At 39.4% G+C, this 115,343-nt stretch carries 106 protein-coding genes, 8 tRNA genes, 3 rRNA genes and 1 riboswitch (2 of these 118 running past the window's edge); of the genes, 21 read left to right on the forward strand and 96 right to left on the reverse strand.

The annotated features are described in order from the left end of the window. From NSQ62_RS19025 to NSQ62_RS19065, 9 genes are all read right to left on the reverse strand, one after another. Positions 1 to 272: the 5' portion of a fatty acid desaturase gene (locus NSQ62_RS19025; protein ID WP_341321633.1), read on the reverse strand. It extends 763 nt beyond the left edge of the window; 272 of the gene's 1,035 nt are visible here — the first part of the coding sequence; its start codon is at positions 270 to 272; its stop codon lies off the left edge, out of view. 128 nt (positions 273 to 400) lie between these two features. Continuing rightward, positions 401 to 913 carry an N-acetyltransferase family protein gene (locus tag NSQ62_RS19030; protein ID WP_341321634.1) on the reverse strand — a complete coding sequence of 171 codons (513 nt, stop codon included), beginning with the start codon at positions 911 to 913 and terminating at the stop codon, positions 401 to 403. 59 nt (positions 914 to 972) lie between these two features. Then, the gene (gene metH / locus NSQ62_RS19035; protein ID WP_341321635.1) at positions 973 to 4,404 is read right to left on the reverse strand and encodes a methionine synthase; all 3,432 of its coding nucleotides are present in this window, start codon (positions 4,402 to 4,404) and stop codon (positions 973 to 975) included. Then, the gene (locus NSQ62_RS19040) at positions 4,397 to 6,238 is read right to left on the reverse strand and encodes a bifunctional homocysteine S-methyltransferase/methylenetetrahydrofolate reductase (RefSeq protein ID WP_341321636.1); all 1,842 of its coding nucleotides are present in this window, start codon (positions 6,236 to 6,238) and stop codon (positions 4,397 to 4,399) included. Before NSQ62_RS19040 ends, metH begins: the two co-directional genes overlap by 8 nt. Before the next feature lie 103 nt (positions 6,239 to 6,341). Further along, a riboswitch (SAM riboswitch) is annotated at positions 6,342 to 6,446 on the reverse strand. A gap of 121 nt (positions 6,447 to 6,567) precedes the next feature. Then, positions 6,568 to 7,950 (reverse strand): protoporphyrinogen oxidase, encoded by a 1,383-nt coding sequence (hemG, locus tag NSQ62_RS19045; protein ID WP_341321637.1) that lies wholly within the window; start codon positions 7,948 to 7,950, stop codon positions 6,568 to 6,570. A gap of 133 nt (positions 7,951 to 8,083) precedes the next feature. Then, positions 8,084 to 9,385, reverse strand: a complete 1,302-nt coding sequence (locus tag NSQ62_RS19050) for a globin-coupled sensor protein (RefSeq protein WP_341321638.1) — start codon at positions 9,383 to 9,385, stop codon at positions 8,084 to 8,086. Positions 9,386 to 9,796: 411 nt separating this feature from the next. Further along, the gene (locus NSQ62_RS19055; RefSeq protein ID WP_341321639.1) at positions 9,797 to 10,288 is read right to left on the reverse strand and encodes a chemotaxis protein; all 492 of its coding nucleotides are present in this window, start codon (positions 10,286 to 10,288) and stop codon (positions 9,797 to 9,799) included. 243 nt (positions 10,289 to 10,531) lie between these two features. Continuing rightward, a complete protein-coding gene (locus NSQ62_RS19060; RefSeq protein ID WP_341321640.1) occupies positions 10,532 to 11,371 on the reverse strand; it encodes a tetratricopeptide repeat protein in 840 nt (279 codons plus the stop codon). Continuing rightward, positions 11,355 to 12,242, reverse strand: coding sequence for a LysR family transcriptional regulator (locus NSQ62_RS19065; RefSeq protein WP_341321641.1), 888 nt, complete (start codon positions 12,240 to 12,242; stop codon positions 11,355 to 11,357). The genes NSQ62_RS19060 and NSQ62_RS19065 overlap by 17 nt, the downstream gene beginning before the upstream one ends. A gap of 195 nt (positions 12,243 to 12,437) precedes the next feature. Between NSQ62_RS19065 and NSQ62_RS19070 the strand changes: the two genes are divergently transcribed. After that, positions 12,438 to 13,184 carry an alpha/beta fold hydrolase gene (locus NSQ62_RS19070; RefSeq protein WP_341321642.1) on the forward strand — a complete coding sequence of 249 codons (747 nt, stop codon included), beginning with the start codon at positions 12,438 to 12,440 and terminating at the stop codon, positions 13,182 to 13,184. Positions 13,185 to 13,279: 95 nt separating this feature from the next. On the opposite strand, the gene NSQ62_RS19075 is transcribed toward NSQ62_RS19070, so the two are convergent. The 3 genes from NSQ62_RS19075 to groES form a co-directional block, all read right to left on the reverse strand. Continuing rightward, a complete protein-coding gene (locus tag NSQ62_RS19075) occupies positions 13,280 to 14,650 on the reverse strand; it encodes an S-layer homology domain-containing protein (protein WP_341321643.1) in 1,371 nt (456 codons plus the stop codon). A gap of 631 nt (positions 14,651 to 15,281) precedes the next feature. After that, a complete protein-coding gene (groL, locus tag NSQ62_RS19080) occupies positions 15,282 to 16,913 on the reverse strand; it encodes a chaperonin GroEL (RefSeq protein WP_341321644.1) in 1,632 nt (543 codons plus the stop codon). A gap of 111 nt (positions 16,914 to 17,024) precedes the next feature. Beyond that, positions 17,025 to 17,309 (reverse strand): co-chaperone GroES, encoded by a 285-nt coding sequence (gene groES / locus NSQ62_RS19085; RefSeq protein WP_341321645.1) that lies wholly within the window; start codon positions 17,307 to 17,309, stop codon positions 17,025 to 17,027. A gap of 194 nt (positions 17,310 to 17,503) precedes the next feature. On the opposite strand from groES, the gene NSQ62_RS19090 reads away from it, so the two are divergent. Further along, positions 17,504 to 18,229 (forward strand): type II CAAX endopeptidase family protein, encoded by a 726-nt coding sequence (locus NSQ62_RS19090; RefSeq protein WP_341321646.1) that lies wholly within the window; start codon positions 17,504 to 17,506, stop codon positions 18,227 to 18,229. A 96-nt stretch (positions 18,230 to 18,325) separates the two neighbouring features. Here the strand turns inward: NSQ62_RS19090 and tatC are convergent, their stop codons facing one another. The 3 genes from tatC to NSQ62_RS19105 all read right to left on the reverse strand — a co-directional run bounded on the left by tatC (position 18,326) and on the right by NSQ62_RS19105 (position 20,119). Continuing rightward, positions 18,326 to 19,147, reverse strand: a complete 822-nt coding sequence (tatC, locus tag NSQ62_RS19095; RefSeq protein ID WP_341321647.1) for a twin-arginine translocase subunit TatC — start codon at positions 19,145 to 19,147, stop codon at positions 18,326 to 18,328. 17 nt (positions 19,148 to 19,164) lie between these two features. Next, positions 19,165 to 19,386 carry a twin-arginine translocase TatA/TatE family subunit gene (gene tatA / locus NSQ62_RS19100; RefSeq protein ID WP_341323980.1) on the reverse strand — a complete coding sequence of 74 codons (222 nt, stop codon included), beginning with the start codon at positions 19,384 to 19,386 and terminating at the stop codon, positions 19,165 to 19,167. A gap of 100 nt (positions 19,387 to 19,486) precedes the next feature. Beyond that, positions 19,487 to 20,119, reverse strand: coding sequence for a redox-sensing transcriptional repressor Rex (locus NSQ62_RS19105; protein WP_341321648.1), 633 nt, complete (start codon positions 20,117 to 20,119; stop codon positions 19,487 to 19,489). A 152-nt stretch (positions 20,120 to 20,271) separates the two neighbouring features. Here NSQ62_RS19105 and NSQ62_RS19110 point away from each other — a divergent pair, with 152 nt between their 5' ends. Further along, entirely contained in the window at positions 20,272 to 22,212 is a 1,941-nt protein-coding gene (locus NSQ62_RS19110; RefSeq protein WP_341321649.1) for an ABC-F family ATP-binding cassette domain-containing protein, read from the forward strand. A 45-nt stretch (positions 22,213 to 22,257) separates the two neighbouring features. On the opposite strand, the gene NSQ62_RS19115 is transcribed toward NSQ62_RS19110, so the two are convergent. The 29 genes from NSQ62_RS19115 to acpS form a co-directional block, all read right to left on the reverse strand. Further along, positions 22,258 to 22,644 carry a hypothetical protein gene (locus tag NSQ62_RS19115; RefSeq protein WP_341321650.1) on the reverse strand — a complete coding sequence of 129 codons (387 nt, stop codon included), beginning with the start codon at positions 22,642 to 22,644 and terminating at the stop codon, positions 22,258 to 22,260. A gap of 563 nt (positions 22,645 to 23,207) precedes the next feature. Further along, positions 23,208 to 24,221, reverse strand: coding sequence for a tRNA (adenosine(37)-N6)-threonylcarbamoyltransferase complex transferase subunit TsaD (gene tsaD, locus NSQ62_RS19120; RefSeq protein WP_341321651.1), 1,014 nt, complete (start codon positions 24,219 to 24,221; stop codon positions 23,208 to 23,210). Continuing rightward, positions 24,221 to 24,664 (reverse strand): ribosomal protein S18-alanine N-acetyltransferase, encoded by a 444-nt coding sequence (gene rimI / locus NSQ62_RS19125; protein WP_341321652.1) that lies wholly within the window; start codon positions 24,662 to 24,664, stop codon positions 24,221 to 24,223. Before rimI ends, tsaD begins: the two co-directional genes overlap by 1 nt. Beyond that, a complete protein-coding gene (tsaB, locus tag NSQ62_RS19130; protein WP_341321653.1) occupies positions 24,664 to 25,368 on the reverse strand; it encodes a tRNA (adenosine(37)-N6)-threonylcarbamoyltransferase complex dimerization subunit type 1 TsaB in 705 nt (234 codons plus the stop codon). The genes rimI and tsaB overlap by 1 nt, the downstream gene beginning before the upstream one ends. After that, a complete protein-coding gene (tsaE, locus tag NSQ62_RS19135) occupies positions 25,365 to 25,817 on the reverse strand; it encodes a tRNA (adenosine(37)-N6)-threonylcarbamoyltransferase complex ATPase subunit type 1 TsaE (RefSeq protein ID WP_341321654.1) in 453 nt (150 codons plus the stop codon). Before tsaE ends, tsaB begins: the two co-directional genes overlap by 4 nt. Before the next feature lie 128 nt (positions 25,818 to 25,945). Continuing rightward, on the reverse strand, positions 25,946 to 26,284 hold the full coding sequence (locus NSQ62_RS19140; RefSeq protein ID WP_341321655.1) for a hypothetical protein: 339 nt from the start codon (positions 26,282 to 26,284) through the stop codon (positions 25,946 to 25,948). Between the two features lie 170 nt (positions 26,285 to 26,454). Further along, positions 26,455 to 26,530: transfer RNA gene (locus tag NSQ62_RS19145), tRNA-Asp, on the reverse strand. A 203-nt stretch (positions 26,531 to 26,733) separates the two neighbouring features. Then, positions 26,734 to 26,849 (reverse strand): 5S ribosomal RNA (gene rrf, locus NSQ62_RS19150). A gap of 58 nt (positions 26,850 to 26,907) precedes the next feature. Further along, positions 26,908 to 29,835, reverse strand: a 23S ribosomal RNA gene (locus NSQ62_RS19155). A 311-nt stretch (positions 29,836 to 30,146) separates the two neighbouring features. After that, positions 30,147 to 31,701: ribosomal RNA gene (locus NSQ62_RS19160) — 16S ribosomal RNA — on the reverse strand. Together the 16S, 23S and 5S rRNA genes with 8 tRNA genes alongside form the textbook arrangement of a ribosomal RNA operon. 279 nt (positions 31,702 to 31,980) lie before the next feature. Beyond that, positions 31,981 to 32,054 (reverse strand) — tRNA-Gly (locus tag NSQ62_RS19165). 14 nt (positions 32,055 to 32,068) lie between these two features. Next, positions 32,069 to 32,154: transfer RNA gene (locus NSQ62_RS19170), tRNA-Leu, on the reverse strand. A 55-nt stretch (positions 32,155 to 32,209) separates the two neighbouring features. Then, positions 32,210 to 32,285 (reverse strand) — tRNA-Lys (locus NSQ62_RS19175). Between the two features lie 7 nt (positions 32,286 to 32,292). Further along, positions 32,293 to 32,367: transfer RNA gene (locus NSQ62_RS19180), tRNA-Gln, on the reverse strand. Between the two features lie 4 nt (positions 32,368 to 32,371). Next, positions 32,372 to 32,447 (reverse strand) — tRNA-Asp (locus NSQ62_RS19185). A gap of 24 nt (positions 32,448 to 32,471) precedes the next feature. Then, positions 32,472 to 32,546, reverse strand: a tRNA-Glu gene (locus NSQ62_RS19190). Between the two features lie 6 nt (positions 32,547 to 32,552). Further along, a tRNA-Asn gene (locus tag NSQ62_RS19195) sits at positions 32,553 to 32,628 on the reverse strand. A gap of 190 nt (positions 32,629 to 32,818) precedes the next feature. Continuing rightward, a complete protein-coding gene (locus tag NSQ62_RS19200) occupies positions 32,819 to 33,286 on the reverse strand; it encodes a SprT family protein (protein ID WP_341321656.1) in 468 nt (155 codons plus the stop codon). An 81-nt stretch (positions 33,287 to 33,367) separates the two neighbouring features. After that, the gene (locus tag NSQ62_RS19205; RefSeq protein WP_341321657.1) at positions 33,368 to 35,539 is read right to left on the reverse strand and encodes a Tex family protein; all 2,172 of its coding nucleotides are present in this window, start codon (positions 35,537 to 35,539) and stop codon (positions 33,368 to 33,370) included. 120 nt (positions 35,540 to 35,659) lie between these two features. After that, positions 35,660 to 36,445, reverse strand: a complete 786-nt coding sequence (gene sigB, locus NSQ62_RS19210; RefSeq protein WP_341321658.1) for an RNA polymerase sigma factor SigB — start codon at positions 36,443 to 36,445, stop codon at positions 35,660 to 35,662. Beyond that, a complete protein-coding gene (gene rsbW, locus NSQ62_RS19215; RefSeq protein ID WP_341323981.1) occupies positions 36,423 to 36,893 on the reverse strand; it encodes an anti-sigma B factor RsbW in 471 nt (156 codons plus the stop codon). Before rsbW ends, sigB begins: the two co-directional genes overlap by 23 nt. Next, positions 36,893 to 37,225, reverse strand: coding sequence for an STAS domain-containing protein (locus tag NSQ62_RS19220; RefSeq protein ID WP_341321659.1), 333 nt, complete (start codon positions 37,223 to 37,225; stop codon positions 36,893 to 36,895). Before NSQ62_RS19220 ends, rsbW begins: the two co-directional genes overlap by 1 nt. Before the next feature lie 69 nt (positions 37,226 to 37,294). Further along, a complete protein-coding gene (locus NSQ62_RS19225) occupies positions 37,295 to 38,290 on the reverse strand; it encodes a PP2C family protein-serine/threonine phosphatase (RefSeq protein ID WP_341321660.1) in 996 nt (331 codons plus the stop codon). A gap of 13 nt (positions 38,291 to 38,303) precedes the next feature. Next, positions 38,304 to 38,705: an anti-sigma regulatory factor gene (locus NSQ62_RS19230; protein ID WP_341323982.1), complete on the reverse strand. Its 402-nt coding sequence runs from the start codon at positions 38,703 to 38,705 to the stop codon at positions 38,304 to 38,306. 313 nt (positions 38,706 to 39,018) lie between these two features. Further along, complete coding sequence (locus NSQ62_RS19235) at positions 39,019 to 39,369, reverse strand: type II toxin-antitoxin system PemK/MazF family toxin (RefSeq protein WP_341321661.1); 351 nt, start codon at positions 39,367 to 39,369, stop codon at positions 39,019 to 39,021. 4 nt (positions 39,370 to 39,373) lie between these two features. Next, positions 39,374 to 39,601: a transcriptional regulator gene (locus NSQ62_RS19240; RefSeq protein WP_341323983.1), complete on the reverse strand. Its 228-nt coding sequence runs from the start codon at positions 39,599 to 39,601 to the stop codon at positions 39,374 to 39,376. 219 nt (positions 39,602 to 39,820) lie between these two features. Continuing rightward, on the reverse strand, positions 39,821 to 40,939 hold the full coding sequence (gene alr / locus NSQ62_RS19245; RefSeq protein ID WP_341321662.1) for an alanine racemase: 1,119 nt from the start codon (positions 40,937 to 40,939) through the stop codon (positions 39,821 to 39,823). A gap of 45 nt (positions 40,940 to 40,984) precedes the next feature. After that, complete coding sequence (locus tag NSQ62_RS19250; RefSeq protein ID WP_341321663.1) at positions 40,985 to 41,983, reverse strand: outer membrane lipoprotein carrier protein LolA; 999 nt, start codon at positions 41,981 to 41,983, stop codon at positions 40,985 to 40,987. Positions 41,984 to 42,050: 67 nt separating this feature from the next. Further along, positions 42,051 to 42,404: a holo-ACP synthase gene (gene acpS / locus NSQ62_RS19255; RefSeq protein WP_341321664.1), complete on the reverse strand. Its 354-nt coding sequence runs from the start codon at positions 42,402 to 42,404 to the stop codon at positions 42,051 to 42,053. 82 nt (positions 42,405 to 42,486) lie between these two features. On the opposite strand from acpS, the gene NSQ62_RS19260 reads away from it, so the two are divergent. After that, complete coding sequence (locus tag NSQ62_RS19260) at positions 42,487 to 43,110, forward strand: rhomboid family intramembrane serine protease (protein WP_341321665.1); 624 nt, start codon at positions 42,487 to 42,489, stop codon at positions 43,108 to 43,110. A gap of 40 nt (positions 43,111 to 43,150) precedes the next feature. Here the strand turns inward: NSQ62_RS19260 and NSQ62_RS19265 are convergent, their stop codons facing one another. The 7 genes from NSQ62_RS19265 to NSQ62_RS19295 form a co-directional block, all read right to left on the reverse strand. Beyond that, the gene (locus NSQ62_RS19265) at positions 43,151 to 44,626 is read right to left on the reverse strand and encodes a PH domain-containing protein (protein ID WP_341321666.1); all 1,476 of its coding nucleotides are present in this window, start codon (positions 44,624 to 44,626) and stop codon (positions 43,151 to 43,153) included. Continuing rightward, entirely contained in the window at positions 44,616 to 45,095 is a 480-nt protein-coding gene (locus NSQ62_RS19270) for a PH domain-containing protein (RefSeq protein WP_341321667.1), read from the reverse strand. The genes NSQ62_RS19265 and NSQ62_RS19270 overlap by 11 nt, the downstream gene beginning before the upstream one ends. 324 nt (positions 45,096 to 45,419) lie before the next feature. Beyond that, complete coding sequence (locus tag NSQ62_RS19275; RefSeq protein ID WP_341321668.1) at positions 45,420 to 47,000, reverse strand: DEAD/DEAH box helicase; 1,581 nt, start codon at positions 46,998 to 47,000, stop codon at positions 45,420 to 45,422. Between the two features lie 353 nt (positions 47,001 to 47,353). Continuing rightward, positions 47,354 to 48,052, reverse strand: a complete 699-nt coding sequence (locus NSQ62_RS19280) for an alpha/beta fold hydrolase (protein WP_341321669.1) — start codon at positions 48,050 to 48,052, stop codon at positions 47,354 to 47,356. A 122-nt stretch (positions 48,053 to 48,174) separates the two neighbouring features. Further along, the gene (murF, locus tag NSQ62_RS19285; RefSeq protein WP_341321670.1) at positions 48,175 to 49,542 is read right to left on the reverse strand and encodes a UDP-N-acetylmuramoyl-tripeptide--D-alanyl-D-alanine ligase; all 1,368 of its coding nucleotides are present in this window, start codon (positions 49,540 to 49,542) and stop codon (positions 48,175 to 48,177) included. 12 nt (positions 49,543 to 49,554) lie between these two features. Further along, complete coding sequence (locus NSQ62_RS19290; RefSeq protein ID WP_341321671.1) at positions 49,555 to 50,625, reverse strand: D-alanine--D-alanine ligase; 1,071 nt, start codon at positions 50,623 to 50,625, stop codon at positions 49,555 to 49,557. Between the two features lie 145 nt (positions 50,626 to 50,770). Continuing rightward, positions 50,771 to 51,520 (reverse strand): hypothetical protein, encoded by a 750-nt coding sequence (locus NSQ62_RS19295; protein WP_341321672.1) that lies wholly within the window; start codon positions 51,518 to 51,520, stop codon positions 50,771 to 50,773. A 409-nt stretch (positions 51,521 to 51,929) separates the two neighbouring features. On the opposite strand from NSQ62_RS19295, the gene NSQ62_RS19300 reads away from it, so the two are divergent. Then, positions 51,930 to 53,120, forward strand: coding sequence for an FtsW/RodA/SpoVE family cell cycle protein (locus tag NSQ62_RS19300; protein WP_341321673.1), 1,191 nt, complete (start codon positions 51,930 to 51,932; stop codon positions 53,118 to 53,120). 189 nt (positions 53,121 to 53,309) lie between these two features. Here the strand turns inward: NSQ62_RS19300 and NSQ62_RS19305 are convergent, their stop codons facing one another. Then, entirely contained in the window at positions 53,310 to 53,450 is a 141-nt protein-coding gene (locus NSQ62_RS19305) for an Lmo0850 family protein (protein WP_341321674.1), read from the reverse strand. 441 nt (positions 53,451 to 53,891) lie between these two features. Here NSQ62_RS19305 and NSQ62_RS19310 point away from each other — a divergent pair, with 441 nt between their 5' ends. Together NSQ62_RS19310 and cls are read left to right on the forward strand one after the other, a co-directional pair. Continuing rightward, positions 53,892 to 54,698 (forward strand): YwqG family protein, encoded by an 807-nt coding sequence (locus tag NSQ62_RS19310; RefSeq protein ID WP_341321675.1) that lies wholly within the window; start codon positions 53,892 to 53,894, stop codon positions 54,696 to 54,698. Positions 54,699 to 54,799: 101 nt separating this feature from the next. Continuing rightward, a complete protein-coding gene (gene cls / locus NSQ62_RS19315; RefSeq protein WP_341321676.1) occupies positions 54,800 to 56,266 on the forward strand; it encodes a cardiolipin synthase in 1,467 nt (488 codons plus the stop codon). 90 nt (positions 56,267 to 56,356) lie between these two features. On the opposite strand, the gene NSQ62_RS19320 is transcribed toward cls, so the two are convergent. The 3 genes from NSQ62_RS19320 to NSQ62_RS19330 all read right to left on the reverse strand — a co-directional run bounded on the left by NSQ62_RS19320 (position 56,357) and on the right by NSQ62_RS19330 (position 58,432). Beyond that, the gene (locus NSQ62_RS19320; RefSeq protein WP_341321677.1) at positions 56,357 to 57,202 is read right to left on the reverse strand and encodes a M15 family metallopeptidase; all 846 of its coding nucleotides are present in this window, start codon (positions 57,200 to 57,202) and stop codon (positions 56,357 to 56,359) included. A gap of 32 nt (positions 57,203 to 57,234) precedes the next feature. Next, a complete protein-coding gene (locus NSQ62_RS19325) occupies positions 57,235 to 57,489 on the reverse strand; it encodes a hypothetical protein (RefSeq protein WP_341321678.1) in 255 nt (84 codons plus the stop codon). A 148-nt stretch (positions 57,490 to 57,637) separates the two neighbouring features. Then, positions 57,638 to 58,432: an AraC family transcriptional regulator gene (locus NSQ62_RS19330; protein WP_341321679.1), complete on the reverse strand. Its 795-nt coding sequence runs from the start codon at positions 58,430 to 58,432 to the stop codon at positions 57,638 to 57,640. Positions 58,433 to 59,011: 579 nt separating this feature from the next. Here NSQ62_RS19330 and NSQ62_RS19335 point away from each other — a divergent pair. Together NSQ62_RS19335 and NSQ62_RS19340 are read left to right on the forward strand one after the other, a co-directional pair. Next, positions 59,012 to 59,662, forward strand: coding sequence for a LytTR family DNA-binding domain-containing protein (locus tag NSQ62_RS19335; protein WP_341321680.1), 651 nt, complete (start codon positions 59,012 to 59,014; stop codon positions 59,660 to 59,662). Positions 59,663 to 60,002: 340 nt separating this feature from the next. After that, complete coding sequence (locus NSQ62_RS19340; RefSeq protein WP_341321681.1) at positions 60,003 to 61,523, forward strand: succinate CoA transferase; 1,521 nt, start codon at positions 60,003 to 60,005, stop codon at positions 61,521 to 61,523. Positions 61,524 to 61,575: 52 nt separating this feature from the next. Here the strand turns inward: NSQ62_RS19340 and NSQ62_RS19345 are convergent, their stop codons facing one another. From NSQ62_RS19345 to NSQ62_RS19390, 10 genes are all read right to left on the reverse strand, one after another. After that, positions 61,576 to 61,872 carry a hypothetical protein gene (locus NSQ62_RS19345; RefSeq protein ID WP_341321682.1) on the reverse strand — a complete coding sequence of 99 codons (297 nt, stop codon included), beginning with the start codon at positions 61,870 to 61,872 and terminating at the stop codon, positions 61,576 to 61,578. A gap of 297 nt (positions 61,873 to 62,169) precedes the next feature. Beyond that, on the reverse strand, positions 62,170 to 62,451 hold the full coding sequence (locus NSQ62_RS19350) for a GNAT family N-acetyltransferase (RefSeq protein WP_341321683.1): 282 nt from the start codon (positions 62,449 to 62,451) through the stop codon (positions 62,170 to 62,172). Positions 62,452 to 62,544: 93 nt separating this feature from the next. After that, complete coding sequence (locus NSQ62_RS19355) at positions 62,545 to 63,462, reverse strand: DUF1002 domain-containing protein (protein ID WP_341321684.1); 918 nt, start codon at positions 63,460 to 63,462, stop codon at positions 62,545 to 62,547. 124 nt (positions 63,463 to 63,586) lie between these two features. Next, on the reverse strand, positions 63,587 to 64,444 hold the full coding sequence (locus tag NSQ62_RS19360) for a S1-like domain-containing RNA-binding protein (RefSeq protein WP_341321685.1): 858 nt from the start codon (positions 64,442 to 64,444) through the stop codon (positions 63,587 to 63,589). A gap of 26 nt (positions 64,445 to 64,470) precedes the next feature. After that, the gene (mntR, locus tag NSQ62_RS19365) at positions 64,471 to 64,890 is read right to left on the reverse strand and encodes a transcriptional regulator MntR (RefSeq protein ID WP_341321686.1); all 420 of its coding nucleotides are present in this window, start codon (positions 64,888 to 64,890) and stop codon (positions 64,471 to 64,473) included. Between the two features lie 224 nt (positions 64,891 to 65,114). Continuing rightward, positions 65,115 to 65,393, reverse strand: a complete 279-nt coding sequence (locus NSQ62_RS19370) for a late competence development ComFB family protein (protein ID WP_341321687.1) — start codon at positions 65,391 to 65,393, stop codon at positions 65,115 to 65,117. 223 nt (positions 65,394 to 65,616) lie between these two features. Beyond that, complete coding sequence (locus NSQ62_RS19375) at positions 65,617 to 68,025, reverse strand: penicillin acylase family protein (protein ID WP_341321688.1); 2,409 nt, start codon at positions 68,023 to 68,025, stop codon at positions 65,617 to 65,619. Positions 68,026 to 68,080: 55 nt separating this feature from the next. Then, positions 68,081 to 68,848 (reverse strand): exodeoxyribonuclease III, encoded by a 768-nt coding sequence (locus NSQ62_RS19380; protein WP_341323984.1) that lies wholly within the window; start codon positions 68,846 to 68,848, stop codon positions 68,081 to 68,083. Positions 68,849 to 68,940: 92 nt separating this feature from the next. Continuing rightward, complete coding sequence (murB, locus tag NSQ62_RS19385) at positions 68,941 to 69,855, reverse strand: UDP-N-acetylmuramate dehydrogenase (RefSeq protein WP_341321689.1); 915 nt, start codon at positions 69,853 to 69,855, stop codon at positions 68,941 to 68,943. A gap of 85 nt (positions 69,856 to 69,940) precedes the next feature. Then, a complete protein-coding gene (locus NSQ62_RS19390; protein WP_341321690.1) occupies positions 69,941 to 70,246 on the reverse strand; it encodes a helix-turn-helix domain-containing protein in 306 nt (101 codons plus the stop codon). Between the two features lie 183 nt (positions 70,247 to 70,429). On the opposite strand from NSQ62_RS19390, the gene NSQ62_RS19395 reads away from it, so the two are divergent. After that, the gene (locus NSQ62_RS19395; protein ID WP_341321691.1) at positions 70,430 to 70,957 is read left to right on the forward strand and encodes a YceI family protein; all 528 of its coding nucleotides are present in this window, start codon (positions 70,430 to 70,432) and stop codon (positions 70,955 to 70,957) included. Positions 70,958 to 71,005: 48 nt separating this feature from the next. Here NSQ62_RS19395 and NSQ62_RS19400 read toward each other — a convergent pair whose 3' ends face one another. Both NSQ62_RS19400 and NSQ62_RS19405 read right to left on the reverse strand, forming a co-directional pair. Beyond that, complete coding sequence (locus NSQ62_RS19400; protein WP_341321692.1) at positions 71,006 to 71,644, reverse strand: NAD(P)H-dependent oxidoreductase; 639 nt, start codon at positions 71,642 to 71,644, stop codon at positions 71,006 to 71,008. Positions 71,645 to 71,787: 143 nt separating this feature from the next. Then, complete coding sequence (locus NSQ62_RS19405) at positions 71,788 to 72,492, reverse strand: DsbA family oxidoreductase (RefSeq protein ID WP_341321693.1); 705 nt, start codon at positions 72,490 to 72,492, stop codon at positions 71,788 to 71,790. 116 nt (positions 72,493 to 72,608) lie between these two features. Between NSQ62_RS19405 and NSQ62_RS19410 the strand changes: the two genes are divergently transcribed. Next, positions 72,609 to 73,985: an FAD-dependent oxidoreductase gene (locus tag NSQ62_RS19410; RefSeq protein ID WP_341321694.1), complete on the forward strand. Its 1,377-nt coding sequence runs from the start codon at positions 72,609 to 72,611 to the stop codon at positions 73,983 to 73,985. Between the two features lie 84 nt (positions 73,986 to 74,069). Here NSQ62_RS19410 and NSQ62_RS19415 read toward each other — a convergent pair whose 3' ends face one another. Continuing rightward, on the reverse strand, positions 74,070 to 74,996 hold the full coding sequence (locus NSQ62_RS19415) for a manganese-dependent inorganic pyrophosphatase (protein ID WP_341321695.1): 927 nt from the start codon (positions 74,994 to 74,996) through the stop codon (positions 74,070 to 74,072). A 186-nt stretch (positions 74,997 to 75,182) separates the two neighbouring features. Between NSQ62_RS19415 and NSQ62_RS19420 the strand changes: the two genes are divergently transcribed. After that, positions 75,183 to 75,971: a GNAT family N-acetyltransferase gene (locus NSQ62_RS19420; RefSeq protein ID WP_341321696.1), complete on the forward strand. Its 789-nt coding sequence runs from the start codon at positions 75,183 to 75,185 to the stop codon at positions 75,969 to 75,971. A 43-nt stretch (positions 75,972 to 76,014) separates the two neighbouring features. On the opposite strand, the gene NSQ62_RS19425 is transcribed toward NSQ62_RS19420, so the two are convergent. Further along, positions 76,015 to 76,860 carry a MurR/RpiR family transcriptional regulator gene (locus NSQ62_RS19425; RefSeq protein WP_341321697.1) on the reverse strand — a complete coding sequence of 282 codons (846 nt, stop codon included), beginning with the start codon at positions 76,858 to 76,860 and terminating at the stop codon, positions 76,015 to 76,017. Between the two features lie 339 nt (positions 76,861 to 77,199). Continuing rightward, complete coding sequence (locus NSQ62_RS19430; RefSeq protein ID WP_341321698.1) at positions 77,200 to 78,432, reverse strand: MFS transporter; 1,233 nt, start codon at positions 78,430 to 78,432, stop codon at positions 77,200 to 77,202. A gap of 210 nt (positions 78,433 to 78,642) precedes the next feature. Between NSQ62_RS19430 and thrC the strand changes: the two genes are divergently transcribed. From thrC to NSQ62_RS19445, 3 genes are all read left to right on the forward strand, one after another. Then, the gene (gene thrC, locus NSQ62_RS19435; protein ID WP_341321699.1) at positions 78,643 to 79,701 is read left to right on the forward strand and encodes a threonine synthase; all 1,059 of its coding nucleotides are present in this window, start codon (positions 78,643 to 78,645) and stop codon (positions 79,699 to 79,701) included. Further along, a complete protein-coding gene (gene thrB, locus NSQ62_RS19440; protein WP_341321700.1) occupies positions 79,698 to 80,606 on the forward strand; it encodes a homoserine kinase in 909 nt (302 codons plus the stop codon). The genes thrC and thrB overlap by 4 nt, the downstream gene beginning before the upstream one ends. 140 nt (positions 80,607 to 80,746) lie before the next feature. After that, complete coding sequence (locus NSQ62_RS19445; RefSeq protein WP_341321701.1) at positions 80,747 to 81,394, forward strand: NAD(P)H-binding protein; 648 nt, start codon at positions 80,747 to 80,749, stop codon at positions 81,392 to 81,394. 62 nt (positions 81,395 to 81,456) lie between these two features. Here the strand turns inward: NSQ62_RS19445 and zupT are convergent, their stop codons facing one another. The 12 genes from zupT to hflX all read right to left on the reverse strand — a co-directional run bounded on the left by zupT (position 81,457) and on the right by hflX (position 94,279). Further along, entirely contained in the window at positions 81,457 to 82,278 is an 822-nt protein-coding gene (gene zupT, locus NSQ62_RS19450; RefSeq protein WP_341321702.1) for a zinc transporter ZupT, read from the reverse strand. 132 nt (positions 82,279 to 82,410) lie between these two features. Next, complete coding sequence (locus NSQ62_RS19455) at positions 82,411 to 83,022, reverse strand: phosphatase PAP2 family protein (protein ID WP_341321703.1); 612 nt, start codon at positions 83,020 to 83,022, stop codon at positions 82,411 to 82,413. A 323-nt stretch (positions 83,023 to 83,345) separates the two neighbouring features. Then, positions 83,346 to 83,678, reverse strand: a complete 333-nt coding sequence (locus tag NSQ62_RS19460; RefSeq protein ID WP_341321704.1) for an antibiotic biosynthesis monooxygenase — start codon at positions 83,676 to 83,678, stop codon at positions 83,346 to 83,348. A 61-nt stretch (positions 83,679 to 83,739) separates the two neighbouring features. Beyond that, positions 83,740 to 84,792: a siderophore ABC transporter substrate-binding protein gene (locus NSQ62_RS19465; protein WP_341321705.1), complete on the reverse strand. Its 1,053-nt coding sequence runs from the start codon at positions 84,790 to 84,792 to the stop codon at positions 83,740 to 83,742. A gap of 181 nt (positions 84,793 to 84,973) precedes the next feature. After that, positions 84,974 to 85,741, reverse strand: a complete 768-nt coding sequence (locus NSQ62_RS19470) for an ATP-binding cassette domain-containing protein (protein ID WP_341321706.1) — start codon at positions 85,739 to 85,741, stop codon at positions 84,974 to 84,976. Beyond that, a complete protein-coding gene (locus NSQ62_RS19475) occupies positions 85,738 to 86,694 on the reverse strand; it encodes an iron chelate uptake ABC transporter family permease subunit (protein WP_341321707.1) in 957 nt (318 codons plus the stop codon). Before NSQ62_RS19475 ends, NSQ62_RS19470 begins: the two co-directional genes overlap by 4 nt. Further along, positions 86,681 to 87,637 (reverse strand): ABC transporter permease, encoded by a 957-nt coding sequence (locus NSQ62_RS19480; RefSeq protein ID WP_341321708.1) that lies wholly within the window; start codon positions 87,635 to 87,637, stop codon positions 86,681 to 86,683. The genes NSQ62_RS19475 and NSQ62_RS19480 overlap by 14 nt, the downstream gene beginning before the upstream one ends. Positions 87,638 to 87,895: 258 nt before the next feature. Continuing rightward, positions 87,896 to 89,005, reverse strand: coding sequence for an o-succinylbenzoate synthase (gene menC / locus NSQ62_RS19485; protein WP_341321709.1), 1,110 nt, complete (start codon positions 89,003 to 89,005; stop codon positions 87,896 to 87,898). Positions 89,006 to 89,017: 12 nt separating this feature from the next. After that, a complete protein-coding gene (locus tag NSQ62_RS19490) occupies positions 89,018 to 89,851 on the reverse strand; it encodes a GNAT family N-acetyltransferase (protein ID WP_341321710.1) in 834 nt (277 codons plus the stop codon). Continuing rightward, positions 89,811 to 90,989, reverse strand: a complete 1,179-nt coding sequence (locus NSQ62_RS19495) for a M20 peptidase aminoacylase family protein (protein ID WP_341321711.1) — start codon at positions 90,987 to 90,989, stop codon at positions 89,811 to 89,813. Before NSQ62_RS19495 ends, NSQ62_RS19490 begins: the two co-directional genes overlap by 41 nt. Positions 90,990 to 91,160: 171 nt before the next feature. Then, positions 91,161 to 92,645 carry a peptide MFS transporter gene (locus NSQ62_RS19500; RefSeq protein ID WP_341321712.1) on the reverse strand — a complete coding sequence of 495 codons (1,485 nt, stop codon included), beginning with the start codon at positions 92,643 to 92,645 and terminating at the stop codon, positions 91,161 to 91,163. A gap of 311 nt (positions 92,646 to 92,956) precedes the next feature. Continuing rightward, positions 92,957 to 94,279 (reverse strand): GTPase HflX, encoded by a 1,323-nt coding sequence (gene hflX / locus NSQ62_RS19505; protein ID WP_341321713.1) that lies wholly within the window; start codon positions 94,277 to 94,279, stop codon positions 92,957 to 92,959. Between the two features lie 89 nt (positions 94,280 to 94,368). Between hflX and NSQ62_RS19510 the strand changes: the two genes are divergently transcribed. The 4 genes from NSQ62_RS19510 (at position 94,369) to NSQ62_RS19525 (ending at position 99,604) form a co-directional block, all read left to right on the forward strand. Then, entirely contained in the window at positions 94,369 to 95,532 is a 1,164-nt protein-coding gene (locus NSQ62_RS19510; protein WP_341321714.1) for an SAM-dependent methyltransferase, read from the forward strand. 200 nt (positions 95,533 to 95,732) lie between these two features. Further along, the gene (locus tag NSQ62_RS19515; protein ID WP_341321715.1) at positions 95,733 to 96,353 is read left to right on the forward strand and encodes a DUF47 domain-containing protein; all 621 of its coding nucleotides are present in this window, start codon (positions 95,733 to 95,735) and stop codon (positions 96,351 to 96,353) included. An 18-nt stretch (positions 96,354 to 96,371) separates the two neighbouring features. Next, on the forward strand, positions 96,372 to 97,388 hold the full coding sequence (locus NSQ62_RS19520) for an inorganic phosphate transporter (protein WP_341321716.1): 1,017 nt from the start codon (positions 96,372 to 96,374) through the stop codon (positions 97,386 to 97,388). A 107-nt stretch (positions 97,389 to 97,495) separates the two neighbouring features. After that, a complete protein-coding gene (locus NSQ62_RS19525) occupies positions 97,496 to 99,604 on the forward strand; it encodes an MMPL family transporter (protein ID WP_341321717.1) in 2,109 nt (702 codons plus the stop codon). Positions 99,605 to 99,708: 104 nt separating this feature from the next. On the opposite strand, the gene NSQ62_RS19530 is transcribed toward NSQ62_RS19525, so the two are convergent. From NSQ62_RS19530 to NSQ62_RS19565, 8 genes are all read right to left on the reverse strand, one after another. Continuing rightward, positions 99,709 to 99,930 carry a hypothetical protein gene (locus NSQ62_RS19530; RefSeq protein ID WP_341321718.1) on the reverse strand — a complete coding sequence of 74 codons (222 nt, stop codon included), beginning with the start codon at positions 99,928 to 99,930 and terminating at the stop codon, positions 99,709 to 99,711. 21 nt (positions 99,931 to 99,951) lie between these two features. Beyond that, positions 99,952 to 100,416 (reverse strand): hypothetical protein, encoded by a 465-nt coding sequence (locus NSQ62_RS19535; protein ID WP_341321719.1) that lies wholly within the window; start codon positions 100,414 to 100,416, stop codon positions 99,952 to 99,954. A gap of 98 nt (positions 100,417 to 100,514) precedes the next feature. Beyond that, positions 100,515 to 101,594 (reverse strand): AI-2E family transporter, encoded by a 1,080-nt coding sequence (locus tag NSQ62_RS19540; RefSeq protein WP_341321720.1) that lies wholly within the window; start codon positions 101,592 to 101,594, stop codon positions 100,515 to 100,517. A 141-nt stretch (positions 101,595 to 101,735) separates the two neighbouring features. Further along, positions 101,736 to 103,433, reverse strand: coding sequence for a M3 family oligoendopeptidase (locus NSQ62_RS19545; RefSeq protein WP_341321721.1), 1,698 nt, complete (start codon positions 103,431 to 103,433; stop codon positions 101,736 to 101,738). A 92-nt stretch (positions 103,434 to 103,525) separates the two neighbouring features. Then, complete coding sequence (locus NSQ62_RS19550) at positions 103,526 to 105,265, reverse strand: methyl-accepting chemotaxis protein (RefSeq protein WP_341321722.1); 1,740 nt, start codon at positions 105,263 to 105,265, stop codon at positions 103,526 to 103,528. Positions 105,266 to 105,459: 194 nt separating this feature from the next. Beyond that, complete coding sequence (locus NSQ62_RS19555) at positions 105,460 to 107,208, reverse strand: methyl-accepting chemotaxis protein (protein WP_341321723.1); 1,749 nt, start codon at positions 107,206 to 107,208, stop codon at positions 105,460 to 105,462. Positions 107,209 to 107,354: 146 nt separating this feature from the next. Further along, positions 107,355 to 108,074, reverse strand: a complete 720-nt coding sequence (locus NSQ62_RS19560) for a YebC/PmpR family DNA-binding transcriptional regulator (RefSeq protein ID WP_341321724.1) — start codon at positions 108,072 to 108,074, stop codon at positions 107,355 to 107,357. 210 nt (positions 108,075 to 108,284) lie between these two features. Then, positions 108,285 to 109,148, reverse strand: coding sequence for a neutral zinc metallopeptidase (locus NSQ62_RS19565; protein ID WP_341321725.1), 864 nt, complete (start codon positions 109,146 to 109,148; stop codon positions 108,285 to 108,287). A gap of 174 nt (positions 109,149 to 109,322) precedes the next feature. Here NSQ62_RS19565 and NSQ62_RS19570 point away from each other — a divergent pair, with 174 nt between their 5' ends. After that, positions 109,323 to 109,841, forward strand: coding sequence for a sigma-70 family RNA polymerase sigma factor (locus NSQ62_RS19570; RefSeq protein WP_341321726.1), 519 nt, complete (start codon positions 109,323 to 109,325; stop codon positions 109,839 to 109,841). Next, positions 109,834 to 111,162, forward strand: a complete 1,329-nt coding sequence (locus NSQ62_RS19575) for a hypothetical protein (protein WP_341321727.1) — start codon at positions 109,834 to 109,836, stop codon at positions 111,160 to 111,162. The genes NSQ62_RS19570 and NSQ62_RS19575 overlap by 8 nt, the downstream gene beginning before the upstream one ends. A gap of 42 nt (positions 111,163 to 111,204) precedes the next feature. On the opposite strand, the gene NSQ62_RS19580 is transcribed toward NSQ62_RS19575, so the two are convergent. From NSQ62_RS19580 to NSQ62_RS19605, 6 genes are all read right to left on the reverse strand, one after another. Beyond that, complete coding sequence (locus NSQ62_RS19580) at positions 111,205 to 111,663, reverse strand: low molecular weight protein-tyrosine-phosphatase (protein WP_341321728.1); 459 nt, start codon at positions 111,661 to 111,663, stop codon at positions 111,205 to 111,207. A gap of 74 nt (positions 111,664 to 111,737) precedes the next feature. After that, positions 111,738 to 112,340 (reverse strand): lysophospholipid acyltransferase family protein, encoded by a 603-nt coding sequence (locus NSQ62_RS19585; RefSeq protein ID WP_341321729.1) that lies wholly within the window; start codon positions 112,338 to 112,340, stop codon positions 111,738 to 111,740. A 71-nt stretch (positions 112,341 to 112,411) separates the two neighbouring features. Next, the gene (locus NSQ62_RS19590) at positions 112,412 to 113,293 is read right to left on the reverse strand and encodes an NAD-dependent epimerase/dehydratase family protein (RefSeq protein ID WP_341321730.1); all 882 of its coding nucleotides are present in this window, start codon (positions 113,291 to 113,293) and stop codon (positions 112,412 to 112,414) included. A gap of 5 nt (positions 113,294 to 113,298) precedes the next feature. Further along, on the reverse strand, positions 113,299 to 114,135 hold the full coding sequence (locus tag NSQ62_RS19595; protein ID WP_341321731.1) for a putative RNA methyltransferase: 837 nt from the start codon (positions 114,133 to 114,135) through the stop codon (positions 113,299 to 113,301). Positions 114,136 to 114,235: 100 nt separating this feature from the next. Next, positions 114,236 to 115,120, reverse strand: coding sequence for a polysaccharide deacetylase family protein (locus NSQ62_RS19600; protein WP_341321732.1), 885 nt, complete (start codon positions 115,118 to 115,120; stop codon positions 114,236 to 114,238). A 174-nt stretch (positions 115,121 to 115,294) separates the two neighbouring features. After that, on the reverse strand, positions 115,295 to 115,343 hold the 3' portion of the coding sequence (locus tag NSQ62_RS19605; RefSeq protein ID WP_341321733.1) for an SDR family oxidoreductase. The gene runs 710 nt beyond the window's last position; 49 of the gene's 759 nt are visible here — the last part of the coding sequence; its start codon lies off the right edge, out of view; the stop codon is at positions 115,295 to 115,297.

Below are 115,343 nucleotides of genomic sequence, written 5' to 3' on the forward strand. Positions count from 1 at the left end.
ATGTCATTTGCCTTTTTACTCTTAAAAAATGAACCGTGTGTACAGTCATGGAAAATGATAAACGCACGAACAACAAAACCTGAAGCAACGATACTACAAATCGCCGTATACCAAGGTGAGTATTGTAATAATACGTAACCAGCTACCCAAATCACTAAGAGTGGTACTAGGGTATTTAATAATTGCTGAATACTAACTCGTGTTTCAGATTTTGCAAACGGCGCCACATCTTTTCGTAGCTGCTTCGTTTTTTCTGCATCTGTTTTAGCCATTGTGAATCCCTCTTTCCTCAATCTTTATTAACACCATCTTATAAAAATTGAGCAAATGACAATACGCGCAAACATCATTATTTTTTTATGACATCTGTCATATGACCAGGTATTAATCTATCATTTTATTAATTTTCACGCGGATTTTCAGGTCCTTTTAAGTCAAGTTGATAAAATACCAAATCTAACCAACGCCCAAATTTATACCCCGCATTACGAATTGTGCCACTATATGTAAACCCTAATTTCTCGTGAATGATCATACTCGCTGCGTTTTCTTTATCAATACCCGCAACCATTGTTTTCACATCCTGCGCTTTCGCATGGTCAATTAAAACGTGCATGAGCTTTGTCGCAATGCCTTTTTTATAGTGATTTTTATGAACATACACCGAATGCTCTACGGTGTATTGATAAGCTGGATAGGCACGGAAAGCCCCGTATGTCGCGTAGCCTGCTACCTCACCGTCGATATCAAAAACAAATAACGGCTCCCGGTTCTTTTGCTTGCTGTCAAACCACTGCATACGTTGGTCTAATGTTTGTTCTTTGTACATATAAATCGCCGTTGAATGCAAAATGTTGTCGTTAAAAATTTCTAAAATGGCTGGTACATCTGCTGCTGTTGCTTGTCGGATCATTTTTTCGTCCCCCTCCAAATTTACAAAACCGCCCTATGTAACATAAGGCGGCTAAGATGTTATACGTTAAAGTAGCGTGCATCTGGATGTGCGAACACAATCGCCGATACACTTGCTTCTGGTTCCATCATAAAGCCTTCTGTTAATTGTACACCAATTTGTTCAGGCTTCAGTACAGCAAATAATTTTTCTTGGTCTTCTAAATTCGGACACGCTGGGTAGCCAAAGCTGAAGCGCTGTCCTTGGTATTTCGCAGCGAAGCGATCACGCATTGTAAAATCGGTCGCATCAGGGAAGCCCCAATGGTCGCGAATTTCTTGGTGAATACGCTCTGCAAAGCCCTCTGCAAGCTCTAGTGCTGTTGATTGCAGGGCATGGCTTTCTAAAAACTTACCAGCTTCTTTTAACTCGCTAGCTTTTTTACTAACCCCTTTACCAGCTGTTACAACCATTAATGCGACATAATCCATTTCTCCGCTTGCTACCGGCTTCAAATAATCCGCTAAGCATAAGAATGGTGCCGTTTGCTGACGTGGGAAGGTGAAGCGCTGAATTTCAGTTTTCGCATCTTCTGGGCTATAAATGACAACATCATCGCCGTCCGATTGTGCAGGATAAAATTGATACATCCCCGAAGCTTGTAACTCACCGCTTGTTAAATAGCCATTCACTAAGTCCGTCAATAACACCGCACGTTCATCTTGATCTGCGAGTAGCTGCTGTAAATTGCCCTTTAAGCCTAAATGATGGCCGATTAAAGTACGCATATTGACGTAAGGATGTAAATGCGCAACAGAATAATCCGGCTTCACATGCGGCACTAAATCTTTTGGCGTCAGCACCGATGCATCACTCACTGTTCGCACAGGTTTTTCCGTAACTTCAACGACTGGGCGTGCCGCGCGTTTGGCATCTGCCTCTAAACGCTGTTCGCGTGATTCCTTTAATTCGGCGATTAATAGCTCCCGCTCGTCTTTATTCATTAAACGATTGGCCTGTTCTAAGCCTTGCATCGCATCTTTTGAGTAAATAACAGGACCATCATATTGATCAGCAATTTTCGTTTCAGTAAAGCGACGCGATAAGGCCGCACCCCCTACTAAAATTGGAATATCAATGCCCGCATCCTTAAAGTCCTGCGCGGTAATGACCATTTGCTGTGCCGATTTTACAAGTAAGCCCGATAACCCAACAAAATCTGGCTTTTCTTTGCGAATCGCTTCGATAAGTTGCGCTGGTGTCACTTTAATCCCTAAATCAATTACACGGAAGCCGTTATTGCTTAAAATAATATCGACTAAGTTTTTACCAATATCATGCACATCACCTTTTACAGTCGCAAGCACCATCGTTCCCTTATTTGCTGATGTATCGCCTTTTTCCATAAATTTCTCTAAATGTGCAACGGCTGCTTTCATAACGCCCGCACTTTGAAGTACTTCGGCTACGATTAACTGATTAGCGTTGAATAAACGACCAACCTCTGCCATCCCGGCCATCAGTGGTCCATTAATAATTTCAAGTGGCGTCTCAAAGATTTGACGTGCTAAATCTAAATCTTCAATTAACCCTTCTTTTGTACCTTCTAAAATATAGTAAGCTAAACGTTCTTCAACCGTTGCTGGTAATTCTTTTACGACCGCATCTTTCTTTTTACCACGGTAAAAGTCGGTAAATACTGCTAATGTTTCATCATTCGTATTAAAAATTAAGTCATTCGCAAGCTTAATTTCCTGCTCAGGAATTGACGCGTAACGCTCTAGCTTTTCGGTATTCACAATCGCATAATCAAGGCCTGCTTGTGTACAGTGGTATAAATACACCGCATTTAACACTTCACGACCAACTGGCGGTAAACCGAATGACACGTTACTTACGCCAAGCACGGTTAAACACCCTGGTAAGTGTTCTTTAATGAGACGAATCCCTTCGATTGTTTCTTCAGCTGCTCCGATATATTGCTCATCGCCTGTACCAACTGGGAACATTAATGGATCAAAAATAATATCCCCTGGTGACATGCCCCATTTTTCTGTTAGTAATTTAAACGAGCGTTGGGCCACCTCAAGTTTTTTCTCACGTGTAACGGCCATCCCGATTTCATCAATTGTACCTACAACAAGTGCGGCACCGTACTTTTTGACGAGTGGCATCACCGCGTCAAAGCGCTCTTCACCGTCCTCTAAGTTAATCGAGTTAATGATTGCCTTCCCTTGTGAAAACTTAAGTGCTTCTTCCATAACCTTTTCGTCTGTTGAATCGATTACAAGCGGCACCTTCACTTTTTTCACGACTTCTTGCATGAAGTTTTTCATATCTTCCACTTCATCACGGTCTGGGTTTGCTAAGCAAATATCAATGACATGCGCCCCATTTTTCACTTGGGCACGCGCAATTTCAGCCGCCTCTTCGAATTTCCCCTCGATGATTAAGTTTTTAAATTTACGTGAACCGATAACGTTTGTACGCTCTCCAATAAATAATGGGCGCATCGAATCATCGTATTGTAAAGGTTCAATCCCTGAGAGAACGTGACCGTGCGTCGCCTCTTTTGGCTGACGCGGCGCATAGCCGTCAACTGCCGCGCGAATGGCTGCGATATGTGCTGGCGTTGTCCCACAGCAGCCGCCCACAATATTTAACCAGCCCTTTTCAGCGAAGCCTTGTAGTTTTTTTGATAACGAATCCGGCGTCTCATGGTAGCAGCCCTCTTCATCTGGTAATCCCGCATTTGGATAACAGCTAATATAACCCGTCGAAAGCTCCGCTAATGAACGCAGGTGATCGGTCATAAATTCTGGACCTGTCGCACAGTTTAACCCTACTGATAATGGCTTGATATGTTCAATCGAAATGTAAAAGGCTTCAATCGATTGCCCGGCTAATGTTGTCCCCATCGGCTCGATTGTTCCTGAAATCATCACCGGAATTTCTTTACCTAACTCTGTAAATGCGCGGTGTACCGCAATCGTTCCAGCCTTAACGTTTAACATATCTTGTGACGTTTCTAATAAGATTAAGTCCGCGCCCGCTTCGATTAACGCCTTTGCCTGTTGGTAGAAGTTTTCCTCTAGCTCCTCAAACGAAATACCGCCTGTTACCGATAGAGTTTTCGTCGTTGGCCCCATTGCTCCTGCAACAAAGCGTGGCCATTCTGGTGTTGAAAATTCACGTGCCGCATCTAATGCGATTTTGACAGCACCTGTATTGATTGCATCCGCTTTATGTCCTAAATCATACTCATTTAATACAAGCGGCGTTCCACCAAATGTATTGGTACAAATAATATCTGCGCCCGCTTCTAAATAGGCACGATGAATTTTTTTTAGTACATCAGGACGTGTCAGTACAAGGTTTTCGTTACAGCCATCTAAGTCCTCGCCGCCGAAATCTTCGTACGTTAAATTTTCAGCCTGTAGCATCGTCCCCATGGCACCATCGATGACTAAAATTCGTTTTTGTAATTGCTCATGAATTGGGTGATTAAACATTTGTTTTTTCTCCTTTATGTTTCGCGTCATACTGTTTTACATAATCCATTAATTGTAATGTCATATCGTATCGTAAAAACGGTGTAATTAAGTAAATACCGTTGAAATACTGACATGCTGTATCTAGTAATTCTTGCGCGATTGCTAAGCCTTCTTGTGTTGCTGCCTCTTTATCGTCCCCACATGCTGCCATGCGTGCTAATACTTCATCAGATAGTTTAATGCCTGGCACTTCATGGTGTAAAAACTCGGCACTGCGTGATGAAGTTAGTGGCATAATGCCGATATAAATAGGCGTTTCTAGATGCTTAGTTGCTTCGTAAATTTCTACAATTTTTTCCTTTGTATATACCGGCTGCGAGATGAAGTAATCCGCGCCATGCTCAATTTTCTTTTCTAAACGCTGCACTGCGCGATCTAACACACGCACGTTTGGGTTAAAAGCTGCTGCTACAGAGAAGTTCGCCTGTTTACGTAGTGACTTCCCGGTAAACGAGCCACCTTCATTTAATTGCTTAATGAGTGAAATTAACTCCATTGACGACACATCATACACACTCGTTGCCCCTGGGAAATCGCCAACCTTTGTTGGGTCTCCTGTGACAACTAAAATGTCATGTAGCTCTAGTGCATCCAGCCCCATTAAATGAGACTGTAAGCCAATTAAGTTACGGTCACGGCAAGTTAAATGTGGCAGTGAGCGAATGCCGTACTCCTTTAAAATCGCCGCCATCGCGATATTACTAATACGAGGTGAGGCTAATGAATTATCTGCCATCATCACAACATCCGCGCCCGCCTCTGCTAGCTTTTTCGCACCCTCCACAAAGCCATCAATTTCTAAGTGACGCGGTGTGTCGAGTTCAACAATTACCGAACGCTCGCGCTTTGCTTTTTCGTGCAGTGGTTCATGTTTACGCGGTTCTGCCACGCGGACAAATTCCGTACGTCCCTTTGTTTCTGCCTTCTCTTCAATTGGCGAAAGCTTGGCTAAACGTTTTTTCGCTGCTGCGATATGCTTTGGCGTTGTCCCGCAGCACCCACCAATTAAACGCACGCCTTGGTTCACTAACTCTTCTGCGGCACGTGCAAAATAGTCCGTTTCCGATTCATACACAACGCGGCCGTCTTCTACATCTAAAAGTGAGGCATTCGGATAAGCCGATAAATATGCCGTTTCCGGTAGACTTACTCCTTCAAACGCTTGAATCGTATGGAATGGCCCTAGTCGACAGTTGCTACCTACAATATCCGCTCCTAAACGTTGTAGATCGTGTAACGCTTCATTTAGCGACATCCCGTTTTGTAGTACGCCTGCTTCTTGCATCGTTACTTGCGCGATAATCGGTAAATCCGTTAATGTACGCAGTAGTTGTACACTCTGCGCTAATTCTTCAAAATCATAATACGTTTCAAGTAAAAATCCGTCTGGCTCACCGGCAAGTAGTACCTCCGCTTGCTCTTTAAATGCCACTAAAATTTCCTCTAGTGTGGCATCGCTTTTACGAATGCCGCGAATCCCGCCAATTGTTGCAAGTACGTACTGGCCACCCGCTGCTGCGCGCTTCGCGATTTTCAGTGCCGCTTCGTTAAATTCCTGCACACGTCCCTCATAGCCGTAGCGTGCGAGCTTAATAGCATTTGCTCCATATGTATTCGTTTGAATAATATCTGCACCCGCAGCGATATACTCTCCGTGAATTTTTTCAATAATTTCCGGACGTGCCACATTCATTTCCTCATGACAATAATCCAGTCCATACGAATATAATAATGTGCCAATCGCACCGTCTGCCGTTAATACCTTTGTTTTTAAATCTTGTAGTAAACCCATCGCCTTCACTCCATTATTCACAGTATTTTCAGTCTATTAACACTATAAAAAAGCCTTCTTTTCATATAAAAAGAAGGCTTCTATCATGTCGGATTTCGTTTCCTTCTCATCTTCTGGCGAAGCGCCAACTGGATTTAGCACCTGACAAATGAAATGTTGGTTGCTGAAGCTTCACCGGGCCAGTTCCCTCTGCTTCTCTCGATAAGAAATTTTATGAATTTTTCAAATAATTAAATGAATCATAACTTTATCACACTGGAACGTCAACCCTTTAGGCAAATAAAGTGCTTTTTCATGCAATGAAAACGCTTCATTTGGGTAATTCCGATTTAAACACGTGCGATAATTTGTTCGGCTGTTTTTTTGCCATTTTGAATACACGCACCAATTCCAACACCAAAATAAGAGCAGCCCGCAAGTAAGACATTTGGATAATGCAAAGCTAATTCTTTTATCACATGACCTAACGCTTCGTTATGTGCTAAATCATAACGCGGCATTTGGCCGATCCACTTTGTGACGTTAACAACAGTCGGCTTTTCTTCAATGCCCAGACTTAGTTTTATATCGCCTAAAGCGACCTCTGTCAGTTGTTCATCGGTCATGGCAGCTAGCTCCTCGTAGCGCGGATTAATGTTTTTATAGAACAAACGGACAAGTAAGTTACCTTCTGACGACGTATGCTTCCATTTACGACTCGTCCATGTTGAGGCATTACATACTAAATCTGAGTTATGGGATACGATAAAGCCCGTGCCATCTGCTGGTAACATGCGATCTGCCACATCAAAACCAACATACATCGTTAATGCTGAGGCAGTCGTGAATTTTTCTAATTGCGTACGTAAACCAGCGTCTTGTAATACCGTAGACACCGTTTCATTTGGTGTTGCAAGGACAACGATATCCGCAATAAGCGTTTCGTTTCCTAACACAACACAGTAGCGCTCACCCTGTTTTTCAACGGCTTGAATCGCTGTATTTTTCATGAATTCCACTTCTGGTAAAGTCTCTTCTAATCGGTCAATCAACGCCGATAAGCCACCTTTAAACGAAATGAATTTTTTATTTGCCGCCTTCTCAAATTGTGCACGGTTTGCTTCAAAGCCTTTCATAATCGAACCGTACTCATTTTTATAGTCGACTAAATAAGGCAATGTCGAGTTGAGACTTAATTGATACAAATCACCTGAATATACCCCCGCTAACACTGGTGCGATTTGTTTACGCACAATTTCCTCACCTAGGAAGTACTCTAAGAAATGGCCAATTGAGCTTTCCTTTGTAAAATTTGTGTTCGGTAATTCTAAATCTTTTAGCGCACGCTGTTTGCCTTCTTCTGAAATAAGTGTACTTGCCATTAACGACTCCATGCTCATTGGAATACCAAACGTTGAACCAGCTGGAATTGCGTGTAACTCGTTATTCGTATGAATATAGGAAATGCCCGTTTCGTTATAAACGAGTTCACTTTCAAATCCTAATTCCTGCACAAGCTCTAACACACCCGGATGACGGGCAACGATTGAATCCGCCCCTGTTTCCATAATAAAGCTTCCATCATGCTCTGAATGAATTTTACCGCCTAAATATGGTTTTTTTTCGATTAATACTAAACGTGCGTTGACATTTTTTTCCGCCAGTTGTTTTTTTAAATAATGCATCGTCGTTAAGCCAGTAATTCCGCCGCCAACTACTACTATTGTTTTCATATTTGTTTCGCTCCTATTTGTTCGCTCTTAATTTCTTTTTTCAGTATAAGCCTTTTTTACGAAAAATAGGGCTGACGGATATTACAATTTTGTATAAAAAAATGCACGCTAAGGGAAATCCCTTAGCATGCATCTAGTTTCCTTTTTCTAATGACTGCGCAACTTGTGCTAACATATCTGCTGCATCTGTTACTTCGTCAAAAGCACTGCCTAATTCTACAATTACCTCGCCAATCTCGCCGACTTCTTGCTCAACTAAACTATTTTGTATTTTCGTTTCTTGCATTGACTCGACGATCGCATTAAATTGTATTTCCGTATTATGCATACTTTGCTCACCAACTAGTACCGCTGATTTAATTTCTTGAATCGACTCTTGAAGTTTGGCCGTACGCATATTTGTATTTTGTAACAACGCTTCAACATTTACTGCCGATTCTTTTGTTTGTTCAGACAGCTTACGAACCTCACCAGCTACAACACCAAACCCTTTACCCGCTTCCCCAGCACGTGCTGCTTCAATTGCCGCGTTAAGTGCAAGTAAATTTGTTTGGTTGGCGATGTTTGTTACGATGCCCATTGTAGATTCCATTTCTTTTGAAACCTCTGTTAGCTTGTCCATCTCCTCTGAAATCAGTCCTACTGAGTGATGAATGGCATTCATGCTTACGGTTTGCTGTTGAATCTGAACTTTCCCTTGATACGCTTGATCTGTTGCAACTTTAGAAATATCAATCGCCTTTTTCGCATAGGCAATCATCACATCTGATTGTGATGTTAGCTGATGGAAGGAAGCATTTGTTTCTTCTGAAATGGCTGCTAAGTTCGCTGAGGATTCAATTACGGCATTCCCTATTTGACGCTTTTGTTGCTCTAGTTTTTCTTGCATGCGTTCGATAACAAGCTCATACTCTTCTAATACGACTTGTTGCTCGAAATTTAAGATTTTTGAAATCGCTGCAATCGTACGGAATCGTTGGTCATCATCATCGATATGATCTTGTACTAATCGAATAAAGTCGATTAGTAGACTTTGGAATGCGCCGATATACCATTTCGTTTTGAGCCCGATATGTACATGAACACGAGAAATCTTTTTACGTTTCTCAAAGTATTCCGAATCGATGACACCGCTAAACATTTCACAAATATGACGCTTTAACGTTACTTTTAAACGGTCGACAGAGCTATGGTCATTAATAATATCAACCAAACTTTGCTCCATCCCTAAATTTTTATAAAACGTATCTACAATTCTTTCAATATTTTCATCTACTTGCGGTTTAAATACTTTCAAGTGTTTTAAATCATCTTCTGTTAAACCTAGCATTTTTAATTGTTTCATTACGGCACTATTTCTAGTACTTTCAAGCTTTACATCAACTGTATTCCAATCAATTACTTGTTTTTCATTTTTCTTTTTATTAAAAAACATTAGCGACCTCGCCTTTTCCTATTGTTATAAAAAAGTTATTTATTCATATATATGAAACATGAGTTAAATTTATTCATAACACTCTGCGCTATCGTCTCAAATACGTTTGTTTCACTATCAAAATCCCATCTAACCTACAACTTCTCTATTATAAGGAAGCGACTTGTTCTTGAAAACTATTTCCGACTATTTTCCAACATTCTATGCTTTGGTACTACACAGCTATGTTAGCACCTAGTTATATCATCGTGTAAATTCATTCCATCCCCAAATATTCGCTCTCTAATTCTGTACCAAAAGCGCCATTGAATTCCCAACATACACTTTTATGACCGTCCGTTCGTTCTTATTAGTCCTAAAGACCTAAAACGAAAAGGACCGCCACAAAATCGTTGTGACAAGCCCTCTTTGTTAAATCGCTGTAAGTCTTGTTGATAGTATGTTCATCTCTACTTCTAGGGCAATCGAACGTATGTCAAAATAACGTAAGCGTTCCTCACTGCGGTCCATTAACTGCTGGTTCGAATCTTTCATATTAATGGCATCACATACAAATAGCTTTAATGTACGAATACCTGATTCAATTTTCCGGATTTCTTTCCCGTAAACTAGGGCTGTATTATCCGTGGTCTTGCCTTTTTTCATTTGAAAAATATTCGTATTAATTAAATCATCAATTTTATCGTAACGGTTTACTTGCTTCTCCGTCATCCTTTGAATTCTTTGATTGTATTTTATTACATCGTTACTTTCTAACTGTATTTGGATATAGCCTTTTAAATATTCTACAATTGTACATAATGTCGTTAACGTTTCTCGCTGCTCGGCTAGCACTTGCTGTAATTTTTGAACGATATCCTTATTATGATTAGAAGAGAATTGTGGAGCTGCAAACATGAACATAAAATTCCCCCTCCTTAATATAACTTCCTTACATTAATATAATTCCTAAATTCAGATGAAATTAAACCTGTAATTACTTTTCTTTAATTCCCATGCTGCGAAAGCCAGTCTATTGTTTTTTCTGCCATTATTTTTTGTTGATCTAGCGGTGAAATTGCACTTAATAGATCTCCCTTTTTTCCCCATACAGTAGTCCTAAGGTCAGTCCAAGCCATTTCAGTAATTTTCTCATCTAGAAAAAACTCACTCCCCGTCTTGTTGAAGGTATGTTAATTTTTCACGCCATTTTTGCGCCTGTGCATCGTTTGTTTGCTCATAGTAATGTACGAGCTTTTTCGTAGATTCTAGATCCCCCAATAAACTAGCTTGTTTATAATAATGAACCGCTTTTTCCATCAGCCCTTCTTCAAGCTCCGAAATATAACCCAAGTTAAAGAAGGCATCCAGGTGAAAGTGCTCGGCAGCTTGTTCGAAGTAATAAATAGCTTGCTCTCTATTTTGAGGTTGACCGAGCGCCCCTTCAAAATAAATCATACCTAAACGATACAGGCTCTCGACATCCCCACCACGTGCAGCTTCCTCATAAAAAGTCAGTGCTTGCTGGTCATCAACTTCGGTACCTAGCCCTTGCTCATACATAATCCCAAGTGTGAACATCGCTTCTACCACACCGGACTCCGCAGCTTTTGTAAACCATTTTAAAGCAAGGCGTTCATCGTGCCCTGTACCTTCACCGTTGAAATACATATCCGCTAAATTGTTCATCGCATCTGGATGTCCAAGTTGTGCGGCCTTCTTGTACATCTCAAATGCGCGCTCTTCGTCTTCCATTTCAAAATAGACATTTCCAAGCTCATACATTGCTTCTGTATTCCCAAGTAAAATTGCTTTGTTCAACCACTCGTTTGCTTGTTCAAAATTTTGGTGTTCTTTATATAATAATGCAACAACTACAACCGATTGTTCAATACCTTTTTTTGCTAATTTAAATTGTTGTTGCCAATGCTTCGGCTCTAAGAAATGTTGTGTAAGCCAATCCTGAAATTGCTCTTCCGTTTGCATCACATCACTCTTTTCTTTCATTAAAATAATCCACTAAATACTGCTTAAATTCACTTGCTGCTGGGGGTAAATAGCGATTTTTTGCCCATGAAACCCCAACAGAGCGATAGCATGGTGGATCTACTTTAAGGCGTTTTACTTTATAATCATCGAGTCCTTTAATATTTGGAATCATTGATATACCCATACCCGCACTCACAAATCCTGCTACCGTATGCATCTCTTCTGCTGCAAATGTTGTTTTCAATTTAATACCAGCCTCTAAGAACAGTTCATCTACCAAGTGTCGTAGTGAATTGCCCTTTTTTATTGCAATAAACGGCTCGTTTTTGACATCCTCTAATTTCACAGCGCTTTGTTTCGCTAGTGGGTGTGTCACCGGAACAATGACAAATAGTTCCTCAACAAATAGCTCTTCTGTTTCAATATCAATTACTTTTGATTCAATTTTTTGTGAAAGGCATAAATCAATAGCACCTTCCTCTAAACGCTTTAATAAATTTAATGAGGTTGCCTGCGTTAGCGAAAACTGCATATTCGGAAATTGCTTCGTTGTTGCTGCGATTAATTCTGGAACGACTTCCATCCCTAATGTATGAATAAAACCAAACGAAACTTCACCTGAACCTGGGCGAATAATATCCTCAAATTCCTCACGAATCCGCTCATATTCCTCTAAGATAATGTCGACACTTTGTAAAAAAAGCTCGCCAAAACGATTTAAATAAATCGAGCGCCCTTCACGGCTAAATAATGGCACGCCAAGTTGTTGCTCAATACTAGCAATAGACTTACTTAACGCCGGTTGGGAAATCGCTAAAACCTCCGCTGCTCGTGTCATATGTTGCATTGTAGCAACGGTTTTGAAATATTGAAGCTGTTCCATCTCCATTTTTCATACCTCACATCATTCATAACTTTTTTGAATCAAAACAATAAGAATAATAAATTGTACTTATGTATTAATAGCTTTATAATAATCGATAGCAGCAAGTTTTCATATCAAAATTATTTTTAATTTTCAATAGTTTTTATAAAAAATATACAAAATTGACATAATTCACTTCACAAAGGAGTCTAAAAGACAATGAAACTCATCGCGCCCAAACCTTTTACAATTGAAGCTGGTAAACGTGCCGTACTTTTATTACACGGTTTTACTGGCAATACCAATGATGTAAAACGTTTAGGAAAATATTTAGCTGATCGTAACTATACTGTACATGCGCCTTTATATAAAGGACATGGAGGTGGCCCTGACTTATTAATTCAATCAAACCCTATTGAATGGTGGAATAGTGTAATCGAAGGCTACGATGAGTTAAAAAATCGTGGCTACGAAGAAATTGCGGTAGCCGGCGTATCTCTTGGTGGAATTTTCTCGTTAAAGCTTGGTGAAGAACGTCCAACAAAAGCGATTGTTACAATGTCTGCTCCTGCAAGTTCAAAATCTACAGATAGTTTGCAAAATCGCATCGTTGATTATGCAATCAATTATAAAAAATTATCAGGTACATACGACGAAGCAATCGATAGTCGTACAAAAATCGCAGAGCTCGTGAAAATGCCTTCATTAAATTATTTACAAAGCATGATTAACGAAACAAGCGAAAAATTAAATGTAATCAAGACGCCCGTTCATATTTTACGTGGTCTAGAAGATGACGAATATTACTGCGAGAGTGCTGACCTCATTTATAGTTCAGTAAATTCCCGCATTAAATCTGTTAAAACATTCATTAACTCTGGTCATATTTTAACATTAGGTAAAGAGCGTGAATTAGTTTTTGAAGAAATTTATCGTTTCTTTGAAGGCTTAAAATGGCAAAATTAAGGCAACACTGTATTGTGTCCCCTTGCAAAAATCCCCGTTTTTGCAATGATATATAAAGAGCGGTAAATGGATCCCCGTCCATTTACCGCTTTTTCTTATTCCTCTGACATGGTTAATACTAAAATTTTTGCGAACTGTGCACGTGTCAAATTACCTTTTGGTGAGAAAGTTGTTGCACTTGTACCTTGTACAACATCGATATCATATAAAAATGTAATTGCAACTTGTGTTTCACGGTCATAATTTTTAATATCGTTAAACGGTGCAATCACTTCTGGTTCATATGCTTCCCCTGCCAAATTATTCGACAAACGCATTAAAATTAATGCAAGTTGTGCACGTGTAATTTCCCCTTTAGGATTGAAGTAACCTTCATTTTCACGTACTAATCCCGCTTCATACGCTGCGGCAATTTCATTTTGTGTTTGCTGTGTATAATTGCTAATGTCTTTAAATGGTGCAGGCTTCGTCGCTTCTAACTCAAAAGCACGTGCGATAACCGATAACACTTCCACACGTGTCATATTTGTATTTGGTTTAAATGTCCCGTCCTCATAGCCCTTTATAAAGCCATCTGCATACGCGATATTAATATAATCTTTGCCCCAATGATTAGCGATATCTGTAAATGGTGCTTCATTTACTGGCTCATCAATTAGTGCTTCTTCTAAATCCGCTAAAATTGCTGCGAAATAATCTTCCATCATTTTTTCAGCAACTACTTCATAGCCTGCTTCACTTAAATGAATATTGTTTGGATTCGGTAAAAATACTGCAACATCTTCAGCAATTAACGGTGCCACTTCAGAAAAAATCCCGCTATTTGCTTCTACTACTGCTTTAATTGAATTATTCATTGTCGTAACAAGCATATTTAGTTGCGCTTGAATCGCCGAATCTTGAATATGTGGGAATGGATTATATAACCCCATTACAATTAGATCTACTTCTGGATTTAACGCATAAATACTTTTGAAGATTTTTTCATAATTCGTTGATACTTGTTGAATGCTCCCTAAAACACCTGCTGCATCAAATGAAAACGCACCTGATTCAGAGCGTGTCACATTTTTTAAGACATCATTGGCACCAACGCTTAATGTAATAAAATCGGCTTCTTTAATCGCCTGGTGAATCGTTGCTGTTTTTTGCGACACACCATTTAAATCATAAATGGGCTTTGTTACGTTTTTTTCAATATCATTTAGCACATCTACCGTTGTATAACCCGGCAAAGAAAACCCTTTATTAAAATGGATTGCTGCCGGGTCATCAGAATAGCCCTTCGCAATAAAATCGGCATAACCTAAACCAAGTTCATTTAATTCATTTACACCTGTAGCAAGTGAGTCACCTAATGCTAAATAATTTAGTCCATCACTTTCTTCTGCTTGTGCTGGGATTGTTACGGGTAATATGAGCTGTAACATTAATATAAATGCTGCTACTATACTAAACTTCTTCATCTAAAACCTCCTAAATATGACTTGTTCATATTATAAGTTATAAAGTTATATAAAACAAAATTTTGATAAAAATAGAAATATATAACACATAATGAGCTACTTTGTTTTTCTAATATATATTTTCCCCTTTTGGCTACACGATTTCGAGTGAAATGCCGCTATATTAATATACTTTCTAAACATAAATTCAAAAAGATATTTCGAATTGGATTTCAACTCTAATAATATAAAAATACCATTTAATAATAAATAACTTTTAACTTATGAATGAATTTCCTGTTCCAACTAATGAGTTATCCCTTGAAATAAATCAAATAACCTAACATTTAATATAAAAATGATTATTTTTAATCATTTTTAAAATAAGTAAAATAGTTCTGTTATTAATCTAATTTTGGGTATTTACAGGATAAGTGGTTGATGAAATGAACTTTAAATCAATTAGCGCAAGAATTCTATTCAGTTTTAGAAAATGAGTTGGATATTTTAGTAGCTGACTATGAGTTGGCAGGGGCCATGTGACCTCGTACGAAAAGAAGAAAAAAAACACCTCGCATCAATAAAATGATGCGAAGTGTAACTTTGTATGGAACTGTTTTCAAAAAGGAACAAAAGCGTTGCCGCGTGGAAGTTACATCATTCCTGGCATGCCGCCCATGCCACCCATGTCTGGCATACCGCCGCCTGATTCCGGGATGTCTGCTACAACGGCTTCAGTCGTCAAGAACAGTGAAGCTACTGATGCAGCGTTTTGTAATGCTGAACGAGTTACTTTCGCTGGGTCTACTACACCCGCTTCGATCATGTTTACCCATTCGCCTGTTGCTGCGTTGAAGCCGATACCGATTTCTTCACGTTTTAAGCGGTCCACGATAATTGAACCTTCTAAACCTGCGTTTTCAGCGATTTGACGCACTGGCTCTTCTAGCGCACGTAAAATAATTTTTACGCCTGTTGCTACGTCGCCTTCTACTTGGTCTAATACTTTTACTACCGCGCCGTATACGTTTAGAAGTGCTGTACCACCACCTGATACAATTCCTTCTTCAACTGCTGCACGTGTAGAGTTTAATGCATCTTCAATACGTAATTTACGTTCTTTTAATTCTGTTTCTGTTGCAGCACCAACTTTAATCACTGCCACACCGCCAGCTAATTTCGCTAAGCGCTCTTGTAATTTTTCTTTATCAAACTCTGAAGTTGTTTCTGCAAGTTGTGCACGGATTTGGTTCACACGACCTGCTACGGCATCTGTGTTACCAGCACCTTCAACGATTGTTGTGTTGTCTTTTGAAACAATGACTTTTGATGCGCGACCTAACGAAGTAAGATCTGCTGATTTTAAATCAAGGCCTAGGTCTTGTGTGATAACTTGACCACCTGTTAAAATCGCGATGTCCTCTAGCATTGCTTTACGACGATCACCAAAGCCAGGTGCTTTTACCGCTACGGCGTTAAATGTACCGCGTAATTTGTTCACAACAAGTGTTGCTAACGCTTCACCTTCAACATCTTCTGCAATAATTAAAATTGGGCGTCCTTGTTGAACCACTTGCTCTAGCACCGGTAAAATTTCTTGAATGCTCGCGATTTTTTTATCTGTAATTAAAACAAATGGGTTATCAAGAACCGCTTCCATTTTATCTGTATCGGATACCATGTAATGTGAAAGATAGCCGCGGTCAAACTGCATACCTTCGACTACGTCAAGTTCCGTTGTGAAACCTTTCGACTCTTCGATTGTAATAACGCCGTCGTTGCCCACTTTTTCCATTGCATCTGCAATGTATTGACCAATTTCTTCATCACCTGAAGAAATTGACGCGACTTGTGCGATTGACTCTTTGTTTTCTACTGGACGAGAAATGGCTTGTAGCTCTGTTAAAGCAGCTGCTACAGCTTTGTCCATCCCTTTACGGATACCAACAGGGTTTGCACCAGCTGTTACGTTTTTAAGACCTTCACGAATCATCGCTTGTGCTAAAACCGTTGCAGTCGTCGTACCGTCACCAGCGATTTCATTTGTTTTTGACGCTACTTCTGCTACTAATTTTGCCCCCATATTTTCAAATGGGTTTTCTAATTCGATTTCTTTAGCGATTGATACACCATCATTTGTAATAAGTGGTGAACCGAATTTCTTTTCTAACACTACGTTACGACCTTTTGGCCCTAATGTTACTTTTACAGCGTTTGCTAATTTATCAACACCAGCCGCCATTAATGAACGTGCTTCTTCTGAGAATTTAATATCTTTTGCCATATTGTATGTCCTCCTAATTGTTCGCTCTATTTTAGAATTTATTTTTAAATGGATGTGCAGCTAGCAACATACTATGTAAGAACTAGCTGCAAGTTTAAATTTCGTTTTAAATTAACCGACGATAGCGAGTACATCGCTTTCGCGTAAAATTAAATATTCTACGCCGTCGTACTTCACTTCGGTACCTGAGAATTTTGAGAAGATGATTTCGTCGCCTACTTTTACGTCAAGCTCTACACGAGTTCCGTTGTCAAGAACGCGACCCGTACCTACAGCTACAACTTTACCAGTTTGTGGCTTTTCTTTTGCAGAGTCAGGTAATACAATACCGAACGCTGTTTTTTCCTCTACTTCTACAAGTTCGATAATAATGCGATCTCCTAATGGTCTTAACAATTGAAACAACCTCCTAAATATTTGTTCTTTTTAGCACTCTCATCAATCGAGTGCTAACACATTACTAATTTTAATGAATTCCCTATTTTTTTGCAAGTATGTGCGCTAAAAAATTTTGTTTTATCTAGAAATTCCTCTACAATATAGAAGAATTACCTTTGAACGTTACTATATATAGAAAGAAGGTTTATGCTGTGACGAACGTTTCCTCTCCTAAGTTTAAAACACAAAAGACGGCCTTTTATGTGTTATTGACTTATATTATTTGTCAATTATCCGTATTTTTACTTATATTCATTCCTGACTTAAAAAATGCCTTACTGACACTATTTTCTGGAACACCCGATGAGCAGTTAATTAAATTATCTGGCTGGTGGAGTACCGCTTCATTTATGGTTGCCGTTGTTGTAAGCTTTATTCTTATTGCTAAAAATAAAAGTTTTTGGAATGTCTTTAGCGGCGAAAAGATGCCTTTAGGAAAATCAATTGGCTGGGGAGTCATTGGTTTCTTTCTCGTATTTTTAGGGCAAAGCATTGGCGCTTATATTGAGTTCGCACTCGGCATTGAAGTAGGCTCAGAAAACACAGAATCGATTATGGAAGTCACAAAAGTGGCTCCTATCATGATCATTGCCATTGTATTTTTAGGTCCTGTTTTAGAAGAATTGGTGTTCCGTCGTGTGATTTTCGGCTCTATTATTCAAAATTATAACTTCTGGATTGCAAGCATTGTGAGTGCTGTAGTATTCGCTGCCATTCACATGGACTTTACGCACATTCTGTTATATACGATTTGTGGGATGATTTTTGCCTTCTTATACCACAAGACAAAGCGTCTAATTACACCCATCATTGCGCACGTATTACTAAACGGCTTCGTCACATTTATACAAATGAATGCCGATAAATTTCAAGTTTAACAACTGAAAAAGCCCTGGAAGTTTTACACTACGTAAAATTTCTAGGGCTTTTGTTGTTTCATAAAAAAAACGCTACCTCAACGATAGCGCTCTCTATTAACTATTTAATTGTTCCATTTGTTTACGCTGTTGTTCAAGTAGCGCTTCTACTTGCAACTCACGCTCACGTTCTTCCTCCGCTAACTGGCGCTCTTTTTCAGCCACTTCATATTTACGATAACCCATACGAGAAATAACAATACTCACCTCATACAAAATAAAGAGCGGAATCGCAATGATGATGTTCGATACTAAATCAGGCGGTGCAAGTAGCACAGAAATGACGATTAATACGAAATACGCGTATTTACGGAACTTAATCATAAGCTTTGGATTAATGAGCCCTAAACGGGACACAAACAAGGTCACCACTGGTAATTGGAATAGAATACCGAACGGCACGATTAGTTTAAGTAAAAATGAGAAAAACTGATTAATACCAATTGTTGGCGTTATTTCTAAATCACCTGACAAATCCATCATAAAACGCATAATAAACGGGAATAAAACAAAGTAGGCAAAGGCCATACCACCAATACCAAGAATAAACGCATAAGGTATGTATTTTAATGTTGCCTTGCGTTCTGTCTCATGCAAGCCTGGCGTAATAAATGCCCATAGCTGATAAAGCAAAATCGGCGATACGATCACTGCCGCGACAATGAAGGTCACTTGTAAATACACAGTTAACGGATCTCCCGGACTGAAGGCATTCAATGTAAAACTCGCAGCAAGATCGCTGCGTTGAATGTATCGTATAATCGGTTTTGCACTATAGAACCCTGCAAAAAGGGCCATGACAAAGAAAATCGCTACAAAAAATAAGCGCTTTCTCAGTTCTTCCATATGTTCAACAACGGTTAATTCTTGTGGATTCATACTAAGACATCCTTAATTTACTTAACGTCTGTTTTTTCGTTATCTTTATGTTCAATGACCGATTTCTTCGTCGTGTGATCATCTTCGTCATCTGTTAATCCTTTAGTGGCACTACGGAATTCACGTAAAGTCGAACCCATGGCACGGCCTAAAGATGGTAATTTTTTTGGACCAAAAATCAATAATGCAATCAAACCGATGATAATTAGGCTTACAGGTGTAATCGCACTTAAATGCATTTCCACTATAGCCACCTCCTCTATTATTATGTACATTTTACAGTAATTAACGATAAATTGCCATTTATGGTAATGTGAACAATTTGTTACTAATTTGTTATTAATCTGAATTTCGTACTAAATAGATGAGCGCTTGCAGCTCTACCGATAAATCAATATTCATTACTTTAATCGAATCTGGTACCGATAGACGCACTGGTGTGAAGTTTAAGATGCCTTTTGCATTCATATTCGCTAGACGGTCTGTCATCATTTGCGCCGAGCGTGAAGGTACCGTTAAAATAGCTAATTCCGCGCTAAACTCCTCATACATTTCCTCTAAACGATCTGGATGAAAGACAGGGATATCGCTAATCATCGTTCCTTCAAAAGGTGCCTTTGAATCAAATGCCACGACAATACGTGTATTGTGGTTTTTTTGGAAATTGTATTTTAATAAGCCATTCCCTAAGTTCCCGACCCCAATTAGCGCGACATTCATCGCCTCATCCTGATCTAAAGTTTGACGGAAAAATTCGATTAAATAGGGCACATCATAGCCATAGCCCTTCTTACCGAGTGCACCAAAATAAGAAAAATCACGGCGAATCGTAGCCGAATCTATTTTCATTGCATCACTTAATTCCTGTGATGAAATGCGTTTTTTACCTTCATTTGCAAAGTTTTTTAAAAATCGATAATACAGAGGAAGTCTTTTCGTTGTTGCTTGTGGAATTTTTGTTTCTGGTTTCACACATTCTCCTCCTACTTACAATTGGAAATCGTTTTCAAGCCTTAAGTTTAAGCAAATTAATCTTACTAAACTACTAGCCTCAAGTAAAGTATCCATCGTTGCACGCCGCGTGTCCATCCTTTAAACTAAATAGTAGAAACTGAGGTGTAAACATGATTGTCCTACAAGTAAATCAATTATATAAATCCTTCATTACCGATGAAATTTTAAGCGGCGTCAAACTTGAAGTTCAACACCGTGACCGCGTGGCATTAGTAGGCCGCAACGGTGCTGGGAAATCCACATTATTAAAAATTATCGCTGGTCAAATGAGCTATGACTCAGGCGAAATTATTATTCCAAAAGATGTTCGTGTTGGCTATTTAGAGCAGCATGCTGGCATTGATTCAGCTTTATCTATTTGGGACGAAATGATGACAATTTTCGATAACTTGCGCATACAAGAGCAAACACTACGTCAACTCGAACAGCAAATGGCTGACCCGAACGTTTACGAAAACAGCGAAACATACGGTCGCGTGATGGCAGAGTATGACCAAATACAACATGATTTCAAAGATGCAGGTGGCTATCAGTACGAGGCCGACACACGCTCTGTCCTACACGGGATGCAGTTTTTCCCTGCCGACTATGCCTTGCCCATCCAATCATTATCCGGTGGTCAGCGTACACGCTTAGCACTTGCAAAACTATTACTATCAAAGCCTGATTTACTAATCCTAGATGAGCCCACAAACCACTTAGATATTGAAACATTGTCTTGGTTAGAAAGTTATTTAAAGGGCTATGACGGCGCGATTTTAATCGTTTCACATGACCGTTACTTCTTAGACCAAGTCGTGTCTACCGTTTACGAGGTATCACGTACAAAGGTTAGTAAGTATGTCGGAAACTACAGTGCCTACTTAGATGAAAAGGCAAAAAATTACGAGCGTGATCTAAAAATGTATGAGCGCCAAATGGATGAAAAGTCTAAACTTGAAACATTTGTTCAAAAAAACTTAGCCCGTGCATCGACAACAAAAATGGCGCAATCTCGTCGTAAAGTATTAGAAAAAACAAATTGGATGGATTCTCCTGATGGCGATGAAAAAAGTGCAAACTTCGGATTTTCTATCGAACGCCAAAGCGGAAATGACGTATTATCAATCGATGCATTAGCAATCGGCTACCCCGACAAAGAAATCTCATCGAATATTACGATGCGCGTATTCCGCGAAGACCGCATTGCATTAGTCGGTCCAAACGGTGTCGGCAAATCGACCTTACTAAAAACCGTTGTGAAAGATTTAGCCGCATTTTCAGGGGAGATTCGCTATGGTACTAATGTTCAAATCGGCTACTACGATCAGGAGCAAGCAAAGCTCCATTCCAACAAGCCCGTGTTAAACGAGTTATGGGATGAGTGGCCTTTAATGAACGAAAAAGATATTCGCAGTATTTTAGGGAATTTCTTATTTAGTGGTGATGACGTATCAAAATCAGTCAACTCGTTATCCGGCGGTGAAAAAGCCCGTTTAGCTTTAGCCAAACTCATGATGCAAAAATCAAATTTCTTAGTGCTAGATGAGCCGACCAATCACCTTGACTTAGACAGCAAGGAAATTTTAGAAAATGCATTAATCGATTATCCTGGCACACTGCTATTCGTTTCGCATGACCGTTATTTCATAAACCGAATTGCAACAAAGGTTGTAGAATTGTCTGGTACAGGCTCATTTGAGTATTTAGGGGACTATGATTACTACGTAGAGAAAAAACAAGAGCTTGAGGAATTAGCTGCGATGAAGGCTGCTGCAACAGGTTCAAAATCACAAGAGCCTAGCCCGCAAACAAAATCAACGTCTACGATTGATAAGGATGCAAAAAAACGCGAACGTCAAATTCGTCGCGCTATTGAAGATATCGAAAAGAATATGGCAACCCTTGATGAAACAATCAAACAATACGAGGCACAGCTCTGCGATCCAGCAGTTTTCTCGGATCACGAAAAAACGTTAGCAATCCAAACAGAGCTATCACAAACAAAAGATCAGCACGAGACATTCGAAATGGAATGGCTTGAACTCAATGACGAATTAGATCAATTATAAAAATAAGGAGAACGCTCACACAATTATTGTGGCGTTCTCCTTTTATTATTTCACATGAAAGCTTTTTAACATTTGTAGTTTTTGATAGGCCGTATAGGCACCGTAAATCCAACCAAAGAACACAAGTGTTAGTAATGCTACAACCGTATTTACCATAGCAATAATTGGCTGCCACGGCGAATTTGCTTTTTGTGCCCGAAATGGCTGCCTCGCCCCAATACGGATACTCTGAAAAACATCAATCATCTGGCTTCTACCATATACAAGTGCCAGCGGATAAAAAATTAAAGCCAAAATAACAAAGATTCCTCCAAACGAGGCCAAAAAGAGCCCGTTGCCAGACCAGCTCAGTAAATACAACACACCGATGAGTAACGCTCCCCCTATAACAAGTAGCGTAATCATTTTATTACGCTCCTTCAAGTAATTCATGAAAAACACCTCCGTCATCAGTCATTTTTACACTATACCCTTTCTGAAGGGAATTCTTACATTTCACTTTACTATTGTATGATACTAATGAATCCTTTATTTCCAATTAACGATTCGACATATATATAGGTCAATATGCTAATTTCCGACAAAAAAGCCTACAAATTTATACACAATTCAAATTCAGTCATATCAACATATCAACAGTGTTTTCCACATTATCCACAACTAAAATGAATTTTATTCACATGCAGTTGTGAAAAAACAGCCACTATATATAGATAAATCACATTTTACCCACAGGTTATCCACAGTTTGTGTATAAGTACGCATGTTCGCACCTTTTTTAAAATATTAATTTCAGTTTCTGTGGATAATTTTCTGAAAAATTGTGCATTAAATAAAAATTTGTTATAAAGCACATTTTCATATCATAAAATACAATTTACGACTATTTTTTATTATTCTAAAAAATCGGTACTCCTAGCTGTTCCAACTACCTAGAACAAAAAAGCATGATGCGCCGGAAAATTAATTTCCAGTTCACCATGCTTAGTAAGCTGTTATTTCCAGCTTATTAGTTCCATTCCGGGACGACCATTCATCGCTAAATTTCCACGAACACCCGCTTCATACATTTGGTAGGCAGCTGCACCAATCATCGCAGCATTATCTGTGCATAATTTTAAAGGCGGTACATAGAATGGAATACCCTCGTCTTTAAACGCAGCTTCAAGTGCCGTACGTAAACCTTTATTTGCCGATACACCGCCAGCAGCAATAACTTGCTTTACGCCAAACTCACGCGATGCACGTACAGTTTTCGCTGTTAATACTTCTACAACACTGTCTTGGAAGCCTTTTGCCACTTGCTCAGGAATAATTTCTTCACCACGTTGATCCATATTGTGCTTATAGTTAATGACTGCCGATTTTAAGCCACTAAAGCTAAAATCATACGAGCCTTCTTCTAGCCACACACGTGGGAATTTCACCGCTTCTGTCGCTTCATGAGCTAAACGGTCAATATGCGGTCCACCTGGATACGGCATGTTTAATACACGTGCTACTTTATCGTATGCTTCACCTGCTGCGTCATCCCGTGTTTCACCAATTACTTCAAATGAACCATGCTCACGCATCAATACAAGCTCTGTATGGCCTCCTGATACTACTAAAGCCAGTAATGGAAACTCCATCGGCTGCACTAAATTGTTCGCATAAATATGTCCTGCAATATGATGCGTGCCGATTAACGGTAAACCATGTACAAAGGCAAATGCTTTTGCGGCGTTAATGCCGATTAACAAAGCGCCCACTAACCCTGGACCTTCTGTTACCGCTACAGCTGTTAATTCATTCGGTGTCATATTTGCTTGCTTTAGTGCCTCTTCTAATACAATCGTCACCTGCTCGACATGATGGCGTGATGCAATTTCTGGTACAACCCCGCCAAAGCGCTTGTGACTTTCGATTTGTGATGACACAACGTTTGAGATTATTTCCGTGCCATTTTTAATGATTGCTGCTGCTGTTTCATCGCAGCTTGTTTCAATTGCTAATATATAATTGTCCATTATAAATTCACCCACATGACTAACGCATCTTCTTGGTTATCCGTATAGTAGCCTTTACGAATGCCACCGTCTTGGAATCCAAGCTTGCGATATAAATTTTGCGCAACCGTATTTGTTACGCGTACTTCTAAACTCATCGTATCCATATTCGCTTCCTTAGCAACACGAATCGCCTCACGCATTAACGCTTCACCTAGACCTTGTCCGCGAACCGCTTCGACAACTGCTACATTGGTAATTTGCGCCGCATCCACAACAAGCCACACACCACAAAAACCAACTAATTCACCGACTTCATTTTCAGCTACTAAATAATGCGAAAACTTATTTTCGTTGACTTCGTAATAAAACGAATCTAACGTCCACGGTGTCGGAAATGTTGCGAGCTCAATGGCATGAACTGCCGGAACATCTTCTAATGTCATTTTACGATAATGTACCATTATTGTTGCTCCTTTTTCTGTTCCTTAATCCAGTTCGCCTCTGCTTCTGCAATACGGCGATACTGTGGTACAAATGCATGCACAGCATCCACTGAAGGCAGCTCCTGATTTTGCGCTAACGCAATAAGCTCCGCAGCACGTGGTAAGTCCAGCGTAAATGATGCACGCACAGCACGGTCTCCTAATACTTCTTTGATTTTTTCAAAGTAAATGTCAACATCAGTTCCTACGAACATTACAGGACGATTTAACGCATCGAGCTTTGTTAATAGGCCGTCAATATGATCGTGATAATCTTCAATAACCGTCTCCTGTGTTAAACCTTCATACACACCAGCATATACATTTTGACGACGTGCATCAAACAGTGCACATACTGCGTCACTAGACACACGCGCATTCGCTGCAAGCACTTTTAAGCTCGACACACCAACTAACGGCTTTTGCAGTGACCAGGCTAATGTTTTTGCTAATGTTACCCCAATACGCACACCCGTGTACGATCCGGGTCCTTCTGAAACCGCAATCGCATCTAGTTCAGCCGGAGTAACACCTGCTTTTTTCATAACCTCTTCAACAGCCGGCATTGCACCCACTGAATGTGTTAATTTAATATTTTGTACTACCTCTGCAACTACTTTACCGTCCTTTACAACTGCGACAGATAGTGGCGCATTTGCTGTTTCAATTCCTAACCAAATCATTTTAGTAACTCCTCACATAAGCGCACATATTTCTCGCCCATTGGTTTAAATAAAAACTTACGACTCGTATCATCAATACGTGTAATTTCAATTGCCAAACGCTCTTTTGGCAAATCTTCTTCAATTAAATGCGCCCACTCTACAACTGTGACCGCATCGCCATAAAAAATTTCATCCCATCCTAAATCCTCATCGCTATCTTCTAAACGATAAACATCCAAGTGATTTAACGGAATTCGACCCTCATATTGCTTCATAATCGTAAACGTCGGACTATTCACGTTACGTTTAATTCCTAAGCCCTTTGCAAAGCTTTGCGTAAACGTTGTCTTACCAGCGCCTAAATCGCCTTCTAATGTAATTGTATATTGTGGCGCTACTAGCTCCGCCAATTTTAAAGCAAGTGCCTGTGTTTCCTCTAATGCGTATACTTGTTTTTCAAATATCATATTGTGCTTCCTTCCACAAAAAAGTCCATTACTTCTAGTTTACTTGAAGTAACGCAATTGTTCAAAATGTATCACTTATTTATACATAACAAAAAGCCCTATAAGCAAGTTGCCTATAAGACTTCTCTTTACCTTGTTGAATTTCCTCGGCGCTCCACGATTTCCTTTTTCGTCAACTTATCTTTTTTAAATGTAAGCATATACCCCTGTGTCAACAGCAGCTCATCATTCCATTCGTACACGCCTTTTTCTAGTTCCGTACCCGCCCCACCCGCAATTCGTACTACTTCCATGTAAGACATGCCTTCTTTTACTTGTTCATATTCTTGTTCATTCATATATTTTTGCCAGCTATGTGCATTACTCTCTTCAATCGCCAAAATTTCATCTTTGCAAGCTGTCATCATAATAAGTAGCAAGAAGATGAGACAAATAGCTGGGTACACGCTTAACCCATTTTTATTCATCAACACTCCCCCTTAACAACATATGAAAATTTTCCCTCAAGGTACGTGTTCAAAACATTTGAAAAACCTTGAAACAAACTACATTACTTAACTATTATTATTTACGAGTATCTTCTTAAGCATAAAAAAAGCAATTCGCCTTCGCGAATTACTTGAATAGTTAATTTAAATGGCGGTCCCGACCGGGATCGAACCGGCGATCTCCTGCGTGACAGGCAGGCATGTTAACCGCTACACCACGGGACCATTTATTATTTTCTCTATTGGACACTATTTATTCTATCAGAAATCAACTTATGAGACAACTACTTTTTTAAAATACGTTTTTTCTCTCTTAAGCTATTATTATCTAAATTAATACTCCGTAGGGATCGAAAAGCTCGAAGAGCTGGCGCTTTAGCCAACAATGCGAACAAAAAAACCACTGATTTCTCAGTGGTTTTGCGTGTGCGAAGCGACGTCCTACTCTCACAGGGGGAAACCCCCAACTACCATCGGCGCTAAAGAGCTTAACTTCCGTGTTCGGTATGGGAACGGGTGTGACCTCTTTGCCATCATCACTTCACTATTGAAAGAATTATTCTTTCAAAACTGGATAAACGTTTCATTGATGTTCATAAATTGTGGTTAAGTCCTCGACCGATTAGTATTCGTCAGCTCCACACATCACTGCGCTTCCACCTCGAACCTATCTACCTGATCGTCTTTCAGGGGTCTTACTTACTTGCGTAATGGGAAATCTCATCTTGAGGGGGGCTTCATGCTTAGATGCTTTCAGCACTTATCCCGTCCACACATAGCTACCCAGCGATGCTCTTGGCAGAACAACTGGTACACCAGCGGTGTGTCCATCCCGGTCCTCTCGTACTAAGGACAGCTCCTCTCAAATTTCCTACGCCCACGACGGATAGGGACCGAACTGTCTCACGACGTTCTGAACCCAGCTCGCGTACCGCTTTAATGGGCGAACAGCCCAACCCTTGGGACCGACTACAGCCCCAGGATGCGATGAGCCGACATCGAGGTGCCAAACCTCCCCGTCGATGTGGACTCTTGGGGGAGATAAGCCTGTTATCCCCGGGGTAGCTTTTATCCGTTGAGCGATGGCCCTTCCATGCGGAACCACCGGATCACTAAGCCCGTCTTTCGACCCTGCTCGACTTGTAGGTCTCGCAGTCAAGCTCCCTTATGCCTTTACACTCTACGAATGATTTCCAACCATTCTGAGGGAACCTTTGGGCGCCTCCGTTACTCTTTAGGAGGCGACCGCCCCAGTCAAACTGTCCGCCTGACACTGTCTCCTACCCCGCTAAGGGGCATGGGTTAGAAGTTCAATACAACCAGGGTAGTATCCCACTGACGCCTCCTCCGAAGCTGGCGCTCCGGGATCTCTGGCTCCTACCTATCCTGTACAAGTTGTACCAAAATTCAATATCAGGCTACAGTAAAGCTCCACGGGGTCTTTCCGTCCTGTCGCGGGTAACCTGCATCTTCACAGGTACTATAATTTCACCGAGTCTCTCGTTGAGACAGTGCCCAGATCGTTACGCCTTTCGTGCGGGTCGGAACTTACCCGACAAGGAATTTCGCTACCTTAGGACCGTTATAGTTACGGCCGCCGTTTACTGGGGCTTCAATTCGCAGCTTCGCTTGCGCTAACCACTCCTCTTAACCTTCCAGCACCGGGCAGGCGTCAGCCCCTATACGTCACCTTACGGTTTTGCAGAGACCTGTGTTTTTGCTAAACAGTCGCCTGGGCCTATTCACTGCGGCTCTCTCACGCTTGCACGCTAACAGAGCACCCCTTCTCCCGAAGTTACGGGGTCATTTTGCCGAGTTCCTTAACGAGAGTTCTCTCGCACACCTTAGGATTCTCTCCTCGACTACCTGTGTCGGTTTGCGGTACGGGCACCTCTCACCTCGATAGAGGCTTTTCTTGGCAGTGTGAAATCAGGAACTTCGTCCATACGGACTCGTCATCACAGCTCAATGTTAAAGTATGCGGATTTGCCTACATACACACCTTACTGCTTGAACACGCGCAACCAACGGCGTGCTTACCCTATCCTACTGCGTCCCCCCATTTCTCAAACGGTGAGGAGGTGGTACAGGAATATCAACCTGTTGTCCATCGCCTACGCCTATCGGCCTCGGCTTAGGTCCCGACTAACCCTGAGCGGACGAGCCTTCCTCAGGAAACCTTAGTCATACGGTGGACGGGATTCTCACCCGTCTTTCGCTACTCATACCGGCATTCTCACTTCTAAGCGCTCCACCAGTCCTTCCGGTCTGACTTCAACGCCCTTAGAACGCTCTCCTACCACGCATCCATACGGATGCATCCACAGCTTCGGTGAATCGTTTAGCCCCGATACATTTTCGGCGCAGCGTCACTCGACCAGTGAGCTATTACGCACTCTTTAAATGATGGCTGCTTCTAAGCCAACATCCTGGTTGTCTAAGCAACGCCACATCCTTTTCCACTTAACGATTACTTTGGGACCTTAGCTGGTGGTCTGGGCTGTTTCCCTCTTGACTACGGATCTTATCACTCGCAGTCTGACTCCCGTGTATAAATATCTGGCATTCGGAGTTTGTCTGAATTCGGTAAAGCGAGATGCCCCCCTAGTCCAAACAGTGCTCTACCTCCAGTATTCTCAATCACGAGGCTAGCCCTAAAGCTATTTCGGAGAGAACCAGCTATCTCCAGGTTCGATTGGAATTTCTCCGCTACCCACACCTCATCCCCGCACTTTTCAACGTGCGTGGGTTCGGGCCTCCAGTAAGTGTTACCTCACCTTCACCCTGGACATGGGTAGATCACCTGGTTTCGGGTCTACGACCACGTACTAATTCGCCCTATTCAGACTCGCTTTCGCTGCGGCTCCGTCTTCTCAACTTAACCTCGCACGTAATCGTAACTCGCCGGTTCATTCTACAAAAGGCACGCTATCACCCATTAACGGGCTCTAACTACTTGTAGGCACACGGTTTCAGGATCTATTTCACTCCCCTTCCGGGGTGCTTTTCACCTTTCCCTCACGGTACTGGTTCACTATCGGTCACTAGGTAGTATTTAGCCTTGGGAGATGGTCCTCCCGGATTCCGACGGAATTTCACGTGTTCCGCCGTACTCAGGATCCACTCAGGAGGGAATAACTTTTGGGCTACAGGGCTTTTACCTTATTTTGCGGACCTTTCCAAGTCGCTTCGCCTAAATCATTCTTTTGTAACTCCGTATTGAGTGTCCTACAACCCCAAAGAGCAAGCTCTTTGGTTTGGGCTCTTCCCGTTTCGCTCGCCGCTACTCAGGGAATCGAATTTTCTTTCTGTTCCTGCAGGTACTTAGATGTTTCAGTTCCCTGCGTCTGTCTCAAACACGCTATGAATTCACGTGAGTGTACTATCCGATTAAAGATAGTGGGTTCCCCCATTCGGAAATCCCCGGATCAAAGCTTACTTACAGCTCCCCGAGGCATATCGGTGTTAGTGCCGTCCTTCATCGACTCCTAGTGCCAAGGCATCCACCGTGCGCCCTTATTAACTTAACCAAAAGTTAAACTTAAATCAAAAGATTTAAGATTTTAAGGATATTGCACGACCAATTTCTTGATCTATTGTTTGTTTATTACTTATCAATGTCGTTTTATCCAGTTTTCAAAGAACAAGACAACTACACTGAACCACTTCGTGATTCGCTTCGTTGACTTTGCTTCATGCAGTCTTGCGACGATAGCGCAGCGACAGGAGCAAAGGTTTTATTTTTGAAGTATCTCATTCAATTAAGAATGAACCTTCAAAACTGAACAGCAAACGTTAATGAGTATCTTTCCCATGGAAAGATTTCCGAAATAATCCTTAGAAAGGAGGTGATCCAGCCGCACCTTCCGATACGGCTACCTTGTTACGACTTCACCCCAATCATCTATCCCACCTTCGGCGGCTGGCTCCATAAAGGTTACCTCACCGACTTCGGGTGTTACAAACTCTCGTGGTGTGACGGGCGGTGTGTACAAGGCCCGGGAACGTATTCACCGTGGCATGCTGATCCACGATTACTAGCGATTCCGGCTTCATGTAGGCGAGTTGCAGCCTACAATCCGAACTGAGAACGATTTTATCGGATTAGCTCCCCCTCGCGGGTTGGCAACCGTTTGTATCGTCCATTGTAGCACGTGTGTAGCCCAGGTCATAAGGGGCATGATGATTTGACGTCATCCCCACCTTCCTCCGGTTTATCACCGGCAGTCTCCTTAGAGTGCCCAACTAAATGATGGCAACTAAGAACAAGGGTTGCGCTCGTTGCGGGACTTAACCCAACATCTCACGACACGAGCTGACGACAACCATGCACCACCTGTCACCGTTGTCCCCGAAGGGAAAACTGTATCTCTACAGTGGTCAATGGGATGTCAAGACCTGGTAAGGTTCTTCGCGTTGCTTCGAATTAAACCACATGCTCCACCGCTTGTGCGGGCCCCCGTCAATTCCTTTGAGTTTCAGTCTTGCGACCGTACTCCCCAGGCGGAGTGCTTAATGCGTTAGCTGCAGCACTGAGGGGCGGAAACCCCCCAACACTTAGCACTCATCGTTTACGGCGTGGACTACCAGGGTATCTAATCCTGTTTGCTCCCCACGCTTTCGCGCCTCAGTGTCAGTTACAGACCAGATAGTCGCCTTCGCCACTGGTGTTCCTCCAAATCTCTACGCATTTCACCGCTACACTTGGAATTCCACTATCCTCTTCTGCACTCAAGTTCCCCAGTTTCCAATGACCCTCCCCGGTTGAGCCGGGGGCTTTCACATCAGACTTAAGGAACCACCTGCGCGCGCTTTACGCCCAATAATTCCGGACAACGCTTGCCACCTACGTATTACCGCGGCTGCTGGCACGTAGTTAGCCGTGGCTTTCTAACAAGGTACCGTCAAGGTAGCGCCAGTTACTACGCTACTTGTTCTTCCCTTGCAACAGAGTTTTACGAACCGAAATCCTTCTTCACTCACGCGGCGTTGCTCCATCAGACTTTCGTCCATTGTGGAAGATTCCCTACTGCTGCCTCCCGTAGGAGTCTGGGCCGTGTCTCAGTCCCAGTGTGGCCGATCACCCTCTCAGGTCGGCTACGCATCGTTGCCTTGGTGAGCCGTTACCTCACCAACTAGCTAATGCGCCGCGGGTCCATCCTATAGTGATAGCCGAAACCATCTTTCAACTTCAAAACATGTGTTTCGAAGTATTATCCGGTATTAGCTCCGGTTTCCCGAAGTTATCCCAGTCTATAGGGTAGGTTACCCACGTGTTACTCACCCGTCCGCCGCTAAATCAGAGAGAAGCAAGCTTCTCTAATCATTCGCTCGACTTGCATGTATTAGGCACGCCGCCAGCGTTCGTCCTGAGCCAGGATCAAACTCTCCATAATAGTTAGTTTGAAAGCTCATTTGCTTTGCTAGCGATCCAACTAATTAAAGTTGAAATCTATTGTTTGTTTCATTTAAGAAACTTGTTTTTCATTAACGTTGCTTGTTCAGTTTTCAAGGTTCATGTTGTTGTCGTTTGTGACAACTTTTATATCTTATCATTTTTAAAATGTTATGTCAACACTTTATTTTAAATGATTTTTTCGAAATTGTTTGTCGTTCTTAACGACTCTTATAATATTACCTCATTCATTTCTGAATGTCAACAGCTTTTTTAAAACTGGAGCGGGTGATCGGAATCGAACCGACAACATCAGCTTGGAAGGCTGAGGTTTTACCACTAAACTACACCCGCATATTAAATTACTATGGTGCGGCCGAGAGGACTTGAACCTCCACGGGGTTGCCCCCACTAGGCCCTCAACCTAGCGCGTATGCCATTCCGCCACGACCGCTTCATCCGACTTTTCTCATTATATACAACTTTGAGATTTTTTGTCAATATGAAACTGGTGAGCCATGAAGGATTCGAACCTTCGACCCTCTGATTAAAAGTCAGATGCTCTACCAACTGAGCTAATGGCTCTTGAAAATGGCTGGGGAACCTGGATTCGAACCAGGGCATGACGGAATCAAAATCCGTTGCCTTACCGCTTGGCTATACCCCAATAATGGCGGTCCCGACCGGGATCGAACCGGCGATCTCCTGCGTGACAGGCAGGCATGTTAACCGCTACACCACGGGACCATAAGTAAACACTATAAAATTAAGTGGTGACCCGTACGGGATTCGAACCCGTGTTACCGCCGTGAAAGGGCGGTGTCTTAACCACTTGACCAACGGGCCAATGAATGGCTCCGAAGGCAGGACTCGAACCTGCGACCTGCCGGTTAACAGCCGGATGCTCTACCAACTGAGCTACTTCGGAATAATCTCTTCATTTTGTCGACGTCATCTTGTCGACTTTTATTATTATAGGTGCCGACCTATCAATCGTCAACACTTTTTAGTGATTTTTTTCGAAGAAAAAATCCCTTCCTATATAATAGCATTTTCACTTTTATTGCGATAAGAGGTATTTTCCCCAAAAACACTTATATCAAACCTCTTACATGAAATTAAATTTCACTTTCTACAAATCGAATTTTCCCCTTACAAATACTACAACAGTATTTCCGGACATCCATTTTTCGTTTACGCTTATAGCTTTGCCCACAATTTTCACAACGGTAATAATGAATTACGCCTTTTTTCTTTACCTTAACAGGCACTTCAATACGCGAACAGAATCTCGGCGCACCTACTCGCTTCAATAGGTTCCTAAAGTCTGCATCACGATGTTGATAACCCATCCCTAAAATATGTAGGTGATAATGGCACAACTCATGCAATATGATTCCCCTTAACTCTTCTATCCCAAAATGATTGTATAACTTTTTATTTAATTCGATATTGTGACTGCTTAATAAATAACGCCCACCTGTCGACTTCAACCTACTATTAAAATATGCTTTATGTACAAAAGGACGATTAAAATATTGAAGTGATAATTGTTCAACTAATTGCTGTGCTTGTTCATCTGTCATTTCTTTCACTCCGTTTTTACAAAATAAAAAAGCACACGAACGAATCCATGTACTTTTTATTATAATAAATTTCACTTTGTTTTACACGCTAGGTTGTGCTACTGGCGGTAACATCGTTAAGGAGATACGTCCTTTATTCGCTTCTACCTTTTCTACCCAAACTGTTACGATATCACCTAAGGCCACGACGTCTAATGGATGCTTGACGCGAGCTTTTTGCAATTTTGAAATATGCACTAGCCCGTCTTGCTTGACGCCAATATCAACGAACGCCCCAAAGTCTACTACGTTACGAACCGTTCCTTGTAGTTCCATACCTACTTGTAAGTCTTCCATTTTTAAAACATCCGTTTTTAATAACGGCTGAGGAAAGGCATCACGTGGATCTCGGGATGGTTTCATTAATGTATCCACAATATCTTTTAACGTCACTTCACCTACATTAAGTGTCGTACTTAATTCCGCTAAACTTAGCTGACCAATTGCTTGTTCTGCCTTTGGTGTGCCCACATCTTTTTTCACTAATCCAGCCGCTTCTAAAATAGCTTCAGCTAATTTATAGCTTTCTGGGTGAATACCTGTTGCATCTAGTGGATTTTTCGCCTCTGGAATACGTAAGAAACCGATTGCCTGCTCGTATGTTTTTGCGCCTAATCTCGGGATTTTTTTCAGTTGAGCGCGTGATGTGAATGGACCATTTTCACCGCGCATCGTTACGATGTTTTCTGCAACTGTTTTTGATAAGCCCGATACATATTGCAGTAGTGATGCGGATGCGGTGTTCACATTGACTCCTACTTGGTTAACCGCTGTTTCAACGATAAATGTTAGTGAGTCTGCTAATTGCTTTTGTGATACGTCATGCTGATATTGGCCAACACCGACTGCTTTTGGTTCGATTTTCACTAATTCTGATAGCGGATCTTGCAAGCGACGGGCAATAGACACCGCGCTACGCTGCTCTACTTGTAAATCAGGGAATTCCGCACGTGCGACATCGGATGCAGAGTAAACAGATGCACCAGCTTCGTTTACAATTACGTACGCAGCCTCACCCTCTACTTCTTTTAAAATTTCTGCAATAAATTGCTCCGTCTCACGTGAAGCCGTACCGTTACCAATGGCGATGATGCTTATTGGATATTTCTTTAATAACGATTTAATCGTTTCCTTCGATTTTGTTGTATCCGATGTTGTATGCGGGTAAATAACCCCGATTTCAATCATCTTCCCTGTTTCATCAACAACTGCTAATTTACAGCCCGTACGATAAGCTGGGTCTACCCCAAGTACGACTTTCCCGCGCATTGGCGGCTGTAATAATAAATTACGTAAGTTTTCTGAGAAAATATGAATCGCTTGCGCTTCCCCTTTTGTCGTTAACTCTGATCGTAATTCATTTTCAATGGATGGCTTGATTAAGCGTTTGTAACTATCCGCAATGGCCAATTTCACCTGTTCAACAGAAGGTCCAACAAAATTTCTTGGAATAAAATGCAGTTCCATTTGCGAAACTGCTTTATCCACTGGCACATCAATTGCAGCACGTAAAATATCTTCCTTTTCACCACGATTTACAGCTAGCGTGCGGTGTGGTGCCATACGTGAAACCGGTTCTTCATACTCGTAATACATTTCGAATACTTGCTTTTCGTCTTTTTCTGCATTTTTTACAGATGTTACGAGCTTCCCTTCACGCCAAGAAAGCTTACGCAATTTCTCACGTACTGCTGCATCATCTGCAAAGTGCTCTGCTATAATATCACGTGCACCCGCTAAAGCCTCTTCAACAGTTGATACACCTTGTTCTTCATTTACATAACTAGCAGCTAACAATTCGACTGACTGCTTGCTAAATTTTAAAATGTGATCAGCTAACGGTTGTAACCCGCGTTCTTTGGCAATCGTTGCTTTCGTACGGCGCTTTTGCTTATACGGACGATATAAATCCTCTACTCGTTGTAGTACGGTTGCCGCTTGAATTGCTTGCTGTAACTCTTCTGTTAGTTTGCCCTGCTCGTCGATTAAGCGGATGACTTCTTCTTTTCTCGTTTCTAATTGTTGTATGTAGTGATAGCGATCTTCAATTGCTTTGATTTGTACTTCGTCTAGAGAACCAGTCGCTTCCTTACGGTAACGGGCAATAAACGGCACTGTATTTCCTTCTTCTAGTAATTCAATAACCGTTTGCGCCTGTTTTGCTTGTACATTTGTCTCTTGGGCAATCATTTGTAGCATTTTCTTTTGTTCCATTGTGCCACTCCTTTTGCGTTTGAACTTCTTTTAGTGTACCACTAACATTTCCTCGTTACTCTTACAAACTCGTATTTTTGCGTACAAAAAAAGAGCCCACTTCTAGTAGACTCCAAACTATTAAAGTGAAACGCCGCCACTCGATACGATAGTATCTTGTAATTTTTTTATCGCCTTACGCTGAATGCGTGAAACATGCATTTGCGAGATACCGAGTCGTTCGCCCGCTTCTTTTTGACTTAGCTGCTCTAAATAGGTTAATTGAATAATTTGATGCTCTCGTTCAGTTAATACATTCATTGCATCTGCTACAATCATACGACGGTTCGTTACCTCAAAACCGACATCCTCTTTACCAACGACATCAAATAACGTGACCGTGCTACCATCTGAATCAGATTCGATGGAATGATCCATCGATAACGCTTGGTAACTACGCCCCATCTCCATGGCCTCTAATACTTCTTCGTCTTGTACCTCTAAAAAATTTGCAATTTCACTAATGGATGGTGAGCGTTGCAATTCAGTTGTTAATGCCTCTACTGCCGATTTAATACGTGGACCTAATTCCTTAATACGTCTTGGAACATGAACATCCCATGTTTTATCACGTAAAAAGCGTTTAATTTCCCCGACAATCGTTGGCACAGCAAATGCTTCAAAACTCCTGCCAAATGAGGGGTCAAATCGACGAATTGCACCTAATAAGCCTAGCATACCTACTTGTACAATATCATCATAATACGATTTACCATGAGAATATTTACGAGCAATCGATTCGACTAATTGTTGATAGTGAATGACTAAATTCGTTTGCGCTTCTTCACTCGCATGCCCTTGATAGTCAGCAATCCAATCTAGTACTTCTTCTTTTGATGAATTTCTAGGTAGTGATTCTTTCGACATTCCCCTTCACCTGCTCTCTCGAGACATACTTTGTCATGAAAACAGTTACGCCTCCTTCATTATTTAACTTCACTTCATCCATTAAAGTTTCCATTAAATAAATCCCTAATCCACCTTCACGTAAAAGTGCTACATTTTCATTTTCATGGTAAGGACCGATTTTCGATTTTACTTCTTCAAAGTTAAAGCTAACACCGTAATCCGCCACCATGATTTCGATTTTATCATCGAAAAGCGCACAGCCAATAACAACCTCTCCGCTATCGTCTTCCTTGTAAGCATGATGAACAACATTTGTTACTGCTTCACTTGTGGCAATTTTCAAATCTTCTATTTCATCGTAAGTGAATCCAACACGTACAGCTAATCCCGAAATTGTTAAACGAATGACACTAACATACTGCGGCTTAGCCGGCACTCGAATTTCGATATAATCAAATGCTCTCATCATTTCAACTCCAATTCCTCGTTGGTTTCAATACTCATTAATTCACTTAATCCTGTAATTTCGAATAATCTTACTAAACGATTCGATAAATTCACTAATTTTAGTGATGCATTTTCTCGTATTACTTTTTTATAAAACGCTACAAAAATCCCTAAGCCTGTACTATCCATGTAATTTACCTTTGATAGATCAAGTTCAATTTCACGCCCTTCTACAATGTGTACTGTTTCTAACTCTTCACGCAAAATAGGGGCTGTAAATGTATCAATTTCACCCTCAATATAACCTCTTAGAACACTACCATCTTCTCTAAATTGAACATTAACATTCATTTCCAGACACCTCCGTATACTAAACTATATTAAGTTTCCCTTTATTGCTTGTACCTAAACACTTTTAAACTATTTTTTGAAAATAACTACAGTAAAGTCGTCTTCCAAATCAAAGTCTGGCATTGCCTTCAAATAGGTATACATTCTTTCACACATTTCTTGCGCTGTTAGATGGCTATAGCTTAATGCGAGATCTTTTATAACATCCCGTGGATCGAGATCCCCTTGCTTACGAAAATCCGTTACACCGTCCGTAATCATTAAAATAAAATCATTATCTTCTAGTTCAATTTCATGCTGTGGGTATTTAACTTCAGGCATTACGCCTAACAATAGCCCTTTCGATTCCAAGTCATAGAATGTTTGCTCACGTGCCTTGTAATAAATAGCCGGTTCGTGCCCGGCAGAGCCGTACGTAAACAAATTATCTTCCATATCGTACGTTCCGTAAAACATCGATACAAACATGCTATCATCTACACTTTTTTCAATGATGCGATTTAACACTTCTAAAATATAAGATGGATCATTTGTTGCATACTCTAATGTATCAAGCCCATATTTCACCATCGACATGCAAAGTGCAGCGGGAACACCCTTGCCAACAACATCGGTAACCGCTACACTAACATAGTTTTCATCATCGCTTAAAAAATGTACGTAGTCTCCATTCATTTTGCGAATAGGAATCGATACCATCCCTACATCGATTGCATTTATTTTTGGAATTGTTGTACGAAGAATCATGTCTTGAATTTTCGTTGCAACATTCATTTCAACCCGTAACTCTTCTTGCTGCTCTAACAGACTTTCATGCTCTTTAAGCGTTAGCCCGAAATGCACCATAATTTCGATTAGGAAATCGTAGCTGTTTGAAACCTCTCTCGATAAATTCGGATAAATCTGCTCAAGTGCATGCTTATGAATATTAATTACTTCCTCAGGTGTAACTTTCTTCTGAATAAGTTGTCGAATAAAGTTTTGCCCAATATACAAATTTCGTTCTGTTTGATTTGCTAAGTAGTCTGCTAATATTTTATGATATTGGATTTGTAATTCTTTCAAGTATAATCACTTCCTACTGCACCCATTTTTCAATCACAACCAACGTGCCTTCCCCTATAGATGATTGAATATCCATCTTATCCATCAACCGTTTGACACCAGGAAGTCCCGCGCCTAAGCCGCCAGACGTAGAATAACCGTCTTCCATCACCTTTTTTAAATTATTAATGCCTGGCCCTTTGTCAGCCGCAATAATGCGTATACCTACTTTACTTCCATCTCGAATACGTTCTAGTACAATTTCACCCGCGCGTGCATATAAATATATGTTTCGAGCTAATTCGCTAATTGCCGTCGTAATTCGAGCTTGGTCTACCGCACCAAAACCTATCGCTTTCGCTTCGTCCCTACCTAATTGGCGTGCAGCTACAATATCCCATTCAGTTATAATTTCTACGGTAGATCTGATTTCCATCATAGCGCCTCCAAATCTTTTAAAATCATTCACTTGAATAGTTTATTTTTTCTGAATTGTACATCAATTATAGCAAAATACGATGTTTTTTTGTTAATTCTACGAAAATAAAATAAATTAACATTAATATACAATTTATAGACTTTATTCTAATTCATCCTAAACTTTTTTACACTAGATAAGACTCACTTCTTGATCAGTTTCTCCTTAGCCATTGAATAAACTACGCCAACACATCTAATGTTTAACGAATTTTTACTTTTTAGCTATAAAAAAGCACCGAAACCAGATGTCTCGATGCTTTTTTTATGTATTAAAATTTTACAAGTCCTAAACTAATACCAAGTGCAATATCCACCTCATGCATTAATTTGGCATCAAGCTGTGTAATCCGATCTGTTAATCGAGATTTATCAATAGTACGCAATTGTTCAAGCAAAATTACTGAATCACGTTCAAACCCATACTTTTTCGCATCGATTTCAACATGTGTAGGCAATTTTGCTTTTTGAATTTGCGCAGTAATTGCAGCAATAATAACTGTTGGGCTAAAACGATTACCTATATCATTTTGAATAATAAGAACAGGTCTTGTACCACCCTGTTCAGACCCAATAACTGGTGATAAATCGGCAAAAAAAACGTCTCCACGTTTTACAATCAAATTGTCATCCCCCGCTTACGAGACGCTCCACCATATGTTCTGCCTCATACTCTGCATGTAAGCACTCACTGCAAATTGTCAGATTAATTTGCGACATTTCCACATAGCCCTTCATTAAAGCTTCCCGTATTTGATTTGGTTGCATATGCTTTGTATATTCTTTAGTAGCTAAATACGTGATTACTTCGTTCCCATCCGTATTCCTACCAAATGTTCTTTCAAATTGTGCAATTAACTCATTTGGAATATTAATTACTACTTCTTCTACTTCTACAATTTCTTTTGCGTACAAAACAAGCACCTCCACCGTCCATACCATTTCTAATTCATTCTAACATTGAATGTTCGCAAAGAAAAGACAAGAAAACAAAAAAACTGACAATTCTCGCGACGGAAACAGAATATTACGTGGAGGTACTTATTATAATCTACATTTCACATAAATCACATCTTATTTATATACTCTTGGAACTCGAGCCGTAATGACACAAGGTACTTCATAATTAATTGTTTCTAACTTGTTGGCCCAATCATCCATTGTAATTTCCTGTTGGCCTTGCTTACCAATCAATACAACAGGCTCTCCCACATTATATGCTTTCGGAAGTAAAATCATACTTTGATCCATACAAATTCGACCAATAATTTTCGCACGCTCGCCACCTACAAGTACCTCTTGCCCGCTTAACTTACGAATCATCCCATCTGCGTAGCCAATAGGAATTGTTCCAATGTATACGTCTTCGTTTGCGGTAAACAGAGCACCATAACCAACTGATTGTCCCGCCTCTAGTTTCTTTACGTGTACAAGCTCTGTTTGTAACGAAAAGGCTGGTTGAATCGGAAATGGTAAAATTTCGCCGACATATGAAGAAGGAGTTAACCCATACATCGAAATCCCAAATCGTACGGCATCATACTGTAAGGATGTGTCTTTTACTAATGCCGTTGCGGTATTTGCCACATGAACAAGTCTAGGCTTTGTAGGTAACGCCCCTAAAAGCTCCTTAAATAGGTATACTTGGTTGTCAAAGTACAACGTATCTTCTTCATCTGCTGTTGCGAAATGTGTGAAAATACCGTCAAGAATAAACTGTGATGTGGCTGCAATGGCTTCGTATAGTGCTTGTAACTCTTCTTTTGTTGTCACACCAATGCGCCCCATGCCGGAATCAATTTTAATATGCACCTTTACGGATTGCGGAAGTGGTGAATACGCATTCGCATGGTTGATCCAATCTGCAGAAAAAACAGTCAGGGTAATATTTTCTTTGGAAGCGTATGGAATAAAGTTTAGTGGTGTTGCTCCTAATATTAAAATATCGATATCGGGAAAGTTAGTTCTCATATGTACAGCTTCATCAGGTGTTGCAACGGCAAGCATTGTTGCTCCTGCTCGAATTGCTGCTTTTGCTACTTCAATATCACCATGGCCATATGCATTGGCCTTCACTACAGCAATGATTTGTACGTCTGGTTGCAGATGTTTGCGCAGTGAGCTAATGTTAGATGCAATTGCTTGTAAATCAATTACTGCTTTTGTAGGTCGATAATTCGTTTGAATACACATTTTTATTTTTACCCTCTTTTTGTAAGTTTAAACATAAGTTACAAATTACTTCATACTGCCCTCTTGGACACTTGCTGCTACTTCTAATAATTCTTCTCTTGTAAGCTCTGTCGATGCAATGAAAAACGACATACCATCTTTATCCCACTGAATTGAATTTTCTGTAATGGCACCGATAGTATACCCTAAATCAGCTGGATCTCCAGAAGAAAATACAGGTAATACACTTTCATTATAACGTATTGGCTGTTGCATCAATGTAAACGGCTTCTCTCCATCAAACGTTAAAATGACGCGCGAGTTCCCTTCTTCCTTTACTTCTAGTTCTTCCGTTAATTTCGTATGCGCCCAGTCCATTGTTGGATAGTGTACTCGAAACTCGGTGTTAACTATATCGGCACTTGCCGCCTTTTTTTCTTCATTTTCTGAAAATTTTTCTACAGCATATTCCTCTGCCTTATGTTGTACACCTAATTTAATATCCTTAAAAAGAATTACCACTTGCTCTTGTAACGCTTCATCCAGCACCGTTACCTTTGTTGGTAGCATTGTTTTTTTGTTAATAGCAATTTGTTGAACCGGAAGTGCAGTACGGTCCACATTACGCGTTGCAAGTTCAAACACAAAATTTTCTTCATCTTCGGTCATCACAGCATTTTTATCTGCAAGTAAGTCTTCCGCTAATGTACCAATCAAGTAGCCCTGGCTATTTTGCTTTGGCCATTCACTTTGAAACTTATGTGTTTTTCGTAGTGCTGGTGTCACCACAAAAACCCCTTCTTCATTTCGAACGATTAACTGTTGCTCTGTTTCTCCTTGTGGATTCACTGATACCCGGTAATAATCCGGCTTCGTATGCCACACGTTTACATCATAAGCTCTTGGTTCACCACCTGTACGTACTTCCATCGACGCTGTTAGTTCATAACCTTTTGTGTCGCTCCACTTTTTATTCACATCTTCAATGACTTCTTCCTGTGTTGCTTTGCCACACGCTGCTAACAATAGACAACATGCGACAAGTACGAGCAATCGAATTTTCAACGCTCCACCCTTTCTTTTCATCTGATTTCGATAACCTAACATATGAAAAGAACAGGCCATGTATGTATTACTGCATTAAGATTACTTGCGCTGCTGCCGTTGTTTTCGTATGCGTAATCGAAATAAAACCATTTACAAGTTCGCCGTCAAAATAGAGTACAGGCTTTCCAATCTCATCTTTTAAAATTTCAATTTGCTGGAGTTCGCAATCTTTTCCGATACCTGTTCCATTTGCTTTTGAATAGGCTTCCTTTGCTGCAAATCGGCCTGCTAAAAATTCTACTTTACGCGCATGTGAGAGCGTTTCAAAAATCTGCTGCTCTTTTTCGGTTAAAATACGCTCGATAAATCGCTTTGAGCGCAGCATCATTTTTTCAATACGCTCTAACTCTACTAAATCCAATCCGATTCCTTTAATCATATGAAGGCTCTCCCTTTCTTTTGCACATTATTCCAATGTATAATAAGTGTAATTCTTTTTTAGGACGTAATCGAGGTGGAATATGTTTATTCGCAGAGAAAATTTTAAACAATACATTACGCTATATCCTGTAGTGTCGTCAATTATGGCTATTAACTTTATTGTTTTTTTACTGACGTTAATCCCTGGTTTCGGTACATGGCTTTTATATACGGGTGCGAGCGTAAATGGGTTGATCGCTGAAGGCGAATGGTGGCGCGTCGTTACCTCTATGTTTTTACATGCAGGCTTTACACATGTCCTTTTTAATATGTTCTCGTTATTTTTATTTGGACCTGAGCTTGAAAAAATTGCAGGTAAAATGCGCTTTTTAACGATTTACTTTTTAACGGGCATTTTTGGTGTTGCTGCGACGTATTTAACGCAAGACGCAGGCTATGCAAGCGTTGGTGCAAGTGGTGCTTTATACGGGATATTCGGTGCATTCGCTGCACTTGTTTACTACACGAGACATTTATTCCCGCAGCTCAAGCAAATTATCTTACCGCTAATCGTAGTTAGTGTCTTTATGACATTTATTACTCCAAACATTAATATTGCTGCACATTTAGGTGGGCTCATTGCTGGTTTCGTTTTAGGTATTGTCTACTTCAATCCAAAAAACATGCTACGTTGGCGCAAAAAAAATATCACACGTGTAAAATAGTAAAAACGACCGCTCTCTTGCTTAATGAGAGCGGTCGTTTTTATTGTTCATACCAACCTAAAATTCGTTCTACTTCTTGTTGTTCAACATGACGCACACTTGCTGATGCCCCGGTCATACCTGACATCACAATGATTTTCGCTGTTCCAATTTCACGGCGTTTTTGGAAATAGGTTTGACGGCCTTGTGTAACTTGAATACGCTTTTTCATCGCAAAAAATGTTACACGGCTAATCATGCGTGATTGTATCATAATTTGGTGATCAAATAATGTGTAGCCTGTTGTTTTAAACTGCCATTTGCCTAACAAAAGAATTGGTACAACAAGTAGCAGTGACAATAGTCCGTACGGATAAAAGAAGTACGAAACAAGTCCAATCAGCGGGACAAGCCATACAAAATCAATACGATAGAAAAATGGCTGCGCTTTTTTCGGTGGTACGACTTGAGGCATTAACGTAAAATCGTAATCTGGAAATAGCGCACTTAGTGGGGCAAGTGCCTCTTTTTTCGCGATGAGTGGGAATAAAATAATTTTTTTATCCGCTTCCCCACTAAAACCGCCCCCCGCACTTTCCACTGCAACTGAAGCAAGCCCTAGTAGCTGTTGGAATGGATTTTCTACAATTTTAATCGCCTGTACACGGTTTAACGGAATGGTTACACGCTTTTTTTCAATGAGGCCACGTGTAATAATTAAACGTTCCTGCTCTTTTGAGACAGTGAAATTATAATAATTTAAGAATGTTAATCCAACAGAAATCACCCACGTTAGTAAGAGTCCTAACGCAATTAAAATGGCCACTACAACAAAACTATACTTCATTAAAAAAGCGAGCTCATCATAAATGGAATCGAACGGAATAAACTCTGCAAACTGCGAAACAACCGCAAACACCCCTGCAAGTACCACACCGATTCCACTTGAAGTTGTCGCTAGTAAAAGTAGCTCAGGAACTTTCATTTTATGAATAAATGTCGAGGGTGGTGTTTCTTCTATAGATTGTTGCTCGGACTCTTCGATTGGTTGTTGTTTTTGCTTTGCACGCTTCATACGCTGCTCAACTTCGTCAGCTGCCACACGTGTTACCGCTGTTAGTTCTGCTTCCGGCTTTCCGTTCTTACTTCCAGCCGTTTCTACCTGTACTTCTACTAACTTAAAGATACGATGAAAAATACCCTCTTTGTAATTTAAATTTTGAATACGGTCAAACGGAATATAACGTTTCTTTTTCACAAATAACCCATACTCGACACGCAGTTCGCTCTCTTCAAACCAGTAAACAAACGTCCACCATTTAATTAGTCCACTAAATATCGTCCAAAGTAAAATAACAACTAAAAATAACAGTGGCACCATTTCACCAAAAAAATCCTCGCTGCGATAATCTAAATTAATGTTCCCACCATTCGCCACTAGGATAATGACAATCGGAATAAGTAAGTCTTTTAATGCTTTGACAACGTGTATAATCGCCGCAATGGGATGAAGTTTAAATTTCTCATTAGACATCATCTTCCGCCACCCTTGCTAATTCGGAAATTTTCATTCGTAATAAATCTGCGTCTTCAATTTCCAACATCGGTATTGTATGCGTCGTTGCTGCTGATGAAATCGAGATATTCGCTAAATTATATTTTTTTAAAATCGGTCCTTGTTCTGTATCAACATGCTGTACGCGCACCATAGGGATCAATGTACGCGTTACTACGAATAACCCACTTTGAATTTCTATTTCCTGCTCACGTACTTCATAACGCCAAATTTTCCAGCGAATGCTTGGAAAAAGAATAATGGAACAAATAATTGATAAAATGACGACGGTAATCATCGTCCATTGAATCCAAATTGGCCAATCAAACTTCATTGTTAAAAATACGGCTCCTGCTGCTACTAAAGCCAAAAATATCGTCTGGAAAAAGCCGTACAAACGCCAAACAGTTATTGCTTTTTTTGGTAATTGATATTGTGGTTGTGCTCTCATCGTTTTACACCTCGTTTTCTCTAGTTTATTCTACGGACGAAGACGCATAATTGTTTCGTTTTTATCATACTATATCTAATTTACACTTACCGAAACTTTACCAATACTTTATTTTTATGCTCATCACCATAATATGGGATTGATTTTTCACTTTGATGAATTGTTGTGCAGATTCAATTAGAACATTTTCAAATCATTCAAAAGAGGCACATCCGAATTAGTTGAAGCCTCGCCCTCAGAAAAGCGTCCCCGTATTGGTGATGAGCCATTTTTATGTAAAAAAACACACCAGCGAAAATTCGCTGATGTGTTAAAGTTTTAAAATTAGTCTTCGCGACGTTGACGAGGACGACGATCACGAGACGCTGAAGGTGAACCTTCACGACGTCCGCCAGCGCTAGCGCCTTCACGACGGCCAGTATCACGGCGTTCGCCACCGCGACCACCTGCTGATTGACCACCTTCACGACGACGATCTCCGCCACCACGATTACGGTCTCCGCCACGGCCTCCGCCGCCACCACGGTTACGATCATTACCACCACGGCCACGGCCACCGCCGCCTCCGCCACCAGAACGACGCATTGGTAATGGACGCTCTTCAGATAATGATACTGGTGTAGCATCAGGCTCTTTTGTAACTGATTTAAGTGCTGCTGCAACTAAATCAAGTGCTTCATGTTTTTCTAATAATTGAGCAGCTAATTCACGATAGTTGCCTAAATCATTGTTTTGTACTAATCCCGCTAATGTTTGCACAGCATCTTCTTGTAAGCCTACTAAAGCTTCTTCAGATGTTGGTGGACGTAGAGGAGTCATACGTTTTTTCGTAGTTTCTTCTACGATACGTAAGTAACCCATTTCACGAGGTGTTACGAATGTTACTGCAACACCCGATTTACCTGCACGGCCTGTACGACCGATACGGTGAACGTAAGATTCTGGATCTTGTGGGATATCGAAGTTGTAAACGTGTGTTACACCTGAAATATCTAATCCACGAGCAGCTACGTCTGTTGCGATTAAGATGTCAATTTTACCTTCTTTAAATTGACGTAAAACAGAAATACGTTTCGCTTGAGAAAGGTCTCCGTGAATACCTTCTGCTAAGAAACCACGTAAGCCTAATGCTTGAGATAACTCATCAACACGACGTTTTGTACGGCCGAAGATGATTGCTAATTCTGGCTTTTGAGAATCTAATAAACGAGATAACGCATCGAATTTTTCACGATCTGTTGCTTTTACGAAGAATTGCTCAATGTTTTCCATTGTTAATTCTTTCGCTTGAATTTTTACGATTTCAGGATTTTTCATGAATGTTTCTGCAATTTTACGGATTGCTGAAGGCATTGTCGCTGAGAATAGTAAAGTTTGGCGATCAGATGGTACTGATTCTAAAATTGCGTTGATGTCGTCGATGAAGCCCATGTTTAACATTTCATCTGCTTCGTCTAATACTAACGTTTGAACTTCGTCTAATTTTAATGTACGACGGTTGATGTGATCTTGAATACGTCCTGGTGTACCAACAATAATTTGTGGGTTGTTTTTAAGAGCACGGATTTGACGTCCGATTTCTTGACCACCATAAACAGATAATAATTTCACACGTTTGTCATAACCTAATTTATAAAGTTCTTCTGATACTTGGATTGCTAATTCACGAGTTGGTGCAATTACTAAAGCTTGGATGTTTGGATTTTTAGGGTCGATTTTCTCGATTAATGGAATACCAAACGCTGCTGTCTTACCTGTACCAGTTTGCGCTTGACCTAATACGTCACGACCAGCCATTGCAAACGTAACTGTACCTTCTTGGATTGGTGTTGCTTCTTCAAATCCCATACGTTTAATTGAACGTAATGTAGACTCACTAATATTTAATTCTGAAAAATTTGTCAAACTCTTCAATCTCCTTTTTACTTATAAGTTGACAAATGGTTACATTTTCAGATGAAATGGCGGCAAATTTTCGAGCCATTATAAATGGAACGTTTCCGTTACTAAAAAATTATCTCTACAACGTAGAGTCTCTTATATGAAAGGAAAGCCCGGTCATTGCCGAGCGGTTCGATTCTACAGTTTCTTATATTGTTAGGCATATTTAAAAAATAGAATAAAACCGTTATCAAAAAAAAGCACTCTTCACCTAAATAGCTTGAAGAGTCTTTGCACAAAATGTATCCATTGCTCTACATAGTCTAACACGGGATTGATTGGTATGCAACGATTATGCTTACATGCTTGTTGAGTTATTAGATTTCCTTTAAGAAAATGAACACTTCTTGGAACCATTTTTCACAGTCGTCACTATAGCAAATATGATGTTTGCCATGCTTTGAGACGTATACTCTTTTGTCTGTCGATTGCAGTAAATTTTCTAAATAAGCTGCCGTTGAAAACGGGACAATCCCATCGAGCCTTCCTTGTACGATGAATGTCGGGCATGTGATATTTTTCATATAAGGTGCTGTTTTTTGCACAACACGTGTAAATTCTTTTGTCGCAGAAAGTGGAACATGTTTAAACTTAAATTTATAGCGTGCAAATAATTCGTTATCGGCTAATTCATGGCGCATAAAGTCCTCTGCCATGACGCGAATATCTTTTAAAAGCTGTGGGGGGCTCACATATTTTGCTGCCGCGCTCAGGAGAACGAGCTTTTTCACCCGATAACGAATTGCTAAATACATCGCAATCACACCCCCCATTGAAAAACCTACTACGATGACCTCATCTACTTTTTTCTTCAAATTACGATAAGCAATCTCCGCTTCCATCATCCAGTGCTCGGCCTTATAGCCTTTCATTGCTAGCTCTTCTGCTGCCCCGTGCCCAGAAAATGTGGGGATACTTAGCGTCCAATCTGTACGTGCTTTTATAAAATCTGCAAGGGGCTGCACTTCATAAGGGCCTCCTGAAAATCCATGTAAAAATAGTACACCTGTTGACATGATTCCACCTAAACTCTCGTTTTTATTAGTCACTTTATGTATTTTATTGTATCTTTTTTTACAAAAGAATCCCACAAAAAAGGCGACGGGATTAGCATCATACTAATCCCATCGCCGTCTTTTTATTCAGAAACACTTTCAATAATCGTTTCAAGCTTCATGCCACGCGACCCTTTTACTAGGATTAGCGTATCGTTCGTTGCATACTGCTTAATTGTGTTGATAATCGGCGCATAGTCTGTTTCTGCATGCAGAATGTGCCCATGTGCAAACTGTGGCTGTAATTTGTCATATAACCATTTCATACGCGTGCCATATAGACAAACATAATTTACTTTTTTAACATCGATATGCGTGGCAATTTCTTCGTGCATTTGCTGTTCGTCATCACCAAGTTCCAGCATATCGCCAAGCACAAGCCATTTATCCGCGCGAATCGTTGACTGATTCACAAATTGAATCGCGGCATGCATGCTTGTTGGGGCAGCATTGTAGGCATCGTTAATAAATAATAAATCCCCTATTGGAATGAGCTGCATACGCATATCTGTTAGCACAACTTGCTTTAATGCCGCGCGAATTTGTTCGTCTGTTAAACCAAGCGCTTTACTTACGAGCATCGTGTTTAACGTATTTTTTACTTGGTGCTCCCCTAGTACTGAAATGAAGAAGTCCCCAGTGATCGCACCTTCTACATGGAAGCTACTACCATCAGCTGTTGCCTCTATATTTGATGCTACTAAATCAAGACCTACTGTAAAACCAACTGATTGCGTTTTTAAATTTGCTTCTTTCGCGACAAGATTTTGTAGTAACGGCTCATCCCCATCAAAGAATAAAACACCTGTTTCATCTAAGCCTTTAATGATTTCAAACTTTGCTTGTGCGATGCCTTCACGTGAACCTAAATCTTGCATATGCGCTTCACCGATATTCGTTATAAGCGCATAATGTGGGCGTGCGAGCTTCGTTAAAAACTCAATTTCACCAAATCCGCTCATACCCATTTCTAATACTGAAATTTCTGTATCCTCATCGAGCTGTAAAATCGTAATCGGTAAGCCTAGCTGATTGTTAAAATTACCGATTGTTTTTTGTACTTTATAATACGGTGCCAGTGCGCCCGCTAAAATATCTTTTGACGATGTTTTACCGTTTGAACCAGTAATTCCGATAAATGTCGCCTTGTGTTCATTACGGTATGCTTTTGCCATTTCTTGTAGCGCCATTTCAGGATCGTCTACAAAAATTAATGGGATATGCTGTGGTGGGTTTGGTTCGTCATTCATCCATAACGCCGCCGCTGCACCTTTTTCAAATGCCTGCTCAACAAAGCGGTGGCCATTTACCGCTTCACCACGAAATGGAATAAATAAATCACCTTGTTGAATGGTACGCGTATCAATTGAAACACCCGTTACGAGCGTCTCTGGAAATGCTTGATTGTCAATGTGTAGCCAGTCTGCTAGCTGTTGTAAATTCTTCTTCACGGTCTACCCCACTTAGTCTTTATTGTATTGAAGTTGTTGTTTTTCTGCGTGACGCTCTACCGCTAAGCTAATTAATTTTTTGATTAGCTCTGGATACGGCACATTCGTGTGTTGCCATAATAACGGATACATACTTACCGGTGTAAAGCCTGGTAATGTATTCACTTCGTTAATGAAAATTTCGTTGTCTGCTGTCACAAAGAAATCCGCACGTACTAAGCCGGCACCATCAATTGCTTTAAAGGCTTTTTTCGCCATTTCTACTAAATCCATATACACCGTTTCTTCTAAGGGTACAGGAATAATGAGTGCAGTTGAGCCGTCTTTATATTTTGAATCGTAATCATAAAACTCGGTCATCGGTTTAATTTCACCGGCAACTGATACTTTTGGTTCGTCGTTCCCTAAGACACCTAGCTCGATTTCACGTGCAATGATCCCTTGTTCGACAACGATTTTACGGTCATATTGTAGCGCGTAGGCAACAGCTTTCTCTAACTCTTTAGCATTACTTGCTTTACTAATCCCAACACTTGAGCCTAAGTTAGCTGGTTTAACGAACATTGGGTAGCCAAGCGTATCTTCACATTTCGCTGTATAGCCTGCTTGATTTTTTTCCCATTCACTACGAATAAAATGTACGTATGGTACTTGTGGTAAGCCAGCCATTTCAAACAACTGCTTCATCGCCACTTTATCCATACCCGCAGCTGAACCAAGTACGCCGTTTCCAACGTACGGAATATTTAATACTTCTAAAAACCCTTGCACTGTGCCATCTTCACCATTTGTACCGTGTAACAACGGGAAAATCACGTTAAACGGCGTTGTCATATGTGCTGTGATAAATTGTGTAATATTGTTATCAGCTTTTGAAGTTGATGTAAATTGTAATTGTTCGATTGATTGTGCGGCTTCTGTTAATTGAGGTCCTACACGCCATTCACCATTTAATGTAATAAAAATCGGAAAGACATCAAACTCGTTAAAATCTAACGCTTGTGTTACTGCCTTTGCAGTCGACAGCGATACCTCATGCTCGGCAGACTTGCCACCATATAATAAACCGATTCTTTTTTTCATTTCGTTGACCTCCAGTTTTCACTAGTTATTAGTGTACCATTTCCCTAATTTACGTTCGAGCCTCGTTTATACCGAACGAATCTCCACTTACTTAGGAACCTATTTTTTCGAGTTAAAAACACTCACCGCGCACCTGCTGTGAGTGTTAACTAATTTGTATTAATTCATCATAGCTTAGTTTTAAAATTTCATTTAAGTCATCCCATACTTCATCTGGGTAATCATAGTCACTAAGCGTTCGAACTTCGATTCCATAATGAGCGTTAGGCTTATCTAATTTATAGAGTGACAGTAACGCGCCTTCCTTCACATAAGGTCTATATAATCGCAATGTTGAAGGATCGATTGTTGGTGAACTATTTTTACTTTTTCTTCGCCAAAAACTTCCTGCGCCTTCTTTTTCTTTAATCATTTGATTAAACAAATTCGACACGAGTATTTCAGAATCCCCGATAAAACGATAATAAACTTTCGTCATTTTATCTGCAACGGATGAATAATACGTATAGCGGTTTTGTAGTTTACTAAAGAACGGTGTTGCCAGTGGCTCCCGCTTATGACTTAAATAAAGCAGCTCTGCTTGCTCGAGTGGCGTCAGTGCATTGACGTTCTTTTCAGATGCAAAATCCACCCAGCATAAGTCTTGCTTAAGGTCACTTTCTTTTTTCAGAAAACCAGCCATATCTTCATTCGTTACAAAATCGAATTGCGTATGCATATTAAATGAGCCATCTTCGTAGGCGTGTTTTAACAAAAGTATGTTTTTCATCGGTTCAACAGAAGTTACAAATTGTTTTAAAGTTAACCCACTATATACGACAAAATGTTCGACATCGTTCATATGTATGTAGATATGATGCATAAAATCTTCTGCTGCCCTCAGTTTTTTTGCCACGAAATACACACTCCTTTAATATGAATAATAGATTTATTATATGACTTCTTGTGCAAATTTGAAACATTTTATCCTTCGTTTCGTCCAACTTTTAAGTTAGGCTCTTGTCACAAATTTTTGAATGGTTCTTTTTACGTAAGTTCATAAAAAAAATCTACACTTAAACTAGCTCGCATATATTTGAGTAAAGTATTTTCTACAAGAATATGATACAGTAAATACAGCAAAAAAGTTTGCAATTTACCGCTTATTCTACTTTACATGATGCGAAACTTCAATCAGTGAGCGATGACTTACTGGTTCTTTTACGTGGAATCATTAGATAATAAATTCAGGCACAATTTGGGCCTTCAATTTGTTAGTATCTTTAACCCCATTCGGGTAATTAAAAAACATAAGGTGAATCAAAATGGATACAAACAATTATAATTTTACAAAGCGTTTCGATTGGACGCTTACCGTTATTTTATTTTTATTTCTCGGAGTCAGCCTACTTGCCATTGCGTCAGCACAAACATCTGGACAATACGGGGAAAATTACGTATTAAAGCAAGGGATTAACTATGTTATTTTTGCTTTTATGGCTGGTGTTGTCATGTACTTCGACCCAGACCAATACAAAAAATTAGCATGGCCTCTTTATGGGGTCGGATTGATCCTAATTATTGCAGTAGTCGCCATTCCTCCATCAACTGGGATTACGGTAGAACGAAACGGTGCACAAAGCTGGTTCAGTACGCCAATTGGGAATATTCAACCCGTAGAATTTATGAAAACCTTTTACATCTTGGCGACTGCTTTCTTAATTAGTAAGCATCATGAAAGAAATCCAAACAAAACAGTGAAGTCGGACTTTATTTTACTCGGAAAAATCGCGGCAACAATGATTGTGCCACTTGGCTTCATTATGCTACAGCCTGACTTAGGTTCGGGACTTGTTTTTATCGCGATTACGGCGGCACTTGTGATTGTAGCAGGGGTTACGTGGAAAATCATTTTACCGCTATTTGGCGGCGCGGCTCTCCTTGGTGGCTCACTCTTATGGATGGCACTGTATATGCAGGACTTCCTCGGAAAAGTATTCGGCTTCCAACCTTATCAATTCGCGCGTATTTATTCGTGGATTGACCCGCAATCTTATGCCACTTCAGATGGGTATCATTTAATTACGTCACTGAATGCCATTGGATCTGGTGAAATTTTTGGGAAAGGCTTTATGGCACGTGAAGTGTACGTAGCCGAAAACCATACGGACTTTATCTTTGCTGTAATCGGAGAAGAGTGGGGCTTTGTCGGAGCAAGTGCTGTCATTTGCTTATACTTCTTACTCATTTACCATCTAACAAAAACAACATTAATGTTAAAAGATCCGTTTTGTACATATGTTTGTGCAGGGATTATCGCAATGATTACGTTCCACGTGTTCGAAAACATTGGGATGACGATTCAACTATTACCAATCACAGGGATTCCACTTCCCTTCATAAGCTACGGTGGTAGTTCGATGATGGGGAACGCGCTTGCAATTGGTCTTGTATATAGTATGAAATTCCATTACCGCACATACATGTTCACATCAAACGATCCTGAAGATGAATAAATAAGAAAAGCGCTAAAGCGCCCTTAAAGCTCCGCGTCAGTCAAAACGCCACATCCAGGTGGCATGACCGGCGGGACCAAAATGACCGAGGAGCTGGCGCTTTAGCCTAGACATTGTTAAAACACATAAACTTTTCACTTCTTATCTAAATAAAAAACGACCACAGTCTAGCCGGCTGCGGTCGTTTTTTTAATTTTGTGTCTGCGGAGTTTGTGTTTTTGGTGGTGTTAAGACTTTTAGAAGCTCAAGACGCGATTTTGTAACCGTCGCTGTAACACCGATTTTTGCTAAATTGGTAACAATCCGTTTTAAATCCATTTCTTTCGCCAATTCCCATACACCTCAAACTTTCCTTTTGTAATTTATATAACGATTTCGATTCATAAAAGTTTCATTTTTAAAGGTCAGACCTTATACTTCTATACATTACCACAATATTGAAAGTCTGGTGTTTTAAATTTTGCTAAAAATACAATGACTTATTAGTAATTAACCAAATAAATCTTAAAATAAACAACTTTGAAAAATTTTTAATTGCTAGCTTTTTTATTTTAACAACCTAGACAACTATATTTCCATTTAATGATTTTTACACTTCGTTAATAATTAAATCTTATAGCAAATAAATTTTAAGCATGTTTAACATAAATTTCAAGTGGAAATATTGTAGTATACAATACTTTACCATTCGTATAACACCTAAGAATAGCACCTCGACATATTACGATCCTTACTGCTTTTTCGAGAATCTAACTTCATAGGAGGTACTTCATGATGAATAATTATGAAAAAAACATATATATACCGAAAGAATTAATCAATTTCCATACATGTTTGACACAATCAGCCGAACAGGTAGCGATTTTAAATCCTTTAAGACAACCTGCCTTTTTACATGAAAGTAAATTTGCTGGGTTACCTTTACTAACACACGAAATGGCGCACCCTAAAGACGAGCAAAATCAGTACATGTTATTTTTAGCACAAATTAATTTTGCTGAATTCAAATTAGAGCAACCATTTCCAGAAGACGGCATCTTACAATTTTATATTTCGCAGCAATGCTACGATAAAGTTAAATACCGTTCACAGTACGGCCATTTCAAGGTGCAATATTTACCCGAACATGCAATTCACCAACACTATGTTCAGGATTTTACTTATTTAAGCGATGTTAATTTAGCGGATTTCCCCATTCAACATGAAATGAAACTGCGCGCTACAACACAGTTTGAGCCTGTTTCTGCTACAGATTATCGTTTAAATAACTATTTCAATCCTGAAATTATGCATACCGCGATCACATTAGATGACCGCTCATTTGAAGATATTTATTTAGAAAGCTATTTAGCAGCCGAACATAAAATCGGCGGCTACCCATACTTTATTCACGAGGATTTCCGTAAGCAATCGCTGTATTTACAGCATTACGACACATTGCTTTTACAAATCGTTTCAAATGATGAACAAAAAATTATGTGGGGAGATAGTGGCATTATGAGTTTTTTCATTAACTCTGAAAAGTTAGCCAACCGCGATTTCTCAGATATTTATTTCCACATTGAAGAATATGAATAAATAACGTTTTTAAAACACTCGGTTAGAAGACGCCGAGTGTTTCTTTTTGCGTTCAAATTATTTACGCTATAATAAGGAGCGTAAATACAGAAAAAAAGTAGGTGAACTTTTTGAGCGCGATTATTGAAAATTATTTTTTACTTCCAATTATTATTTTTATCAATATCATTTTTGCGATTACCGTCATCTTTTTAGAGCGTAAAAAACCTTCATCAACTTGGGCTTGGCTACTTGTACTGTATTTCCTACCATTTGTTGGATTTTTATTATATTTATTACTTGGCCGCCAGTTACGCAAAAAGCATTTATTCCGCTGGGATGGTAAAAAGGATATTGGCATTGATCGTCTTATTACTTATCAGATTGAAGCGATTAAGAACAATCAGCTCGATTACCGAAATGAGCATGTACAAGATTATCGTCATTTAATTTATATGAATTTAACGACAAATAATGCCGTATTAACACAAGATAATGCCGTACATATCTTTGATGATGGTCGTGATAAATTCGAAGCACTCATTAAAGATATTCTTGCAGCGAAAAATCACATCCATATTCAATATTACATTTTCAAGCTTGATAACTTAGGTCGGCGTATTTATAACACGTTACTAAAAAAAGCAAAACAAGGGGTAAAGGTGCGGATTTTATATGATGAAATGGGCTCACGCGATGTGCGCAAACGCCATTTCAAAGAGTTAATTGAATTAGGTGGCGAGGTTGAGGTCTTTTTCCCGTCTATTTTACCGCTTATTAATCCCCGTTTGAATTTCCGAAACCACCGGAAAATCGTAGTCATTGACGGACGTATTGGTTATATTGGTGGCTTTAATGTTGGCGATGAATATCTAGGATTATCTGACCGCTTCGGCTATTGGCGCGATACGCATTTACGTATTGAAGGAAGCTCGGTGCATCCGTTGCAAACGCGTTTTATTTTAGACTGGAATCAGGCGAGTGCCAAAAATGATATTCGCTATGCGGAGCGTTACTTCCCGATTATTCCGCAAAAAGGGACATCTGCTTTGCAAATTATTTCAAGCGGGCCAGACACGGAATGGGAAGTAATTAAAAATAATTACTTACGTTTAATTACGAATGCCAAGCGCTACATCTATATTCAATCCCCGTATTTCATTCCGGACGAATCATTCTTTGACGCTATTCGTGTTGCCTCACTTTCAGGCATCGATGTGCGCATTATGATTCCGAACAAGCCGGATCATATGTTTGTTTACTGGGCGACGTATTCCTATGTTGGGCAGCTCGTTGTAGCAGGTGCCAAAATTTATCATTATGAAAAGGGCTTTATTCACGCGAAGATGATTGTTGTCGATGATGAGGTGGCCTCTGTTGGTACAGCAAATATCGATGTACGTAGCTTCAGTTTAAATTTTGAAGTGAATGCCGTACTATATGACCCTGCATTGGCACATCGCTTAGCAGAGATTTTTGAACATGATATTTTAGATAGCTCTGAGTTAACAAAGGAGCTTTACCTTAATCGTTCGAATGCTGTGAAATTCAAAGAATCGATTTCACGCTTATTATCGCCGATTTTATAAGAAAAGCGCTAAAGTGCCTCGAGCAGCTGAAGCGAATGCCTAGACACTAAAAAAAGTGTGTGGAAAGTTACATCTCTCCACACACTTTTACTATTCTAATCCTAAATATTCCTCTAATGTTACCCCTGCTTCATATACCTTCGTCGCTAAATCTCCGTCTAAATAACGGAAGTGCCACGACTCATACATAAAGCCTGTAATCTCTTCCTTGCCTTTTGGGTAGCGTAAAATAAAACCATGCTTATGCGCGTTGTTCACTAACCATTGCCCTGCCTTTGTTTCACCAAAAGCACTTGTTAACCATAAATCTTCGCGCCCTTTTTCCCCGATATCAAACGCTAAACCGGATTGGTGCTCTGAATGACCTGGACGTGCACTGTAACGGTCGGCTTCCCCCTTACCATCCTTCGCTACATAACGGTCATATAACGACGTTTGATATTCATACGAACGATAGCCGCTAAACGCTACAAGCTCGATCCCTTCTGCTTTTGCTGCTACTGCCATTTTATCGAAAGCTGCTTTTGCAGTTGGGTCTTCACCTTTATCGTAATCCGCTGGCAATGGATTTTTCTTATTGACGATTAATACGCCGTTCACATATGTAGGTTCTGTTGCCGGTTGTTGTCCTTCGATATAACCATTTACAATTTCTACTTCATTTTCCTTTGGTTGTTCTGTAGGTTCTGCTTCTTTTACTGGTTCTGTTTTTGGAACAATATCATTTGAAGGAGCCCCTTCAGTAGATTGTGTTGTTGACTCTGCCGGAGTTGAGTTTTCTACTAGTGGTAGCGAGTCAATCGGCTCTTGCTCGTTTGTAGTCGATTGTGCTGTATTGTACTTATAATAAACCGACCCTAAAATTGCAATTAATAATACGCATGAAATCGATGCGATTACTACAAATGGACTATTTTTCTTTTGATTTGAATTCATACTCATTCGCCTTCTTCTTTTAAGCTTTTACATTATCCCGCTAACATAACGATAACAACTAGTACCGAAAGAACAGCAAAAATCATGGACATTCTTTGCATCCATTTCGCCTCTTTATCATGTCCCTTTTGTTTAAACGTTCGCGAACGGAAAAAGTTAGTTAATGTAAACATAATCGTCATTGATAAAATGGCCGCATCCATGTTTTGTTTAATAATAAAAAATAGTGCTGATAAGCTCGATGCTGCTACTAAAACAAGCGATAACGTTTTTTCGTATTTCTTCATGAAACTCTCCTTACATGCTATTCATAGTATTACTCATGATTATATACCAAAATGAAAAACCCTCCACCCTTTTGCCTCGTTTCATGCAAACATTTACATGACGATTAGCTACAGGATGGAGAGTTTTGTCTATTTATTTCGATCAATTTTACACGTTTTCGTAAGCTACTTCTGCCATTTCAAAACGGAAAAACTCATGATGTAATTCATCGCGGAAGTGTTTTGGTGTAACACCTGTGTATTTTTTAAAAATACGCGTGAAATAACTTTGATTACAGAAATGGAACTGCTCTGAAATAGATGTAATACTTTTATTCGTATGACGTAAATAGTATTGAGATTCTTCTACACGGCGTACATTTAAATATTCTACTAGCGTAATACCAACATGTTCACGGAAAATGCGTGATAAATGGCTTGTGCTAATATGGAAATTTGCTGCAATACTTTCAACTGTTAGGTCATTTTCTAACTCATCATTGATATACATAATGACTTTATTAACCGTTTGATGACGGAATGTTGGTTGTTTGCGATCTGCAATGAAGTAGACATAAAAATCAATTAGGTCATCAGCGAATTGTAAGAATTCAGCATCTTTCATTTTGTTTTCAACCATATCCGCACACGCTAAATTAAAAGCAAACGCTTTTTTCGACGGTACCTGATTATCTAATAGCTTGCGTGCAACAATTGAAGATAAAACAACGAAATATTGACGTACTACTTTGATTACTTGTTTACCAAAACGTACAGATAAAATATCAATAATTTCGTGCAACGTCTTTTTCGCTTTTGACGCTTCTAAATGATAGACTTCAAATATTAACTTGGATTCTAAAACAAAAAAGTCTTCGATACCAGCGTATTGGTTAATATTATCAATTTCCTGGAAATAACGTTTTGAAATTGTTTCCGAAATTGAATGTTGATGTAGTTGCATAAATTACCCCATCTTTCTTCAGAATAGATATTCTGTTACTTATTCGAAAGGCTATCGTCATAAAATGACATGATTCTTCATCCATGCAGATTGGGGTGTTCAATACACTAACCTATCTGCCTACAATATTAATTAAAATATTATATTACGTTAAGCAATATTATACTTAAGGTTCAATTTATTAAGTGACGTGATTATTTATACGTTTCAAGAATTTCATCATACAATATTATGTTTTTGCATATTATTGTTCGTTTTATTAGTAACTATAGTGAATATTACCATATTTTACGTTTTCCTTTCAACCTAATTTTAACAATTAGCATAGTTCTAAATCATCACTAATATTCCCTTTTCTAGAAAATTTATTGTCTCACAGGCTGAGAATCCGAGTATTCATACAGTTTCCACTCGTTATATTTTGTAATTATTATCCAAGTTATAGTTCTCAAAAAGTTCACTTTACTTTATCCTAAATAATTTTTCTAGAAGAAAAAAAATCTTCTTAACCTAATTTCTTTAAATATGTAGTAAAATAGTTCATAATTGTATAAAATGCTTATGAAGAGGTGTTATAGAGTGGATCCAAAACAAATTGAAGAAATCATGGAAGTCATTAAAGAATTTTTCCCCGAAAATACGTCAATTGCTATTTCAGACACAAGTGAGTATATATACTACCAAGCTAGTAAAAAGGTAGATTTAAAAATCAAACCAGGCGATCCGATTAAAGAAGGTTCAGCTGCTCATAAAGCATTAACGTATGGTCAAAAAATCAATTCATACATCGAGTCAGATGTATTCGGCGTTCCTTACTACGGGATGAGTATTCCATTAATTGAAGAAGGGGAAACGAAAGGCGCTATTACAGCCATTTTCCCTCAAAAGCCATCACCATTTTTAACAAACTATATTACTGTTAAAATTGATGATTGCTGGTACCCGATTAAACATAATCAAGTGATTTATCTTGAAACGCAATTACGCAAGACATTCGTAAAAACGATGCACCGCGAAGGTTATCACCGTTTAAACTTAAGCGATTTAGAGCTATTTTTAGCTCCGGATTCTTTTATCCGTTGTCACCGTTCGTACATCGTCAATATTGATTTCATCGAAGAGATTCAACCAGATTCTCATTCTACATTCTTATTAATTATGAAAGACGGTACACGCATTCCAGTTAGTCAACGTTATGCAAGTTACTTCCGTCGTTCACTAGGGTTCTAATATACAACACAGGCGGCTTATCTTATGATAAGCCGCCTTTTTCGTGTTCGTGTCATATAACAGTATGTCTTTTTGCCTCTTTTTTCAGTCATTATTGCATATATTTGCTAGGTTATACCTAATTCCCAATACACGAAATTACAGAATTCCGTCGAACTCGAGTTGTTTATTCTCTTAAAATCATCTTTTAAGCGCTTTTATACCTTCTTTGGAGTAAATGTGACAATTTGATGATATTATTAGCTTAACTGTCAGCGCATTATCTGACGAAAAAAACAGAAAATTCCAAAAAATTTCCTGTTTACTCAAACCATCAAAAACTTTTTAGGGGGATTTTTAAATGGATTTACGAGTTCAGAAACGTTTAGGTTTAAAAGAATTAGTAGGTAAAGTAATGTCTGCACAAGAAGCAGCTGCTTTAATTGAAGACGGTTCAGTAGTAGGTATGTCAGGATTTACACGTGCTGGTGATGCAAAGGTTATTCCTATGGCATTAGTAGAGCGCGCTAAAAACGAAAAATTCCAAATTGATGTATATACAGGAGCTTCTTTAGGTCCTGAAGTTGATAAATATTTAGCAGAAGCTGGCGTTATCCGCAAACGTGGTCCATTCCAAGCGGATTCAGGTATCCGTAACATGATTAACTCTGGCCAAGTATCATACGTTGATGCTCACCTTTCTCACAATGCTGAGTTAGTACGCCAAGGCATTATCGGACCGATCAAACATGCAATTATCGAAGCAGTAGCAATTACTGAAGACGGTATGATCATCCCAACAACTTCTGTTGGTAACTCACCAATCTTCGTAGATTATGCTGAAAACGTAATTATCGAGTTAAACATTTCACACCCAGAATCAATGATCGGTATCCACGACATTTACATTCCAGGTGAACAAGGTAAGCGTGAGCCAATTCCAATGACAAACGCTGAACAACGCCTTGGTACAATCGGTATTAAAGTAGACCCAGCTAAAATCCAAGCGATCGTTATTTCAGAAGAGCCAGATGCGCCTTCAATGATCGTTCCTCCAGATGAGGAAACGCAAAACATGGCGAACATTTTATTAGATTTCTTCCGCGATGAAATCAAAGCGGGTCGCTTAACAAACGAATTAGCGCCATTACAATCTGGTGTAGGTTCTGTAGCAAACGCTGTACTTGACGGCTTCGCTGATTCAGAATTCGAAAACTTAGTAGTAGCTTCTGAAGTATTACAAGATGCAGTATTCAACTTAATCGATGCTGGTAAAGTTAAATTCGCAGCTGGTGCTTCAATCACGCTTACAAAAGAATTACAAGAAAAAGTATACGGTAACTTAGAGAACTACGCAGACAAAATCTGCCTACGTCCACAAGAAATCTCTAACCACCCAGAGCTTATCCGTCGTTTGGGCTTAATCTCAATCAACACAGCTCTTGAGTTAGATATCTATGGTAACGTTAACTCTACACACGTTTCAGGTACAAAAATGATGAACGGTATCGGTGGTTCTGGTGACTTCGCGCGTAACGCTCGTCTTGGTATCTTCGTAACAAAATCATATGCGAAAGCGGGCGCGATTTCTTCAATCGTACCAATGGTTTCTCACGTAGACCACACAGAACACGATGTAGATGTAATCGTAACTGAACAAGGGATCGCTGACTTACGTGGTTTAGCTCCAAAAGAGCGCGCTGCTTTAATCATCGAAAACTGTGCACACCCAGATTACAAAGAGCAATTATGGGATTACTACAACCGTGCTGTAGAAGCAACGGGTAACGCTCAAACTCCTCACATCTTAGAGGAAGCTCTTTCTTGGCACGTAAATCTTGCTAAAAACAAAACAATGAAAAAAGAAATCGTTAAAGCTTAATTTTAAATTTAAAAGGCCATGAAGTCCGTATTTACGGATTCATGGCCTTTTATTATTGTTGTTGTTTATAATTGTAATCATTAATCGTCTTTTGTGCGCCACCTTCACTTATGAACTTGTTCTCATCAACTTGTAGTGGATTAGCGGCCGCTTCAGCAATATCTGCAATAACACCTATTTCGTTACCAACCTCCATGTTCCTTTGTCCATTCATTACATTTGTTGTCTTCATTCTAGCTCCGTTAATAAAATCCATCGTTTTATCTCGATTTTCCTTTTTACTTAAAAAGGATGCCGCCCCCGCTAATAATCCAGCCATTACAACACCTTTACCTTTTAATTTTGCCATAGTAAATTCCCTCCCAACTTTTTTATTCATTTACCCAGTGTAAAATATTTTAAAACCTTTTTACACTATGATTAAATTGCTCTTTTTAGGTTAAATTATAAATAACACTATTTGGTAGTGGTTAAGATACATCCTAAAGGAGTGTTAAGTATGTTACAAAATGAGGAAATTGGTTATAAAGGAACAGAGATTCTTGCACTTCTTGGTGCTGCCACACTAATGACCGCTATTATCTCCCTATTCATTGGATTATGAACATAAATAAAGCTGTGCGAGACAAAATCGCACAGCCTTTTTTTATGCTTTTACATCATCGTATGCATCACTTTTTTCAAAAGCTGATACAACATAAGAACAAATCGCATTCATTTTTAAATTATTTTTACGTGCATAGTCTGCTGCTGCGTCTAATAGTTTTTTGGCTACCCCTTTGCCTCTTAACACATCAGATACATACGTATGATTCATGTTCATGACATTGTCGCGTAATACCCATGTGATCTCTGCTACACGCTCTCCGTTTAGTTCATACTCAAGTGCACCGTGATTATTCCCCTTATCGCTATACGTAAATTCCATATTTATCCCTCCTTTGTATTAGTTTCAATATAGCATAATTCAAATTTTCTAAAAAATAAAAGCACCCATTATTATGAGTGCTTTTCGTCATTTCTATTCTTTTGAGAACCAAGAAGAAATGGTATCAATTAAGCTATTGAAGAAGTTCTTCACACTTTGCCAGAAGCCTTCATCTTCTAAAATCGCACCAAATTTTTCGTTAAACTCCGTCGATAAATCTGATAATTGATCTGACCATTTACTGAAATCAATATTTAAATTACTAATACGATCCATTAAATCTACCAGTAGCTGGCGGTCTCGATCACTTAAGTTAATTTGGAATTTTGCTAATTGGTCTTCTACAATTTGTTGTACTTCTTCTTTTGATTCTGGTTTATTTTCAGCGATAACCTTTTTAATTTCTGTTAATAATTCTGCTACTTGTGCGTCTGTTACCCCTGCAGATTCTGCAAGTGATGTCGCAACCGATAGTTCATCATTCGCAACGTCCGTTCGCTCAATATCAAGCGTTTCACCCGTTTTTACTTCGTAGGCTTTATAGATTCCTACTAACGCTGAATGACCCGTTACAGGCTTCGGTGCGGCGATTTCTACGATTGCATCTTCAATACCCGCTGTTAACATCGCACTTGCATACATTTCTGATGTAACTTGTGTAATATTTTCTGGTGTTACAATGCTAATCACGAGCCCCTTGCCTGCATCTTGACGTGTAATTTTTGCTGACGAGAACATACGAGAGCTTGGGTTTGAATCTTTAATATATTTTGCTAAATCTTGACCTGAAATTGTAATTTCATCTACTTCAGTTTCTTTGTCTACACGTAAAGCGATCTTTACATTTTCTTTTTCCTCTGCAGATAAATTACTTCCATAAACAACAATTGGTACCCCTAATTTTTCGTTAATCGGATTTTTCGCTGTTGTTGCAGCAGAAGCATTAAGCGGTAGTACGATTGACAGCATTAATGCAAATACCGCGATAAGTGCGATCCATTTTTGTTTCATGTTTTGTCCCCCTTCGAAATGTATATGCATATACATGTACATTCATTTATTAATACGAATAAAAAAAGTAAAAGGTTGCATTTTTCTCATCCTTTTACTTTTCATCGTATCTATTAATGATTAGTTAAACAATTTCTGTCCAACCATCTTGTTGATTAATTTTACGGGCTTTCATTAATGTACCTAACGCACGCTTGAATGCACCTTTACTCATACCAAACATTTCATCGATTTCTTCTGGTGTTGATTTATCACTGAACGGCATTTTGCCACCAACGCTCTCTAAGTAAGCAAAGATTTTTTCTGCATCCTCACCTAAACGTTCATGCTTGCGCGGTAAAAATGAACCGTTTAATGAGCCATCTTCTTTTACATCGATAATACGAACGCTCACTTCTTGACCCAAACGTGGCTCAGCCTTCATTTCTGATTCGTGTACAAAAATACGGTACGGTACTTCTACACCAAGTAAGAATGAACCAACTGGTAATAAACGATATGGGCGTGCTGTAATCGTTTTGTTGAACATTTCTTCTGTTGCCGCTTCGTACATTTCATTTACTTTTTCTTCTGTCGCTAAACGACCGAATAGATCGCCATTACGGTCTGTACGTAATGTCATGTATAATTGGTCGCCCGCTTCTGGCCATACTTCATCGATTACTGGTAGGTCCTCTGCACGTACAAGCACTTCACGAGAAGTCCCGATGTCACAGAACGCCCCTTCTTTTGTTACCTTCAATACGCGTGCAAAGCCGTAATTGGCCTCTGTAATATGTGGTACGGCTGTCGTTGCTTGTAGTTCCCCACGGCGGTCCGTATATAAAAATACTTGAACGGTATCGCCAATCGTAATGCTTTCTACTACATCTGAAGCATTTACCGGAATTTCAATATCACCATTCGTTAAAATATAGCGTGATCCTTGTTCCTCTAATACCGTTAAGCTAACAACTTGTCCTGATTTCATTAATTGATTCATATTGTTCTCCTTTTTCCTGTAAATCATTACATACTATGATTTGATTTCATTTCTTCTAGCTTCCTTGTCAATTGAGGCTCATCTTCTAACAGTTGTACAAGATCGGCAATTCGATCGATTGAATTCCAGCTTAAATGATGCTCAATACCTTCTACATCATTATAAATGCGCTCTTCATCGACCCCAATCAAACGTAAAAATTGTTCGAGCAACTCATGACGTTGCACAAGTCGCTTCCCTAATTTTTGCCCTTTTGGTGTTAATGTTAACCCTCTATATTTTTCATAGACTAAATATCCATCTTTATCTAACTTCTGCACCATTTTTGTAACCGAGGAAGGTAGAACAGATAAAGCTTCTGCAATATCGGACACACGAGCATATCCCTTATTTTCAATTAATAAATAAATTTGTTCGATGTGGTCCTCCATGCTAGGTGTTGGCATAACTGTTCCCTCTCTTTCCAATTGCTCTTTTAAGTGTACTACAAGTTTAGACAAAAAGTTAACTGAAAAACTGCAAGACCGAAAAAAGAGCCCATTCAAGTTTCAATAAGCACTTGAACAGCCTCTTCCATTTTTATAGGAACTTCAAAATTTGTAAAAAACCTAATACTCCTACCACAGAAAGGAATTATCTATTTTAAACAAGTTAAAAGAATCTCTCTTTATTAATGGCTTGGATATCGATTCACGACATGAAGCGCGCGAATAATTTGCTTGTTAATCTCTTCAATACTCTCAGGTGTATTTAACTGTTTGAATACTGCATCCCGCGCTTTTTCTGAAGCTACATAGCGTGTCGGTAACGCATTTAAAGCAATTGCATTGACATCCATTTCGCATTGTTCACAATGACAAAATGTTTGATATTCAACACCATGAAGTAAGAAGCTAACTAGTCCTCGGACAATTTCTTCGGTGACATTCACTAATTTCATTTTTGCCATCTCTATCTTTCGCCTCATTTAATTTCTTTTTCTCTACTTAATCATATAACGTTCCTCATAATAACTCAAGATTATATAAATCTAAAATCAAAATTTTACTCAAGTCAAAATAATATTTACTATCAATTCCCTTTATGAAATGCTGTTTTTTTAATAACTCCTATTAATTAAGGTCAAAAGTAAGAAAAAAAGCAGCCTCTTCGAATAAGAGGCTGCTTACATATTACTGTGCTTTTAATACTAAATCGTAGTTTGTATGAATTACATCATTGATATTTGTTTTGTGGTAACGACCATACGCCCAATTTGAGATTTGATTATCGTACCATTTTGACTTTACGTGTCCGCTTTGACCTGGACCTACGATGTGATGGGCTGTCGATAAATCATTTAAGTCCACAGCGAATCGCCATGATGCTCCGTGAATCACATTACCGTTACCATCTTCCGCTGCCGCCTGAACGGTTACACTCGAACCACCAACCGCTATTTTTTCAGGATTTAAATAATAAGCTAAAATATCATTGGCACTTGCAAGCGGTGAATTGAATGTTAGCTTATTATAGCTACCCCACTTCCAATTTGAAACTGCTGCACCAAATTTACCTTGAACTTTTGTTACGGCATCTTCAAAGGCTGTGTACACAAATGAATCTAAACCGCCTTCTTCTTTAACCCATACACCTTCGTTCCCAGTATATGCATCACGTAGCATTTGGTCCGTAATTTGTGATTTACCAGGCATCATTTTATAAACGTCCGCCGGCATTGCATCTTCAAATAGTGCTTTTTCCATGTTTTCAATTAAGAAATGATACACAAGCGGTGCACCTTGATCTTTGTCGTCATAGTACTCCCACTTTTCTAGTAATGTGATAACTTTTGCGTACTTACCTTCTGTATCCTGTGCTTTAATTGTCCCTAGTAAGCTTGGTAAAAACTCTTCTGCATGTAAGTTTTTCTTATCCATTTGCATCGCTTTCATATCGGCTAGCGTCATTTTTAATTGTTCACCTGTTGTTTTATCGTATACAGGTGTTTCAATCATTTCAACGATGCGCTCATAGCGATATGGCTGCGCCCAAAGGTTTGAAATGTGGTAAGGGTATTCCTTGCCGATAATTTCGTTATTTGCTGTTGCGACATAGCCCTCTTCTGGGTTAATGACTGTTGGCAATTCATCGAACGGGATATAGCTTTCCCAGCCGTATTCAGAAGAATTACCCGGTACTGGTAATGCACCTGTACCTTGTTTACGAATTGGTACTAAACCGTTTGCTTTGTAAGCAATTGTGCCGTCTTGTGATGCGAATACAAAGTTTTGTGCAGGTGCTTTAAAGTCTTCCAGCGCTGTTTCAAACTCTTCCCAGTTTGCCGCTTTGTTGAAGCCTAAAATCGCCCGTAACTCTTGCGTTGACTGCAATGCTGTCCACTGCATTGCAAACTGCTCTTTGACCTCTGTATCTTTTAACATAATGTTAGAAATAATAGGGCCGTGACGTGTTTCCACGACTTCAAAGTCTACTGTTTTGCCGCCTTTTACGTTAATTGGCTCTTGGCGAACTGTAGCATCTTCCCACTGACCGTCATATTCAAATTGATAAGGATTTTCTGGATTTGGTACTTCGATATATAAATCTTGCACATCTGGGTTTACGTTCGTTACACCCCATGCGATTTCTTCGTTATGTCCTAAAATAATCCCTGGAATCCCGGCAAAAATTACACCGCTGACATTTTGCTCTGGTGATTGTAGGTGCATTTGATACCAAACAGATGGTGAACTTAGCCCTAAGTGAGGATCATCTGCAAGTAACGGCTTACCTGACTCGGTTAACTCACCACCGATTACCCAGTTGTTACTACCGTTAAATTCTGATGGTAAGTAATCTGTTGTAAATGCTGAGGCGATATTTGTTTCTAAGTTTACGTTGGCTTCAATAATTGATTTTGCGTTTTCTGGATATTCAACAAAGAGCTCTTTTGCCTCTTCTTCCGTGAAGTTTTGTATTGCCCAAGAACGGAAGGCTTGTTGATTCCAGTTACCACCTAAATCGTAGGCCATATATTTACCAATTGTTAATGAGTCGATTGGTATCCATGGTGATGGCTTGTATCCTAATAATTTAAATTCATATGATAATTTACTTGTGTCGCTTACTTCGTCGATGAAAGCATTCACCCCTTCAGCAAACCATTCTAAAATTTTTTTTGAATCCGCATCATAACCTTCCCATGAAAGTTCTGCTGCCTTACGTAAGCTAAATGTACGGAAATATTTGTCTGTTTCTACTGCTGATGCGCCCACTACTTCTGCTAATGTACCACTCGCTTGACGACGTGCTAAATCCATTTGGAATAGACGGTCCTGTGCTTGTACATAGCCTTGTGCACGGTAAAGGTCCGCTTCTGATTTTGCTGTAATATGAGGAACGCCCATGTCATCACGTGTTACTTCGACATTATCATCTAAAATGCTAACAATCACTTCACCTTCAATTAACGGCTTTGAATTTGCTACATACATATGTATTCCTGCGATTACGACACCACCTAAAATGATGACCACACCAATAGCCCAAACAATAAGGTTCACCCATTTACGCCATGTTGGCTTTGCTTTTTGTACCATAAAATCCCCCTCTATATTTATTAGATTCGACTGGATTTATGTTAATTGAAAAGCATTACGCTAAACTGTTCGTTTTTAATTTTAATAAGATAGGGCAATGATCGCTACCTAAAACTTGCGCATGAATCGACGCTTCCTCTACAAACGCTACTAAACGATTCGAAACAATAAAGTAATCAATGCGCCAACCGATATTGCGCTCACGTACTTTGTTCATATAAGACCACCATGTAAAATGGTCTGCTTCGTTTGGATGAAATGCGCGAAACGTATCGGTAAATCCATTTCCCAATAATTCCGTCATCTTACTACGCTCTTCATACGTAAAGCCTGAGTTGCCGATATTCGATTTCACATTTTTAATATCAAGTTCCGCGTGTGCAACATTTAAATCCCCACAGTAAATAACGGGTTTTTTCGCATCAAGTTCTTTTAAATACAGGCACATACGGTCTTCCCATAACAGGCGCTCCGCTAAACGCGTTAAATCACGCTTGGCATTTGGCACATACGCATTTACTAAATAGAACGTTTCATATTCTAATGTTAATACACGTCCTTCATCAGCAGCGACTTCATCCTTCATGCCGTAAAACACCGCAAGCGGCTCATGTTTTGTAAAAATGGCCGTACCTGAATAGCCCTTTTTCACCGCAGAATGCCAATATTGATAATAGCCCTCTAACTGCAGGTCAATTTGTCCTGGTTGGCACTTTGTTTCTTGAATACAAAAAAAGTCTGCATCCATTTCATTAAAATAACTTAAAAAGCCTTTTGTAACACAGGCACGAATGCCATTTACATTCCAAGAAATTAACTTCATATTGTGCTCCTTCTTTAACATATGCGTAAATGTTTGTTTATATAAACAATCACCCGTGTCAAAAACACGAGTGATTGTTTGTAATTTCATACTTATTCGTCTTCACCGACGATTTTTACTTCCATTTCTAATTCAATATCAAACTTTTCTTTCACGACACGTTGTACCATTTGAATTGTTTGAATGTAATCAGTTGCTGTGGCATTATTTTTGTTGACGATAAATCCAGCATGCTTCGTAGAAACTTCTGCACCGCCAACACCTTTGCCTTGTAGTAGGCTATCTTGAATTAATTTCCCAGCAAAATGACCTGGTGGGCGTTTAAAGACGCTACCTGCTGAAGGATATTCAAGCGGTTGCTTGGATTCACGTTGGAATGTTAAATCGGCAATTTTTTCATCAATTTTCTGCTGGTTGCCTGTTGCTAACTCAAACGTTGCTGATAATACGAAGTAGCCTTCTTTTGTAATAATGCTTTTACGGTACGCTAATGCTAGCTGTTCGTTTGTTAATTCAAGCACTTGGCCTTCTTTTGTTATCACTTTGCACAGGACAACGATGTCTTTAATTTCACCACCATATGCCCCTGCGTTCATCGCCATCGCACCACCGATGGAACCAGGAATACCACAGGCAAATTCAAAACCTGTTAAGCTATTTGTTGCCGCTTGTTTTGATACTTCCTTTAATAACGCGCCACTTTGTGCATATACGGTTGTACCTTCGATGCGAATCTCATTTAACAATGCAAATGTCACAACAATGCCACGCACCCCGCCATCACGTACGACCATATTTGAACCGTTTCCTAACATCAGTAGGGGTACATTATTTTCATGTGCATACTGAATCACTGCAACGGCCTGTTGTTCCGTTTCTGGCATGACGAAAACATCAGCATGACCGCCTAATTTTGTCATTGTATATTGTTTTAACGACTCATTTGTCTTTATATTCGCTGCTGGGATCCACTGTAATAAATCATTTGCCCATTTTTCAATCGTCATAAATGATAAGTTCCTTTCTCATGAAGCTTGATACCTTTTCTAGTATCTGTTTTTAGCGTCCGATTTACAAGTAAAACACGACATGTTATAGCCAATTTTTCGCCCAAATCTCAATTTCTCGGACCGCTTGCTCTAGTGAACGACCTTTATCAGTTAAATTGTACTCGACACGGATTGGTACTTCCGAATAAACTGTACGTACGACAATCCCCTCTTTTTCAAGCTCCTTTAAACGTTCAGACAATAAACGTCCACTTATCGGTAATGCCGATTCGATGGCATTAAAACGTTGTGGTCCTTCTAATAATTGATAAATAATCAATGCCGTCCATCGTTTACCAACAAGCTCCATCGCTTTGGATAAACGTGGGCATAAAGCTATTTCCTTCATATTTTCCACCTCATATTGAAACAAATCGTCCATTTGTTTAGTTTAGATTTCGTTTCTCTATTTTAGCACCTTTCTTTAATTACGAAAAGTAAGTAGCTTACTGTGAGCAAAAAATGAATTGTAATATAAAACCATATATTTTATGATAAAACTATAAATTATTGAAAATGGGAGGTGATTTTTATGACAACCTATACAGTCGATGCATTCCATTCTTCTGTTAACTTTACAATCAAGCATATGATGATTACAAAAGTTAATGGTACATTTGATTCCTTCTCTGCTCAGATTGAGGCTGAAGAGATTGAAACATTAAAAAATGCAGCGATTCGCTTTGACTTAGATGTAGCAAGTGTTAACACTCGCGATGCTTCAAGAGATAATCATTTAGTTTCTGCTGACTTTTTTCATGCAGACAGATTCCCTAAAATGAAGTTTATTCAAACCTCTATTGAAAAAGTAAATGAGCAATTTATGCTTCATGGCGATTTAACGATTAAAGACGTGACAAACCCTGTTACGTTTACAGTTACATATAATGGTCATGTGAAAAGTCCATGGGAAGCTGAAGCATATGGCTTTAGCTGTAAAACAACGATTAATCGTAAAGATTTTGGCCTAACATACAATGCCGCAATTGAAACGGGTGGCTTATTAATCGATGAGCTTGTAACAATAAATGTAGAACTTCAATTAAATATACTTGCTTAATCAAAAAAAGGTCACCCGCTGTGCGAGTGACCTTTTTTTTACGTATAATTAAGCAGTTACTGTCGCTAATTTTTGCGCTACTGCTTTTACATTTTCTAAACCTGTCGCAATGATTGTTGGTGCATTAGCACTGTCAGCAGCGTGACCTTCAATAATTACTTCGCCGATTTTTTCCATACCGTAAACACCGCCGATTACATTGTTAATGTAGTTAACTGCCATTTCCATTGAAGACATTGCTGGATTTGAATAGTTACCACCACGAGCGTTTAATACGATGAATTTTTTGTCTGTCATTAAGCTTACTAATTGACCTTGCTCATTGTATTTGAATGAGTAGCCCGCACCGTACGTGTAATCGATGAATGATTGTAGGGCTGCTGGAATTGTTTGGTTCCATAATGGGAATGCAAATACTACTACTTCTGCTACGTCTAAAGCTGCACGTGCTTTGTTCATTGAATCAAATGAAGCTTGCTCTGCTGCTGTTAACGCTTCTCCATTTTGTAATTTACCGAAAGCATTGAATAACTCTTGGCCGAAGTAAGCTAAGTTTTCTTCAAATACATCAAAAGTAGATACGTTTAAGCCCTCTACTGTTGCTGCTTCTGCGATAAATGTTTCATACATTTTCGTTGAAATTCCGTCTGGACGGTTGTTTGCTCTTACTACTAATACGTTTGTCATGTTGTTAAATCTCCCTATCTATCTGTTATTTATTTTAGAACTATTTATCTCTATCGAAAATATCTCAAATTCAAAGTACTTTACTATAATAAAAGAACAACCGCAAAAAATCAACACGGTTGCTCTCAGACTTTTGACTGAAATTAGATTTCACACGAATCATCGGTACAAGTTGCTCCGTTACCACCCTGCATTTTCAGTGGTCTACGTAAGCCTGCTTCTTCCGCTGCCTTTGTAATTGTTTGCTCAAATACCTCGTTCGGCTGCGCACCAGAAATACCATATTTTTGATCAATGACAAAGAATGGTACACCGCGTACACCTAGTTGCTGCGCGATTGCAATGTCTTGCTGCATATCTTGTAGGTAGTCATCGCTCGCTAATACTTGCTGTGCCACGTCACGTGATAATCCGACTTCTTCTATCAATGTTAACAACACATCCGATTGACCGATTAATTCGCCCTCTGTGAAATATGCCTTTAACACACGCTCTGTATATTCCTTACCCTTCCCTTGTGCCTCCGCCCATTTTGCTAAGCGATGTGCTTTTACGGTATTAGCATTCTTCATATCCTCAAAGTTAAAATCTAAGCCTACTTCTTTTGCACGCATCGCAATGCCGTCACTCATCTTTTTTGCTTCTTCAATCGACATACCATATTTTTCTGATAGCTTTTCAAGTACCGAACCCGCTGCATCTTCTGGTGTTGTTGGATCTAGTAAAAAGCTTTTATATTCTACTTCAATCGCATCCCCATACCCTAAACCATCTAATGCAATCTCTAATTGCTTTTTGCCAATATAGCAAAACGGACAAACGTAATCTGACCAAATTTCTATTTTCATCGTTTTCCACACTCCCTTGTTTTTATTGTAAGGATTCTTTTTTGAAAAGTACATCTATGCGCCTTTTGTATAAACGCCCCTCCCTTCGACCATATTAAAAAATAAAAGGTGATATTTTGAAACAATCGCTTTGGCTTTCAGATAAACAAGATTTTTCTGCTTCGTCTATTCAACAATCAACAAACTGTGATGTATGCATCGTTGGTGGTGGCATCAGTGGTATTTACAGCGCGTATGTCTTAGCAAAACAAGGATTTTCTGTCGTGCTTGTCGAGGCTTTACCCAACTTTGCAAACGGAACAACCGCTTATTCAACCGGAAAACTGACAGTACAACATTCCATGATCTATTCAAAGCTATCATTAGAGGATGCGCAGCGCTACTACAAAGCCAACCAACAGGCGATTGAACAAGTAACGGATCTCCATCCAACAAGCCTTGCTAATGCCACTTCCTACTTATATACAGCAACCGCGCAAGGTAAAGAGCAGCTCACACAGGAAGCACAGCGCTACAAAGAATTGGGAATCCCGTTTGTCGCAACAAAAGAAACGGAACTTTCTATCCCAATTGAATTAGCGCTTGGTATTAAAAATGAAGCACAAATAAATCCCGTCGCATTTACGAATCATTTCGCACACCTTGCTCGTAAACAAGGGGCCGAGCTTTTTAGTAATACACGCATTACCAAAGTTGATGTCAAAAACCGTGTGTTACAAACAGAAAATACCCACACAATCCACTATAAAAAGTTGATTTTATGCACACATTATCCAATCGAATCCATGAAAAATTTGACGATGTTAAAACTACAAATTAGTCGTTCCTATTTAACGGCAACGAAGTGCTTTGAACAATTAAAAGGCCAGTATTTAAGTATTGATACCCCTGGTCGCACAATCCGAACTGCCCTCATTAAAGATGAACCTTATTTCATTTACGGCGGCTTTTCACATTCGGCAGGTACTCATACCGAAATTAATTATTATGAAACACTCAAACAAGAAACGCATTCGATTTTTGACTTACCAGCACCCGATTATTTATGGGACGCACAAGATATGATGACCTTTGACCAGGTGCCCTATATCGGACAAGTAAGCCCATCAGATGATTCTCTCTTTATCGCGACAGGCTTTAATAAATGGGGCTTATCATCTTCGCTTGTTGCGGGGCAATTGCTGAGTAACCTTTTAAAACAAGAGCATAATGAAGCAAGCGCGCTGTTTTCACCAAGCCGCACCAATTTTGGCAAGGAGCTGTACTTTATGCTGCAAACAGGGGGCTTTATCACAAAAGAGTTCGTAAAAGGCTACTTAACAAGAAATGATGCCCCGCGCTGTACGCATTTAGGCTGTAAAACAAAGTGGAACGCTGCAGATGACACATGGGATTGTCCATGTCACGGCTCCCGATACAACAAAGACGGGCAAGTTATTGAAGGTCCAGCAGTGTATCCATTGAAATTAAAAAAATCCGGCGATTCCTTTTGAGGAATGCCGGATTTTTTTCAGTGCCTAGGCTAAAACGCCAGCCCCTCGAGCTTTTCGGGGCTTAAAGGCGTTTTAACGCTTTTATTATTTTAAACCTTCTGTTAATACAGGAACGATTTGTTTTTTACGAGATACAACGCCAGGTAATGCGATACGGCCGTTAACGATTTCTGCGCCGAACGCTTTTGCTGCTGCTTCTGCTACTTGACCAGCCGCTACTGCAGTTGAATCATTATTTAAAATGTCTGTTACTACGAAGAAGAATAAATCTAAACCGTTGTCAGCAACATCTTTGTTTAGTAAGTTTTCTAGTTCTGCTTGGCGACCTAATACGTCTTCGATATCTACTGCGTTTACTTGTGCAACCGTTGCTTTGTATCCGCCGAACTCAAAGCCTTTTGCGTCTAATGATAATAAATCTTCTAATGATTTATCTGAAAGGTCTGCTCCTGCTTTTAACATCGCTAAACCGTAGTCAGCTGCATCCACACCAGCAATTTCAGCTAATTCAACGCCCGCTTTCACGTCTTGCTCTGTGCAAGTAGGTGATTTGAATAATAATGTATCAGAAACGATTGCTGATAACATTAAGCCCGCAATGTTTGAAGGGATTTCTACATCATTCTCTTTGAATAATTTATTTAAAATCGTTGCAGTACAACCAACTGGCTCTGCGCGGAAATATAATGGGTCCGCTGTTTGGAAGTTTGCAATACGATGGTGGTCGATAACTTCCGTAATTTGAACGTCTTCGATGCCATCAGCCGATTGTTGGAATTCGTTGTGATCTACTAAGATTACTTGTGCTGCTTCGTCTTTTACGTTGGCGATTAAGCGTGGTGCTGTAAAACCGAATTTATCTAATGCAAATTGTGTTTCATTATTTACTTCACCTAAACGTACCGCTTCTGCATCTACACCTAGTTGTTGTTTTAAATAGGCATAAACGATTGCCGATGTGATTGTATCTGTATCTGGATTTTTATGTCCGAAAACTATTGTTTTACTCATGAATGGAGCCTCCTATAGAATATGCTTTTCGCTTTTTATTTTAACATAACGCTGTGAAGAGAAAAATAGAAGTTTTCTTGTAGATTCTTTACCAAAAGTCTATAAATCATATTAATTTTATGACATTTTTAGTGAATATGTTATACAATAGGCTTTGGAAATGAAAAGAAATGAGGAATTATTGAAATGAAAAAAATGGAAAAGAAGTATATTCCATTGGCACAATTTTTTGAAACATGTACACAAAGTACATTTACTCTTACATATGAAGAAATTCAAAATATTATGGGTCATGAATTACCAAATGCAGCATACTTAAATGTTAGCTGGTGGAAAAAAACGAAAGCTCCTTCAACACACTACTTCGCTTGGATTAACCATGACTATTACGTGATTAACGTAACATTAGGTGTCTCGGTTACATTTTCATGCGCTGAACATGAAGAAACAATCAATGAAAAACCTCAAAACACCTATATTACACGTGCCATTGAAGCCAATGATGCTCGTGCTTATATCAACTTACAAGAAGAATTATTTGCGCAATCTTCATTTGGTTATTACGCACCTGAAGAACGTAATTTAACAGTACAACAAGTACGTAAAACCATCACAGACTGGCGCAAAGAAAAGACAAGTACCGTGCTTCTATGTATTTATAACGGACAATTTGCAGGTTATGTAAAAATTCTCGGCAATACCGCATCTCGTACAAAGCATATTGCAAGTGTGCGCATCGCGATTCAGCGTGATTTCCAACAAAAGGGTCTTGCAACAGTTCTTTTAAAAGAGGCAGAAAAGTGGGCACGCATCAATGCCATTTCTCGATTAGAGGCAAGTATTACAACAACAAACACAAACGCCCAGCAGCTGTTTGATAAACTGAATTACAGCAAAGAAGGTACACGTGCACAGGCAATCAAAATCGATGAGCAATTCGTTGATGAATTACTATATAGTAAAATTTTAGTTTAAAAAAAATCGTAAAGGTCCTCTATAACCTTTACGATTTTTCTTTTTAACCAATTACCATTAATTTTTGTTGGCTTCTAGTAGATTTTTTAAACTGTTCGTATCGCTTGGGTTCTTGTCCGACCATTTCTTCGATTAACACATGTAACAGTGCAAAAATAGCGATGGTACATGTTGCACCACCTTCTTGCGCAGATGGCACATAAAGTACCGCATCTGCAGGTTCTGTTGACTGCATGGCTTTATCACGAATTGCAATAATCTGTACATTTTTTCGCTTCGCAATTTCTACTGTTGTTGCTACATCCTCGTATTCTTCATCTAATGAAATAACTACTAACAATGAATCTTCATCCATCATCGCAAGCTGCCTAGCAATCTGATCTGCCTCATGTTGAATAAAAAATACCTGATCTCTTAACATTACCAAATTTTTATACAGCCAAAAAGCAGCAGGTGCAGATTGTCTAAATCCTAAAATATGAATTCTCTTAGAACTGTGTAACAATTGAATCACTTGTTCTACTTCGCTCTCTACTAATTCATTAAATGTTCTTGAAATACCTGCCAAATCACGTTTGACGATATCTGTACCTAACTGACTTTTAATCTTTTTTGTAGGCAACGCTTTTTTTACTACCGTCATTTCGCCTTTATCAATTAAATAGGCTTTTATTTGATCTTGTAACTCACTAAAGCCTGATAAATCCATTGCATAGCAAAAGCGAATCACTGTCGACTCACTTACATCCGCTAAACGGCCAACTTCAGAAGCAATCTGTGTTGCTACCACTGTCGGATTATCCATCACAAATTGGGCAACTTTGCGCTGTCCCTTTGATAATCGAATGTACTTTCTTTTAATATCATCGCAAATACTCAATTTCTCCATCTTCCTTTCTCTCTATAATATAAATATTCAATTTAAGATGCGTGTGAATGCTTCCTATTAAAGTGAACTAACAGTGTGATGCAAATTCCGTGCAAAATACCTAATAATAAAAAATACATTAACATGAATATTAATAGAATTCAATGAGTTTTCAGAAAAAACTTTAGCCAACTAAAGAATCAACTGATTTATGTATAAAACTGACATAATTTCGTAAAGATTTAAAGATTCCTCAGACATTTATTAAGAGTTCACTATTCTTATTCAATTACTAAGGATTAATATAGTGCATAATGAATGCTTAAAAGGACTCGCTCTTCTCGAAACGAGTCCTCTTGATTATTCCAATTCTGTTTGCTTTGTTTCTTTTCCTAGGAACACTACTGCTAGTACCCCGATAACAATCGCAATACAGAAAATTGTAAAGATGTAGCTAATGTCATAGCCTTTTGTGAGTAAAGATCCGACTAACAATGGTCCAAAAATACCACCGATACGACCTACCGCTGCGGCCATTCCTGTACCCGTTCCACGCACGATGGCAGGATATTGCTCAGGTGTATAAGCGTAAAGGGCACCCCATGCACCTAAGTTAAAGAATGATAATAACATCCCTGAAATGAGTAATGTCGTGATAGTTTCCGCTCCACCAAATACGAACGCACTTGCAGCTGTTCCTAATAAATACGTGACAAGTACAAATTTACGTCCGAATTTTTCGATGAACCATGCCGCTGTAAAGTAGCCCGGTAATTGTGCTAACGTCATAATTAACACATATTTAAAGCTTGATATTAAATCGAATCCTTTTCCTACCATGACACTTGGCAACCATAAGAACATGCCATAATACGAGAATACGACTGCAAACCATAAAATCCATAGCATTAGCGTACTGCGTGCATATTTTTTATGCCATACTTCAGCGATATTTTGGAAAACTGAACGCTTTTTTGATTCAGCCTTCACTGTAAATTGCGGTGAATCCGGTAACTTCATACGAATATAAATAGCATAAAACGCTGGTAATGCCGTTAAAATTAACGCAACTCGCCAGCCTTCAATTGGCCAAAAGTCTGCTGGAATAACAAAATAAGATAAAAGAGCGGCAATTAACCAGCCAGCAGCCCAAAAGCTCTCTAATAAAACTACAACACGACCGCGTTCTTCTGCTTTTACACTTTCAGAAACAAGTGTTGATGCAACTGGCAATTCACCGCCAAGTCCCATCCCTACGAAGAAGCGAAATATTAAAAATGCGGCTAATGTTGTTGTAAATGCAGATAATCCACTAGCTACAGAAAATAAAATTAACGTCCACATAAAAATTTGTTTCCGTCCTACTTTATCAGCTAATACTCCGAATAATAGGGCACCGACAGCCATACCGATTGAGTTAACCGAACCGATCCAGCCCATTTGGCTACTCGTTAATCCCCAATCTACCGCAAGTGCGGCAATAACGAACGAAAGAATACCTACGTCCATTGCGTCAAACATCCAACCAACACCCGCAACCCCTAATAACTTATTGCGTGATAGAGGCTGTATCTGTTGTTTTTGCTCGGCCATTTTACTTTCCCACCTTCCATGTGTCTTTACACTTGACTTAACATGAACTATCATACATTCGTTTCGCGAAAGTGACAACTATTATTTCAATTTATCTAATTGTTTGAACAATTCTGCATTTCCTATTGAAAAGGGCATGTCATAGGTTTAAAATGTCTTGTATACAAAAACAAATGTTCACCTTGCGCGAACAAAAGGAGCTAATTGGTTATGTGGAAAGGTCTTATCGAAGAATATAAACAATACTTACCCGTTACAGAAAATACACCGGCTTTATCTTTAAATGAAGGAAACACACCATTAATTCCATTAGTAAACTTATCAAAAGAGCTTGGGATTGAGCTTTACGGCAAAATCGAAGGCGCTAACCCGACTGGTTCATTCAAAGACCGCGGTATGGTTTTTGCTGTAGCAAAAGCGATTGAAGAAGGCTCTAAAGTAGTTATTTGTGCCTCTACAGGGAACACATCTGCTGCAGCTGCGGCTTATGCGGCACGTGCAGGCATCCAATCTATCGTTGTTATTCCAAAAGGAAAAGTAGCACTAGGTAAACTTGCACAAGCATGCATGTACGGTGCAAAAATTATTGAAATCGACGGCAACTTTGATGATGCACTTAATATTGTGCGCAAAATCGGTGAATCTACACCGATCGCACTTGTAAACTCAGTAAATCCATACCGTATCGAAGGTCAAAAAACAGCAGCCTTTGAAATTGTGGATCAACTTGGTCAAGCACCAGACTATTTATGCATTCCAGTAGGAAACGCGGGTAACATTACAGCGTACTGGAAAGGCTTTAAAGAATATAATGAAGCAAAACAATCTGGTCTTCCGAAAATGTACGGTTTTGAAGCAGAAGGTTCTGCAGCAATCGTTAAAGGGGCACCCATCGCTAACCCTGAAACAGTAGCTACAGCAATCCGTATCGGTAACCCTGCGAGCTGGACGTTCGCTGAAGCTGCACGTGACGAATCAGGCGGTATTATCGATTCAGTAACAGACGAAGAAATTTTAGCAGCATACCAATTAATCGCTGGTCGTGAAGGGATCTTCGTTGAGCCAGGCTCAGCTGCTTCTTTAGCGGGCGTTATTAAATCCGTTAAGGCTGGTAAAATCGCTGCAGGTAGCCGTGTTGTTACAGTATTTACTGGTAACGGCTTAAAAGATCCTGACACAGCAATGAACGTTTCAACTGTTGACTTAGTATCACTTAAAAACGATGAGCAAGAAATCCGTAACTACATCGAAGGCGTATTCAGTCTATGAGTAACTGGCAAATCAAAGTCCCTGGTAGTACTGCAAATCTAGGACCTGGATTTGACTCGATTGGACTTGGGCTTTCGCTTTACTTAACGTTAGATATTACATTGCAAGACAAGTGGGAATTTGTTCATTTCGGTGAAAATGTCCCTACTGACACAACAGTTGAAACACATTTAATTTATCAAATTGCGCAACAAGTTGCTGTGCAATATAACATCGATTTGAAAACGTGTAAGGTGGTAATGACAAGTGAATTACCACTTGCACGTGGTTTAGGTAGTAGCGCTGCTGCCATTGTCGCTGCCATTGAATTGGCCAATATTTTGGGTGATTTAAACTTATCTACACAAGATAAGTTAAATATTTCATCGCAAATTGAGGGCCACCCTGACAACGCTACCGCATCTGTACTTGGTGGCTTAACGATTTCTTCAATGGATGAAGAGGGTATTGTGGATACACTACATATTCCTGAAGTGGATGCGGCATTTGTCGTGTTCATTCCAGATGTCGAGTTAAAAACAGCCGATTCACGTGGTGTGCTGCCTGAAGACTTTAAACGAGGCTATGCCGTGCGTGCAAGTGCCAGTGCTAATATGCTGGCCGCCTCACTCATTGCGAAGGATTATGTACGCATTGGGCGCTATATGGAGCAAGACCTGTTCCATGAGCCCTTCCGCGCACAGCTCATTCCAAACTACGCTGAAATTCGTAGTGCAGCAAAACAAGCTGGCGCATATGGTACCGCATTAAGTGGCGCTGGTCCAACACTTATTTCTATTATCCCAACCGCTATTCAAGAGCAGTTCGTTGCAGAAATGAAGGCACAATTCCCAGCGCATACAATTGTGTTAACACAAGCTGACACAGCAGGGGCACATGTTGTTACCTCTAAACAAACCATCTAAATTTACAGAAGTGCATTAAAAGTCTAATTGACTATTAATGCACTTTTTTCATACTATAGACCGATATTCCGTCGTTTTTGCATTATTTTCTTAAAATAGGGGTATAATAAGTAATCTACATTTTTAAGGGGGTAATCGATATGAAAATTGCTGTGATTGGCGCTGCTGGTAAAGCAGGAAAGCATATTTTACGTGAGGCAATGATGCGTAATCATGATGCTACAGCTATCGTAAAAAATCAATCAAACCTACAAGTGACCGATGCTACGGTTATTGAAAGTGATTTATTTCATTTAACTAAAGCACAGATTGAGCCATTTGATGTACTTGTAAACGCCTTTGCCCCGCCACCTGGGGAAGAACATTTACATGTGACAGCTGGCCAACATCTAATTTCCTTATTAGAAGGCACAACAAAAAAATTATTTGTCATTGGTAGCTCTGGCTGCCTATTTATCAATAAAGAAAAAACAAAACGCTTCATGGATAGCGACCGATACCCAGAAGAATTTCTTCCTAATGCTAAAGCACAATTACAAAACTTACAGGATTTGGAACAATCCTCGATTCATTGGACGTTTGTCATTCCTTCTGCCATGTTCGATTCAGATGGTCCGCGCACAGGGCATTATATTACCGGTAAGGAAAAGCTTTTAGTTAACTCGCAATATAACAGCTATATTAGCTATGCTGACTTTGCGGTTGCGTTATTAGACGAAATCGAAAACAACGATCACAACAACATTAGCTTCACCGTTGCATCAGAAAATGTAACATCCGCTTCTTAATAACAAAAGCACAGGAATTTTACGTGATGTAAAATTCCTGTGCTTTTTCATTTAAACAGCTTTTACGTTAACAGTACTAAACTGACGCCCATAACCGCCATACCTAAGACTAAGCCATAAATCGATGAATGTGCTTCATCGTATTTTTTTGCTGCTGGTAATAGTTCATCGATTGAAATGAACACCATAATCCCTGCAACCCCAGCAAAAATCACGCCAAACATCGTATCTGTCATAAACTGCATTAAAACGAAATACGCAATAATTGCGCCAAGTGGTTCGGATAATCCTGAAGCAAATGACCATTTAAACGCCTTCATACGCTTGCCTGTTGCATAAAAAATTGGAATGGCTACTGCGATACCTTCTGGGATGTTGTGGATTGCTACGGCAATAGCAATCGCTATCCCGACGTTCGGGTCCTGTATGACCGACATAAACGTTGCAATACCTTCTGGGAAGTTGTGAATTGCAATTGCCAGTGCTGTAAATAAGCCCATTTTCATTAAGCGCTCGGCTTCAATTTCATCTTGCCCTAATGCTTGTGCTCGTTGTACATCTTCCACAGATTTTACTTCATGTGGGTTATTTCCTTTTGGAATAAAACGGTCAATCACAGCAATTAAAAGCATCCCGCCAAAGAAGCCCGCTAATGTGAGCCAATACCCTTTTGTATCGCCATGCACATTCACTAGCGCATCCTTTGCCTTCACAAAAATTTCAACGAGCGATACATAAATCATGACCCCTGCTGAAAATCCTAATGCCATCGATAAAAACTTTTTATTTGTGCGCGTCGTAAAGAAAGCAATTAAACTACCAATCCCAGTAGCTAGACCGGCAAATAGTGTTAAACCTAATGCTAATAATACATTATCGTCCATATGATTCTCCTTCTTCATTTTACTAATTAGTCTGATTATAATAGAAAAGTTTCCTAACCACAACTTTTTTCAATAAGGTAACATCTTATGTTACAAACCAACTTTCAGAATAAAAAAAGAATTCCTTAAACTTTAGGAATTCTCTCGGTTAAATTTACGCTCTCGTAACTCATACCATACCACACAAATGATTAACCATGTATAGCCTAAGCTCCAACCAGCTAAAACATCGGTTGCAAAATGGCGACTTTCTGCAATACGTGACAAACCGATGAAACAAGCTAACACAGCTGCGGCAACCCATACACCTGTTATTTTCTTATGCTGCGTCGTTACTTTTGAAAATAAGTACGCAAGCATAAATAAATAGAGGACACCCATTTGTGAATGACCAGAGGGGAAACTATACGATGTTAGTTGCTCGGTAATTTCAGGACGTGGGCGTTCAACAAACGCTTTAATCCCCTGATTAATTGCTGTGCCTCCCGCCATCGTTAATACGACAAAAAACAAGGCACGATAATTGTGCTCGCGTATCCATAAATAGAAAAATACAATGACTGTCACGATCACAACAAAAACCGTTTCGCCTATATAATGAAATAGTCCAATAAATTCATTGCCTCGTAACACAGAAGCGACTCGCTCATCAAACGCTATAAACCTTGGTGTTGTATAATTAAATGCTATGACTAAAAAAATAGTAAGTGTCACAAGCGCTAATGGGTACGCCCACTTTTTCAATTTCAGTTCCTTCTTTCTTCTCACAATTATAAATATCTTACCATACAAGAGAATAAAAGCGTTAAAGCGCCCATCAAGCCCCGATCAGTCAAAACGCCACATCATGTGGCATGATCGTCTCGATTCACGTCGTGTAAGCCTCAGACATTGGAGAGCGCGACCCAAAAGTAAACGCTTCACCACTTTTGCGTAGAGGGCTGGCGCTTTAGCCTGGACGTAGAAAAAACTTTATAAAAAGTAACGCAATGCGATCATCTATAATTTCCTACAAAACAAAAAAACTACTTCTCCTAATACGTAGGGAAAAGTAGTTTAACATATATTTATTCTACAACTGTATAGTTGCCGTGTTCCATTGAAATGACGAACTCTGGCTTCGGTGGTTTGCCGCCATGTTCTTTAATTTTCGCCTTGTGACCGGCAATATGCTCTGGGCTCTTCTCCCAAGCTTTCCATGCATCTTCTGATTCCCAACGAATAATCATGACTACTTCCTCTTCACCACGGCGAACATTTTTAACTAATAGCTCCCGACCGATAAAGCCTTCGCGTTGCTCTAATTTAGATGGTCCTTGATCCGGCTTTTTGCGGAAACGCTCTAAAATTTTATCCGCATTGCCTTCTGTTACTGTCCACTTACGAATTTGTACGAACATCCCTATTCTCTCCTTTTAAAAAAGCATGCCTCAAGGTTGAGACATGCTCTGTATTTTGAAATTATTTTAATTCGTTTAAGATTTCATCTAATTTGTCAGACTCAGTTGTTACACCGTTAGAAGAGAAGTACCAGTTTACGCCATCAAGGTAAACAATTTTGCCTTCTTTGTAAGCACGAGTTTGTTTGATGATGTCATTTTCGATGTCAGCTTTGATTGTATCTACATCAGAGGCTGTACGGTCAATAACTAATAATACTTCAGGATCTACAGATAGGATTGACTCATAAGAGAAGTCAGAACCATGTGAAGATGCTTTGATATCAGTCGTAGATGGTACGAAACCAAAGTCATTGTACACGTAAGCGAAACGAGAATCTGCACCGTTATCGAAACCAGAGATTTTCTTGTCGTTATACATTGCTACTAAAGCATTTTCGTAGCCAGCAGCTTTTTCTTTCACTTGGTCAACTTTTGCTTGTAAGTTTGCTTTTAACTCTTCCGCTTTTTCTTCTTTACCGAAGATTTTAGCTGCTAAGTCTACTGTTTCAAATACGCCGTCAACATAGTTTTCGTTGTCAGAACCGATGAATACTACGTTTGGTGTGATTTCTTTTAATTCTTCATAGAATGCAGATTGACGACCAGAGATGAAGATTGCATCTGGGTTAGCAGCTGCTACTTTTTCGAAGTCGATTGCTTTTAATGTACCTACGTCTGCCACTGAATCAGTTACGTATTTTTCTTTAATGTGCGTTGGGATATTCCCTTTACCACCGTTTGCAGCGATACCAACGATCCCTTCAACGCCTAATGCATCAAGTGTATCTAAGAAACCATAGTCGAATACGATAATGTTTTTTGGTGCTTCTTCAAATGTTACGTCACCGAAAGTGATTGACTTACCGTCTTCTGTTTCACTTCCAGCTGATAAAGAAGACACTGTCATTGGGAATGCTGGTGCTTCCGATGCTGCAGTTTCTTTGCTATCTGTTGAAGCTTGCTCTGTAGCCGCTTGATCGTTTGTACCTTCTGTTTTTGATTCTTCATCTGAACCACATGCTGCTAACATTAATGTTAATGCTGCTGCCGTTAAAAATTTCCACTTTTTCATATCTACTATTTCCTCCTAATTGATATCACTTAACGATAGTGATAATCGTTTTCATTTGACTAACGTTAGTCTAAAACAACTGGATAAGGTTGTCAACATTTTTCATGAAATTAATAGTCATTCTCATTTACTTTCAGAAAATAAATGTATAAGCGAGAAGAACTTATACATTTATTTACAATTAGCTATGTGAATTAAAGTAAACGCAAATACGGCAACCATCTTGTTCTTGAACAGGGATATGCATGTCGTATACATCACGTAATGACTCTGACGTAATGATTTCGTTCGTTGGCCCATCCTTTACAAGACGACCATCTTTTAAGGCTACAATACGATCTGAATACACGGACGCAAAGTTAATGTCATGCAGTACAATAACAACGGTTTTTCCTAGCTCATCTACAAGCTTACGTAGAATTTTCATAATTTGAACCGAGTGCTTCATATCTAAGTTATTTAACGGCTCATCTAGTAAAATGTACTCCGTATCTTGTGCAATCACCATCGAAATGAACGCACGCTGCTTTTGACCACCTGATAATTCATCTAAAAACTTATCTTGCATATCACCAAGGGTCATATACTCAATCGCACGATCAATATGTGCTTCATCATCTGGCGTTAAACGCCCCTTTGAATATGGATAACGACCAAATGATACTAATTCACGCACCGTTAAACGCACATTTAAGTGGTTTGACTGACGTAAAATGGCAACACGTTTTGCAAAATCATTGGATTTCATTTTTTTGACGTTATTTTGATCTAATAATACTTCGCCTGTATCAGCATCCATTAAACGACTTACCATCGATAACAGTGTTGATTTACCTGCACCGTTTGGACCGATAAATGATGTAATGGCTTTTGGCTCAATCTTTAATGTTACATTTTCTACAACTGGTTTTTTGCCAAAGCTTTTAGAAAGCCCTTTTATTTCGATCATGCTGCTTTCCTACTTTCCTTCAGTATTAGATAAATAAAGTACAGCCCACCAACAAAGTTAATGATTACACTGATTGTTGTACTTAACTCAAAGACATGCAGTACAAGGAACTGCCCACCGACAAGTGCAATAATACTAATTAAACTCGCACCCGCAATTAATACGGAGTGCTTATAGGTTGCGAAATATTGATATGCTAAGTTCGATACGATTAACCCTAAAAACGTAATCGGACCAACTAAAGCAGTGGATGTTGCAATTAATATAGAAGACAAAATTAATACTTTTAACACGATATTATCATAGTTCACACCTAGATTCATGGCGTTCTCACGCCCTAAAGACATGACATCTAAATCACGCAATAAACGATAACCATAAATAAATGATGCCATTAAAATAACAAGTGCCACTAATAAAAGTTCCGTTTTCACGTTCATGAAGCTCGCAAATAAACGAGATTGCAATGCTTCATATTCCACTGGATCAATGATGACCTGTAGAAACGTCACAAAGCTTCCGAGTAAAGTTCCGATAATCATCCCAGCAAGTAACAGTAAGAAAATCGGATGCTTGTCTGCACGGAATAAGAAACGATATAAAATCAGTGCAAAGATCACCATCGCCACGATGGATAAACCGAAGTTTAAATAACGGCTTACTACGAAAATCGATGCCGAGCCTGCAAAGAAGAAAATGACCGTTTGTACCACTTCGTACATAGAATCTACACCCATCATAGACGGTGTGAGTAGTCGGTTATGCGTTACGGTTTGGAACGTAACGGTCGCATAAGCAATCGCTGTACCCGTAATCATCATGGCCAGCACACGCTCTACACGCTTTGGAAAGGCATAGCTAAAGCCGCCTTGAATATTATATAAACAGAACAGTAATATACAAATTATTGCGATCACTGCTAACACAATAAGCTTCGTACTATTTTTTCGCATATGCTTTCCCCCTAAATAACATGACTAAGAAGATCGCACTGCCGATTACAGCAACGGTCGTATTCACTGGAATTTCAAATGGATACACAATAATACGGCTAATAATGTCACAGAATAATAGGAACGCGGCCCCTAAGAAAATCGTATGTGGAATTGTTTTACGTAAATTGTCGCCCATATATAACGAAACTAAGTTCGGCACGATTAATCCTAAGAACGGAATAATCCCGACCGTTAATACAACGGTTGTAGAAATAAGCGCGACGAGCACTAAGCCTAGATTTAACACCGTACGATAGCTTAGCCCTAAATTTTTGGCGAAATCTTCACCCATGCCGGCAACCGTAAATTTATTCGCATATAAATACGCTAATAAAATGGCAGGCACTGCTACGTATAGTAACTCGTAACGTCCTGAAACAACAAGCGTAAAGCTTCCTAAGAAGAATGTATCCACGCTTTGCATGACATCGGCTTCATACGCAATAAACGTAGAAATCGCGCCGATAATATTACCGTACATAATCCCAATTAACGGCACAAAAATAACGTCCTTGAATTTAATACTTTCAAGAAGACGCATGAAAATCATCATACCAATTAAAGCAAAAGCAAAACTAAATAGGATTTTCTCCATATAGCCTACACTTGTAAAAAACACCATTGATACAACAATCCCTAGCTTCGCTGCGTCAAGCGTACCTGAAGTTGTCGGTGATACAAACTTGTTACGACTTAAGCTTTGCATAATTAAACCTGAAATCCCCATCCCTGCCCCAGCAAGTAAAATCGCCATTAATCGCGGCACTCGACTCATTAAGAAAATTTGTGTCTTATCTGAATCCCAGTCCAATAAATCAGACGGCTTAATGTCGATTGCTCCGATAAATAGTGATACAAAGGACAAGATGATGGTTGCTACAACAAGCATCCAAAGTCTCATTTTATTCTCCCACTATTCTCTATAGTTTATCTATCATCATATTCTCAATGAAAATGAGAATCACTTTCTTTCATTATTATATAATTGCTAATAATGAAAATCAAATGCCCTTTAAATAACTGGAAATTCATTAGGGAATAAATGAAGGGAATTTCGTTTTTCTTAGCATTATTCTTTTTTAATAGAGTGAAACGATGTATTTTATATTTAATTGAAAATAAAAATGACTACGTAATTTTCATACGTAGTCACGTTCTTTTATAGCGAGAAAACACGCTTGTTTACTGTGTATTTTCCCAGTGCCTTACGATTCACCTCATAACCTAAGCCAGGGGTTGTCGGTACAGTAATATAGCCATTCTGAACTGTTACTTCCGGTGTGATCAGATCCTCATCCCAGTAGCGGCTTGATGCTGCGGTATCGCCAGGCATCGTGAAGTTCACAAGACTTGTTAGTGCGACGTTTTGCGCTCGGCCAATCCCTGCTTCAAGCATACCCCCACACCAGACTGGGATATTGTTTTGCGCGCAGTAATCGTGAATGCGCTTTGCTTCGCTAATGCCCCCAACACGGGCAATTTTAATATTGACCACACCACACCCACCAACTTCAATCGCTTTACGCGCATCGTCTAGTGACGTAATGCTTTCATCTAGGCAAATTGGTGTTTTGATATGCTTTTGAAGCTTAGCGTGATCGAGAAAATCATCATAAGCGAGTGGTTGCTCAATCATCATTAAATTAAATTCATCGAGCTGCTTCAACAATTCTAGATCCTCTAATGTATACGAAGAATTAGCGTCTGCCATAAGTGGTATATCAGGAAACGCTTTTCGAATCGTACGTAGTAGCTCGATGTCTTTACCTGGCTTAATTTTTACTTTAATGCGCTTGTAACCTTCCTCTAAAAAGCGTTGAATCGTCGTAATTAATGCTGCATCTGTCGGTTGTAAGCCGATGCTAATCCCGACCTCGATTTTTTGTTGTGTTCCACCAAGTGCTTCTGCTAACGATTGCCTTTGCTGTTGGGCATAAATATCCCACACAGCCCCTTCAATCGATGCTTTCGCCATTTGGTTGCGGCGAATCGGGCTGAACAGTTCAAATACTTCATTAGGATGCGCGATTTCTTTTCCTAACAATGTAGGTATTAAAAAATCCTCCAGCATATGTAACGATGTTTTGAACGTTTCCTCTGTATATGAAGGTTCCTCAAACGCAACCCCTTCTCCCCAGCCGATTACACCGTTTTCATCTTTTGCCTCGAGCACAATGAACTTCTTATTTTGCATTGTACCTAAGCTTGTCGTAAAAGGGTTTTTCATTTTCATTTCAACTTCATATAAGACAACTTCAACTAATTTCATCCCATGCTCCTATTACAGAGCAAATAGCGAGCGCTTTACAAGTAAATAATGGCTAATGTGTTCATCCTTTTTAAGTAGATGAATGATTTTATAGCCTTGTTCAAACATTTCTTGTAACACATGGCGTGTTTTATAGCGCCAATCCTCGGCTAATGCTGGGCTTTCGACTTTGATTTTTTGGAAGTTTGTTGGAATCGGTAATAAGTACGCATCCTGAATCAATGCCTCACCTTTACGGAATGACTGCTCCGGATCGAGTGTCGGTAATCCAAGGATATTCGTTGTCCAGTCCACGACGGGTTTTGCTTCTTCGATGAGTTCATCCACTTTCGCATCCCAGCGCAAATAATCATTATCCACTAATTGCCATTCCACATACAGTCGATCCGTTGGTAACGCTCGGTTGAATGGGTCTTCCATCTCACCATAGCAGTTTTCAATATACGTATCACTATAACCACGCAATTTCGAGAAATTTAAAAAGCCGCTACGTGCTTCAAGTGGGTCGAATGTCCAGCGACAATTGCGATAGCCGCGCTCACTTGCAAGGTCTTTTAAATAGATTTTTAAAAGCTCGCCAACCCCTTTTTCACGGTAGTTACGCTTGATGCCAATCATATGCGAGTATAAATAAACCCCTTTGTCCATATAGCCCGGACAACTATAATTAAATCCGATTAATTCATCTTGTAAATACGCACCTAATACAATCCCACCATTACGAATTGCCGCAATCGTTTGATGTACTGGAATGCTTCCAACCGCCCAAATGTCATGCTCCAACTTACGTGCCTCTTCTATTTGCTCAATTGTAGTTAGTTCTTTGATCGTCACTGATTCTAACATACTTTTCATCCTCCCCTGTAGTTACTTTTTGTAAAGCTAAATTCACAGCTCTTGCCAATATTTGAGCTCCCGTCATAAGTCGCTTTACATTAAACGTCATATCCGGATGATGTAACCCTGGGAATAAACCACAGCCCAGTCCTAGCATTGATGCTTTAAGGTCGGGACATTTCACAGCATAGTAATGAAAATCCTCGCCTCCTGGAGTATGAACTGCAGCATTTAAAGCTTGTGGCCCTACCTCATCACAAATCGCCTGTGCTAAAATGCGCTCTGCCTCTGGATGTACTTCAGCAGCCACAAGATTTATCTTTTCCGTCAGATGAATTTTGACGTCATGTAACAGGGCAATATGTTCGATACGTTTTAAAATTTGCTCAGTAATGCTTTCCATCACATCGTTTCGTTGCGCGCGGATATCGATTGCAAACGTTGCTTTTCCTGGAATGACATTCGTTGCATCCCCACCTGCATGAAAGCTGGTCACTTTATATGAAGCCGGGACCATGGGATCGTGGTGAATAAGTGACAGTTCCTGAATAATCGCACCGCCGACTTCTATGGAATTATTACCCAAATGCGGACGCGCTGCATGGGCGTCTTCCCCAACGATTTCCCCTGTAAATGAACGCGACGCCCCATGGAATAAGGCAGGTGCATAAAAACCATCCTGTACCTCTTGTACCGGGCGTACATGTACGCTAAATAAATAGTGCAACTGATCAACAATGCCATGCTCAATTACTTTTAATGCACCCCCTCCCTTTTCTTCAGCTGGCTGGAAAATAATACGGACCGCACCACTTACCTGCACCTGTTCTTTTAATAATAAAATCGTACCAAGTGCCATCGTCATATGTCCATCATGCCCACAGGAATGATTCGCACACATCACCCCATCTACTTCTTGCCACAACGCATCCATATCTGCACGTAAACCAACACGAGGAATCCCTTGCCCTATATCTACATAAAGACCTGTACATCCCTTAAAGCGCACTGGTGACAAGCCTAGTCTTTCTAAAAAGTGTACTAAATAATCGGTCGTTTCATGCTCCTGCCAGCTAACTTCAGGATGCTCATGTAAATAATTAAAAATCGATAATAATTGCTGTGATAATGCTTCTGACTGTTTCATAGGCGGCAACGCTTCCTTCCAGCAACGGCTATAGATAAATTTTCTTAATTTTCTTTAAATTTATTATATACTACTTCCTAACTTTCAAGTAGTCTTGTTTCTATTATTCCTTTCGTACAAAAAGAAAAACCCCTATTTATAGAGTTTTATCTATAAATAGAGGTTTTTGTCTTATTTAATACCGCGCATTGCTTTAGTAATGATTGGTGAAATGAATAGGATGATAATACCGATCACGATTGATAAACCACCTAATACACCGAAGTACATTGTTTCTGAAACATGTTCGTAAACACGAACAAGCTGAGCGTTAATCGCTTGTGCAGCTGCTGATGCTAAGAACCAAAGTGCCATTGTTTGACCTGCGAAAGCAGCAGGCGCTAATTTTGTTGTAGCAGATAAACCAACTGGTGATAGTAATAATTCACCTAATACTAACAAGAAGATTGAAAATACTACCCATAATGGATTTACTAATGTACCTTCTGGTGTTAAAAGAATAGCAGCGATCATTACGAAGAATGAAACACCTGCAAAGAATAATGAATACGCAAATTTACGCGGTGTTGATGGTCCTGTTTCCCCTAATTTTGTCCACATTAACGCAAATAACGGTGCGATCATGATGATGAATAATGGGTTAAACGATTGGAACCATGCTGCTGGAATTTCAAAGCCCCATAATGTTAAGTTCGTACGTGTATCGATGAACGTTGCTAAAATCGTTGAAGATTGTTCCGCAATCGCCCAGAACATCACCGCACAAATGAATAATGGGATATACGCTAATAGACGAGATTTTTCGTCAGCATTTGTTTTTGGACTACGATACATAAAGATAATAAATAATGTAGGAATCATAACCCCTAAGAATGTAATTAATAACGAGAAGTTTTCAATGCTTGCATTGCCTGTTTTGTATGCAATAAAGCCTAAAATAACAATCACTAAACCACCAAGTGTGAAGTTACGTGTTGTTGTTTTCTTCTCAGCAGGTGAAAGTGGGTTTGGCGCAATTGAACCTGCTAAACCAAGGCTCTTTTGAGACATTAAGTAAACCACTAAACCAATGAACATACCTACTGCGGCAACACCAAATCCGGCATGGAAGCCCCAGTTTTGTTGGAATAAACCAACAAGTAATGGTGCTGTGAAACCACCTAAGTTAATACCCATGTAGAAAATCGAGAAACCTGAATCGCGACGTGCATCGTTTGGAGCATATAAATCACCAACCACTGATGATACGTTCGGTTTCAGTAAGCCTGTACCAATGATAATAAAGAACATCGATGCATAAAGTGCTGTTGCACCAAGTGGTAACGCCAGTAAAATATGACCGATCATAATTAATATACCGCCATAGAATACCGCTTTACGCGTACCGGTAATTCGGTCAGCAATCCAACCACCAATAATACCTGACATGTAGATTAACGAACCGTAAATCGACATGATGATGTTTGCTTGCGTACGATCTAACCCTAATCCGCCGTCTTTCAGCGAGTAGTACATATAGAATAATAGAATGGCACGCATGCCGTAATATGAAAATCGTTCCCAAAACTCTGTAAAGAATAAAGTAAATAACCCTTTAGGTTGCCCTAAGAAGCCAGTTTGAGGGACCGATTTCACAATTTCTTCTTTAGAATACATTTGAAATCTCCTCCGATTTAAAAATAACTATTCCGACAATTCACTTCGTTGTCAGACATCTGAATAAAAAGCACTTTAACACTTTAACGTAATAGACGAACAAAATCAAGAATACAAAAAATGTTATAATATTGTTTTTGTTCTGTATTTTCAGATTAATTAATCAAATACTTAACATTCAGACTTAGATAGTATAGTTCATTGTCAATCAGATACAAAATGGTTTGACTTGAGCTTCTCGGTTTATGACAAAAGAAGGGAGTATCCAGAAATCGCTTTCTGGATACTCCCTTTGTTTCATCGCTTACTTATTACACTACATATTTTTCATATTTATTGTAATCGGATTGCTTCAATTCTAACGTTAATAACGTGCCTTGCTCTTCGTAGGCCGTTGCTAAAATCGTTGCTTCTTCATTTAAATAGGAAACAACTGCACCTTCGTCATATGGGATAATCATTTGGCAAGTTACGTAATCCGAGAAAATTTGTTTACGAATCATTTGTAGCAGTTCGTCTAAACCAACGCCCTCTTTAGCTGCAAGCCAAATATTATCGCCGCTCACTAACGGGTACTCTAAATCGGCTAAGTCTGATTTATTGTAAATATAAATCGTCGGAATGTTTTCAACGTCAATCGCCTGTAGCGTCTTATTCGTTACGTCCATCATAAAGCTATATTCTTCATTTGAGACATCAACAACGTGTAATAAAAGGTCTGACTCGCGTGCTTCTTCTAATGTTGAACGGAATGCCTTTACTAGATGGTGAGGTAGCTTACTAACAAAACCTACTGTATCTGTTAGTAAAAATGATTTATTATCTTCTAGCTCGATGCTGCGGACAGATGTTTCAAGCGTTGCAAAGAGCATGTCCTTTTCGAACACTTGCTTGCCATCGTCTTGCCCCATTTTTGCTAACAGCTGGTTCATGATTGTTGATTTACCAGCGTTTGTATACCCTACAATCGAAACAACTGGCACAGCATTTTTGCGGCGCTGCTTACGCTGTGTTTCGCGTTGCTCTTTGACCACTTCTAAATCCTTTTTGATTTTGGCGATTTGGTCCTCAATTTTACGACGATCTAATTCGAGCTTCGTCTCACCGGCACCACGGTTTTTAAAGCCGCCTCCTGTACCACCACCTTGACGTGAAAGGGATGCATGTAGGCCCACTAAACGCGGTAGCATATACTGTAGTTTTGCTAGCTCTACCTGTAGCTGCGCTTCACGTGTTTTTGCACGACGGCTAAAAATATCTAAAATGAGCATTGTACGGTCGATTACTTTACAATCTAAATCGCGCTCTAAGTTACGAATTTGCGATGGTGATAATTCATCATTAAAAATGACGAGATTGGCACCTGCCTCTTCATAAAACGCTTTAATTTCTTCAATTTTTCCAGTTCCCACATAGTGCGATGGTGTGACGCGTTCTAAATTTTGTGTCACCATACCAATTACTTCTACATTCAGTGCATCTGCTAAATTTGCTAGCTCTTCCATTGAATAGTCAAAGTGTTCGTCTTTTTTTAAATTTACGCCAACTAAAATCCCGCGTTCAACTAATTCTTCTATATCTTTCAAAATGAATAGCCTCCTCAAAGGTTCGTTCTTTACATTCAATCGTAACATACAACCTAAAAGCCTGTACAATCACACCTTGAACCTTGTTGTGATAAAATAGAATTAACAATATTTTCATTATAGAAAAGGCGGTTTTTATGGAATTTCAACAAATGAAGGAGCAGCTCGTTGCCCTTTTGCTAAATAAAACATTAATCCAAGCAACAATCAGTCAGCCACGTCAAAAATCAAATGAGCTAAAGCGTGTGAAATTAAAGCCCGTAGAACTACGCGGTGACTATATGATTCAGCTTGAATATCAGTATGAGCGTATTTTAAAGCATGAAAACCTACCACTTGTAGAAGTTGCATCAAAACTTGATGAACTATTTGAGCAGTTCCGCCAAGCACATGCTGAATTTACCGAGCAAACCGTACAAATTCAGCTTTCAAAGAAAAATAAAGTGCTGTTTAAATCCACTGCAAGCGAAGCATCAAAACAAGTCAATTTATCGCATAACCGTAAAAAACACTATTTATTAGATGATTCACGTGTGCATCCATTCTTAGTTCGATTAGGGGTACAGGCAGAAGACGGCAAAATTAAAAAGCAAAAGTACGATAAATTTAAGCAAATTAACCGCTTCGTTGAATTTATTGATGATTCCTTAGCGCATTTACCGAAGGATAAGCAAATTCGTATTTTAGATTTTGGTTCAGGGAAATCGTATTTAACCTTTGCGCTCTATCACTATTTAAAAGTAGAAAAAGGTTTAAACATTCGTGTGACAGGGCTAGATTTAAAAAAGGAAGTCATTGAGGAATGTAATCAAATTGCACAAGACTTACAATACGATGATTTAGAGTTTTTAGTTGGCGATATTAATGACTACAATGACGAAACAGCGGTAGATATGGTCGTAACCCTTCATGCCTGTGACGTCGCAACGGATATGGCGTTAGCGCGTGCCGTGAAATGGGGCGCGAAGGTCATCTTAAGTGTACCTTGTTGTCAGCACGAGCTGAACCGTCAGCTGCAAGCACCCGAGCTTTCTATTATGACGCAGCACGGCTTAGTAAAAGAGCGTTTCGCAGCACTTGCTACCGATTCAATTCGTGCAGAGCTCTTATCCCTTGTTGGCTATGATACACAGCTATTAGAATTCATCGATATGGAAAACACACCGAAAAATATTCTAATTCGTGCCTACTTTACAGGTAAGAAACCGTCTGATGAGCAGCGCGCGAAATATGTCGAATTTGTGAGATTTTTAAATGCACAACCATTTTTAGAAAAAGAATTGCTAGATTTCTTAAAATAAATAAAACAATTCTGTACTAAGCATTTTTCTTCTATAAATTGACTCAATACACTGTAAAGGTCATGTAATCCTTTTGTTACAGAATTGTAAAGATTAAGACTATCTGAGTAAATTTTATGTAGATTTTTTAAAGATTTTGTTATGATTATTAAGGTCAATTTTTAAATCGGTTTGATTATATAATTCCAGGAGGCAATTCCATGTTCAGTTCAAAAAAACAAGATCCATTTTTCTCAGCCTTATTAAAAATTGCAGAAAATATGCGTGAGGCCGTACATTACGCAAATGATTTCCGCATTGAAACAGTTGCTGATTTAAAGGAAATTAGTGTTCGTATGAAACAATACGAAACAGCTGGCGATAAATTAATTCATGAGTTAATCGTGATGTTAAATAAATCATTTATGACACCAATCGAGCGTGAAGATATTTTACAATTAGCGATTCGTATGGATGATGTATTAGATGGTACAGAAGGCACAATCGGTCATTTCGAAATGTTCTCATTAACAGAAGTTGACGATTCAATGCGTAACTTCTTAGAGTACATCGCGAAATCTTCTGATGAAATCGTGAAGGCTATGGAGCTTTTAAATAAAAAAGATCTTGTTGGTATGCGTCAACACGCCATTTTAATTAAAGATTATGAGCGTGAGTGCGATGAAGTGTTACGTTCTTCAATCAAGCAACTATTCTTAAACGAAAAGGACCCAATTCGTTTAATCAAATTTAAAGACATCTACGAACAACTTGAAGAAATTGCTGACTACTGCCAAACAGTAGCTAACACAATCGAAACAATCATTATGCGTAACGCATAATAATAGGGAGTCTTAAAAATGAACACACTATTAATCATTACCATATTGGTTGTTGCATGCGCACTAGCGTTTGACTTCATTAATGGTTTCCATGATACGGCTAATGCCATTGCCACTTCTGTTTCGACGCGTGCATTACCACCACGTGTCGCAGTATTAATGGCTGCAATTATGAACTTTGTTGGTGCGATTACATTTGTTGGCGTTGCAAAAGCGATTGCTTCTGATATTGTAGACCCGTTCGCGTTATCAACACCTGACGCACCATTAATCGGTTCTGTTGTTATTTTAGCCGCACTGCTATCTGCCATTACGTGGAACTTAATTACTTGGTATTTCGGTATTCCGTCTAGTTCGTCTCACACGTTAATCGGTTCGCTTGCTGGTGCTGCTATTATGGCTGCTGGCTTTGGTGTTTTAAATTATAACGGCTTCACAAAAATCATTATTGCGTTATTAGCCTCACCAATCATCGCCATTTGCGTTGGTTACTTAGCTATGTCTTTAATGAAAGTGATCTTTAAAAATACAAACCTTTATAAAACAAATAAAAGCTTCCGTATTGTACAAATTTTCACTGCAGCGATTCAATCGTTCACACATGGTACGAACGATGCGCAAAAAGCGATGGGTATTATTACAATGGCCTTAATCGCAGCGAACTTGCAATCAACGGATGAGGTACAAGGCTGGGTACGTTTTGCCTGTGCTCTAGCAATGGGTCTAGGTACTTCAATTGGTGGTTATAAAATCATCAAAACCGTTGGCGGTAAAATCATGAAAATCCGCCCAGTAAACGGTGTTGCAGCAGATATTTCTTCTGCATCCATTATTTTTGGGGCAACATTAATTCACTTACCTGTTTCAACAACACACGTTATTTCATCCGCTATTATGGGTGTAGGTGCTGCACAAAACGTGAAGGGTGTTAACTGGGGAATTGCACGTAAAATCGTAACAACTTGGATTATTACAATGCCGATTTCAGCGATTATGGCAGCTATTATTTACTCATTCTTAAATCTTTTCATCTAATCAAATCGATCATCAAGCATCCAGAATTCCACAAAAATTCTGGATGCTTTTTCTTTTTCTCTAAAATCTATTACACTAGAAGTAATGAAAAAGAGAGGCGGTATTATATGAAGCACTTTGCAGCGTTTATCACAAAATTTTCAAAACCAATTGTCGCCAGTTGGTTTGTCATCCTTGTTATACTCGCATTTTTTGCCCTTCAACTTCCTTCTAAATTACAGGGCGATGGATTTTTTGTTGATGGCGATCACACCTATGTAACAAACGAACTTTCAGACACCTTTGACCTACCCGCAAAAACAATTTTTGTGTTATTTGAAAATAAGTCCGACGAAGAAATTACGAACGTTTTAAATAAGCTGGAATCAATTGATGAAGTTCATGCCGTTCAGTCCCCTGTCGGTAATGAAGCACTCAATAAAAATGCTTATGCTTACGGATTACTCGAATTTGATAATACAATTGTCGATTACTTCCCAATCGTGAATGAAATACGGGATGTTCTTGGTGATGAACAAGGAATCTCGATTACAGGCGAACCTGTCATTTCAAAAGATATAAACGAAGCCAGCCAAAAGGATTTAATTAAGGCTGAAGCGATTGGTTTACCGATTGCATTAATCGTACTACTCCTTGCATTTGGCACGATTGTCGCTTCGACTTTACCACTAATCATTGGTGGCGCAACAGTTGTCATGGCACTTGGTATTTTAACGCTGTTAGGCAATACCTTTAACTTATCGATTTTCGTATTAAATATTGTACCGATGCTCGGTTTGGCACTTAGTATTGATTTTGCGTTACTATTTATCAACCGTTACCGCGAAGAACGTGCGAATTATTCAATTGCTGAATCGGTTCAAATCGCCATTCAAACAGCTGGCCGCTCGATTATTTTCTCTGCACTTTGTGTGATGATTGGCTTAGGTGCCATGGTCGTTATTGATGTAGAAATCTTTATGAATATTGCACTAGGCGGTACGATAGTTGTGCTACTTGCCGTTTTAACAGGTCTCACATTACTACCAGCAACACTTATGCTACTAGGCGACCGTTTAAATAAAGGGCGGATTTTCCGCATAAAACCGACCGCTTCACGCTGGCAAAAATTCGCAGCATTCGTCATGAAGCGTCCGGTGATGATTATTTTTGTTGCCGTTCTTTTACTAGTACTTGCGATGATTCCGATTAAGGACATGACACTAACGATTCCATCACAAGAATCTCTCCCGACTTCTTATGAGTCACGCCAAGCATTCGATACGCTTGACGAACAATTTGGCCTCGCACAAGAAACGCCAGTCTTTTTACTCGCTGAGAATGAGACGTGGGACAGTGAAACCGGTCGCGAGAAAATATTTGCTATTCAGCAACAATTATTAGAGGACCCTCTTGTGACAAACGTGACGTCGATGTTTACCATCACGAATATCGAGTCTGTGGAGATGTGGGAAATGGCCAATAATAATCCACAAGCACCTGGCGCACTCAATTCAGTTGCAGAGAACTTTATAAAAGGTGACCAAATGTACATGATTGCCTATTTAAATGCACAAGGTTCCTCTTCACAAGCACAGGAATTTGTACGCAACTGGACGGATAAGGATTTAGGCGTCGATTTCAAACTCTCTGGACAAGCAAAGTTCAATCAAGAAATTTTTGATGAAATCGCAAGTAAGGTTCTTGTTGCCATTGCCATCATCATTGTTTCGACATTTATTATTTTAATGATTGCATTCCGTTCCATTTTAATTCCGCTAAAAGCGATTTTAATGAATATTTTAGGCCTCGGGGCTACGTTTGGCATTCTCGTATACATTTTTCAGTATGGACACTTTGGACTGGAAGCGGGAACGATTGTCTTAATTATTCCGGTACTCGTATTTTGCTTAGTATTTGGACTCAGCATGGACTATGAGGTATTTTTAATTTCACGAATTCAAGAGGAATATTTAAAAGGCGCATCAAACACAAAAGCGACGATTGATGGGCTTGTTTCAACAAGTAAAATTATTACGTCGGCCGCGCTTATTATGATTGTTATTACCGGGGCGTTTGCGTTTACGGACGTGATGCCGGTTAAGCAAATTGGCGTAGGGATAGCGATCGCGATTGCCATTGATGCAACAATCATTCGATTAATGCTTGTACCTAGTTTCATGAAGCTACTTGGTGATTGGAATTGGTGGCTGCCGTTTAAAAAAGGACGCCGATAAGAAAATGCCCGCGCTTGGTTTGATACAAGCACGGGCATTTTTATGAAGTAAAGTACATCTTAGTTCAGTCGAATCCATGTAAGGTAACAGACCGACTGCTTGGTTTAGCTTAATTTCAGTAATTGATCATAGTGAAGCATTGCTGATTTTGTATAGCTTGGTTGTTCCGTTTTGTCTTGTTCGATTTGCTTGCGCTCTTTTGGCTCCCATAGCATATAAAATGCTTGAATGACTGCCACAATAAGAATTGATGCGATAACAATCGTACCGATAATAATTTTAACCATTTTGTTACCAGACATTTCTTTCGATTGACGGTGCTCCATACTCCATTTCCCTCACTCAACTTATTTTGAAAGTCGGAAACCTTCTTCACGTAAATACGCTACTGCATCATCACGCGTACCGAATGATTCCTCTAAATTCCCTTGGTGATAAATGTTCCATGCGCGGTTATTAAATTCTAGCTCTAGCTTCGTCGTACCATCGCGTGAAACCCACTTTTCGATTACCGGTGTATCATCGATTTCTTCTGCTAAGTAGTTGATTGCCGCTTCAATAATTTCGCGTAACTCGGCTTCGCTGTAATCACGAATATTGACTAAGCCCTTACCAGCTGCTTCTTTTTCGTACTTTAATAAGTCCCCTACAAACACAAAGCCGTTACCGTTTGGATGTAGCTTTTCCACAACGATTGTTTTTTCGTACAGACTGTCCTCAAAGTGATAGTTTAAACGCTTTAACGAAATTTCTTTTTTCGTTAACTGCGGGAATGATTCGATAATGGTTTGCTTTTGTTCAAATGTTAGCATCGTATGCTCCTTTAAAAAATTCTTTTCAATTACTAAGTATACCGTGTTCTGCCCAAATACAAAAGAAAAGCATATGCTTGTCACATATGCTCCACAATTTACATCGATTTTGTCATCGTCTCTTTAATATTTTTACGTTCATGATAAATGTTTTGAACAATAACTTTGATCACACAATATGTTGGAATCGCGATAATAATCCCGATAAAGCCCGCGATATTTCCTGCTGCTAAAACGAGTGAAATAACCGTTAATGGGTGAATGTCTAAAGATTTCCCCATCACGTTTGGTGTAATTAAGTTACTTTCCACTTGCTGCGCGATTAGCGTAATGACACATACCCACACAACTAAAATTGGATCTTGAATGAGTGCGACAATGACAGCCGGCACAAGTGATACCCATGGACCAATAAATGGAATCATGTTCATAAAGAATGCAAATAACGCCAATAATAAGGAATAGTCTAGTTTAATAATTAAATAACCAATAAACATCATCGTTGCTAATAAAAAGCTGACTAACACTTGTCCTTGCACATAGCTACGTAATACCTTATCAATGTCTTCTAATGTTTTCTTTACCCACGTACGCGTATCACCTGAAAATACATCATAAATTTGAGGTGCAAATTTCTCGTGATCCTTTAACATAAAGATAAAGAAGAATGGCACTAAAATCAGTGTTAATGTTACGGTTACGGCACCACTTACAAAGTTCATTAAATAACGACTACTTGTAATGGCAATGTCTTGGATCGAGTTCGTAATTGATGCCACGAATTCCTCCACTTGTGGTGGTAAAATATCTCGATTTTCTAAAATATAATTAAATGCTTGTTCAATTTGTGTTGCAATATACGGGGCATTTTCCACTAAATTATTTACTTGATTGGCAATTGGTTTCCCGATTAATAAAAAAATCGATGTCATAACCGCTACGAGTAACAGCACAATCGTTGCCAAACTTCCCCACCTTGGCATCCCGCGTTTTTCAAGTACGCGCTGCAAGGGCTCGGTAATATAGTAAAGTACGCCACCTAGTAATAACGGAATCATAATCGTGTTAAATATGATAATGAGTGGGTCAAAAATATGATAGATTTCTCTAAAGTATTTAATAATTAATAACGTAATTAATATGCCTATCCCAACTTGAAACCACAGCTTCCTCGTCATCTAGCTCACTTCCTTTTCATCTCTTCGATCTTACTAATACTCTATACCACTATGTACGCTTTAGCATGCCATAAAGTGTCAATAAATACAAAAGAAAAACAGGGAATTCAGTGATTTTAACACTGAACACCCTGTCATCAATTATAGGTTTTTATCGTCTACTGAATTTAAGTAGTCTTCAATTGTACCAATCACAGATTCTACACAACCTGTTTCAAACGGTGACACTAAGCCCGCTTCTTCTACTAGCTTCGTGAATGCGAATGACCCGCCTAATTGGCATAAGTGTAAATAATCTTTCCAAGCACCCTCGAAGTCTTCGCGTGAACGTTTCCAGAATTGGAACGCACAAATTTGCGCTAATGTATAATCGATATAATAGAATGGGCTCGCGTAAATATGCGCTTGACGCTGCCATACTGCACCCGATTCTAAATAATCATGCCCGTCGTAATCACGGTGTGGTAAATACTTCGCTTCGATTTCTTTCCATGCCGCATTACGCTCAGCAGGTGTCATTTCAGGGTTTTCGTAAACAACGTGTTGGAACTCATCTACCGCTACACCATATGGCAAGAATAATAGACCGCTGCTTAAATGTGAGAATTTATACTTGTCTGTTTGCTCTTTAAAGAAAAGCTCCATCCAAGGCCATGTAAAGAACTCCATACTCATTGAGTGGATTTCGCAAGACTCATATGTTGGCCATAAGTATTCTGGAATGCCGATATTGCGACTAGAATACACTTGGAACGCATGGCCGGCTTCGTGCGTTAATACGTCGATATCGCCTGATGTACCGTTAAAGTTTGAGAAAATATACGGTGCATCATAGTCTTCGATAAACGTACAATAACCGCCGCCCTCTTTCCCTTTTTTCGCAACTAAATCCATTAAGTCACGGTCAATCATGTAGTTGAAGAACTCGCTTGTTTCTTTTGATAGCTCATCGTACATTTTCTTGCCGTTTTCTACAATCCACTCTGCATCGCCTTGTGGAGTAGCGTTCCCGGTTAAGAACGTTAGGCCTTCATCATAAAACTTGAACGCCTCTACCCCAATACGCTCTGCTTGGCGTTCGTATAATTTCGATGCAACCGGCACGATGAAATCACGCACTTGCTCACGGAATTTTGCGACCATCTCTGCATTGTAGTCGACACGGTTCATGTTGATATAACCTAGCTCTACGTAGTTTTTAAAGCCTAATGTCGTTGCAATCGTATGACGTAATTTTACTAATTGATCGTAAATCGTATCGAATTGTTCTTGGTTTTCTGCAAAGAAGTTTGCACTCACCTCACGCGCTGCTTTACGTACCGCGCGATCTGTTGACTCTGCATATGGCCCTAATTGCGCAAGTGTTAACGTTTTACCGTCAAACTCAATTTGTGCAGATGCCACAAGCTTGCTGTATTCAGACGTTAATTTGTTTTCTTGCTGCATGAGCTCGATGATTTCTGGTGAAAAACCTTTAATTTGGTTTTCAGCTAACGAGAATAGCTGCGTGCCCCATTTTTCTTCAAGCTGTGCGCGGAATGGTGATTTGATAAGCTCTGTATAGTAATTAAATACAAGCTCTTCTGCAATCGGACTCACCTCGTCGAAATGATCGCGCTCTTGTTGATAAAATTCGTCGTTAGTATCAATCGACGCACGGACATAGACGATGTTTGCCATCGTCGAAAAGGTATTGCGCAGGCTGTTTAGTTTTTCGATGACTTCACTTTGCGCTGCTACCGATTCAGCTGCTTTAAAATCCTCTAAAAGGGCAGCAAATTGTTCTTTCATTTCGTCTAAATTTGGACGTTTGTATTCAAAGTCTTTAAATGTTGACATACCTTCACCTCATAATTATTTCGGAACCCGAAATTCGTATAGTTTATTATTTATTATATTCGCACAAATTGCAAATATTATCAGAAAATTAATTACAGCTTAAAACGTTTAATAGACTGTTGTAAGCCTGAAATGTCCTCTGTTAAATCACTTGCTGATATTGTGACAATGGCGATTGCTGCCTGCTGCTCATCAATAGAAGCGGTCATTTCCTGCGCCATTGCTGCATTTTTTTCACTCACATGCGAAATGCGTTCTACAGAATCCATAATCTGTACTTTTGATACGTTCAATTCCATCACCGTTGCGGATACGTCCTCAATAGCATCACTAATTTGTTGTATCGCTTGCTCGATTTCTTTAAAGGAATGCTCTGTGTGACTGACCGATGTATTTTGATCATGAATGATTGTATAGGTTTTCTTCATTTCACCCGTTACAATACTCGTTTCATGTTCAATACCACGTAACGTGGTTTGCACTAAATCGGTTGCTTGTGTTGTTTGGTCTGCTAATTTGCGTACCTCTTCAGCAACAACTGCAAAGCCCTTGCCATGCTCACCTGCACGCGCTGCTTCAATCGAGGCGTTAAGGGCAAGTAAATTAGTTTGGTCCGAAATATCGTTAATCGTCCGTACAATGCCACCAATTTCTTGTAGCTTGTGCATCAGTGATGTAAACACACCTTGCATTTGTTCAATCGACGTCATCGATTCATCCGAATGCACCTTTAACGCTTGTAAATTGTCTAACCCTTGCTTGTTCGAATGATTCATTTGTTCAGAAGACGTCAGCATTACGCTGTTTTTTTGATGTAACTGCTCGATTTCCCCTGCAAAATCAACCATAATGCGATTTGTACCTTCTGCGTCATTTGCCTGCTGCGATGACCCATCTGCCACTGCACTTACTGCATTCACAATATCATCACTATAGGCCGTTGTTTCCTCAGCCACCGCTGTTAAATTTGCGGAAGTACCTTGAATCTCAACAATGGCCGTCTCAATTTCTGATACCAGTTCTTTTAACTGTTTACACATTTCATTAAACCCTTCATTCAATGTGGCCACTTCATCTTTACGCGTCATTTCTGTTAACTCAATCGTTAAATCCCCTTTCGCTACCCTGCGTACTTGTAGCGCTAAACGGTGCAGCGGTGTCGCTAAATGACGTGAAAATAAAATTGTAGCAATTGTCGCTAAAAAGGTTGCGATGACTATTGTCAGTACTAATACTTTTATTAATGCCATTGCTGGAGCGTTAAAATCCTGCATGTAGCTACCTGATGTCACAATCCAATTCCAGTGAGGGTCCACTACCGAATAAATAATTTTCGGTGCTTCGATCTCCGTTCCTGGTAATGGGAAGCGGTACGCTGTAAAGCCTCCACCGGCATCAGCCTTTTCTTTTACTTCTCGAATATAATAGCTGCCTGTACTATCTTGGCTTTCCCATAAATTATCTCCTTCACGCGTTGGATGGCCAATTAACGTTCCTTCATGATCCATTATGTAGATATAACCGTTTTCACCTAATTCACTTGGGTTAGTAAGTGGACGTTTCCCCTCACTATCCTTTTCCCCAATTAATGTAGCAAAGACTTGCTCTTGCGCCTCCTGTAACGATAGTTCCCCTGCTTTCACTCGCTCATTCGTCAATGCAATTAATTGGAGTGACGATTCTACACTATTTTTAATAATCGTTTGCCCGAGCTCATCCATCCCACTTTTCGCTTGGAAATAGCCCGCTAGCCCAATGACTAAGCTTGGAATCAAAAATAACATAAAAGAAAACACAAACAATTTTCCGCGTATCGAACTTAACCCCTTCATTCGCTCCCTCTTTTCATCCTCTGTCTTCCCCAAATAATATTCTGATATATATTTTTTCTCTCTAATACGTTGATTATTCTGTCGAAATTATCGGAATTAACTATCATTATAACTCACTCCGCAAGAAAAAAACTACAAAAATCACATTATCATAAGCGACAATGTGATTTTCTGAAGAGAAGGAAAATAAGCTTCTAAATATTGAATTTTTGCATTTCTGATACAACCTGTTTAGCATGCGCATCTAATTGCTGTACTACGTCTTTCAAGTCATCGACAACCAGTGTTTGCTCATCTGAAGCTTGCGCTAAATGCTGTGCTTGGTTCGATGTATCATTCACTAGACGACTCATGTCCTCTGTTGATGCTAGAATTTCTTCTGCACCTGCAGACATTTGTTCCACAACGGCTGAGTCGTCCTGGATGCGGTTATTGACATCCAGTACAGATTGTAAAATTTGCTGTAAGCGTTGACCAATTTCATCAACTGCATGCGTCCCTTCTTTTACATCTGCTGTTGTGTTGTTCATCTCCACTAATACACGCTCTGTAATCTGTGAGAAGCTTTGGATATGTGTTGAAATTTCATCGGCTGATCCTCGTGACATTTCAGCAAGTTTACGAACTTCATCCGCTACTACTGCAAAACCTTTACCCGCTTCACCAGCACGTGCCGCTTCAATCGCTGCATTTAATGCTAATAAGTTCGTTTGATCTGCAATATTTGTAATGACACCAATGATTTCTTTAATCGACGTAAAGCTTTCACCCATTTCACGTACTTGCTGCGATGTGTTTTCCACAGACTGTTCAACGCCCTGGATTTGCTTCACAACGACTTTCGCATTTTGTGTGCCATCTTCTACCATCACCGTCATATCTGATGAAATTTCAGCGATTTCATTCATCGTATCTGCTAATTTTTGAATTCCGATGACCATTTCATTCATCGCAACATTTACTTCACCATTACTTGTTTGTTGTGATGAGCCACTTTGTGAAATGAGTGTAATGTTTTCAACCATACGATTATTTGAATCATTTACACGTGTTGTTGATGCTTCAATTTGGTCCACAACATCCCCTAAATCTTCCGTGCGCTCTTTTAATACTTTAAACGTCGTTGATAACTCACCTAATGAGTTATTAAAATTATTTGCAAACTGCGTAATTTCATTATTTGTTTTAAATTTAATTTGCTCAATGACCGCTTTCGACTCTGCAATATCTCCCAATGCTAACTTTTCTGCCGCTGTCGTTAATGTATTCAGTGGTGCTAATGCACGTCGTACATACATATAAATGCCGACTAATGCTAGCGCGATAATCACGACAAATATTAACGTCATCAGTGGTACGATTTGCTCGGCAACATCACTTGTTAACCCACTAATATACGATGCATCAATATCAACACCAAGATAAGCAATAATTTCTCCCGATGCATTTTTCATTGGGACAATTCCTGTAACAAATTCACCGTAATCACTACTTAACACGTCTGTAGCAAAACGGCCTTTTTCCATTACTTGTGCGATATGCTCGTATTTCGTAGAACCTGATACTTCGTAAATTGTGGCTGCATTCTCTGTATCCTCTACTGGCATCCCATCGACTAAAAACTCAATATCTCCATTTTTCTCTGGGACAAAATATGTATACGCATATAAAACACCATTATATTCACGTAGCTCATTCAGTTGCTCACGTAATTCCCAATATAGTTCATTTTCACTTGGCTCTTTGATTAATTGCTCATACTTTGCCGTGTCGATAAACTTTACCATGTTTTCAGCAACTTCTACTGTACGTTCTTTTACAGCCGATTCGACTGAGCTTGAGGAGTTATTGACCATCATGATAATGTTTAGTACTAAAATCACAGCAAAGATAAAGCCAATAATCATAACAATACGGCTACCTAATCTTTGCGTCTTTTTCATCTGCTTCTCTCCTAATTATAGTAGTATAATATATATAGTTTGAATTATTCGAACACTATTTGCAATAGCTTCAGTAAAACACAATCATTTATGTCCATATTTCGAATAAAAAGGCTCAAAGGAATGAATCCTTTAAGCCTTTTTTACTATTCGCCTAAATCAGCATTGTGGTAAACACGTTGAACATCTTCTAAATCTTCTAACGCATCAATCATTTTTTCAAATTTCACTAGATCATCACCAGCTAATGCCACTTCTGTTAGTGGTAGCATTGTTAACTCAGCTACTGTGAACTCTTCAATCCCTGCACCTTTGAATGCTTCTTGTGTTGCGTGGAATTGCTCTGGCTCTACATAGACGATGATTGTGCCTTCTTCATCCATAATGTCACGCATATCTAAATCTGCTTCCATTAAGATTTCAAGGATTTCATCTTCTGATTTGCCTTCAATCCCGAATACGGCTGTATTTTGGAACATGTGGGCTGCTGAACCAGATACGCCCATGTTCCCACTGTTTTTACCGAATGCTGCACGAACTTCTGAAGCGGTACGGTTTACGTTGTTTGTTAAGGCATCTACGATTACCATTGTACCCGCAATCCCGAAACCTTCATAGCGTAACTCGTCGAATTGTTCATCGCCGCCGCCTTTAGCTTTATCGATCGCTTTTTCGATAATGTGTTTTGGTACTGAATATGTTTTTGCACGTTCTAAAACAGTTTTCAGTGCACGGTTTGATTCTGGGTTTGGTTCACCAGATTTTGCTGCTACATAAATTTCACGACCAAATTTTGCATTAATACGACTAGTAGCTGCGTCTTTCCCAGCTTTTTTTTCTTTAATGTTATTCCACTTACGACCCATTATGTTCACTCTCTCCCATTCTCTATTAGACACCATATATACCAATTACACGTAAACGTAATTGTATCTTGAGTTTTCAATAACGTTGAAAACTCATTAAAAATATTTTTAACTTAATTATTATACCTAAACTCTAATTAAAGTGGAATTACTCTGCACAAAAAAATGTAAAACCTTTAGCACTTTTTAACATGCTAAAGGTTTTCATTTCTATAGATTCGACGCTTCAATGCTAAAGGTGTCGCCACCTGTTAATGTTCCATTTGCAAAACCCTTTTTGAACCAATGCATACGTTGCTCACTTGTACCATGTGTAAAGCTTTCTGGCACGACATAGCCCTGTGCTTCCATTTGCAATGTATCATCACCAATCGCATTGGCTGCTGTTAGAGCTTCTTCAAAATCGCCCTCTTCTAAATAGCCCATGTCTTGTACATAATGTGCCCAAACACCTGAATAGTAATCAGCTTGTAACTCTAAACGTTTAACCGCCTCATTGTATTCAGCCTGTGATACTTTACCATTCAGTGCATGCACTTGCTGAGATGCACCGAGTAACGTTTGTACGTGGTGACCTACCTCATGTGCTACCACATAGGCCATCGCAAAATCCCCTGGCGCATTGAAGCGATTTTTCAGCTCTTTATAAAAGCTTAAATCAATATACATTGTATAATCTGCTGGGCAATAAAACGGCCCTACCGCTGCACTTTGTAGCCCACAGCCTGAGCTCACGCTATCAGTAAATAACACAAGCTTTGGATTTTCATACGTCAGCCCTTCTTTTGCAAACACTTCCTGCCAAACATCCTCTGTATCTGCTAAGACGACCGATACGAATTCTGCTAACTCCTGTTCTTCGGCAGTTGGTTCATAGTTTTCGGTTGTTTGGCCATTTTGTGTGATACCCTTTGTCACTTCATTTAGTACGTCTCCTGCATCACCGCCATTTAATAATGTGAAAATAATCGCAATAATAATACCGATACCGCCAAGCCCGCCGCCAATTTTACCAGCGCTCATGCCGCGTCGATCTTCTACATTGCTACTTTTTCTTCTGCCTTTAACATCCATGTTTCTTCCCTCCAAGTGAAACTTCGCTTGTTTTTCCATATAATTACCCTAAATAACACTTTCAATAACGTATCTTAAGAAATTTACCAAATGTTTAACATTTTTCATTTATTAAAACGTAAACACACGTTGCCTCGTCTAATGATCAAAACAAGTACGAAAGGAGCAAAAAACATGATACTTTCCGACGAACGCATCTTTCGTGAGGCGATGGAAGCCTATAGCGACTACCTACTGCGCATCGCCTACTTGTACGTCAAAGATTGGCAAGTTGCTGAAGACATCGTACAGGACGCCTTTTTAACATATTACATGAAGTTTGAACAATTTGAAGAACGCGCTTCGTTAAAAACCTATCTTGTACGCATTGTCATCAATAAATGTAAAGATTACTTGAAATCGTGGCGCTATCGTAAATTAACGTTAACCAACCAATTTTTCAATAGTAAAAAAGACAAGGCGCATACAATTGAAAATGAAGAACGATTATATATTGCCGATGCCGTTTTAGCATTACCAATTCACCTTCGAGAAGTGATTATTCATTATTATTACGAGGAACTTTCTGTGCTCGAAGTAGCGTCCTTACTAGCTGTTTCCGACAATACCATAAAAACAAGACTGCGCCGCGCGAGGCAATTATTAAAAAATCAATTATCACAAGATGAGTGGGAGGTGCTCTCGCATGAATGAAGTGAAGCGTCAGTTAGATCAAAAAATGGGTCATACAAAGGCTCGGTCAGAAAAAATCCTGCAAATGGTGGAACAAAATAAAAAAACACAAAGAAAAAAATCGCCGAAGCTCTATTACGTAGCCTTTGCAACATTTGCTGCATTACTCGCTGTGTTACTGTATATGAATCCATTTGAAACACAGGCACCGACTACATCAACGCCAACACCTAATGAGTCATCCGAGCAGACATCACTAAACTTAAAAAACTTATTTAAACAAGATGGTGATGTCGCTTACTTTGTTGGCATGAATAATGAGTATGCAACGTTCAAGGAAACAACGACTTGGCTAAGCGACAACTATGTAAAAATCTCAGTTGATAACGGCGCCATCGAAACACGCAAATTTTACCGAATTACCGCTGACGCGATTTATTTAGTGTTTGAAGATATGCCAGAAATGCAAGGCAATAAAGTAATAACGCTTGAATATTTAGACACGTTAACACCTATTTCTACGTTGCTTGTAGCAGATATTGAAAATACCACAACCATTAATGAAAATAACGTGACTTACCCAGCAGAACTGAATATTCCATTGAAAAAATTTAACAATGTTATTGAAATTACAAATGAAACCGAGAACGCAACAATGTCATTCTATTACGCAGAACACTTTGGCTTAATTGGTCAAATTTCAACCTTTACGGATGGTCTGCAAATTATCTCGTTGCTGACATCCATTAACACAGAACCAGCAATTGAATTAACGCTACCTGTTATGAATCAAGCTACACACGAAAAGGAAATACTCACATTTGAAGAGCGCATTATGTTTGACCCATTATCGATGTATCATCCAAAATTCACAGACACAACTGCAATCTATACAACACTTCACCAATCCGAAGAACATGAACTAGGTATAATCGAAATTAATTTACCGCAACAATTCACGAATTTAATTGTTGTACGCACAGGCGATTTAGTAAAAACGATTAGCGGTGATTTTAGGGAAATTGTCGATTGGAAACTTTCACCAGACCAAAAGCATATTGCGATTTATAGCAGTGACGGCCACGACTGGCAAAGCGAAGAATACTATCAATCTGATAACCTTGAAATCTACCATTTGGAACAATTGTTAGAAGTAAAAACTTATACAGACGAGGAATTAAACTTGCTTCATTCAACGATTCTTTCGTATCATTGGGTAGATCATGACACACTAGAATATGTAGTGCCAGATGTTGAAGAGCCTTCCTATCCTAAATTATTTGTAGATTGGATGCACGCTGACAACCAGCCAACGAAAACATTGCAAATAAAATTTGAATAAAGAATGGGCGTGTCCGAAATTTCTGGACACACCCTAAGCTTTTTATAACTCCGCTTCAATTTTCGTTAACAATGCCTCGCAGCCCTCTACACATAAATCATACGTCTCCTGAAAATCCCCGCTATACCAAGGATCCGGAACGTCCTTTTTATGATGTGTTAAATCTAAAAAGCGAAACACCTTCGCATGCCCCTCTGCACGCAGCATCTCTATCGTATTTTGCAAATTACTGTCATCCATACATACTAAGTAATCAAATTCCGTTAAATCTGTGCTACGTAACTGGCGTGCTTTCATGCCACTTGTAGAAATACCGTATTCCTGCAATTTTGCCTTTGTCCCGCGATGTGGCGGCTCCCCGATATGATAATTGCTTGTACCGGCTGAGTCCACTTTAATTTGACTCGTCAATCCGCGCTTTTCCACTAAATCACGCATCACCGCTTCTGCCATAGGTGAACGACAAATATTGCCTAAACAAATAAATAACACACGCTTCATTTAGCTCACTCCTTTAGAAAAGTTACCATTATGTACCAAAAAGAAGCTGCACGAAAAATCGTACAGCTCACGTTTTATTTTACTTCAGGATGCTTTGCACGTAACTCATTCGTTAAGCGCACTAATTCTTCTTCTAAAAAGTGCACTGATGCTTCACGGCCCTCTTTACCAGACTCTACTGCAAATGGCTTACCGTAAATTAAATAGCCCTTTTGACGCTTAAATACGCCCTTCACATCTTTTGGCCCGATATAAGCAGCTGGTAAAATTTGTGCTTTTGATAATTGTGCAATCGTGACCGCACCCGCTTTTAACTCTGAGTTTTCAGAGCTACGCGTACCACTCGGGAATATCCCAACAATTTTGCCCTCTTTAATGAGTTGGCGTGGGATTTTAATAACACTTGGACCTGGATTTTCACGGTCTACTGGGAAAGCATTTAGTTTCGTAATTAACCAGCCTAAGCCTTTAATATCGAATAGCTGCTTTTTGGCCATGAAATGAATTTCACGTGGCATCATCGACGTCCCTAAATTTAAAATGTCGATATAGCCGTTGTGCGTACACGCTACGACGAAGCCGCCCTCTTTTGGAACGTTTTCTACACCGTATACTTTTGCCTTCGAACCGTTGACACCTAAAATTGTTTTAACTACACCTGCAATAAATTTATACACGTTTTTTTCCTACCTTATCCGTTCATGATATGTCTATTGTAAGCGATAGTGATACTTACACTCAACCGAAACTATTTTGCGCTCGTTTTTGCAATTGCCTCTACTAAGTCTGGTAGCCAATCTTGTAAGTTACTAAATGTAAAACCTAAGTTCGTTGCTTTGCCATTTTTCATGTACCAAGATGCTGGTACTGCGTATGGTGAGCGGATTTCATCTGGTCCAAGTAAAACAATTTTGGCACGCTTATTCGTTTTTTCTTCGATTAATGCAATTAATTCTTTTAACGAAATAACCCCGTTTGCTGTTGCATTGATTGGTCCTTCTACATCCGCCGTTCCCGCCCATGCTAGAAACTTCGCCGCTTCCGTTGCTTGTATGAATGACATCTCGGCATCCGTATTCACAAACCCAATCGGTTCCTCATTCAAGATGCGCTCCACATGAAAGTGTAGGCGACGTGTGTAGTCATCCTCACCCATCACAATTGGAAAACGAACAGCGACTACCGGGAACTCGGCATACTTGTAAAATATGGCCTCGGCTTGTCGTTTGCCCTCACCGTAAGTAAATTCAGGCGTATCCCCCATACGAATTTCATAAGTGTACGGATCAAAATCACCCTCTGCATGCGGGTTGCCGTTTGCTTCATACGTTGACAGTGTTGATGTAAATACTAATTTTTGAATGGAACCATTGAAAATTTCGCATAGCTGTTTTGCTTCATTTGGCGAGTAGCAAATATTATCATACACCACATCAAACTCCTTGTTTGTGAGTGCTTGTTTAAATGCATCTGTGTCTTTACGGTCTACTTTAATATGCTCGACCTGATGACCAAAAGGATTTTCTGACATCCCGCGCGTCACAATTGTTACCTCGTGCTGTGCGGCTAGTAATTGTTCGACTAATTTTTGTCCAAAAAAGCGTGTACCACCTAATACTAAAATTTTCATTGCCTTCACTCCATTCCAATTAAAATATCTAAATCAATGGTAATTTGTTGTAGCTCAATGTTTTCTTTATGCTCAATATGCCAGCCCATTGGTGTCATTTCTAGTAGCTTTTGTACTAATGATTTTTCAAGCGGTAACGTTTGTGTTACACGTTTTACCTCTACTTGCTTAAAACTCGCCTTAAAGCGCTCAACGGTTTGCTCGTTTGAATAACTTTCCTTTTCTGAGTCCTCAAACGCTTGTACACGCAGCTCCTTTAAATAGTTTTCCTGTGGTACGACTTTAATCAGCTTACCACCTGGTTTTAATAGACGTTTAAATTCTTCATAATTGGCTGGCGATAAAATATTTAAAATGACATCAAATGACGACTCGTTATACGGGCTGTTCGCCAAGTCTCCTACACACCAGATTTCATCATTATAAAATTTAGCCGCTGCTAAAATACCTTCTTTTGCAATATCGACGCCGACACCAACTGCACCATCTAACTGCTGACAAATCCGATGTAAATGGGAGCCTTCCCCACAGCCTGTATCTAAAAGTACCGGATTTTTCATGTTTATTTCCCCGGCAATAGTTTGTTGCATTGTGTCATAAAGCCCAGATTCAATGACTGCATGGCGTGATTCGAATAATTCCTTTGAGTACATAGACTGCATCGGACGACCCAGTAAATAAATATAGCCTTGCTTGGCAACATCAAAAGAATGGTTCGATGCACAGCTCATTTTCCCTTCATTGTTCATTGTCACTTGTTGTTTGCAAAGTGGGCATACAAAAATTTCAATGGCTTGTTGAATTTGCTCGATGCTTTGCGCTCGTTTTGATAATAGACCCATCAGTTGAGTCCTCCTTTGTTGTTGTTCTTAGAATCGTACCATAGTTTGTAGAAATTAAAAAAAGGAAATAGCTCTCACTACTCCCTAGAAAAATACGACTCTATTTACCTAATTCCTTCGTTGTGACAAATTCATAGTCTTCTTGCTGTAAATATTGAAGAATAGCTTCCAATGCATCTGCGGATTGTTGATGAATATCATGCATTAAAATGATGCCGCCATCTTTTGCATTCGCCTTCACGTTCTTTAACGTTTTTACAGGATCCTTATGGTGCCAATCCATCGTATCAATATTCCATAACACTGAGTTTAGTTGAATTTCTTTGCGAACACTCGCATCAATTGCGCCATATGGTGGACGATAAGAGGCTGGATACTCTCCAGTTGCCTCAAAAATTGCATCACTTGTGCGATCAATTTCATCGTGCATTTGCGCTGGATTTAATTTCGTTAAGTTTTTATGACTCCATGAATGATTCGCGACTTCATGGCCTTGATCATGTATCATTCTCACCACATCTAGGTGCTTTACAACGTTTTGACCTAACACAAAAAATGTCGCCTTCACATCATACTTTTTTAGAATAGCTAATATTTGAACGGTACTTTTGTCATTCGGTCCATCATCAAATGTAAGGGCTATTTGCTTGCGCTCTTCTTGTGGCTGAGGCTCTGGTTCCTCTACAGGTTCCTCTTTGAACGCTTCTTTTACTAATAATTGATTAACTGCTATGTATGTTCCACAATCATGAATAACACGTGGGAGTCCACCATTCAACAGATAAAATGGCGGGTTCCAGTTTATTTGATTCCATGTTTGTAGTGGAATTTTCTTCACAAATTGTTCATAACCATGTTGTTCACTATACGTGGGATTTCCCGCTACATTTTCTGCATTTGCAGGTAGTGACAATTCCGACCAACGAAAAACAAGTAAACTTCCCAATCCAAATAAAATACCGAGTACTACTAATTTCCTGCTCATCTTGCTGACCTCCACTCGTCTATTCTATTTACTTAGACGTATGAAGGATATCAAAAAGTTGATAATTTATAAAGTGAAACTTTAATCAGCGGGGATTTTTTACTGTCTCTAAATACGGAATAAATAAAAATGCTCGGTAAAGTAAAGTACCGAGCATCGTAAAATAGTATTTTATTAGTAGGCCGTCCAACCTGCATCTGCCGTAATCACAACGCCATTTACA

It is taken from the genome of Solibacillus sp. FSL H8-0523, assembly GCF_038051985.1.
Classification (GTDB): domain Bacteria; phylum Bacillota; class Bacilli; order Bacillales_A; family Planococcaceae; genus Solibacillus.

Coding starts and splice junctions, on each gene's coding strand:
- NSQ62_RS19030 (WP_341321634.1), bottom strand. CDS start 913: ATGATCCGACAAGCAACAGCAGCAGATGTACCAGCCATTTTAGAAATT.
- metH (WP_341321635.1), bottom strand. CDS start 4,404: ATGTTTAATCACCCAATTCATGAGCAATTACAAAAACGAATTTTAGTC.
- NSQ62_RS19040 (WP_341321636.1), bottom strand. CDS start 6,238: ATGGGTTTACTACAAGATTTAAAAACAAAGGTATTAACGGCAGACGGT.
- hemG (WP_341321637.1), bottom strand. CDS start 7,950: ATGAAAACAATAGTAGTAGTTGGCGGCGGAATTACTGGCTTAACGACG.
- NSQ62_RS19050 (WP_341321638.1), bottom strand. CDS start 9,385: ATGTTTTTTAATAAAAAGAAAAATGAAAAACAAGTAATTGATTGGAAT.
- NSQ62_RS19055 (WP_341321639.1), bottom strand. CDS start 10,288: ATGTTCATGTTTGCAGCTCCACAATTCTCTTCTAATCATAATAAGGAT.
- NSQ62_RS19060 (WP_341321640.1), bottom strand. CDS start 11,371: ATGAAAGAAAAGAGTGATGTGATGCAAACGGAAGAGCAATTTCAGGAT.
- NSQ62_RS19065 (WP_341321641.1), bottom strand. CDS start 12,242: ATGGAGATGGAACAGCTTCAATATTTCAAAACCGTTGCTACAATGCAA.
- NSQ62_RS19070 (WP_341321642.1), top strand. CDS start 12,438: ATGAAACTCATCGCGCCCAAACCTTTTACAATTGAAGCTGGTAAACGT.
- NSQ62_RS19075 (WP_341321643.1), bottom strand. CDS start 14,650: ATGAAGAAGTTTAGTATAGTAGCAGCATTTATATTAATGTTACAGCTC.
- groL (WP_341321644.1), bottom strand. CDS start 16,913: ATGGCAAAAGATATTAAATTCTCAGAAGAAGCACGTTCATTAATGGCG.
- tatC (WP_341321647.1), bottom strand. CDS start 19,147: ATGAATCCACAAGAATTAACCGTTGTTGAACATATGGAAGAACTGAGA.
- tatA (WP_341323980.1), bottom strand. CDS start 19,386: ATGCATTTAAGTGCGATTACACCTGTAAGCCTAATTATCATCGGTTTG.
- NSQ62_RS19110 (WP_341321649.1), top strand. CDS start 20,272: ATGATTGTCCTACAAGTAAATCAATTATATAAATCCTTCATTACCGAT.
- NSQ62_RS19115 (WP_341321650.1), bottom strand. CDS start 22,644: ATGAATTACTTGAAGGAGCGTAATAAAATGATTACGCTACTTGTTATA.
- tsaD (WP_341321651.1), bottom strand. CDS start 24,221: ATGGACAATTATATATTAGCAATTGAAACAAGCTGCGATGAAACAGCA.
- rimI (WP_341321652.1), bottom strand. CDS start 24,664: ATGGTACATTATCGTAAAATGACATTAGAAGATGTTCCGGCAGTTCAT.
- tsaB (WP_341321653.1), bottom strand. CDS start 25,368: ATGATTTGGTTAGGAATTGAAACAGCAAATGCGCCACTATCTGTCGCA.
- tsaE (WP_341321654.1), bottom strand. CDS start 25,817: ATGATATTTGAAAAACAAGTATACGCATTAGAGGAAACACAGGCACTT.
- NSQ62_RS19140 (WP_341321655.1), bottom strand. CDS start 26,284: ATGAATAAAAATGGGTTAAGCGTGTACCCAGCTATTTGTCTCATCTTC.
- NSQ62_RS19200 (WP_341321656.1), bottom strand. CDS start 33,286: ATGACAGATGAACAAGCACAGCAATTAGTTGAACAATTATCACTTCAA.
- NSQ62_RS19205 (WP_341321657.1), bottom strand. CDS start 35,539: ATGGAACAAAAGAAAATGCTACAAATGATTGCCCAAGAGACAAATGTA.
- sigB (WP_341321658.1), bottom strand. CDS start 36,445: ATGTCGAAAGAATCACTACCTAGAAATTCATCAAAAGAAGAAGTACTA.
- rsbW (WP_341323981.1), bottom strand. CDS start 36,893: ATGAGAGCATTTGATTATATCGAAATTCGAGTGCCGGCTAAGCCGCAG.
- NSQ62_RS19220 (WP_341321659.1), bottom strand. CDS start 37,225: ATGAATGTTAATGTTCAATTTAGAGAAGATGGTAGTGTTCTAAGAGGT.
- NSQ62_RS19230 (WP_341323982.1), bottom strand. CDS start 38,705: ATGGAAATCAGATCTACCGTAGAAATTATAACTGAATGGGATATTGTA.
- alr (WP_341321662.1), bottom strand. CDS start 40,939: ATGTGTATTCAAACGAATTATCGACCTACAAAAGCAGTAATTGATTTA.
- acpS (WP_341321664.1), bottom strand. CDS start 42,404: ATGATTAAAGGAATCGGATTGGATTTAGTAGAGTTAGAGCGTATTGAA.
- NSQ62_RS19260 (WP_341321665.1), top strand. CDS start 42,487: ATGTTTATTCGCAGAGAAAATTTTAAACAATACATTACGCTATATCCT.
- NSQ62_RS19265 (WP_341321666.1), bottom strand. CDS start 44,626: ATGATGTCTAATGAGAAATTTAAACTTCATCCCATTGCGGCGATTATA.
- NSQ62_RS19270 (WP_341321667.1), bottom strand. CDS start 45,095: ATGAGAGCACAACCACAATATCAATTACCAAAAAAAGCAATAACTGTT.
- NSQ62_RS19280 (WP_341321669.1), bottom strand. CDS start 48,052: ATGTCAACAGGTGTACTATTTTTACATGGATTTTCAGGAGGCCCTTAT.
- NSQ62_RS19290 (WP_341321671.1), bottom strand. CDS start 50,625: ATGAAAAAAAGAATCGGTTTATTATATGGTGGCAAGTCTGCCGAGCAT.
- NSQ62_RS19300 (WP_341321673.1), top strand. CDS start 51,930: ATGGATACAAACAATTATAATTTTACAAAGCGTTTCGATTGGACGCTT.
- NSQ62_RS19310 (WP_341321675.1), top strand. CDS start 53,892: ATGATGAATAATTATGAAAAAAACATATATATACCGAAAGAATTAATC.
- NSQ62_RS19320 (WP_341321677.1), bottom strand. CDS start 57,202: ATGAATTCAAATCAAAAGAAAAATAGTCCATTTGTAGTAATCGCATCG.
- NSQ62_RS19325 (WP_341321678.1), bottom strand. CDS start 57,489: ATGAAGAAATACGAAAAAACGTTATCGCTTGTTTTAGTAGCAGCATCG.
- NSQ62_RS19330 (WP_341321679.1), bottom strand. CDS start 58,432: ATGCAACTACATCAACATTCAATTTCGGAAACAATTTCAAAACGTTAT.
- NSQ62_RS19340 (WP_341321681.1), top strand. CDS start 60,003: ATGGATTTACGAGTTCAGAAACGTTTAGGTTTAAAAGAATTAGTAGGT.
- NSQ62_RS19345 (WP_341321682.1), bottom strand. CDS start 61,872: ATGGCAAAATTAAAAGGTAAAGGTGTTGTAATGGCTGGATTATTAGCG.
- NSQ62_RS19350 (WP_341321683.1), bottom strand. CDS start 62,451: ATGGAATTTACGTATAGCGATAAGGGGAATAATCACGGTGCACTTGAG.
- NSQ62_RS19355 (WP_341321684.1), bottom strand. CDS start 63,462: ATGAAACAAAAATGGATCGCACTTATCGCGGTATTTGCATTAATGCTG.
- NSQ62_RS19360 (WP_341321685.1), bottom strand. CDS start 64,444: ATGAATCAATTAATGAAATCAGGACAAGTTGTTAGCTTAACGGTATTA.
- mntR (WP_341321686.1), bottom strand. CDS start 64,890: ATGCCAACACCTAGCATGGAGGACCACATCGAACAAATTTATTTATTA.
- NSQ62_RS19370 (WP_341321687.1), bottom strand. CDS start 65,393: ATGGCAAAAATGAAATTAGTGAATGTCACCGAAGAAATTGTCCGAGGA.
- NSQ62_RS19375 (WP_341321688.1), bottom strand. CDS start 68,025: ATGGTACAAAAAGCAAAGCCAACATGGCGTAAATGGGTGAACCTTATT.
- NSQ62_RS19380 (WP_341323984.1), bottom strand. CDS start 68,848: ATGAAGTTAATTTCTTGGAATGTAAATGGCATTCGTGCCTGTGTTACA.
- murB (WP_341321689.1), bottom strand. CDS start 69,855: ATGACGATTGAAAAATGGGCAAATGATTTATTACAGTGGATCCCAGCA.
- NSQ62_RS19390 (WP_341321690.1), bottom strand. CDS start 70,246: ATGAAGGAAATAGCTTTATGCCCACGTTTATCCAAAGCGATGGAGCTT.
- NSQ62_RS19395 (WP_341321691.1), top strand. CDS start 70,430: ATGACAACCTATACAGTCGATGCATTCCATTCTTCTGTTAACTTTACA.
- NSQ62_RS19400 (WP_341321692.1), bottom strand. CDS start 71,644: ATGACAAACGTATTAGTAGTAAGAGCAAACAACCGTCCAGACGGAATT.
- NSQ62_RS19405 (WP_341321693.1), bottom strand. CDS start 72,492: ATGAAAATAGAAATTTGGTCAGATTACGTTTGTCCGTTTTGCTATATT.
- NSQ62_RS19415 (WP_341321695.1), bottom strand. CDS start 74,996: ATGAGTAAAACAATAGTTTTCGGACATAAAAATCCAGATACAGATACA.
- NSQ62_RS19420 (WP_341321696.1), top strand. CDS start 75,183: ATGAAAAAAATGGAAAAGAAGTATATTCCATTGGCACAATTTTTTGAA.
- NSQ62_RS19425 (WP_341321697.1), bottom strand. CDS start 76,860: ATGGAGAAATTGAGTATTTGCGATGATATTAAAAGAAAGTACATTCGA.
- NSQ62_RS19430 (WP_341321698.1), bottom strand. CDS start 78,432: ATGGCCGAGCAAAAACAACAGATACAGCCTCTATCACGCAATAAGTTA.
- thrC (WP_341321699.1), top strand. CDS start 78,643: ATGTGGAAAGGTCTTATCGAAGAATATAAACAATACTTACCCGTTACA.
- thrB (WP_341321700.1), top strand. CDS start 79,698: ATGAGTAACTGGCAAATCAAAGTCCCTGGTAGTACTGCAAATCTAGGA.
- NSQ62_RS19445 (WP_341321701.1), top strand. CDS start 80,747: ATGAAAATTGCTGTGATTGGCGCTGCTGGTAAAGCAGGAAAGCATATT.
- zupT (WP_341321702.1), bottom strand. CDS start 82,278: ATGGACGATAATGTATTATTAGCATTAGGTTTAACACTATTTGCCGGT.
- NSQ62_RS19460 (WP_341321704.1), bottom strand. CDS start 83,678: ATGTTCGTACAAATTCGTAAGTGGACAGTAACAGAAGGCAATGCGGAT.
- NSQ62_RS19465 (WP_341321705.1), bottom strand. CDS start 84,792: ATGAAAAAGTGGAAATTTTTAACGGCAGCAGCATTAACATTAATGTTA.
- NSQ62_RS19470 (WP_341321706.1), bottom strand. CDS start 85,741: ATGATCGAAATAAAAGGGCTTTCTAAAAGCTTTGGCAAAAAACCAGTT.
- NSQ62_RS19475 (WP_341321707.1), bottom strand. CDS start 86,694: ATGCGAAAAAATAGTACGAAGCTTATTGTGTTAGCAGTGATCGCAATA.
- NSQ62_RS19480 (WP_341321708.1), bottom strand. CDS start 87,637: ATGAGACTTTGGATGCTTGTTGTAGCAACCATCATCTTGTCCTTTGTA.
- menC (WP_341321709.1), bottom strand. CDS start 89,005: ATGAAATTAGTTGAAGTTGTCTTATATGAAGTTGAAATGAAAATGAAA.
- NSQ62_RS19490 (WP_341321710.1), bottom strand. CDS start 89,851: ATGTTAGAATCAGTGACGATCAAAGAACTAACTACAATTGAGCAAATA.
- NSQ62_RS19495 (WP_341321711.1), bottom strand. CDS start 90,989: ATGAAACAGTCAGAAGCATTATCACAGCAATTATTATCGATTTTTAAT.
- NSQ62_RS19500 (WP_341321712.1), bottom strand. CDS start 92,645: ATGTATTCTAAAGAAGAAATTGTGAAATCGGTCCCTCAAACTGGCTTC.
- hflX (WP_341321713.1), bottom strand. CDS start 94,279: ATGTTACGATTGAATGTAAAGAACGAACCTTTGAGGAGGCTATTCATT.
- NSQ62_RS19510 (WP_341321714.1), top strand. CDS start 94,369: ATGGAATTTCAACAAATGAAGGAGCAGCTCGTTGCCCTTTTGCTAAAT.
- NSQ62_RS19515 (WP_341321715.1), top strand. CDS start 95,733: ATGTTCAGTTCAAAAAAACAAGATCCATTTTTCTCAGCCTTATTAAAA.
- NSQ62_RS19520 (WP_341321716.1), top strand. CDS start 96,372: ATGAACACACTATTAATCATTACCATATTGGTTGTTGCATGCGCACTA.
- NSQ62_RS19525 (WP_341321717.1), top strand. CDS start 97,496: ATGAAGCACTTTGCAGCGTTTATCACAAAATTTTCAAAACCAATTGTC.
- NSQ62_RS19530 (WP_341321718.1), bottom strand. CDS start 99,930: ATGGAGCACCGTCAATCGAAAGAAATGTCTGGTAACAAAATGGTTAAA.
- NSQ62_RS19535 (WP_341321719.1), bottom strand. CDS start 100,416: ATGCTAACATTTGAACAAAAGCAAACCATTATCGAATCATTCCCGCAG.
- NSQ62_RS19540 (WP_341321720.1), bottom strand. CDS start 101,594: ATGACGAGGAAGCTGTGGTTTCAAGTTGGGATAGGCATATTAATTACG.
- NSQ62_RS19545 (WP_341321721.1), bottom strand. CDS start 103,433: ATGTCAACATTTAAAGACTTTGAATACAAACGTCCAAATTTAGACGAA.
- NSQ62_RS19550 (WP_341321722.1), bottom strand. CDS start 105,265: ATGAAGGGGTTAAGTTCGATACGCGGAAAATTGTTTGTGTTTTCTTTT.
- NSQ62_RS19555 (WP_341321723.1), bottom strand. CDS start 107,208: ATGAAAAAGACGCAAAGATTAGGTAGCCGTATTGTTATGATTATTGGC.
- NSQ62_RS19560 (WP_341321724.1), bottom strand. CDS start 108,074: ATGGGTCGTAAGTGGAATAACATTAAAGAAAAAAAAGCTGGGAAAGAC.
- NSQ62_RS19565 (WP_341321725.1), bottom strand. CDS start 109,148: ATGGATGTTAAAGGCAGAAGAAAAAGTAGCAATGTAGAAGATCGACGC.
- NSQ62_RS19570 (WP_341321726.1), top strand. CDS start 109,323: ATGATACTTTCCGACGAACGCATCTTTCGTGAGGCGATGGAAGCCTAT.
- NSQ62_RS19575 (WP_341321727.1), top strand. CDS start 109,834: ATGAATGAAGTGAAGCGTCAGTTAGATCAAAAAATGGGTCATACAAAG.
- NSQ62_RS19580 (WP_341321728.1), bottom strand. CDS start 111,663: ATGAAGCGTGTGTTATTTATTTGTTTAGGCAATATTTGTCGTTCACCT.
- NSQ62_RS19590 (WP_341321730.1), bottom strand. CDS start 113,293: ATGAAAATTTTAGTATTAGGTGGTACACGCTTTTTTGGACAAAAATTA.
- NSQ62_RS19595 (WP_341321731.1), bottom strand. CDS start 114,135: ATGGGTCTATTATCAAAACGAGCGCAAAGCATCGAGCAAATTCAACAA.
- NSQ62_RS19600 (WP_341321732.1), bottom strand. CDS start 115,120: ATGAGCAGGAAATTAGTAGTACTCGGTATTTTATTTGGATTGGGAAGT.